This is a genomic window from Bacillus pfraonensis, from assembly GCF_050768835.1.
GTDB lineage: Bacteria > Bacillota > Bacilli > Bacillales > Bacillaceae_G > Bacillus_A > Bacillus_A pfraonensis.
In genome coordinates this window covers 115,343-230,685 of sequence record NZ_JAHCDO010000001.1, presented here as the reverse complement: position 1 = coordinate 230,685, position 115,343 = coordinate 115,343, and the positions used below count along the sequence as shown (strand labels likewise).

101 protein-coding genes, 9 pseudogenes and 3 other annotated features (2 of these 113 running past the window's edge) are annotated in these 115,343 nt (G+C 35.0%); of the genes and pseudogenes, 86 read left to right on the top strand and 24 right to left on the bottom strand.

Annotated features, from left to right (window positions below; all coding sequences use genetic code 11):
- Positions 1-462: the 5' portion of a PadR family transcriptional regulator gene (locus KFD70_RS01135; RefSeq protein WP_336452635.1), read on the bottom strand. 105 nt of this gene lie to the left of the window's left edge; the window shows 462 of its 567 coding nt (coding positions 1-462); its start codon is at positions 460-462; the stop codon falls past the left edge of the window.
- Between the two features lie 627 nt (positions 463-1,089).
- Here KFD70_RS01135 and KFD70_RS01130 point away from each other — a divergent pair.
- The 3 genes from KFD70_RS01130 (at position 1,090) to KFD70_RS01120 (ending at position 10,677) form a co-directional block, all read left to right on the top strand.
- The gene (locus KFD70_RS01130) at positions 1,090-5,298 is read left to right on the top strand and encodes a tetratricopeptide repeat protein (RefSeq protein ID WP_336452634.1); all 4,209 of its coding nucleotides are present in this window, start codon (positions 1,090-1,092) and stop codon (positions 5,296-5,298) included.
- Between the two features lie 163 nt (positions 5,299-5,461).
- Positions 5,462-5,701: a binding site (T-box leader), on the top strand.
- 54 nt (positions 5,702-5,755) lie between these two features.
- Complete coding sequence (gene ileS / locus KFD70_RS01125) at positions 5,756-8,857, top strand: isoleucine--tRNA ligase (RefSeq protein ID WP_336452633.1); 3,102 nt, start codon at positions 5,756-5,758, stop codon at positions 8,855-8,857.
- Between the two features lie 311 nt (positions 8,858-9,168).
- Positions 9,169-10,677, top strand: a complete 1,509-nt coding sequence (locus tag KFD70_RS01120) for a M36 family metallopeptidase (protein WP_336452632.1) — start codon at positions 9,169-9,171, stop codon at positions 10,675-10,677.
- Positions 10,678-10,729: 52 nt separating this feature from the next.
- Here KFD70_RS01120 and KFD70_RS01115 read toward each other — a convergent pair whose 3' ends face one another.
- Positions 10,730-11,218 carry a hypothetical protein gene (locus KFD70_RS01115; protein WP_336452631.1) on the bottom strand — a complete coding sequence of 163 codons (489 nt, stop codon included), beginning with the start codon at positions 11,216-11,218 and terminating at the stop codon, positions 10,730-10,732.
- A gap of 64 nt (positions 11,219-11,282) precedes the next feature.
- On the opposite strand from KFD70_RS01115, the gene KFD70_RS01110 reads away from it, so the two are divergent.
- Together KFD70_RS01110 and aspS are read left to right on the top strand one after the other, a co-directional pair.
- Positions 11,283-11,495 (top strand): hypothetical protein, encoded by a 213-nt coding sequence (locus KFD70_RS01110; RefSeq protein ID WP_336452630.1) that lies wholly within the window; start codon positions 11,283-11,285, stop codon positions 11,493-11,495.
- Positions 11,496-11,547: 52 nt separating this feature from the next.
- Positions 11,548-11,759: a binding site (T-box leader), on the top strand.
- Between the two features lie 105 nt (positions 11,760-11,864).
- On the top strand, positions 11,865-13,163 hold the full coding sequence (gene aspS / locus KFD70_RS01105) for an aspartate--tRNA(Asn) ligase (RefSeq protein WP_336452629.1): 1,299 nt from the start codon (positions 11,865-11,867) through the stop codon (positions 13,161-13,163).
- A gap of 163 nt (positions 13,164-13,326) precedes the next feature.
- On the opposite strand, the gene KFD70_RS01100 is transcribed toward aspS, so the two are convergent.
- On the bottom strand, positions 13,327-13,692 hold the full coding sequence (locus tag KFD70_RS01100) for a TetR-like C-terminal domain-containing protein (RefSeq protein ID WP_336452628.1): 366 nt from the start codon (positions 13,690-13,692) through the stop codon (positions 13,327-13,329).
- Positions 13,693-13,706: 14 nt separating this feature from the next.
- Here KFD70_RS01100 and KFD70_RS01095 point away from each other — a divergent pair.
- Positions 13,707-13,919 (top strand): annotated as a pseudogene (locus KFD70_RS01095) (spore germination protein); the annotation flags it as partial.
- A 460-nt stretch (positions 13,920-14,379) separates the two neighbouring features.
- On the opposite strand, the gene KFD70_RS01090 reads toward KFD70_RS01095, so the two are convergent.
- The 3 genes and pseudogenes from KFD70_RS01090 to KFD70_RS01080 all read right to left on the bottom strand — a co-directional run.
- Complete coding sequence (locus KFD70_RS01090; RefSeq protein ID WP_336452627.1) at positions 14,380-15,891, bottom strand: DHA2 family efflux MFS transporter permease subunit; 1,512 nt, start codon at positions 15,889-15,891, stop codon at positions 14,380-14,382.
- Between the two features lie 171 nt (positions 15,892-16,062).
- Entirely contained in the window at positions 16,063-16,683 is a 621-nt protein-coding gene (locus KFD70_RS01085; protein ID WP_336452626.1) for a TetR/AcrR family transcriptional regulator, read from the bottom strand.
- Between the two features lie 319 nt (positions 16,684-17,002).
- Positions 17,003-17,136: pseudogene (locus KFD70_RS01080) on the bottom strand (IS6 family transposase); the annotation flags it as partial.
- Positions 17,137-17,542: 406 nt separating this feature from the next.
- Here KFD70_RS01080 and KFD70_RS01075 point away from each other — a divergent pair.
- The 4 genes and pseudogenes from KFD70_RS01075 to KFD70_RS01060 form a co-directional block, all read left to right on the top strand.
- Positions 17,543-18,292, top strand: a pseudogene (locus KFD70_RS01075) (SDR family NAD(P)-dependent oxidoreductase).
- 14 nt (positions 18,293-18,306) lie between these two features.
- Positions 18,307-19,041, top strand: coding sequence for an SDR family NAD(P)-dependent oxidoreductase (locus KFD70_RS01070; protein WP_336452625.1), 735 nt, complete (start codon positions 18,307-18,309; stop codon positions 19,039-19,041).
- A 74-nt stretch (positions 19,042-19,115) separates the two neighbouring features.
- Complete coding sequence (locus tag KFD70_RS01065; RefSeq protein WP_336452624.1) at positions 19,116-19,544, top strand: MarR family winged helix-turn-helix transcriptional regulator; 429 nt, start codon at positions 19,116-19,118, stop codon at positions 19,542-19,544.
- A gap of 72 nt (positions 19,545-19,616) precedes the next feature.
- A pseudogene (locus KFD70_RS01060) lies at positions 19,617-20,084 on the top strand (MMPL family transporter); the annotation flags it as partial.
- A gap of 18 nt (positions 20,085-20,102) precedes the next feature.
- On the opposite strand, the gene KFD70_RS01055 reads toward KFD70_RS01060, so the two are convergent.
- Positions 20,103-21,365 carry a macrolide family glycosyltransferase gene (locus KFD70_RS01055; protein ID WP_336452623.1) on the bottom strand — a complete coding sequence of 421 codons (1,263 nt, stop codon included), beginning with the start codon at positions 21,363-21,365 and terminating at the stop codon, positions 20,103-20,105.
- A 1,177-nt stretch (positions 21,366-22,542) separates the two neighbouring features.
- Positions 22,543-22,792, top strand: a binding site (T-box leader).
- Between the two features lie 114 nt (positions 22,793-22,906).
- On the opposite strand from KFD70_RS01055, the gene KFD70_RS01050 reads away from it, so the two are divergent.
- The gene (locus KFD70_RS01050; RefSeq protein WP_336452654.1) at positions 22,907-24,247 is read left to right on the top strand and encodes a sodium-dependent transporter; all 1,341 of its coding nucleotides are present in this window, start codon (positions 22,907-22,909) and stop codon (positions 24,245-24,247) included.
- Positions 24,248-24,383: 136 nt separating this feature from the next.
- A complete protein-coding gene (locus tag KFD70_RS01045) occupies positions 24,384-25,298 on the top strand; it encodes an alpha/beta fold hydrolase (RefSeq protein ID WP_336452622.1) in 915 nt (304 codons plus the stop codon).
- A gap of 101 nt (positions 25,299-25,399) precedes the next feature.
- On the opposite strand, the pseudogene KFD70_RS01040 reads toward KFD70_RS01045, so the two are convergent.
- Positions 25,400-26,196: pseudogene (locus tag KFD70_RS01040) on the bottom strand (lipid II flippase Amj family protein).
- Between the two features lie 281 nt (positions 26,197-26,477).
- Between KFD70_RS01040 and KFD70_RS01035 the strand changes: the two are divergent.
- The 7 genes and pseudogenes from KFD70_RS01035 to KFD70_RS01005 form a co-directional block, all read left to right on the top strand.
- Positions 26,478-26,621, top strand: a pseudogene (locus KFD70_RS01035) (HAD family hydrolase); the annotation flags it as partial.
- Between the two features lie 311 nt (positions 26,622-26,932).
- Entirely contained in the window at positions 26,933-28,372 is a 1,440-nt protein-coding gene (locus tag KFD70_RS01030; RefSeq protein ID WP_336452621.1) for a GntP family permease, read from the top strand.
- 109 nt (positions 28,373-28,481) lie between these two features.
- Positions 28,482-29,687 carry an iron-containing alcohol dehydrogenase gene (locus KFD70_RS01025; protein WP_336452620.1) on the top strand — a complete coding sequence of 402 codons (1,206 nt, stop codon included), beginning with the start codon at positions 28,482-28,484 and terminating at the stop codon, positions 29,685-29,687.
- A 51-nt stretch (positions 29,688-29,738) separates the two neighbouring features.
- Positions 29,739-31,178, top strand: coding sequence for a GntP family permease (locus KFD70_RS01020; RefSeq protein WP_336452619.1), 1,440 nt, complete (start codon positions 29,739-29,741; stop codon positions 31,176-31,178).
- Positions 31,179-31,294: 116 nt separating this feature from the next.
- Positions 31,295-32,014 (top strand): aspartate/glutamate racemase family protein, encoded by a 720-nt coding sequence (locus KFD70_RS01015; RefSeq protein ID WP_336452618.1) that lies wholly within the window; start codon positions 31,295-31,297, stop codon positions 32,012-32,014.
- A gap of 91 nt (positions 32,015-32,105) precedes the next feature.
- Positions 32,106-32,586, top strand: a pseudogene (locus tag KFD70_RS01010) (SAM-dependent methyltransferase).
- Complete coding sequence (locus KFD70_RS01005) at positions 32,583-33,023, top strand: GNAT family N-acetyltransferase (protein WP_336452617.1); 441 nt, start codon at positions 32,583-32,585, stop codon at positions 33,021-33,023. The pseudogene KFD70_RS01010 and the gene KFD70_RS01005 overlap by 4 nt, the downstream one beginning before the upstream one ends.
- Positions 33,024-33,098: 75 nt before the next feature.
- On the opposite strand, the gene KFD70_RS01000 is transcribed toward KFD70_RS01005, so the two are convergent.
- Positions 33,099-33,638 (bottom strand): HAD-IIIA family hydrolase, encoded by a 540-nt coding sequence (locus tag KFD70_RS01000; protein WP_336452616.1) that lies wholly within the window; start codon positions 33,636-33,638, stop codon positions 33,099-33,101.
- 28 nt (positions 33,639-33,666) lie between these two features.
- Positions 33,667-34,098 carry a GNAT family N-acetyltransferase gene (locus KFD70_RS00995; RefSeq protein WP_336452615.1) on the bottom strand — a complete coding sequence of 144 codons (432 nt, stop codon included), beginning with the start codon at positions 34,096-34,098 and terminating at the stop codon, positions 33,667-33,669.
- Between the two features lie 183 nt (positions 34,099-34,281).
- Between KFD70_RS00995 and KFD70_RS00990 the strand changes: the two genes are divergently transcribed.
- From KFD70_RS00990 to KFD70_RS00970, 5 genes are all read left to right on the top strand, one after another.
- A complete protein-coding gene (locus KFD70_RS00990) occupies positions 34,282-35,007 on the top strand; it encodes an ABC transporter ATP-binding protein (RefSeq protein WP_336452614.1) in 726 nt (241 codons plus the stop codon).
- Entirely contained in the window at positions 34,985-36,181 is a 1,197-nt protein-coding gene (locus KFD70_RS00985) for an ABC transporter permease (protein WP_336452613.1), read from the top strand. Before KFD70_RS00990 ends, KFD70_RS00985 begins: the two co-directional genes overlap by 23 nt.
- 280 nt (positions 36,182-36,461) lie before the next feature.
- On the top strand, positions 36,462-37,037 hold the full coding sequence (locus tag KFD70_RS00980; protein ID WP_336452612.1) for a YpjP family protein: 576 nt from the start codon (positions 36,462-36,464) through the stop codon (positions 37,035-37,037).
- Positions 37,038-37,170: 133 nt separating this feature from the next.
- Complete coding sequence (locus KFD70_RS00975; RefSeq protein WP_336452611.1) at positions 37,171-37,803, top strand: HAD family hydrolase; 633 nt, start codon at positions 37,171-37,173, stop codon at positions 37,801-37,803.
- Positions 37,804-37,825: 22 nt separating this feature from the next.
- The gene (locus tag KFD70_RS00970; RefSeq protein WP_336452610.1) at positions 37,826-38,212 is read left to right on the top strand and encodes a VOC family protein; all 387 of its coding nucleotides are present in this window, start codon (positions 37,826-37,828) and stop codon (positions 38,210-38,212) included.
- A 55-nt stretch (positions 38,213-38,267) separates the two neighbouring features.
- On the opposite strand, the gene KFD70_RS00965 is transcribed toward KFD70_RS00970, so the two are convergent.
- Complete coding sequence (locus KFD70_RS00965) at positions 38,268-39,725, bottom strand: serine hydrolase (protein WP_336452609.1); 1,458 nt, start codon at positions 39,723-39,725, stop codon at positions 38,268-38,270.
- Between the two features lie 254 nt (positions 39,726-39,979).
- Between KFD70_RS00965 and KFD70_RS00960 the strand changes: the two genes are divergently transcribed.
- From KFD70_RS00960 to KFD70_RS00940, 5 genes are all read left to right on the top strand, one after another.
- On the top strand, positions 39,980-40,936 hold the full coding sequence (locus KFD70_RS00960) for a thymidylate synthase (protein WP_336452608.1): 957 nt from the start codon (positions 39,980-39,982) through the stop codon (positions 40,934-40,936).
- Between the two features lie 20 nt (positions 40,937-40,956).
- The gene (locus tag KFD70_RS00955) at positions 40,957-41,445 is read left to right on the top strand and encodes a dihydrofolate reductase (protein ID WP_336452607.1); all 489 of its coding nucleotides are present in this window, start codon (positions 40,957-40,959) and stop codon (positions 41,443-41,445) included.
- A 187-nt stretch (positions 41,446-41,632) separates the two neighbouring features.
- The gene (locus KFD70_RS00950; RefSeq protein WP_336452606.1) at positions 41,633-43,618 is read left to right on the top strand and encodes a penicillin-binding transpeptidase domain-containing protein; all 1,986 of its coding nucleotides are present in this window, start codon (positions 41,633-41,635) and stop codon (positions 43,616-43,618) included.
- A gap of 224 nt (positions 43,619-43,842) precedes the next feature.
- Entirely contained in the window at positions 43,843-44,478 is a 636-nt protein-coding gene (locus KFD70_RS00945) for an FMN-dependent NADH-azoreductase (RefSeq protein WP_336452605.1), read from the top strand.
- Positions 44,479-44,589: 111 nt separating this feature from the next.
- Positions 44,590-45,309, top strand: coding sequence for a lysophospholipid acyltransferase family protein (locus tag KFD70_RS00940; protein ID WP_336452604.1), 720 nt, complete (start codon positions 44,590-44,592; stop codon positions 45,307-45,309).
- A gap of 34 nt (positions 45,310-45,343) precedes the next feature.
- On the opposite strand, the gene trhA is transcribed toward KFD70_RS00940, so the two are convergent.
- Complete coding sequence (gene trhA / locus KFD70_RS00935; protein WP_336452603.1) at positions 45,344-46,000, bottom strand: PAQR family membrane homeostasis protein TrhA; 657 nt, start codon at positions 45,998-46,000, stop codon at positions 45,344-45,346.
- A gap of 192 nt (positions 46,001-46,192) precedes the next feature.
- Between trhA and tatA the strand changes: the two genes are divergently transcribed.
- The 4 genes from tatA to KFD70_RS00915 all read left to right on the top strand — a co-directional run bounded on the left by tatA (position 46,193) and on the right by KFD70_RS00915 (position 48,565).
- Positions 46,193-46,360, top strand: a complete 168-nt coding sequence (tatA, locus tag KFD70_RS00930) for a twin-arginine translocase TatA/TatE family subunit (protein ID WP_017149723.1) — start codon at positions 46,193-46,195, stop codon at positions 46,358-46,360.
- A gap of 74 nt (positions 46,361-46,434) precedes the next feature.
- Positions 46,435-47,163: a twin-arginine translocase subunit TatC gene (tatC, locus tag KFD70_RS00925; protein ID WP_336452653.1), complete on the top strand. Its 729-nt coding sequence runs from the start codon at positions 46,435-46,437 to the stop codon at positions 47,161-47,163.
- A gap of 154 nt (positions 47,164-47,317) precedes the next feature.
- The gene (locus KFD70_RS00920; protein ID WP_336452602.1) at positions 47,318-47,569 is read left to right on the top strand and encodes a DUF2535 family protein; all 252 of its coding nucleotides are present in this window, start codon (positions 47,318-47,320) and stop codon (positions 47,567-47,569) included.
- 153 nt (positions 47,570-47,722) lie between these two features.
- The gene (locus tag KFD70_RS00915; RefSeq protein WP_336452601.1) at positions 47,723-48,565 is read left to right on the top strand and encodes a DegV family protein; all 843 of its coding nucleotides are present in this window, start codon (positions 47,723-47,725) and stop codon (positions 48,563-48,565) included.
- Between the two features lie 211 nt (positions 48,566-48,776).
- Here the strand turns inward: KFD70_RS00915 and KFD70_RS00910 are convergent, their stop codons facing one another.
- On the bottom strand, positions 48,777-49,754 hold the full coding sequence (locus KFD70_RS00910; protein ID WP_336452600.1) for an MBL fold metallo-hydrolase: 978 nt from the start codon (positions 49,752-49,754) through the stop codon (positions 48,777-48,779).
- A 354-nt stretch (positions 49,755-50,108) separates the two neighbouring features.
- Here KFD70_RS00910 and KFD70_RS00905 point away from each other — a divergent pair, with 354 nt between their 5' ends.
- Positions 50,109-50,693: an SCO family protein gene (locus tag KFD70_RS00905; protein WP_336452599.1), complete on the top strand. Its 585-nt coding sequence runs from the start codon at positions 50,109-50,111 to the stop codon at positions 50,691-50,693.
- Positions 50,694-50,745: 52 nt separating this feature from the next.
- On the opposite strand, the gene KFD70_RS00900 is transcribed toward KFD70_RS00905, so the two are convergent.
- On the bottom strand, positions 50,746-51,213 hold the full coding sequence (locus tag KFD70_RS00900) for an Hsp20/alpha crystallin family protein (RefSeq protein WP_336452598.1): 468 nt from the start codon (positions 51,211-51,213) through the stop codon (positions 50,746-50,748).
- 217 nt (positions 51,214-51,430) lie between these two features.
- Here KFD70_RS00900 and asnB point away from each other — a divergent pair, with 217 nt between their 5' ends.
- The 12 genes and pseudogenes from asnB to KFD70_RS00840 all read left to right on the top strand — a co-directional run bounded on the left by asnB (position 51,431) and on the right by KFD70_RS00840 (position 62,626).
- A complete protein-coding gene (gene asnB / locus KFD70_RS00895; protein WP_336452597.1) occupies positions 51,431-53,332 on the top strand; it encodes an asparagine synthase (glutamine-hydrolyzing) in 1,902 nt (633 codons plus the stop codon).
- Positions 53,333-53,425: 93 nt separating this feature from the next.
- Positions 53,426-53,785, top strand: a complete 360-nt coding sequence (locus KFD70_RS00890) for a GNAT family N-acetyltransferase (RefSeq protein WP_336452596.1) — start codon at positions 53,426-53,428, stop codon at positions 53,783-53,785.
- Positions 53,786-53,825: 40 nt separating this feature from the next.
- Positions 53,826-54,155 carry a hypothetical protein gene (locus KFD70_RS00885; protein ID WP_336452652.1) on the top strand — a complete coding sequence of 110 codons (330 nt, stop codon included), beginning with the start codon at positions 53,826-53,828 and terminating at the stop codon, positions 54,153-54,155.
- Between the two features lie 99 nt (positions 54,156-54,254).
- Positions 54,255-55,250 (top strand): N-acetylmuramoyl-L-alanine amidase, encoded by a 996-nt coding sequence (locus tag KFD70_RS00880; protein ID WP_336452595.1) that lies wholly within the window; start codon positions 54,255-54,257, stop codon positions 55,248-55,250.
- Positions 55,251-55,712: 462 nt separating this feature from the next.
- A complete protein-coding gene (locus tag KFD70_RS00875) occupies positions 55,713-56,675 on the top strand; it encodes an ABC transporter substrate-binding protein (protein WP_336452594.1) in 963 nt (320 codons plus the stop codon).
- A 183-nt stretch (positions 56,676-56,858) separates the two neighbouring features.
- Positions 56,859-57,086: pseudogene (locus KFD70_RS00870) on the top strand (MerR family transcriptional regulator); the annotation flags it as partial.
- A 15-nt stretch (positions 57,087-57,101) separates the two neighbouring features.
- Entirely contained in the window at positions 57,102-58,259 is a 1,158-nt protein-coding gene (locus KFD70_RS00865; protein ID WP_336452592.1) for an RNA-guided endonuclease InsQ/TnpB family protein, read from the top strand.
- 159 nt (positions 58,260-58,418) lie between these two features.
- On the top strand, positions 58,419-59,294 hold the full coding sequence (dat, locus tag KFD70_RS00860; RefSeq protein WP_336452651.1) for a D-amino-acid transaminase: 876 nt from the start codon (positions 58,419-58,421) through the stop codon (positions 59,292-59,294).
- A gap of 96 nt (positions 59,295-59,390) precedes the next feature.
- Entirely contained in the window at positions 59,391-60,038 is a 648-nt protein-coding gene (locus KFD70_RS00855; protein ID WP_336452591.1) for a nitroreductase family protein, read from the top strand.
- 277 nt (positions 60,039-60,315) lie between these two features.
- The gene (locus KFD70_RS00850; protein WP_336452590.1) at positions 60,316-60,804 is read left to right on the top strand and encodes a hypothetical protein; all 489 of its coding nucleotides are present in this window, start codon (positions 60,316-60,318) and stop codon (positions 60,802-60,804) included.
- A 298-nt stretch (positions 60,805-61,102) separates the two neighbouring features.
- A complete protein-coding gene (locus KFD70_RS00845; RefSeq protein ID WP_336452589.1) occupies positions 61,103-61,972 on the top strand; it encodes an AraC family transcriptional regulator in 870 nt (289 codons plus the stop codon).
- 105 nt (positions 61,973-62,077) lie between these two features.
- On the top strand, positions 62,078-62,626 hold the full coding sequence (locus KFD70_RS00840) for a cysteine hydrolase family protein (protein WP_336452588.1): 549 nt from the start codon (positions 62,078-62,080) through the stop codon (positions 62,624-62,626).
- 265 nt (positions 62,627-62,891) lie between these two features.
- On the opposite strand, the gene KFD70_RS00835 is transcribed toward KFD70_RS00840, so the two are convergent.
- Positions 62,892-63,341 (bottom strand): NUDIX hydrolase, encoded by a 450-nt coding sequence (locus KFD70_RS00835; RefSeq protein WP_336452587.1) that lies wholly within the window; start codon positions 63,339-63,341, stop codon positions 62,892-62,894.
- 264 nt (positions 63,342-63,605) lie between these two features.
- Here KFD70_RS00835 and KFD70_RS00830 point away from each other — a divergent pair, with 264 nt between their 5' ends.
- The 5 genes from KFD70_RS00830 (at position 63,606) to KFD70_RS00810 (ending at position 67,651) form a co-directional block, all read left to right on the top strand.
- Entirely contained in the window at positions 63,606-64,043 is a 438-nt protein-coding gene (locus KFD70_RS00830) for an Hsp20/alpha crystallin family protein (protein WP_336452586.1), read from the top strand.
- An 81-nt stretch (positions 64,044-64,124) separates the two neighbouring features.
- The gene (locus tag KFD70_RS00825) at positions 64,125-65,243 is read left to right on the top strand and encodes a GAF domain-containing sensor histidine kinase (RefSeq protein ID WP_336452585.1); all 1,119 of its coding nucleotides are present in this window, start codon (positions 64,125-64,127) and stop codon (positions 65,241-65,243) included.
- A gap of 14 nt (positions 65,244-65,257) precedes the next feature.
- Positions 65,258-65,893, top strand: coding sequence for a response regulator (locus KFD70_RS00820; RefSeq protein WP_336452584.1), 636 nt, complete (start codon positions 65,258-65,260; stop codon positions 65,891-65,893).
- Between the two features lie 88 nt (positions 65,894-65,981).
- Positions 65,982-66,836: a MurR/RpiR family transcriptional regulator gene (locus KFD70_RS00815; RefSeq protein ID WP_336452583.1), complete on the top strand. Its 855-nt coding sequence runs from the start codon at positions 65,982-65,984 to the stop codon at positions 66,834-66,836.
- A gap of 26 nt (positions 66,837-66,862) precedes the next feature.
- Positions 66,863-67,651, top strand: coding sequence for a metallophosphoesterase family protein (locus KFD70_RS00810; RefSeq protein WP_336452650.1), 789 nt, complete (start codon positions 66,863-66,865; stop codon positions 67,649-67,651).
- Between the two features lie 56 nt (positions 67,652-67,707).
- Here KFD70_RS00810 and KFD70_RS00805 read toward each other — a convergent pair whose 3' ends face one another.
- From KFD70_RS00805 to KFD70_RS00795, 3 genes are read right to left on the bottom strand one after another with little or no spacing between them, the layout of a single operon-like run.
- On the bottom strand, positions 67,708-68,349 hold the full coding sequence (locus KFD70_RS00805) for an ABC-2 transporter permease (protein WP_336452582.1): 642 nt from the start codon (positions 68,347-68,349) through the stop codon (positions 67,708-67,710).
- Positions 68,343-69,206 (bottom strand): ABC transporter ATP-binding protein, encoded by an 864-nt coding sequence (locus KFD70_RS00800; protein ID WP_336452581.1) that lies wholly within the window; start codon positions 69,204-69,206, stop codon positions 68,343-68,345. Before KFD70_RS00800 ends, KFD70_RS00805 begins: the two co-directional genes overlap by 7 nt.
- On the bottom strand, positions 69,203-69,586 hold the full coding sequence (locus tag KFD70_RS00795) for a GntR family transcriptional regulator (RefSeq protein ID WP_336452580.1): 384 nt from the start codon (positions 69,584-69,586) through the stop codon (positions 69,203-69,205). The genes KFD70_RS00800 and KFD70_RS00795 overlap by 4 nt, the downstream gene beginning before the upstream one ends.
- Positions 69,587-69,939: 353 nt before the next feature.
- On the opposite strand from KFD70_RS00795, the gene gntK reads away from it, so the two are divergent.
- From gntK to KFD70_RS00770, 5 genes are all read left to right on the top strand, one after another.
- Complete coding sequence (gene gntK / locus KFD70_RS00790) at positions 69,940-71,478, top strand: gluconokinase (RefSeq protein WP_336452579.1); 1,539 nt, start codon at positions 69,940-69,942, stop codon at positions 71,476-71,478.
- Between the two features lie 14 nt (positions 71,479-71,492).
- Entirely contained in the window at positions 71,493-72,842 is a 1,350-nt protein-coding gene (locus KFD70_RS00785; RefSeq protein WP_336452578.1) for a GntP family permease, read from the top strand.
- 18 nt (positions 72,843-72,860) lie between these two features.
- Positions 72,861-73,760 (top strand): phosphogluconate dehydrogenase (NAD(+)-dependent, decarboxylating), encoded by a 900-nt coding sequence (gnd, locus tag KFD70_RS00780; RefSeq protein WP_336452577.1) that lies wholly within the window; start codon positions 72,861-72,863, stop codon positions 73,758-73,760.
- 148 nt (positions 73,761-73,908) lie between these two features.
- On the top strand, positions 73,909-74,445 hold the full coding sequence (locus KFD70_RS00775) for an NADPH-dependent FMN reductase (protein WP_097968959.1): 537 nt from the start codon (positions 73,909-73,911) through the stop codon (positions 74,443-74,445).
- 179 nt (positions 74,446-74,624) lie between these two features.
- On the top strand, positions 74,625-75,419 hold the full coding sequence (locus tag KFD70_RS00770; protein ID WP_336452576.1) for a VOC family protein: 795 nt from the start codon (positions 74,625-74,627) through the stop codon (positions 75,417-75,419).
- Between the two features lie 152 nt (positions 75,420-75,571).
- Here the strand turns inward: KFD70_RS00770 and KFD70_RS00765 are convergent, their stop codons facing one another.
- Positions 75,572-75,994, bottom strand: a complete 423-nt coding sequence (locus tag KFD70_RS00765; RefSeq protein WP_336452575.1) for a DUF1801 domain-containing protein — start codon at positions 75,992-75,994, stop codon at positions 75,572-75,574.
- A gap of 593 nt (positions 75,995-76,587) precedes the next feature.
- On the opposite strand from KFD70_RS00765, the gene KFD70_RS00760 reads away from it, so the two are divergent.
- The 9 genes from KFD70_RS00760 (at position 76,588) to hcp (ending at position 87,813) form a co-directional block, all read left to right on the top strand.
- Positions 76,588-77,145, top strand: coding sequence for a YdcF family protein (locus KFD70_RS00760; RefSeq protein ID WP_336452574.1), 558 nt, complete (start codon positions 76,588-76,590; stop codon positions 77,143-77,145).
- A 102-nt stretch (positions 77,146-77,247) separates the two neighbouring features.
- Entirely contained in the window at positions 77,248-78,201 is a 954-nt protein-coding gene (locus KFD70_RS00755) for an ABC transporter ATP-binding protein (RefSeq protein ID WP_336452573.1), read from the top strand.
- 3 nt (positions 78,202-78,204) lie between these two features.
- On the top strand, positions 78,205-79,716 hold the full coding sequence (locus tag KFD70_RS00750) for an ABC transporter permease/substrate-binding protein (RefSeq protein WP_336452572.1): 1,512 nt from the start codon (positions 78,205-78,207) through the stop codon (positions 79,714-79,716).
- Between the two features lie 217 nt (positions 79,717-79,933).
- Entirely contained in the window at positions 79,934-81,361 is a 1,428-nt protein-coding gene (gene arcD / locus KFD70_RS00745) for an arginine-ornithine antiporter (protein ID WP_336452649.1), read from the top strand.
- Between the two features lie 94 nt (positions 81,362-81,455).
- Positions 81,456-81,716 carry a LemA domain protein gene (locus tag KFD70_RS00740; RefSeq protein ID WP_336452571.1) on the top strand — a complete coding sequence of 87 codons (261 nt, stop codon included), beginning with the start codon at positions 81,456-81,458 and terminating at the stop codon, positions 81,714-81,716.
- Between the two features lie 109 nt (positions 81,717-81,825).
- On the top strand, positions 81,826-83,637 hold the full coding sequence (locus tag KFD70_RS00735) for a DUF8727 domain-containing protein (RefSeq protein WP_336452570.1): 1,812 nt from the start codon (positions 81,826-81,828) through the stop codon (positions 83,635-83,637).
- Complete coding sequence (locus KFD70_RS00730; RefSeq protein ID WP_336452569.1) at positions 83,627-85,477, top strand: hypothetical protein; 1,851 nt, start codon at positions 83,627-83,629, stop codon at positions 85,475-85,477. The genes KFD70_RS00735 and KFD70_RS00730 overlap by 11 nt, the downstream gene beginning before the upstream one ends.
- Before the next feature lie 348 nt (positions 85,478-85,825).
- Positions 85,826-86,422, top strand: coding sequence for a hypothetical protein (locus tag KFD70_RS00725; RefSeq protein WP_336452568.1), 597 nt, complete (start codon positions 85,826-85,828; stop codon positions 86,420-86,422).
- Between the two features lie 104 nt (positions 86,423-86,526).
- Entirely contained in the window at positions 86,527-87,813 is a 1,287-nt protein-coding gene (hcp, locus tag KFD70_RS00720) for a hydroxylamine reductase (RefSeq protein ID WP_336452567.1), read from the top strand.
- Positions 87,814-87,975: 162 nt separating this feature from the next.
- On the opposite strand, the gene KFD70_RS00715 is transcribed toward hcp, so the two are convergent.
- Positions 87,976-88,464, bottom strand: a complete 489-nt coding sequence (locus KFD70_RS00715) for a chromosome segregation protein (protein WP_336452566.1) — start codon at positions 88,462-88,464, stop codon at positions 87,976-87,978.
- A 385-nt stretch (positions 88,465-88,849) separates the two neighbouring features.
- On the opposite strand from KFD70_RS00715, the gene KFD70_RS00710 reads away from it, so the two are divergent.
- Both KFD70_RS00710 and KFD70_RS00705 read left to right on the top strand, forming a co-directional pair.
- Complete coding sequence (locus KFD70_RS00710) at positions 88,850-90,184, top strand: hemolysin family protein (RefSeq protein ID WP_336452648.1); 1,335 nt, start codon at positions 88,850-88,852, stop codon at positions 90,182-90,184.
- A 100-nt stretch (positions 90,185-90,284) separates the two neighbouring features.
- A pseudogene (locus KFD70_RS00705) lies at positions 90,285-90,539 on the top strand (aldehyde dehydrogenase family protein); the annotation flags it as partial.
- A gap of 57 nt (positions 90,540-90,596) precedes the next feature.
- On the opposite strand, the gene KFD70_RS00700 reads toward KFD70_RS00705, so the two are convergent.
- Positions 90,597-90,989, bottom strand: coding sequence for a YueI family protein (locus KFD70_RS00700; RefSeq protein WP_336452565.1), 393 nt, complete (start codon positions 90,987-90,989; stop codon positions 90,597-90,599).
- A gap of 173 nt (positions 90,990-91,162) precedes the next feature.
- Between KFD70_RS00700 and KFD70_RS00695 the strand changes: the two genes are divergently transcribed.
- On the top strand, positions 91,163-92,296 hold the full coding sequence (locus tag KFD70_RS00695; RefSeq protein WP_336452564.1) for a BA2291 family sporulation histidine kinase: 1,134 nt from the start codon (positions 91,163-91,165) through the stop codon (positions 92,294-92,296).
- A gap of 40 nt (positions 92,297-92,336) precedes the next feature.
- On the opposite strand, the gene KFD70_RS00690 is transcribed toward KFD70_RS00695, so the two are convergent.
- The gene (locus KFD70_RS00690) at positions 92,337-93,086 is read right to left on the bottom strand and encodes a DUF4397 domain-containing protein (protein ID WP_336452563.1); all 750 of its coding nucleotides are present in this window, start codon (positions 93,084-93,086) and stop codon (positions 92,337-92,339) included.
- A 253-nt stretch (positions 93,087-93,339) separates the two neighbouring features.
- On the opposite strand from KFD70_RS00690, the gene KFD70_RS00685 reads away from it, so the two are divergent.
- The gene (locus tag KFD70_RS00685; RefSeq protein ID WP_336452647.1) at positions 93,340-93,483 is read left to right on the top strand and encodes a YjcZ family sporulation protein; all 144 of its coding nucleotides are present in this window, start codon (positions 93,340-93,342) and stop codon (positions 93,481-93,483) included.
- 521 nt (positions 93,484-94,004) lie between these two features.
- Here the strand turns inward: KFD70_RS00685 and KFD70_RS00680 are convergent.
- Positions 94,005-95,108 (bottom strand): ABC transporter ATP-binding protein, encoded by a 1,104-nt coding sequence (locus tag KFD70_RS00680; RefSeq protein WP_336452562.1) that lies wholly within the window; start codon positions 95,106-95,108, stop codon positions 94,005-94,007.
- 102 nt (positions 95,109-95,210) lie between these two features.
- Positions 95,211-96,074, bottom strand: a complete 864-nt coding sequence (locus KFD70_RS00675; RefSeq protein ID WP_336452561.1) for a PucR family transcriptional regulator — start codon at positions 96,072-96,074, stop codon at positions 95,211-95,213.
- Between the two features lie 584 nt (positions 96,075-96,658).
- Between KFD70_RS00675 and KFD70_RS00670 the strand changes: the two genes are divergently transcribed.
- The 17 genes from KFD70_RS00670 to kamA form a co-directional block, all read left to right on the top strand.
- Positions 96,659-97,909 carry an ABC transporter substrate-binding protein gene (locus tag KFD70_RS00670; RefSeq protein WP_336452560.1) on the top strand — a complete coding sequence of 417 codons (1,251 nt, stop codon included), beginning with the start codon at positions 96,659-96,661 and terminating at the stop codon, positions 97,907-97,909.
- A gap of 60 nt (positions 97,910-97,969) precedes the next feature.
- Entirely contained in the window at positions 97,970-98,914 is a 945-nt protein-coding gene (locus tag KFD70_RS00665; RefSeq protein ID WP_336452559.1) for a carbohydrate ABC transporter permease, read from the top strand.
- On the top strand, positions 98,907-99,740 hold the full coding sequence (locus KFD70_RS00660; RefSeq protein WP_207994151.1) for a carbohydrate ABC transporter permease: 834 nt from the start codon (positions 98,907-98,909) through the stop codon (positions 99,738-99,740). The genes KFD70_RS00665 and KFD70_RS00660 overlap by 8 nt, the downstream gene beginning before the upstream one ends.
- A gap of 26 nt (positions 99,741-99,766) precedes the next feature.
- Entirely contained in the window at positions 99,767-101,032 is a 1,266-nt protein-coding gene (locus KFD70_RS00655; RefSeq protein ID WP_336452558.1) for a Gfo/Idh/MocA family protein, read from the top strand.
- A gap of 132 nt (positions 101,033-101,164) precedes the next feature.
- A complete protein-coding gene (locus KFD70_RS00650) occupies positions 101,165-101,884 on the top strand; it encodes a GntR family transcriptional regulator (protein WP_336452557.1) in 720 nt (239 codons plus the stop codon).
- Positions 101,885-101,961: 77 nt separating this feature from the next.
- Entirely contained in the window at positions 101,962-103,149 is a 1,188-nt protein-coding gene (locus KFD70_RS00645) for an SIS domain-containing protein (RefSeq protein ID WP_336452556.1), read from the top strand.
- 6 nt (positions 103,150-103,155) lie between these two features.
- Positions 103,156-104,319: an N-acetylglucosamine-6-phosphate deacetylase gene (gene nagA, locus KFD70_RS00640; RefSeq protein ID WP_336452555.1), complete on the top strand. Its 1,164-nt coding sequence runs from the start codon at positions 103,156-103,158 to the stop codon at positions 104,317-104,319.
- Between the two features lie 4 nt (positions 104,320-104,323).
- Complete coding sequence (locus KFD70_RS00635) at positions 104,324-105,169, top strand: tagatose-bisphosphate aldolase subunit GatY (protein WP_336452554.1); 846 nt, start codon at positions 104,324-104,326, stop codon at positions 105,167-105,169.
- A 12-nt stretch (positions 105,170-105,181) separates the two neighbouring features.
- Positions 105,182-106,105, top strand: a complete 924-nt coding sequence (gene pfkB, locus KFD70_RS00630; protein ID WP_336452553.1) for a 1-phosphofructokinase — start codon at positions 105,182-105,184, stop codon at positions 106,103-106,105.
- Between the two features lie 19 nt (positions 106,106-106,124).
- Positions 106,125-107,069 (top strand): ROK family protein, encoded by a 945-nt coding sequence (locus tag KFD70_RS00625; RefSeq protein ID WP_336452552.1) that lies wholly within the window; start codon positions 106,125-106,127, stop codon positions 107,067-107,069.
- Between the two features lie 525 nt (positions 107,070-107,594).
- Positions 107,595-108,905, top strand: a complete 1,311-nt coding sequence (locus tag KFD70_RS00620; RefSeq protein ID WP_336452551.1) for an aspartate aminotransferase family protein — start codon at positions 107,595-107,597, stop codon at positions 108,903-108,905.
- Positions 108,902-109,600 (top strand): acetate CoA-transferase subunit alpha, encoded by a 699-nt coding sequence (gene atoD, locus KFD70_RS00615; protein WP_336452550.1) that lies wholly within the window; start codon positions 108,902-108,904, stop codon positions 109,598-109,600. The genes KFD70_RS00620 and atoD overlap by 4 nt, the downstream gene beginning before the upstream one ends.
- The gene (locus tag KFD70_RS00610) at positions 109,585-110,247 is read left to right on the top strand and encodes a CoA transferase subunit B (RefSeq protein WP_336452549.1); all 663 of its coding nucleotides are present in this window, start codon (positions 109,585-109,587) and stop codon (positions 110,245-110,247) included. Before atoD ends, KFD70_RS00610 begins: the two co-directional genes overlap by 16 nt.
- Positions 110,248-110,262: 15 nt before the next feature.
- Positions 110,263-111,531 (top strand): peptidase, encoded by a 1,269-nt coding sequence (locus tag KFD70_RS00605; protein ID WP_336452548.1) that lies wholly within the window; start codon positions 110,263-110,265, stop codon positions 111,529-111,531.
- Positions 111,528-112,379, top strand: a complete 852-nt coding sequence (gene ablB / locus KFD70_RS00600; protein ID WP_336452547.1) for a putative beta-lysine N-acetyltransferase — start codon at positions 111,528-111,530, stop codon at positions 112,377-112,379. The genes KFD70_RS00605 and ablB overlap by 4 nt, the downstream gene beginning before the upstream one ends.
- A 205-nt stretch (positions 112,380-112,584) precedes the next feature.
- The gene (locus tag KFD70_RS00595; RefSeq protein ID WP_336452546.1) at positions 112,585-113,976 is read left to right on the top strand and encodes a sigma-54 interaction domain-containing protein; all 1,392 of its coding nucleotides are present in this window, start codon (positions 112,585-112,587) and stop codon (positions 113,974-113,976) included.
- Positions 113,977-114,187: 211 nt separating this feature from the next.
- On the top strand, positions 114,188-115,343 hold the 5' portion of the coding sequence (kamA, locus tag KFD70_RS00590) for a lysine 2,3-aminomutase (RefSeq protein WP_336452545.1). Its footprint extends 263 nt past the window's final position; 1,156 of the gene's 1,419 nt are visible here — the first part of the coding sequence; the start codon lies at positions 114,188-114,190; the stop codon falls past the right edge of the window.

The window sequence follows — 115,343 nt, the reverse complement described above, 5'->3', positions numbered from 1 at the left end:
GATAAGACTTACATGCTCTGGAATCTCTATCATTTTTTCTTTAATAGATTGTCCAGCTTTCATATTTTTGTACATTTCCATAATTTTCTTTTTTTGATCTTGTAAGGCGGATGAGATGTGTTCAAGAGAAACAGTATTTGCGTCGAAGAAAGTGAGTGCTGTATATAACTCTGTTGGGAAAGCAACTGAAGAATGCTGGAATGACTGAATCATGAGTGTATGAAACTCATCTTTTCCAGCAGGCGTAATACTGTAAATTGCTTTGGAACGATTCCCTGTTTTTTCAACAGCATCAAGCTCTACTAATCCTTCTTTATCCATTTTTTTTAAGGCATGATAAATCGAAGCGGGAAAAACACCTGCCCAAGTATCAGTTTGTGCAGATTGCATAGCTTGCTGTAATTCATATCCAGACATAGGACCATATTGCATGAGTAAACCTAGTACCATTAATCGTGTCATATATATCCTCCGTTCAAATAGGAAAAGTGGAATACTAAACGTTTAGTATTTATTTACAATATATATGGAAATATTTGTTTTGTCAATAAAAGGATGGGGTTTATTTTATCCTGCATTAACGGGCAATAAGACTCTAACCACGAAATCAAAGACGGTAAAATAGGATACAAACACCTCGGAAATTTTGATATATAAAGTGAAACTTCAATCAGTGGGGAGTTTCTCCATCCCAACTGATTGTTAGCCCTCACTAATCGGGCTTTTATGGACTGTTTATCTCCCATCTAAACTTCTTCGTATTCTCTTAAGTTTTGAGGTGGGAGTATTACAGCCCGTTAAAGCTGGATAAATAATGATCAACTTAATAAAAAGGTTGTATTTTATTAAATTAAATAAAATACATGGAAAAATAGTTATTTTTCTTATTTTTAAATAATAATTCAAACGATATCGTTTATTATTGAGAATTATATAAGGTTTTTATTGAATACCTTATATATACTGTGTAAAATCTAAGAAAGCAGATAAGGATACTACTTACAGAATTTGTGAGCGGGAAAGCCCACGAGCTTTAGCCGTGGGAGTGGTCAACGATGCGTAATAAAAATAATTACTTGAGGTGAATGCATGTTAGAATTTAGGAGATTAGAAACATGTCTGAAAGAAAAGCGATTTATAGATGGATTAAAAGATGTGAATCAAGAAATTGCAAACATACGGAAAATGAATACATTATCTTATGTGAAAGATTGGCTTTCTTCGATTTTGTCAACTGAGGAATTTGATACGTTAATCCGCCTTACAGATGAAGGGCTTATGCACCAATATAGTGCCTTTTTAATCCGCTATTCATATAAAAAATTCTCAAATATGAGAACGCTCTCTTTATATTGTGATGAGCTAATTGATGACCGAAAAATACTTGATGCTGAAAAATTATTAAAGGATGCGCTGGAAGATACAAAGGTAGATCAAATAGATTCTGATATTTTATCAAAAGCATACTTTACATTGGTAAGATGCCTTTTAGAAATGAAACAGAATGAAGAAGCATTCCTATATATGAAAAAAGCTGAGAGTTATAGTACACGTCCAGTTTTTGATAAATGGGGCTATTTTTATATACAAACAGGAGAATGGGAGAAAGCAGAGCAGTCGCTTTTATCTGGGATGAAGCATAAGGAAAATGAAGAGTTGGCGATTTACTTATTATCACAGTTATATGCATATAAAGGGAAACAGAAACGAGCGTTACAACTGATTAACGATGCGATAGACCAGTTTCCGCAAGTACCGTATTTTTATTTTGAAAAGGTGAAACATTTACTAGATTTACAGTGTTATGAGGAAATGCTGACTGTAATAGATAAGATCAACCTGATATTGCCGTATCATTCGTATAAAACTTATTTTACACATTTACGTGCAGAAGCGTTATATAAAATGAATAACACTGAGGATTTACTTGCTTTATTAAAAACGGAAGTGTGTTTAAGAAAGTCGCTATATCATAATATAGAAAAATACCGGGCTGGAAAAAAAGTAAGATTACCATTAGTTCCAATCGTACAAAAAGATAATTATTGTGTTCCAGCGAGCTTGGAGATGATGCTCCGCTTATGGGGAGAAAGCCGTACACAAGATGAAATCGCGCATCATATATTTGATGTAACAGGATCGAAGTTTTCAGACACGGTAATGTATTTAGAAAAACTGGGCTATGTTTGTCATTATTTTAAAGGAACGAAAGAGAACTATAAAGCATTACTTGATCAAAATATTCCAGTTTTATTAAGTATAGATATTGAACATGCATCCCACGTTCAAGTTCTTTCTGGATATGATGACCAGTTACAATCTTTTTCGGTTCAAGATCCTAATTTTTTGGAGCCGCTTTTTATCGAATATGAAAAGTTGCAGGAAAGATATCGTTACACAGATGGTTTATCTATTGTATTTGTTCCTAAGGAAAAAAGAGAACAATTGTCATTTTTACTAGAAGAGGAAGATGTATATTTCCGAACGCTATTCTCCTTGACAGATCATTTAGAAGAACAGGATAAACAAGGGATTGAAAAACTCGTATCTTTTTTACAAGAGACAAGCGAAAATCCGTACACGTGGTTATACACAATTAAACATATGGATGTTGAAGTGAATCAGGAATTTATTCTTCATTGTGCCAAAAGGTTAATGGAAAGATATCCTGATTCAGATTTTGTTAAGCTCCATAGTGCACAATGCTTTATCCGTATGCAAGATCTAGAGCGAGCTAGTGATATCTTGCAAAGTGTCGAGAAAAAGAATAGCCAAGCGTTGTATCATTTTATACATGGACGTTATTCTGTAGAGAAAGAAGAGTATGAAGCGGCTATTTCTAGTTTCCGCTCATCTTTACAATTAGATGCCGACCAGCCAATCGCATGGAGTTTTCTAGCATTATCATATATGTATATCGATCAGTCTGAACAGGGATTGAAAATGTCACAAATTGCACTCGGGCGTCATCCGGACAGATTTGTTCTTGTAAATCATGGCTTGATTTTAATGGATTTAGAGCGCTATGCAGAAGCATATGAAGTGTTTAATGATTTATTGAAAGAATATAAGTATGAAGCGCATATATGGTATGAAAGAGCCAGGTGTGCGCATCAAATAGAGAAATTGCATTTAGCAATTAAAGGACTTCGCATTGCAATTCAATTAGATAAAACAGTACCATATCCATATGTGAAACTCTCAGAAATATATGAATTAGATTTAGAAGATAAGAAGGCTGCAGAAGAAATTTTATTGCAGGGCATCGGAAATTGTGAAGAAGCAACGTCATTATATGTTCGATTAGGAGATTTACATTTTCAAAATGATGAATTTGAAGAAGCTGAAAAAATATATAAACGTGCTTTAGAAGAGAATAATAGAGATGTTTATTCTCATTTTGGTTTGATTCAAATTTATGTGGCAAAAGAACAGTATGATGATGCAAAACGTTACATTTTTAGCATGGAAAAGCAATTTGAACAAAATGATGAGTTTTTAATGAATGCAGGAATGGTGTTATGGGATGCTGAAATTGAATTAGGAGCTAATGAAGAACAATTAAAGATAGCGTTGTCTAAGTTAGAAAATGGTATCCGATGTTTGAAAAATAATATAGCAAATATGTTAGAAGAATATGTAAATAGAGTTGAAGGAACGGCATTTGTACAACGTGGGATAACATTTTTAAGAAAACTAGGAAAAGAAAGACCAGATGTAGTCGAGTATGACTGTTATGCTGGTATTTTATATGAATCTCTTGGACAATACGATCAAGCGATGAAACGATACAATCAGGCAATAAAGCACAGAACGAGTACGCTTCCGTATTATCGCATCGGTGAATCCCTTATGGCATTAGGGGAATTGGAATCGGCAAAAAATGCGTATGAGACTTGCTTAGAAATAGATGCAAACTTTATAGGAGTACATTTGAAGTTAGCGGAAATATATGAAGCAGAAGAAAATCGATTAAAAGAACAATATCATATGCTTCAGGCAATGCTGCAAGAGCCGATGATTGTAAATATGGAGTATCTAGCAGAGCTTTCAGTAGAAAATGGTCTTCATAAAGAGCTTCTATCTAAGTTAGATAAATTAGATGGTAAAGTAGATGAAATGTGGCGTTTAGATGCTCTTGCATATGTATATGGTGCCATGAAAGAGAGAGAGAAAGAACAAGAGCTAGTGGAAGAAGCTTTACAAATGGATGAGGAACATGTAGAAGTACGATATCACTATGCAAAAGTACTTGTTAAAAATAGGGATTCTGAAGTGCTTCCATTTGTTACAAGTTTAATAAGACAAGACATTGAAAATGAGCGTGTATTTAAAGTGTATGTTCAAGCAATGGAACAGGAGCAGAAATTATCTCAAATACGAGATTCTCTTCATTTGTTGCCCGTTAAGAAAAAAGAAAGAAGTACGGCATTTATGTACGCTGGATCTGTACTTGCTGAGAGGCTAACTGCACAACAACAAAATGAAGAGCCGAAGAAATCAATTTTTACAAGAGCGTTTTATCGAATGAAAAACCGTGCGAAAGAAATTTCGCTTATTACAACTGTAATTGATCTATTTGAAATCTCTTTAAAATTAAATGCTAGAAATAGTATGGCAGCGCAGCGTTTAGCGATATTTTATGAAAATGGAAATATGATTACAGAAGCGATAGATGTATTGCAAACATCATTAGAAAACATTTGGAATGTTAGCACGGCAAGGCAACTTGTAAATCTTCTTATTGAATATAGGAATGAAAATGAAGAAATGTTAAGAGATGCTCTTGAATTCATAAAGCAGATGATTAGAGAAGAGCCAAATGATTATGACATTCTGTTATTACATTCAAATGTTCTATTCATGTTGGGGGAAGAAAAACAGGCAGAAAAGATTTGTTTACAATTAATTGAAAGAATGCCTTTTGTGAGCCGTGCATTCCTTGCTTTAGCGGAAATCTATCAAAGTGAAGCAAGATTTGAAGATTCTATTCCAATGCTAGAAAAAGGAGTCGTGCATCATCCAAAAGATAATGGAATATTTCTCGCTTTAGCAGCGTCTTATCATCAGATTGGAAAAACAGAAAAGGCAGAAGCACTAACAAATCATATAATAGCTTTCGGTTCTTCGGATTTGTTAGTTCGATACAATAGAGCATGTTATTTAGCTGTTTTAAAGAGAAATACTGAGGCGAAAGCAGAACTTGAAACGGTTCTTCATGAAGATGAAACTGGATTTTTTGCAGAACTTGCGGAAGAAGATGAAGATTTAGCGGAAGTATGGGAAACGATAAAGTGAAACTTTAATCAGTGGAGTCTTATTGTCCGTTAATGCGGGATAAAGAAATAGAAATTTTTCACGATGTTTAAAATTCGAGAACGAGGAAGAAAATGAAAAAATATTTTTGAATTGATTGACAATTATATATTTTATGGAATAAAATAACTGTTAATAAAAGTATACAAATCTGAAGACGAGAAAGAGTAAAATATCGTACTGTTCTCCAGAGAGCCGGCACTGTGCTGAAAGTCGGTGTACAGACTTTATTTGAAAATCATCTCCGAGGAGCCGTGGCTGAATAAAGTAAGCTCGGACGGATGTCTACCGTTACAAAGAACGCGTATGGTAGTACGTTGCTAAGTGCTATTGGTGAAGATGCTAATAGAATTAGGGTGGTAACGCGGGTAAACCCGTCCCTACTTATAGGGACGGGTTTTTTGTGTGCTTTTACAAAATTTCAAAGGAGTGATTGTAAATGGAGAAGGTAGATGTAAAAGAATCAGCTGTAGGGAGAGAAACACGAATTCGCAAGCAGTGGAACAAGCAGAATATCTTTGAGCAATCCATTCGAAATCGTGAAGGTGCACAATCTTTCGTTTTTTATGAAGGGCCACCAACTGCAAATGGATTGCCACACGTGGGACATGCGCTTGGACGGACAATTAAAGATTTAGTAGCAAGATATAAAACAATGACTGGATATAAAGTACTTCGAAAAGCTGGCTGGGATACACATGGATTACCGGTAGAATTAGGAGTTGAAAAACAGCTTGGTATCTCTGGTAAACATGAGATTGAAGAATACGGAATTGAACCATTTATTCAAAAATGTAAGGAAAGTGTATTTACGTATGAGAAGCAGTGGCGTGAATTTACTGAGAGCATCGGATATTGGGTCGATATGGATGACCCGTACGTAACGTTGGAGAACCCTTATATCGAGAGCGTATGGCATATTCTTGGAACAATTCATGAAAAAGGGCTCCTATATAAAGGGCACCGAGTGTCTCCATATTGCCCAAGTTGCCAAACATCACTTAGTTCACATGAAGTGGCGCAAGGATATAAAACAGTAAAAGATTTAAGTGCAACTGTGAAATTTAAAGTACTAAGTAGTGAAAATGAATATTTTCTTGGCTGGACAACGACGCCGTGGACGTTGCCTGCTAATGTAGCACTTGCTGTACATCCAAATATGGAATATGTGAAAGCAGAGAAAGATGAAACTGTTTATATTGTCGCAAAAGAGCGTGTAAATGATGTATTAAAAGATGGCTATCAAGTATTATCTACTCATAAAGGAGAAGAATTAGTAGGTACTTCATACGTAGCACCATTTCCTATGGATGAAGTTACGAATGGATACCGTGTTATTTCAGCAGACTTTGTTACAGAAGATAGCGGAACGGGGCTTGTTCATATCGCACCAGCTTATGGAGAAGATGATTATAAAGTGGTGCAAAATCAAGGAGTATCGTTCCTGCATGTTGTGGATGAGCAAGGTAAGTATACGGACGCTGTTCCGTTTTTACAAGGTAAGTTTGTGAAAGAATGTGATGTTGATATTGTTCGTTATTTAGCTGGAGAAGGCTTGCTATACCATAAGGAGAAATATGAACATAGTTATCCGCATTGCTGGCGCTGTGATTCACCACTCCTGTATTATGCTGGAGAAAGCTGGTTCATTCGGACAACTGAGATTAAAGAGACTTTCTTACAAAATAATGATGCAGTCACATGGTATCCAGATCATATGAAACACGGGCGATTTGGGAAATTTTTAGAGAATATGGTGGACTGGAATATTAGCCGGAAACGATACTGGGGAACACCGTTAAATGTATGGGAATGCGAAAACTGTGATCATCAATTCGCACCGAAGAGTATCGATGAATTAAGAAAGCATAGCGTAGGGCAGACAGTTGAAAATTTAGAGCTTCATAAGCCGTATGTAGATGAAGTGAAAGTATGCTGTGAAAAATGTGGCAATTCAATGACTCGTACGCCAGAAGTAATTGATGTTTGGTTTGATAGCGGTTCAATGCCGTTTGCACAGTATCATTATCCGTTTGAAAATAAAGAGCTTTTTGAGGAACAATTTCCAGCAGATGTAATTGCCGAAGGTGTTGATCAAACGCGTGGTTGGTTTTATAGCTTATTGGCAGTAGCGGCTTTATATACTGGAAAAGTACCATATAAACGTGTGTTATCTCTTGGACATGTGCTAGATGAACAAGGACAGAAAATGTCTAAAAGTAAGGGGAATGCACTAGATCCAGTAGAGTTAGTTGAAAAGTTTGGTGCAGATGCATTAAGATGGGCTCTCCTTGTTGATAGTGCGCCATGGAATGCAAAGCGCTTTTCGGAAAGAACAGTGCAAGAAGCGAAATCAAAACTTGTAGATACGCTTGTTAACGTATATAGTTTTTATGTTTTATACGCCAACCTAGATGAATACAATCCAAAAGGGGAGTATGAGGTTAAGAGAACGAAATTAGATGAGTGGGTGTTATCACGTCTTCACAGTACAACGAAAAAAGTAAGAATTGCATTAGACGAGTATCAATTTACAAATGCAGCTCGTGAAATTGCGGCTCTTGTAGATGAGGTTAGTAATTGGTATGTGAGACGTTCTCGCAATCGTTTTTGGGAGCCTGATATGAATCCTGAAAAGGCAGCAGCATATGAAACACTGCATGAAGTGCTTGTTACACTTAGTAAGTTACTTGCTCCGTTTACTCCGTTTGTAGCGGACGATATTCATCTGAACTTAGAAGGAAGTAGTGTTCATGTAACAGATTATCCAGCAGTAGATGAAACAGTTATTCAAACAAAGTTAGAACAAGAAATGGATGCTGTTTTACAAGTTGTCGAACTCGGACGTAGCAACCGAAATCAACATACATTAAAAGTAAAACAACCATTAGCTGAACTTGTATTACTTGATCATCATGAGCAGAAAGTGGACTGGGAATCTTATCGTGATATTGTAATGGATGAGCTGAATGTAAAAGCATTTCATGTAGAATTAGATGAAACGAAGTATACATCGTATCAATTAAAGCTGAATTTTAAGACAGCAGGACCGAAGTTTGGGAAGAACGTCAATGCTGTAAATCAGTGGTTAAAACAATTATCGCAAGAAGAAGTACAAAGCTTTATTGTAGATGAAAAAGCAATGTGTAAGCTTGTCTCAGGAGAAGAAATTACAGTAACAGCTGAAGATGTATTAGTAGAAAAGGTACCAAAAGCAGGATTTTCTAATACGACAAATGGACAATATACAGTTATGTTAGATACAAATGTGACAGATGAATTGTTACAAGAAGGAGTAGCACGAGAATTTATCCGAGCTGTTCAAGAGTATCGAAAACAGTTGAATTTACCAGTTAATTTACGAGTAGATGTTATTTTGGATACAGACGCTGAATTGCAAAACACATTAATGAAGCATAAAGGTCTATTAGAAGAAAACTTGTTAGTAAAACAATTTACGTTTCAAGCATTATCACAAGAAAATGATGAAATTTCTTTAGGAGAGAAAAAGGTTCGAATCAAATTAAGTCCGTCTAGCTAATTCACAAAAAGTAGTATGTGATAGAAAGTGAAATTACAAAATCCTGTATGAATCATACAGGATTTTATTTGTTTTCTCAGTAATGACGTGATTTTTGTATTACGATTGATTATGGCAAATAACTAAATATCATAAATCTCTAAATACTCATAGTGATTTATATTTTTCGAAAGTATTTATTCCTTTCATACACAAATATTGAGAAAATATTACTTTATCTATTCTTATGGAAAAGAGAAAGGTAATATAATCAACCTTATAGAATTACTCGTACATTCAAAATTTATTAAAGAGAGTGGAGAGTGATTCGAATGTTGAAAAAAAGAGTAGTGGCAATTGCTGCGGCAATACCGTTAGTACTAGGGACAGTATCGACTGTTTCCGCGGTGGAAGAGAAACAAGTAAAGATAGATAGGTATTCTCCTCAGGAAAAAGCAGCCGAATATTTAAAAGCGAATGCCGCCCAATACTTATTAAAGCCGGATCTATCAGACTTACAGTATATTTCAACAACGGATACACAGGTAGCTTCATATGTTAGATTTCAACAAGTAGTAAATGGTGCTCCCGTATTTTCAAGACAAATAACTGTAACTCTTAATGGAAAAGGTCAAGGATTACTTGCAGTTTCTGATTATCAGCCTGTTCAGAGTGTGAAAGAAATAAAGCAAAAGATTAGTGAAAAAGATGCAGAACAAAAATCAATGGCATATGTCGGCGGAGAAAGTGAACAAAATTTATGGGCTCCAACAATGAATGAATTTGGGTATGTCATTGAAGAAGGAGTTGCTATTCCGGTATACCGAGTTGTAGTCCATTCCAATCAACCATTTGGTGCGTGGGAAACATTTATTGATGCTGAGAGTGGAAAGTTAATTAAAAAGGTTGATATAAACCGGAAAGCAGAGGGGACAGGAAAAGTATTCTTGCCTAATCCTGTTGTATCAAGTGGTAGTTTAACTGGATTAAAGGATAATAATGATAAAGATTCAGTAGAATTAAATAATCAATTAAAAACGGTTACTTTAAAAGGTTTGAATGGAACTGGCTTTTTAATTGGAGATTATGTCACAATTTCTTCAAAGGCAAAAACAAAGTCTTCAACTCTTCAATTTAATTACACTCGTTCTAATGATAGTTTTGAAGATGTAATGGCATATTACCATATTGATACTTTACAACGATATATTCAGCAAATAGGTTTTAAAAATATTAACAATCGCTCAATTAAAGTAAATGTGAATGGAACGACAGCTGATAATTCTTTCTATTCGCCATCAACGGAAGCTTTAACATTCGGAACGGGTGGAGTAGATGATGCTGAGGATGCAGGAATTATCGCACATGAATATGGGCATTCGATTCAAGATAATCAAGTTCCGGGATTTGGAAACTCTGCAGAAGGCGGGGCGATGGGAGAAGGATTTGGTGATTTCTTAGGTGCAACTTATGAGGATGCTGCATCAACGACAGGATATGGTAAAGCCTGCGTAGGAGAATGGGATGCGGCTTCTTATTCCAATTCAAATCCAACATGCTTACGCCGATTAGATAATAATAAAGTGTACCCAAGAGATGTGCAAAATGAAGTACATGCAGATGGAGAAATTTGGGCGCAAGGAGAATACGAAATGGCGCAAGCTTTTGGCCGTGATGTAGCGACAAAAATTATTTTACAATCACATTGGTCATTAACGCCAAATGCGACATTCCGTGATGGGGCAAAAGCGATTAAGCAGGCAGATGCTCTTTTATACGGAGGACAACATGCGGCTGAAATCGATCGGATTTGGGCAGCACGAGGAATTAGTACAAATTAATATTGGTAATAAGAAAAGAGTCGCGACTACATGAAGAATCGCGACTCTTTTCTTAAGGAAGTTGTTTTTTAGTTTCCTTAAAAACAAAATGTTCTTTAAATTTTCTTCCTTCCACTTTCTGACCATTTCGCATTGCACGGAAAGGATGCTCTTGCCATGTAATCATGACATCTACTTCGTCTGCTTTTGTAGAAACAGGAAAATTCGCATGTTCAAATCCTGTTTTTTCGCTTGCTAATCGAGCTTCTTTTAAAGAAAATAGTTCATATTTTGTCTCTGTTTTTGGTTCATTTCGAAACACTTCTACTTGAACGTTATAAACTTCATCTTTTCCGATGTTTTGTAATGAGAAGTGATATGTGTGAAAAACACCTTTTTTAGGTTGTAACATGTCTTTGTCTGTTTTCTTTACTTCCTCAATATTGACCTTCCATTGTTTTGAATGTTGTGAGACAGGTAAAGATTGTGGAGAATAAGCGGATGCTTGATTTGGTGTAATCAAGCATAATAGTAATAGCGAGAAACTTAAAATTTTTCTCATGTATAGACCTCCAAAATAAATTTACTAATAATATGCGTGAAAAGGCAAGGCGCTATGTAATGAAATGAAAAAATTGGAGAATGGAAAGCTTACAGAGAAAATTGCAGAAGCTGCATATAAAAAGGATTCAAAAGATAATGTACGGATGTTTTTAAATAAAAAGGATATAGTAAAAGAAATTGAAGAAGTAGCAAATGAAAATGATGTTGTATTAGTGACAAGGTTACGAGGGATAGTAGTAGAAGAAAATGGAATTGAAATTAAAATCAGAAAATAAAGAAAAAACACTTGCGTTTTTTCTTTTAAAGGAATAGAATACTCTGTAAATATAAAAAGTGATGAACAGGAAAAGTACATGGTGCAAGGGTCTACAGAGAGCAATCGACTGCTGAAAAGATTGCGATACCGCATGATGGAAAGACACCTGTGAGCGTTGCTTTGAACGTGATGATTAGTAAAAGCAAACGGTACCTACCGTTATCAGGTTTAAGATGGTCATGATGACAATTTGGGTGGTACCGCGGAAAAATCCGTCCCTATTTATAGGGGCGGATTTTTGTATTCTTTGAAAGGAGGTGAGTGGCCGTGGATGACGACGATGACAACAATAATGTAAATAAATTTGAGAACATAGGAGGAAGAAATTATGAGCGAAACAATGAAGCGGTCACTCGTTCGTGAATGCAAAATGTCTAGTAAAAAGGTGGTTTTACTACAAGGTTGGGTAAAAAAAATTCGTCATTTGGGGAATGTCAGTTTTTTATTATTACGTGACCGAACAGGTGTCATCCAATGTGTGTTAGAAAAGGACTTAGCTGGATATAAAGTAGATGTAGAAAGTGTTGTTCAAATTATTGGTGAACTTGTGGAGACCACAAAAACAGAATTAGGCGTGGAACTGCTTGTAGAAGAAGTAAAAGTGTTAAATACCTCTGATTCACTTCCTTTTGAAGTGAATAAAAGAAAATTGCAAGTCGGTTTAGATCAAATGTTAAATGAGCGCGTCGTATCGCTTCGGCATGAACGAATTCAAGCGATTTTTACAATCCAATCTATGCTTGTTCAGGCATTTAGTGAATTTCTAATAGAGAACGATTTCACACGTATTTTTACACCCAAAATTGTTTCGCAAGGAGCAGAAGGTGGCGCAAATGTTTTTAAGCTTCCATATTTTCAAAAAGAAGCGTATTTAGCTCAATCTCCACAATTTTATAAACAAATGATGGTCGCAGGTGGATTGGAACGCGTTTTTGAAATTGCCCCTGTTTATCGTGCGGAGCATCACAACTCTTCCCGTCATTTGAATGAATATATATCTTTAGATGTAGAACTTGGGTTTATTCATGATTTTCATGAGGTGATGAAATTAGAAAAGGATGTTCTACGTTATATGTTTGAAAAGGTAGAACAAGAATGTGAAAAAGAATTACAGCTGCTGCAAGTTACAGTTCCTATCACTACGGAAATTCCAAAGGTTACACTGACAGAGGCGCAGCGTATTTTGAAAACAAAGTACCATAAAGAATCACCAGTAGGGGATTTAGATACAGAAGGTGAAAAGTTGATTGGAAAATATGTGAAGGAAGTATACGGTAGTGATTTTGTCTTCATCACACATTATCCGAAAGAAGCAAGACCGATGTACACGATGCCAAATAAAGAAAATCAAGCAGTTACAGATTCTTTTGACTTATTGTATAAAGGGTTAGAAATTACGTCAGGTGCGCAGCGCATTCATGATTACGATATGTTACTTACTTCTTTTAAAGAAAAAGGATTACATCATGAAAAATTTCAGTCGTATATGGATACATTTCGGTATGGTTGCCCGCCACATGGCGGTTTTGGAATTGGATTAGAAAGGCTTGTGTATAAATTTTTAGAACTATCGAATGTTCGTGAAGCGAGTGCATTTCCGAGAGATTGTACGCGTCTCGTACCATAAATTGAAAAAGAATCTTCACGCTTGCTGCGAAGATTCTTTTTTAGTGGTAGAAATTTATATAGTTAAGTTTCTTTCGTCGTAGCTTTTTGTCTGAAAGGAGAAAAACGCTCCTTTTTCTTTTCTGTTTTTTCTTTTGTTAAAACGCTTAAGTGCAGCGGGACCCCTATTTATTTCCCAATCTAAAAAGTATTGATAACTGCTTAGCAAGAAATTGTGGAGTATAAGGCATATCCTCACGTAACCAAGCTACAATAGTTCCGATTAAAGCTGAGGAACCATGCCAGATAGCAATATCTTTTGAAATACCTTTAGTAGTGAGAAAAGCGTTATTTTCCGTTCTCTCTACTATTTTGTCCGAAAGTGTATTTAGCAAACGTTCTGTAAAAATCGGTGTTCGTCTAGAACCAAGAACTACTTTATAGAATTTGGCATTATCAGCAATGTACTCAAGTAGGTCTATAAGTTTGAACCCTGCTATATCCTCAAATGAATCTGAGGAGTTTTTTCGTACTCGTCGTAATCTTCTCAATATCCTCGACCATTTCCTGTGCTCAAATTGAAGGATTTATTACAAATAATCAATTTAGTATATTCCCTTTAGTTGAATATAAGGGTCGGCCAGATTATGCGGTAAATTGTTTATTATATGAGCGATTTATTCTATTGGTTGAAGGTTCACCAACTGCAACCTTTGCACCAGTTTCGTTTCCCTTTTTTGTAAATACTGCTGAAGATCAAAATTTTCAAGTGTTGTTCCTCTTACCTGTTACAGACTTTCTTCAAATTCATTTAACGAAGCTTCCACACCTTATTGTCCTAAATACTCTTCCTGAACTTCCTTATTAAATAATGGAACGGTCTTCTTATTTTGATCTTCGCGAACTGGGTCTAAAAGGATTGTTCCAGATACTTCTTCTGGATATTTACTTGCATATCATCTTATATTAACAAGAAAGTCTAAGCAACTTTTTTATATCTTTATTCTACAATATATAGGATTCCATTAATGGATTAATGCTTGTATGTTGTGATAAAAAGACAAAAACATCAAAAACCCCCTTTTTCGAAATTACATTTTGAAAATAGGGGGTTTTTTAATAAGTTAACCTTGATAGACATTTACCTTTCAAGGTTTTTTAAAATTGATAATATTGTATGTTAGATAGTCTTATAACTTTATCAAACACGCATAATGATACTGACCAAATTTCATGCTTTAAACAGTCTCAGATTGAATCTGCTTATTCCCTTGCTGATTCAATTTCCTAACAGCTTCCTTACTTGTATCAACACGTTTCACAAACAAGGCTAATAACAGTGCAACAATATTAATTCCTAATGCCACATAGAATGAATATTGGATACCAGCTAATAAAGCTTTCTGTGTTAACAACGCTTGAGCAGCGGTCGTCATCGCTGTTGGGTCAACACCAGTCATTAGACTTTCAGCTTCTGTTTTAGTTACTGAGTTCATTATGGTAACAAGGACTGCTGTCCCGATCGAGCCAGACACTTGCTGGGCGGTATTATTAACGGCAGTACCATGTGGATTTAATCTTGTTGGCAATTGATTCAATCCATTTGTCATAATTGGCATCATCACCATCGACATTCCGAACATGCGCAATGTGTAGACGAGAATGATATAGGTGTGACTAGAGTCAATTTGTAAATGTGCTAGCATGTAAGTTGACACAGCGGTGATGGCAAGTCCTACTACAGCAAGAAGACGAGGACCAAATTTATCGAATAGCTTACCTGTAATTGGTGACATCAATCCCATAATAATCGCACCTGGTAGCATCATTAACCCTGAATCAAGCGGTGAAATTCCTCTTACATTTTGTACATATGCTGGTGTTAATATCATCCCAGAAAACATTGCGACTGCATTGACAATGGCGATCACAGAACCGAGTGCAAACATCGGGTACTTATATACACGCAAATCTAATAATGGTTCTTCCATTTTCAATTGACGATAGATGAAGGCGATTAAAGCAATCGCACCAACAATTAGAGTTGTTAAAACAATGGAATCAGTCCAGCCATCTGAGCTTGCAGCACTAAAACCATACAATAAGCCACCAAAACCGATTGAAGATAAGATAACTGATACGTAATCTAGCTTCGCGTTTTTATTTTGTTCCATCAAATTCTCAAGTTTCCAAACCGCTAATAAAAGAGTAATAACAGCTAATGGTAATATCATTTCGAATAGTAAACGCCAGTCATAGTGCTCGACAATATAGCCTGATAATGTTGGTCCAATGGCAGGGGCAGTGATCATCACTAAACCGAAAACGCCCATAGCTGTACCACGCTTTTCACGCGGGAAGCTGACAAGCATAATATTCATCAATAAAGGTCCCATTACTGAAGAGCCTGCTGCTTGGATCATACGACCAGTAAGTAGGACACCGAAGTTTGGTGCAAAGGCTGCTAATGCAGTACCTAAAGTAAAAATAACCATTGATGTCAGATATAAGCTCCGGTTCGAAAACCGTGTTAATAAAAAGGCTGATGCTGGAATTAAGACACCACTGACAAGCATATAACCAGTTGCAAGCCACTGTATTGTTGAATAATTTTTAATATCTAAATCTACCATGATGGAAGGCAGTGCCACATTTAATAACGAATTGTTTAAAAAAGAAACAAACGCTCCGACAAATAAGATTGCAATTATTAAATAAGGCGGTTTCTTTTGTTGTAAATCTGTTTGCATATATTTATCTCCTTTTATAAAATTTCATCAAGAACTATTCGTGCATTCATTATTCGACATATCTAGGAATTTAAGTTGTTTACATAGTTATGCATGGATTCCTAGTTTTTTGGTCTTTCTATAATCTTTTCCAAATCAATCGATTCTTTTTCGTTCCATTAAGTGGATTCATTAGTGCTCTTTCTTTTGAAGCCCTCTTTTTAGCAACTCTATTTGTTCCATATAATTTCGTAAAGCTTCTTCATCAATTGAATCCTTTTCAAACACTTGAATAAGGTTTTGAAAGGTGATAGCACTTATGATTTTCATGACATGCTGGAGTTCGCGTTCATCTTGAATATTCAATTTTTCTCGATTAATTAAATTAATTGTACTTAAATACTGATTTTTCTGATTCTCCTGATAAATATTATTTGCTAATGCTTTTTCCTGTTTATAGTTCATGTTTAAAAAGACATTTTTAAAAAATTTTTTTTGTTCAGCTTCTCTATGGCATTTCACCATAAATCTGAAGATCCCAATAAACGTCTCAAATAAATCACCGTCTTTTTCTTTCAAAATGGAAATAAACTGCTCATGATTTTTTTGAGATAGTTGATCTAATAGATAAAAGAATAGATCTTCTTTATTATCAAAATATTGATAAAAACTGCCTCTAGGGATTCCTGCATTTTTGATAATATTTGCAATCGATGCTTCATGTAATGGTACCCTCGAAAATTCTTCTTTTGCAGATTGGATTAATATGTCCTGTTTATCTTTAGATAAGTGAAAAAACGTTTGTTTCGGCATAATGAATCTCCTTCATAAAAAAGTGACACTGTGTCATAATTAAGCGCAAGAAACATTATATATGACACAGTGTCATATATAATGTTAAAAATGACACTGTGTCATGATTGTTCCTTATTAAGTAAAAAGCACCAAAATATGCACGAAATTGAAAGTAGAAAAAGGATAAAATGAAAGTTGAAACGGTATTGAATTAAGATCTTGTGGTTCATACAGGCAGGGAAGTTAATAATAAGATGGCATGAAATTTTTGGAGGGTTTTTCCATGAGGATAATTGAACAAGGGATTAACGTCGCAACAGCAGTGCATGTTGGGGGGAGGGTGAATCGAAACACCACGTTCCTTCAATATTTCAGATACATATCCTGATAACTGAAAGAAAAACAACAGTAATAGCTAATAACTACTAACATAACATTTTTCTTGAACTGTTTATCTTTAAAATATCGCATTTGTGACTCTCCTTGCTTCTTTTTCTAGGGTGAAGCCTCATTTAGAAAACTTTGCAACAAAACTTGATGAACGATCAAGAGAATTTTATTTTTTCCGAACACAATATTTATATCCTTAAGGCGATTGGTACTGATACCAAATTACAAGCAGCAACGCTTCTCGTATTTGTAATCCTCGTATTATAACAGTAGAGAAGAAGCAAATCTCTCCTGTAGCTTTATTATTCCTTAACTTAATAATCGTGCGCAATATAGCGTATGACTACTTATAAATAAGTAAATCCATACATTCGAAATTTAATATATATCTTTGCAATCCATCTTATAGTTTGTTAATATTTAGATGTCAAATATTTAGACGTAAAATATTTAGTTGGCTAATTTATTTTGAAGAGAGGTAATTCTAATGAGATTACAAAGAAAAGTAGGAATTGTAACTCGCAGTGCTTCTGGTATTGGCAGAGGCGTAGCCCTAGCGATGGCCAAAGAAGGGGCTCATATTGCTATTGTCGATGTGAATGAGAAAAATGGAAAAGAAACTTTAGCTGAAGTTAACAAATACACAGAAGGCTTACTTTTTATAAAAGATATCATCATAAAAGAAAACATCGATGAAATTGTTAATGAGGTTGTTAGAAAATTTGGTGGATTGGATATTTTAGTTAATAATGCACATGTATCAAGACAGGTTCCTTTCGTTGAAACAGCATTAGAACACTTTGATTTGTCTTTTGGAACGGGTTTTTATCCCACTTTCAATTTTATGAAAGCTGCTTATCCTGAATTAAAGAAATCTCAAGGTAAGGTGATTAACTTTGCTTCTGGAGCTGGACTGGATGGACAACCTACACAAACTTCTTAGGCAGCAGCAAAAGAAGCAATTCGTGGAATTTCTCGTGTTGCAGCAAACGAATGGGGGCCAGATGGTATTAACGTCAACTTAATTTCACCTATTGCACTTACTCCAGGCGTTGAACAATGGCGCCAAAATGATCCGAAATTATACGATGCAATGATTAACAAAATTCCGCTACGTCGCCTTGGAGATCCAGAACAAGATATCGGTAGAGTGGCTGTATTTTTAGCAAGCAATGATTCGGATTATATGACGGGTCAAACATTAATGGTAGATGGTGGAAGTGTCAAATTACGTTAAAGGAGGAATTAAATATGGGAAGATTAGATAATAAAGTAGCAATTATTACAGGGGGAGCATCAGGTATTGGTGAGCGTATGGTTGAACGATTTAGTCAAGAAGGAGCAATCGTCATTGCTGCAGATATTAACGAGGCCTCGCTTAAAAAAATAAGTCAAAAAGAAAACGTATACGGAATGAAGCTAAATGTTGCTTCAGAAGAAGAATGGCAGGCACTGGCTAAAGAAGTGAACAACCGTTTCGGAAAAATTGATATTCTCGTGAACAATGCGGATATTTCATCAGAAAAACCATATAAAGAGATTAGTATTGATGATTGGGAAAAAATGCTGTCTATTAATGGCTTTGGCCCATTTGCTGGTATGAAACATATTGCTCCTTATATGGCAGCACAAAAGAAAGGTTCAATCGTGAACATCTCTTCTTATACAGCTCAGATCGGTCAAGGCTTTAATCATTATTCAGCGTCTAAAGGTGCTGTTCGTTCTGTATCTAAGGCAGCTGCAACAACTTTTGGGCGTCAAGGAGTACGCGTAAACACTCTATTCCCGGGGGTTATTGAAACGCCAATGACAAAATCGTTAGAAACATCAAAAGAGCTTCTTGATCACTTAATTCAAGCAATACCGCTTCAACGATTAGGTCAACCTGAAGATATTGCGAATGCAGCCTTATTCTTAGCATCTGACGAAGCCTCATTTATTACTGGTGCAGAATTAGTCATTGACGGTGGATTTTCTGCCCAATAAAATAGTCTATATAAAGTGAAAGCCCCTATACACTATGGGGCTTTTCCTATTACAGAAAGCAGGGATATAAGCATATGAAAGAAAAAAGCATCTTTTTACTCATTCATTCCATGAACCAGGTCACAAACCATTTAATTATTCAATGGAATAAAATGTTCAAAGAAAACCTTGGTATTTCCCACATTCTTGTACTGGGCCATCTTAAAGAAAATGGAAAAAGCCGCCCATCGGATATCGCGAAAACTTTAGGATTGACGCCCGCTACTTTAACTCATTTATCAGAAAAACTCGTGAAGAAAAAGTTAGCCACTCGGCTTGTAGATGATGACGATCGTAGAATTGTTTATTTAGCTATTACGGATAAAGGAATTGATATGATTAAGAAAGCGCATGAGGAAGGAAAAGCAATCCGCATAGATTTGTTTGAAAAATTAACAGACGAAGAACGGCAACACCTATTATCCATTTATGAGAAATTAAATAATTCCATTAGGGGATTTTAGGATTAAGCTGAATTTTTTCTTTCATAACTTAATTTCATGAATTTTGATAGTGATTAATTTTTTCGCATTTGTGCAACGATTATGTTAATTGGTATCGGACTGGTTCTAATGGTTATCATACGACTTGTTTTTCATTTCATATTTTTTGATGGATCATTGATTTTAGTGTGTTTTGTATCACTTGGTATAAGTGAGTTGATAGTTCACATGTTTAAATGTAGATAGTCTAAGTTAAAATGTTCCGTTCTTTAGTTTTATTCTGATTGTGACAGTGGATTACAGTATCTTCCTGATGATATAATGAGTTGAAAGGAGATTTAGCAACACGAATCGTGAAAGTCTCCTGTTACATCGGCGGGGTTGTATTATTCGCTGCTCTCATTTTAGGAGATACATTTGCTCCTTTAATGCCTAACACCCATTCAAGTAGCATCTGTTGTTATAATCGGGCTGCTATTGCTTATTTTAATAGCTATGCCAATGTTATTACCTAGTTTAATGGGGTTAATTAATAAACTTAACGTTTTCGATATGAAATAAATAGAGAAAAAGGCACTGCTAAAAAGTAGTGCCTTTTTCTGGACAAGAATTAAAACAATTATTTAAACGAGTGAATTTGAAAACCTCATCAGCTGCTTTGGCATACCCGCCTGCATCACGGAATGATCGACTAATTTTTTTTGCATTTTCCTTATAAATTGGATTTTTGAAAACATCACTAACGGCTTGTTTTAGATTTTCAACTGTTAGTTGTTGAACATCTAATATAATACCTGCTCCAAGTTCTTTTACTCGCTGGGCAACTATAGGTTGATCATTCATCATTGGTAGCATAACTAGGGGCACTTCGAAATAAAGTGATTCGCTTGTACTATTCATACCACAATGGCTTATAAAGACATCCGTATGACGAAGTACGTCTAATTGAGGAACATAATTGCGAATAATAAAGTTGTCTGGTACATTTCCTAGTTGTTCTACTGTTAATTTCCGCCCTATATTAAGTACCACTTTAACATCCAAATCTTTTAAAGCTGCGAAGCATTTTTGATAAAGATCAAATTGTTTGTTTAGGATGGTCCCCATAGAAATAAAAATAACACGCTTTTCTTTTAACATATCAATTGGAAAATCACCTAGGGCCTTACTATCCAGAATTGAAGGGCCGACAAAAATATAATTACCCTTGAAATCATGACTATTTCTTTGAAAATAAGAAGAAGTAAAGACGATATTTAGATCCCCAGAGCCAGAACAGAATAAGAAATTTTCGGGTAACGGAACTTCATACTTTTTTTCTAGGTGTTTTTTACATTTTTCTATTTCTTCCAATCTCAAAAATGCTTGTAGCATAGCCAAACTCTCTTGCTTCCGTTTCATATCACTTGTCCCTGTAAGTCCCATGTTTGATTTTAGATCTTGTAAAAATGCAAACGTGGTCCAAGTGACAATAGATAATAACTTCCTTTGATGTGCAATCCATTTTCCTGTTAACGATTGTGCATCGTATAAAATATAATCATAAGTTTCTTTTGAAATTTCATCTAATATAGTATCCGTCATTATTTCTAATGCGCTCAGAAATTGTAATAAATATTCTCGCGGCTGGGAGTTTACAAGATTACTACTTTTTTGAAGTTTTCTCTGTGCACTTTGGTCAACAGGGCGAAACTCAGCGCCTGTTTTTTTTATTTTTTCCTCAAAGTCATTGGATGAATAATAGACAATATGTTCCCCACGTTTCACTAAATCATTTGCTAATCCCAGCGTCGGATTCACATGACCTTCTCCAAAGCTACTAATATAAAGTGCTTTTGCCATTATTTCCCCCCCAGTAAATATGGTTTGTTATGTATTTTTATTAAAAGTAATTAAAGATCTGCTCGTGACGATCATTACGGTCATAATATTCAGAACTATTAGGATTAAGTGTTGAACCTATTTTTACGTTTAGGAGAATGATCAGTAATACTTCTAGTTCTATTAAAGTATACCCATTTTATACCGCTAATTTTAAACTTCGCCAACGACGTATTTCGAAATAGAGTAAAAATAGACTGTAATTTATTTTGTCTATATTATAACGGACGATTTAAGTTTATGTCTGCATTTTATTACCTTATCGATTTTTGAAAAAAGAAGAGTAATCCTTAACGAAAGAAATGATACTTTTCTTTACAGGTAGTTGCTTTGGGAAGTTAGCTCATTTTTTTGTTTTGGGGCGTTTATTTTTCTTAAGTTAATAAATGTGGATCCATCAAGCTAAGATTTTGAAGTATCCCCAAAACAAAAATTTTATCTCATCACAGTTATCTATGAGAATCCAGTGTATTTTTTTCATTTTAGGGAAAAATGAATTGCTTAACTTGATGGGCATGGGGTTGTCACAAGTAAATTCGTATTTTTATAAATCCAAATCATAATTAATTGCACACGAAGTACAAAAAAATAAATCAGGTAATGCTTCTAGTACGTGCAAACATTTTAGAATAAAAGGTTGCACTCGTTTTGAAAAGTAGAATGTAAGAATTGTTAAAGTATATAGATAAGAGTCAAGTAAGTATGGAAATAAGTCACGATCAGGTGATTTAATGCCACCGCCAGTATTTACTTTGTAAGTAAGTTTAGTAGGATTAAATAAAGAAGAGATAACATTTTGTATTGCATCTACGTATTGGCGTATATTAAATTCTAATAATGGGGGAGGCTCTATGCCTTGTATAGGTACTGGTTTTGAAGACACTCCCAAAAATAATTTAGGTAAGCAACAAATAGAAATAAGGCCAATGATAATGAAAATAGATCGAATGATAAAGAAACATATTTTTTAAAAAATATTATAAGATTTCCCTTCTTATATTCTAAATTTTGCAAATGTTTTCTGTGTTATTTTTGGAAAACACTCTTTTTCGACAAAAAAATAAATATCTTGCTTGACAGTCGTGAATATAACCGATATAATTCGTAGTAATTTCAAAAGAAATTATATTCAGAATATTAGAATGTGTTGAATAGGAGTAGTAAGGTCATGTGTTTGTGCAGAGAGCTATGGGTTGGTGTGACATAGTCAAATAACATCCTGAACTCGCCTAGGAGCAGTAAGGTGGAACAGAAGTCTAATTCTTAGTAAATCTTAACGGTTAACCTTCGATAACAGGTTTGTAATCAAACGATTACTGCTAAGGTGGATTCATAATGGAATCAATAAGAGTGGTACCGCGTTAAGTAAATGGCTTAGCGTCTCTTTATATAAAGAGATGCTGGGCCATTTTTTATTATATAGAAAGAAATGGAGGTTATATTTGGATTGGTCAATAATATTCATTTATCTTTATAAATAAATTTAATTGGAGGAAAATATGATGAAACAGACGGAGCAATGGACTTCGAAATTAGGTTTTATAATGGCCGCAGCAGGATCTGCAATTGGACTTGGTGCAATATGGAAGTTTCCTTATATCGCTGGAAAGAGCGGAGGAGGGGCATTCTTTTTAATTTTTATATTGTTTACAGTATTAATAGGTCTTCCGCTATTAATAGCTGAATTTATGATAGGGCGTAGTACACAGAAACAAGCAATTGGAGCATTTAAAAGCATCGCACCGAATACAGGATGGCATTGGATTGGACGTCTTGGCGTTGGCACGTGTTTTATTTTGCTATCATTTTATAGTGTTGTTGGTGGCTGGGTATTAATCTATTTATTCAGAGGGATTACTGGACAATTAATTACACCGCAGCAAAATTACGGCTCTTTATTTACAGAAACAATTGGGAACCCTGTTTGGGCAATTGTTGGTCATTTTGCTTTTATGTTTATTACAATCTGGGTTGTATCAAAAGGGGTACAAAATGGAATTGAAAAAGCGAGTAAATATATGTTACCAGCATTATTCATATTATTTGTTGCTCTGATTGTTCGTTCTTTAACACTTGATGATGCGATGAAAGGGGTCAAATTCTTCTTACAGCCTGATTTCTCAAAAATCACATCAGAAAGTATTTTGTTTGCAATGGGGCAATCATTCTTTGCAATTAGTATAGGGATTTCAATCATGGTCACGTATAGTTCTTACTTAAATAAAAAAGAAAGTTTACCACGTTCAGCGGTAACAATTGTTGGGTTGAACCTATTTGTTTCTCTATTTGCTGGTCTGGCTATCTTTCCAGCAGTCTTTTCACTAGGAATGGAACCGACAGAAGGACCAGGTTTGTTATTTATCGTATTACCATCTGTATTTAGTCAAATTCCATTTGGAAATTTCTTCTTAACAGTATTTCTTGCGCTATTCACATTTGCAACGTTAACATCTGCATTTTCTCTACTTGAAACGGTTGTTTCAGCACTAGCGAATGGACAGCAAGAAAGAAGAAAGAAATTGTCATGGATCATTGGATTTTTAATTTTCTTAATAGGTATCCCATCTGCACTTTCATTTGGCGCGTGGAGTGATATTACAATCTTTGGTAAAAATATTTTTGACGCGGTAGACTTTTTATCTAGTAATATATTAATGCCACTTGGAGCTTTATTCATTAGTATTTTCGTTTCATTTAAAATGGAGAAAAAGGTATTAGAAGCAGAGTTCTTTGTTGGTGGGAATTACGGAAAATCAATATTTATTTGCTGGGTATTTTTGCTTCGATATGTTGCGCCGATTGCGATTATCATTGTCTTTTTGAATGTGATCGGGATTATTTAACTTGAAATGTTACAATATTCTGAACTAAAAGAGGTGAGAAAATGTACTATTATATTACGGACATATAACGTGCACAAAGTCGAGGGCCTCCTAATCGTATACGAGATTAAAATATGAAAAATTGGAGGGAAAAGAGATGAAACAAGAAAAAGAGGTATTATTACAAGGGAAAATGATGAAAGTACGTGGGAAAAAGCTATATGTGGAGATTCATGGACCGCTAGAAAATCATCCTGTATTGTATCTACATGGAGGTCCTGGTGAGATGTGTTTTGATTTTTCTTATCATCAAGCACATCGATTACAAGATTCTTTTCGACTCATTGTTATTGATCAACGTGGGGTAGGACGTTCGGAAGGGATTGGGAGGCAAGAGCAGTTTAGGTTGAGGGATCTTATCGAAGATTGCGAAGAGTTAAGGAGGATATTACAAATTGAAAAATGGTCTGTTATTGGACATTCCTTTGGTGGATTTCTAGCGTTGTTATATGCAACAATATATCCACAGTCTATTCAAAAGATTATCTTTGAAGGACCTACTTTTGATTTTGCATTAACAAGTAGAGCTTTATTAAAAAGGACAGGAGTTTTACTAAAAAAGTATGGAAAAGAGGAACAGGGGAACGAATGTATAGCTATTGCAGAAAGTGATGCTAGTTCAGAGAAATTGCTAGAAGCTTATTCGAAATTAAGTGATGAATTAGAAGAACAAAGAATGGAAATTTATAATTACGTTGAGGATGAAACGGATTATAGTTTATATAGTGACGAGGAATGGGAAGAGTTTTATGATCGTTCTGATATTCATTTTACAAGATTGAGAGAGGAAGGGGAAATTCATCAATCATTATTATCAAAATTAAAAGATGTGCAGAATCCGATGTTGCTCATTATAGGGAAACATGATGTGGTAACCTGTGAAAAACAAATCGAAACTTTTAAAAAGGATGCTCTAAATGGAAAAATGATTGTCTTTGAAGAGAGTGGACATACACCACACTATGAAGTCGCAGATCGATTTGCAGAAACTGTGATAAATTTTTTGAAATAAATAAAGAAAAGGTGCTTCAAAGTAATGAGAAGCACCTTTTCCTAATGTTCAAATTTCAGGGTGGAAGATTGTAATGTTAGGCCATTTACTTTGCCAGTTCTTTAATTCGTGAGTTTAATAATCCATAAAATCCAATAGGCGCCGGGCACAAATATGGCTGAGCTAATAATGTACCGAGAAATCTTGAAATCATAAGCCAACCGAACATTTTACTCATTGTGTCGGCACCGTTTTCTGATTGAAGCGCACGCTCTGTTAAAAGACCAATACGCGGATCTAGCAGTACAGTTAATAAGATTGTAGCAAATCCGTTAATAAGGCCGGAAGCCGTGATGGCTTTCGTTGCGAATTTCGGGCTCAAATAAGAAGCATATAAGGCGGAAAGGACCCCAGCTGTATAAATTGCAGTTGCAAACATATTAATGAGCATAATTCGTTTTGGAATACCGCCGACTCGCATACGATGGATCATTTCGAATTTTGGAAACCGAACATATTTTTTTGTATACTTCAATTTTTGCACATTGTTTGTTTTCATCATTCGAATGAGTGAACCATCTGTCTCAAAGTTTTGAATGACATATCCAAATAGTTTCGTTAAAGTTGGATATAAAATAATTGCGAGCAGTGTACCAATAGAAGCAGATAATAAAACAAGGCGCATCGTACTTTCCAAATTAACTGAAGCACCACTCTTCGCCCGATCAACAATTCCACTAAGTAAAAAAGCTTGTAGCAAGTTGGATGTTCGTGAAATAAGTAATACCATCCCAACCACGGATAATGCAACGGCAATTTTCTTTAAACGAACGCCTGCTAGTCGAATACTATAAGAACTCGTTTCAACTGCATGGATGATAATCGTAAAAGCCATTATGAAAAGTAATGTTATCGTCATTTGTTTCACCATTTTTCTATGAAATTATACTTATCATACAATAGGAACATATTTTTGTGTATAGCTATTCATGAGTTAGATTTTAATAAGAAAATAATATAAATACAATATTCAAAATAAAGTGATATTTCGATAACATAGAAAGGATGGTGATTTTTCTGTTAGAGGGGAAGTTGTGTCATGTATACATATTATAATAATCGTGCAAAAGTGTATGAAAAAGGAGGTATACAACATTTCTATTTGATTTAGATGGAACATTAACAGATCCAAAAGAGGGAATTGTCAATTCGGTTTCATATGCATTGCGAAAAATGGGAATAGATGAAACGGATCAGAAAGAACTAGAATCTTTTAATGGCCCACCAATTCAGCATTCGTTTGCAGATAGATACGGAATGAATGAAAAACAAGTAAAAGAAGCAGGGGCGACGTATATTGTGAAACATGTCGAAGAGTTGCGCGGTTTTTATACAAAAGACAAAAGTTTGAAAATATAAGATAAAAGAAGAAAATCCCTTTATAACGAGTGATAGCTAATTCATTTTTGTTTAAAGGGATTTTTCGTATGTAATAGAATAAATAATAAATATGCTGTTTTAATCATAAAAACTTTGTTAGAAAAGGAGGGGAAATGTCAGTATTTGGATTGTTGTAAAAAAGACATTTTTGTAGGGAATACATAGAAAGAACGAACTTAAAAGATTGAAAATTCAATCAAATGAGGGTGGGAAAATTGGAGTTAGTTATTATTTTATTAGCACTAAGTTTACTTATGTTTGTTGCCTATAGAGGATTTTCTGTTATTTTATTTGCACCGATTTTTGCCCTATTTGCAGTGTTTTTAACAGAACCTAGTTTTGTGTTACCTTTCTTTTCAAATATTTTTATGGAGAAAATGGTAGGCTTTATTAAGTTATATTTTCCAGTTTTTTTACTTGGTGCAATTTTTGGTAAAGTAGTAGAAATGTCTGGAATTGCAGATTCAATTGCGAAGACAATTATTGACGTGGTGGGTGAAAAACGGACCATTTTGGCTATCGTTTTAATGGGGGCTGTTTTAACTTACAGCGGTGTCAGTGTTTATGTTGTTGTGTTTGCAGTCTATCCATTTGCAGCAAAACTGTTTCGTCAAGCGAATATTCCAAAGCGCTTAATACCAGGAACAATCGTTCTTGGAGCTGTTACGTTTACGATGGATGCACTTCCAGGGTCACCGCAAATTCAAAACGTAATCCCAACAACATTTTTTAAAACAGATATTTATGCGGCACCTATACTTGGTATTATCGGAGTGATTTTTGTCTTAACGTTAGGATTGATCTATTTAGAGAACAGGCGTAAGAAGGCAAAAGTGGCTGGAGAAGGGTATTTTGGTTTTGAAGATGGGAATTCTGAAATGGCAGCATCACTAGAGTTAGAGCAAAAAAATCATACTACTCTCCAAAGTATTGAAATTTCGAGAGTACAGCAAGTCGTTGCTTTTATACCACTTATTTTAGTAGGAGTTATGAATAAGTTTTTTACAATAACAATACCGAAATGGTATCCAAATGGTTTTGATTTTTCCTCAATTGGAATGAAAGCGTTTGGTAAAGTAGAGTTAAGTGCAGTACTTGGTATTTGGTCGGTAGAATTAGCACTTATCATTGGAATTATAACAACGCTTTTATTATATTGGAAGCGTGTTGTGACAGGGTTCCAAGCAGGATTGAATACAAGTATTGGAGGAGCGTTACTGGCAACAATGAATACAGGAGCAGAATTTGGCTTCGGTGGCGTGATTGCAGCACTTCCTGGGTTTGCGATTATACGAGATAGTATTTCTGCAACATTTACGAATCCACTCGTGAATGGAGCGGTGACAACGAATATTCTTGCTGGTATTACAGGTTCAGCTTCAGGGGGCATGGGCATTGTTTTAAGTGCGATGGGAGATAAATTTATTGCGGCGGCTAATCAATACAATATTCCGCTAGAGGTTATGCATCGCATTGTCTCAATGGCATCGGGAGGAATGGATACACTTCCACATAACGGAGCGATTATTACAATTCTTACTGTTACAGGATTAACACATAAACAATCGTATCGTGATATATTTGCTGTAACGATATTGAAAACGGTCGCTGTATTTTTAGTAATTGCCTTTTATACATTTACAGGAATCTATTAATAAATTTATTAGTCTGGGAGGAAATAATTATTTGAAGTGGAATATTAAATTTGATAATTTATTGCAGTAGAAGGTTCACATTATAAAATATTTAGTAGGGAAAGAAGGGGTGGGTTACTTGCAAGAAATCGCGGAATTTCGTATGCCAAAGAACGTTTTGTATGGAAGAAATTCACTTGATAAATTAGGCGAACAAGCAATTAAACTAGGGAAAAAAGCTTTCATTATCAGTGATTCTATTATGAAAAAGCTTGGCTATATCGATACGTGCGTGAAACTACTAAAAGCGAAAAAAATAGATGTTATTACCTATGAAAATGTAAATGCGGAACCAACAAATATTCATGTTTTGGAAGCCTTAACAATATGTACAGAGTCAAAATGTGATTTTATTATTGGGCTTGGTGGGGGAAGTTGTATTGATACAGCAAAGGCTGTAGCAGTCCTATCTACAAACCGGGGAGAAATTGAAGATTATGTACAAACTCATATAGACATAGAAAAACAACCACTACCCCTTATTGCAATTCCAACAACATCGGGTACTGGATCAGAAGTTACAAGTGTTGCTGTTATTACAAATACAAAAACAGATGTGAAAATGATGATAAAGCATCCAAATTTCACGCCACAAATAGCAATTATCGATCCGTTATTAACATGTTCTGTTCCGCCGGATATTACTGCAGCAACAGGTATTGATGCACTATGTCATGCAATTGAAGCATATCTTTCTAGATTTTCGCAACCGCTTACAGATGTACTGGCACTTGCGGCAATTGGATCGATTATGAAATACTTGCGAATGGCCTATGAAAATGGAAAAAATATAGAAGCGCGAGAAGCAATGATGATTGCTTCCTTACAAGCTGGCATTGCATTTTCAAATGCAACAGTCACTTTAGTTCACGGAATGTCACGTCCAATCGGAGCGCTATTTCATGTACCCCATGGAATATCAAATGCAATGTTACTACCGGCAGTTTTAGATTTTACAAAAGTTTGCTCAATCAAACGCCTTGCAGGTATTGGGCGGATTATAAATCCAGACTTACATTCAGTATCTGATGAAGAACTTGCTGATTATGCTATTTTTGAAATAAAGAAACTTTGTTTTGATCTGCGTATTCCTAATCTTAGGGAGTATGGAATTGATCAGGTTGAATTTGAAAATGCTCTTTCAAAAATGGCAAAAGATGCACTAGCTAGTGGAAGTCCGAGTAATAATCCACGTATTCCTTCTTATCATGAGGTGAAAAAATTATATCAGATATGTTTTGACTATCAATATGAAAATTCTATAGTTCCTCATTAAAATTCTGAATATTTTTAAAATATTTCCGTGGAAATGAAAAGGGGGCAGGGGATGGAATTAGTAATTATTTTATTGGCTCTTTGTATGCTGATGTTTGTTGCATATCGTGGTTTTTCAGTTATATTATTTGCCCCAATTTGTGCGCTATTTGCAGTTTTATTAACGGAACCAAGTCACGTATTACCTTTCTTCTCTAATATTTTTATGGAAAAAATGGTTGGGTTTATTAAATTATATTTTCCTGTTTTCTTACTTGGAGCAATTTTCGGTAAGGTAGTAGAAATGTCAGGGATTGCAGAATCTATTGCAAAAACAATTATTCAGCTAGTTGGTGTGAAACGTTCTATGCTAGCAATTGTTTTGATGGGTGCCATATTAACGTATAGTGGTGTTAGCTTGTTTGTAGTTGCTTTTGCGGTATATCCATTTGCAGCAAATTTATTTCGCGAGGCGAATATTCCAAAACGATTAATACCAGGAACTATTGCTCTTGGAGCGATTACGTTTACAATGGATGCTCTTCCAGGAACACCACAAATTCAAAATGTCATCCCAACGACATTTTTTAAAACAGATATTTATGCAGCACCATTTCTTGGAATTATTGGGGCAATCTTTGTATTTCTTATTGGGATGTTGTATTTAGAAAGAAGACGAAAGAAGGCAGAAGAAAGTGGCGAAGGATATTATGGATTTGGAGATGAAAATCCTGAAATGGCTGCCTCAACAGAAACAGAACAAAATGTAAAGTCAGCTATTCAAACTCCTGAAATTACACCGCTTCGCCAAGTGCTTGCATTTGTACCACTTATTTTAGTAGGGGTAATGAATAAACTTTTTACAGTGATGATTCCAACATGGTATCCAAAAGGATTTGATTTTTCATCAATTGGATTAAAGGCATTTGGTAAAGTAGAACTTTCTGGTGTACTCGGTGTGTGGTCTGTGGAACTGGCACTTTTAATCGGAATTATTACAACGATAATTTTAAACTGGAAACGTTTATTTACGGGGTTTCAAGCGGGTTTAAATGCAAGTATTGGTGGTGCATTGCTCGCTGCTATGAATACTGGAGCTGAATATGGATTTGGAGGAGTTATAGCAGCATTACCTGGTTTTAGTGTTATTCGAGATAGTATTTCTACCACGTTTACAAATCCGCTTGTAAATGGTGCAGTGACTACAAACGTCCTTGCCGGAATTACTGGGTCAGCATCAGGAGGCATGGGAATCGCTTTAAGTGCGATGTCAGAGAAATATATTGCGGCAGCTGAACAATATAACATCCCATTTGAGGTCATGCATAGGGTTATTTCAATGGCATCAGGAGGAATGGATACACTCCCGCATAATGGTGCGGTTATTACATTATTAGCAGTAACAGGGCTAACACATAAACAATCGTATCGTGACATTTTTGCAATTACGATTATTAAAACATTGGCTGTTTTTGTTGTGATTGGCGTGTATAGCTTAACTGGAATTGTATAATAAAATAGTTGGTGTGGATAAAACACGACTTGAGTAAAAGTCGTGTTTTTATTATATAAAAAACGTATAATAAAAACAGGGTGTTAATCTATTATTTGAAATGAGGAGGGGTTATTATGAAATTGATTGGCCTTATAGGTGGAATGAGTTGGGAGTCATCGGTTGAATATTATCGGATAATAAATGAAGAAGTAAAAAAGAGATTAGGAGGCTTACATTCAGCGAAATGCCTTTTACATAGCGTTGACTTTGCAGAGATTGAATATTATCAATCTGAAGGTGATTGGGAAAAGGCAGGGAAGGTATTAGGAGAAGCTGCATATTCTCTTGAGAAAGCTGGTGCAGACTTCATTGTTATTTGTACGAATACAATGCATAAAGTGATTAGTAATATTAAAGATAAGGTGAGTATCCCTATTTTACATATTGCAGATGCAACAGCTATGAAAATAAAAAAACAAGGAATTCGATCAGTTGGTTTACTTGGAACGAAATATACGATGGAACAAGATTTTTATAAAGCACGTATAGAAGAGAATGGAATAAAAGTAATTGTTCCAAATGAAACGGATAGGGAGATAGTAAATAGAATCATATATAACGAGTTATGTTTAGGAAAAATTAATCAAACATCAAGAGATTTCTATAAAGAAATAATAAATCGCTTAGTACAAAATGGAGCAGAAGGAATTATATTAGGGTGTACGGAAATAGGGCTATTAGTAAGACAGGAGGATACTCAAGCTCCTTTATTTGATACAACTGTTATACATGCTGTTGAAGCTGTAAATCTCTCTTTAGGTAGTTATTTGCATACAACAAAATCCATTACATAATTTTATTATGTAAATTAAATCGACCATATAGATGGAAAACATTCAGAAAATATTTTATAATGTAAGTGGTTACAAAAAGGAGGGAGTATGGATGTTTTCACTTCAGCCAATTGCTTTTGTACATAATGAAAGAAAAATGATAATGGATAATGGATGATGAATGGGGAGATGTACAATCTCTTATTACATTAGTGGATTCATATTCAGAAGAGAGTATACAAGGAATTGAATACTTTTCCCATATTGAAGTAATCTTTTATTTTCATAAAGTACAAGATGAACAGATTTAATATTCAGCTAGACATCCAAGAAATAATAAAGAATACCCGGAAATAAGTATTTTTGCACAGCGGGGGAAAAATCGTCCCAATCGATTGGGGGCGACAATTGCAAAAGTAGTAAGGCGAGAAGGAAATTCAATTGTAGTCAAAGGATTAGATGCAATTGATGGTACGCCCATATTGGATATAAAGCCTGTTATGAGAGAGTTTTTACCGAATGAAGATACTATCCAACCTGAATGGGTAACGGACCTTATGAAGGAGTATTGGAAGGAGAGCGGAACAAAATGAAGGTATATGAAGCAACAATTTCAGATTTAGATGGATTAGCAGATGTGTTTAACAATTATCGTATGTTTTATAGACAGGAATCAAATGTAGAAGGTGCAAAAACATTTTTGCGTAATCGTATAGAACGAGAAGAATCGATCATTTTTGTAGCAGTAGAGGATGGACAATACCTTGGATTTACCCAATTGTACCCTTCTTTTTCATCTATTTCTATGAAAGAGTTATGGATATTAAATGATCTCTTTGTACAAGAAAGTAAACGCGGAGCTGGCATTGGGAAGAAATTATTAGAAGCAGCTAAAACTTTCGCATTAGAGAATGGTGCGAAGGGATTAAAACTGCAAACAGAAATAGACAATATATCAGCGCAACGATTATATGCTGAAAATGGTTATTTGAGGGATAATCGTTATTTTCATTATGAACTAACTTTTTAGACTTAGCAAAGCTAGTAGACGTATACATAAAAAAGTAGATTATATTTATATAATCTACTTTTTTAATCGTATTATTTATTTAGGACAAAGTGTATGTTGTAGAATCCATGTAACAGCATCTTCAAAATTTGTCGCAATATAACTTGGTTCAATATTAGCCCATTTATCGCGATATGTATGCAATGCATCATGTCCGGCACCGGTTTGAACTAATATCGTTGTTGCATGAACATTTGCACCCGCAACGATATCAGTCCAGCGATCACCAACGACAATACATTTCGTTAAATCAAGCCTATGTTTTTTTGCTGCTTGTAAGAGCATGCCGGTACTTGGTTTACGACATGTACACCCTTCTCCGTGTTTGTGAGGACAAAGATAGATATCATCAAAACCGAATGATTTTAATTCTTCGATAAAGTCATTTATAGTCACTTTCCCATCAGCAATACCAGGTTGATTTGTAAAAGAAAACAATCTTATATTTTTCTCTTTTAATGTACGTAAAGCATCTTGTGTAAATGGAAATAAGGTAAATTCACCTGGATAATGTATGGTAGTGTCTCCTCCAATTGTTCCATCTCGGTCAATGAAAATAGCTTGAAAGTTTGTCATAATAATTAGTTCCTTCCATATGGATAGATTAAAAATATTTCACGAATCGATATCCATTTACTTCATATCCTAATTTTTTATAGAATGGATGAGCTTCTGTTCGCTGTGTACCACTTACAAGCCATGTACCAATACAGTTATGCTCTTTTGCTAATTGTTCTGCATAGTTCATTAAAATTTGGCCAATTCCTTTTCTACGTGCTGTTGAGTCAACGCTAATAATGGATATTTCCCCATACCGTGTTATATCTTCTAAGTTCTCTCGTATGCGAAATCCAAGAAATCCAAATATCTTATTATCTTCCTCATAAACATATAGAAAATCAAACGGGCTCATTTCAACAAATTGTAAGCGGTTTTGCATGTCGGCATGAGAAATATCAGAGCCTTTTAATTCTTTTGTTAGTGAACAAAGTGCTTCTATATCGTTCGCAGTCGCTTTTCGAATGTGAGATTCCATACTCTCAACTCCATCTGTAAATATAAATTCATAACTCCAAATATTAAATATTCTGCCAAAACTTATTTTTTCCTGCTCTTGATATTAATATTTAATATATTAGATATGCAGAATGATATTTTAAAAGGAAATATGTTATGATTTTCCTGGGGTTTATTGTAAATAGAAAAGAGGGGAAACGATTTGTTACAAGTCAATATTCGCTCAGCGGGTTATGAAACAGGAGAAAAAACAATCCATGATATAGCTTTTTCAATTAAAAAAGGTGAATTAGTTGCTCTTATCGGTGCCAATGGTGCTGGGAAAAGTACGACAATTAAGTCAATGCTTGGTTTGCTTGCAAATATGGATGGAGAAATTTCGTTTGGTGAAAAAGAGAATCCGTATGCATATGTGCCAGAACACCCAACCTATTATGATTATTTAACACTATGGGAACATATTGAATTGTTAATGGCTGCACGTGGGTGTGAAGTAGGGAGCTGGGAGGAACGTGCACGGGAGTTTTTACATACATTTCGAATGGAAAAGCATAAGCATGAATACTTATCAAAGTTTTCAAAAGGTATGAAACAAAAATCAATGTTGATTTTGGCGTTTTTAACGGAACCGGACTTTTATATTATTGATGAACCGTTTATTGGATTAGATCCAGTAGCAACACGAGAATTTTTAAATTTCTTATACAAAGAGAAAGAGCGTGGAGCAGGTATTTTACTTTGTACACACGTATTGGATACAGCCGAAAGAATATGTGAGCGATTTTTACTGATTTCACAAGGTACATTATTAGCAAATGGAAATCTACAAGCGATTCAATCACTAGCGGAAATGCCAGATAGGCCATTATTAGATTGTTTTGATGCAATCGTAAAGCGGGAACAACATGATGAAACAACAGTTTTATAAAAGGTTACGTCATGAATTGCGGAGAAAATGGAAATCGATTCGCTCTGTAACTGATTGGACCATCGCATTATATTTTATCGTTCCAGCACTTATATTTAGTGGGATTTATTATCGTTCGTTATGGACAAGAGAATTATCTGAAGAAGAACCGGCTTATTTTTTATTAGGTTTGTTTGTGTTTTTCTTTGTTACATATTCAAGAGGGATGCGTTCGTTTTTTGAGCAAGCAGATAGCCTGTTTTTAATTCAGCATCCAGTTCATATGCAAAAGTTAATGAAATATGGCATGGTATACACATGTATTCGAATAAGTATAACAAATATCATTGTAGCGCTCATTATGTTACCTATATTGATTAAGAGTATAGATGCATCCCTTTTGCAAGTTGTATTATTTTGGCTGTCCTTTACCGCTTTTCGATGTATGTTATCACTATTGGTAAGATATATGGATGTACGTGGAGGTAAGCGGTGGATATTATGGATTGTAAAGATTATCGTATTTTTTATTAGTTTCATTTGTTTGGGAAGTGGTGTGTTTTTAGGCTTCAAACAACCAATGTATTCAATACCATTTATCATATTATTAATTTTAATTAGTATAGTTTTGATAAAACAAAAAATGAATTATCAGCGTTTCTTTTTTAAAGAAGTTGAAAAAGAAAAGGAAGAAGGAATGCGCTGGACGATGGAAATTATGCATTTCAGTGGTCAAACAACAAAGCCAAGTAATAACGCGAGACCATGGTTATTTCCACGTTCTAAGCATATATTGGGAAAGAAATCTGATTCACGTATCATTGAATCATTTTTAAAGGAGTATTTTCGATCAGGTGCTTCTCTAAGTTTTTATATAAAAATTATTTTTTTGAGTGCAACATCAATAAAAGTAACACCATGGTGGATTACACTTATTATTATTGTATTTTCGGGCGTTGCTATTGCACGTTATTCTGGTGACCAATGGAATGAATTTGCGAAAAAAATGTTCCTTCAGTTATATTGTGAACAAGGGAAGTTATTATTGTTAAAAGGAAGGGCCACGATGTGCTTGTTTATTCCAGCTGTTTTCATTTATGGAATAGTTCTACTGGCACAGTTTTATTTATTGCCAGCCATCATCATTAGTATCTTATTATTAATAGTAATAGGATGGATTGTATTTTTGCCATAGAAAAAGAGCCGGAATGGCTCTTTTTTAGTCTGTAATGGACTGATAAATAAAATATAAAAGAACAAAAATGCTCACGACGGAGTACATGACATCTAAAGTCATTAAAAATCCTCCTCATCATTGTTTTACTTATATGATATGAAATCTTACTATTCCATATTCAAATGAAAAAAATATGAAAGTTAATAAATTTGTAAAGTGCAAAAATTAGCATCATTTTGTATAATAGAAGAAACAACGGTTATAAAAATATAAGTAGTGAAAGAGGAGGGAATGAAAAATGCCAAATTGGTTTAGAAAGACGTTAGTCGCATTAATTACTGTATTTACATTTGGCTTAGTGACGCCTCCTTCTATTTTGCTTGATAATGCAAAAGCGGACAAGCCTACAAGGCAACAAAATTTGGAGCAGCCGTCCTATACATATGAAGAAAATCCCGAGAGATTAACCGCCGATACCTTTATCACCTATGCAATGCAAGAGGCTGAAAAACAATCTATGCAAAAGTTCGGTTCTAAAATTGGACCTGTGATTGAAGACGAATTTAAAGATATTATTTTACCTAAAATAGAAGAGGCAATTGCGGAACTTACAAAAGATGTACCTGAGGAGTCGTTACAGTCATTAGCAATTTCACAGAAACCAACAGGTGGCAATAATGAAAAGATTTTTCATGTATATGATACAAAAACAGGAAACGATTTATTGCGTTTTCATGTAAGGCGCGATCATCCACCGCAAGATGGATATTATTTTAATTTCCATTACCATCGCTTTGATGATGGGTATACAGCTCATCATGAGCTTGGAGATATTTATTGGAATACGAATATGCCGCCGAAATGGCTGTCTTAATGAAAAAGAACAAGGGTAATGACCTTGTTCTTTTTTTGTTGTATAGATGTGAAAATTAAAGGGAAAAGGGATCTTAATAGCGAATGAAATAGGTTTAGAGTTGTTTAAAAAAGAGAATAAGGGAGTATTCATTATGTTGAAATATGTTGTGTTTGATTTTGATGGTACATTAGTAGATTCACAAGATATATTTGTTCCAATTTATAATCAAATTGCTGAGAAACATGGGTATAAAAGGGTAAAGGAAGAGGATATCGAACCTTTACGAAAATTGTCTATTGCAAAGAGATGTAAACAGCTTCATGTACCTATGTATAAACTTCCTTTTTTAGCAGTAGAGTTTTATAAGTTATATCAGCCTGCTATTAAGGATCTTGTTTTGTTTAATGGAATGAAGGAAGTACTAGATGAATTACATAGAAAAGGTTATGAAATAGCGATTATATCATCCAATTCAGAAGAACATATTAAAGCGTTTTTACATAAGAATCAAATAGAAAATATTGATGATGTTTTTTGTTCGAAAAATTTGTTTGGTAAAGATAAAGTTATCAAGAAATTTTTAAAAGAAAAAAAGTTAACAGAAGCTGATATGTTGTATGTTGGTGATGAACAACGAGATATTGTTGCGTGTAAAAAAGTTGGTGTGAATGTGATATGGGTTGGATGGGGGTATGATGTGATGGAAACGGTGAAAGAAGATTCCCCAGATTATATGGTAAATACACCGAACGAGATTTTACATGTAGTTGAGTCTGTTTATTAAAATGATAGAAGGGAAAAAAAGGATGGAGCAGTTTGAACCAGGTATCCATCATATTGAATTTTGGGTAGCTAATTTAGAGGAATCCATCTGTTTTTACAGTAGGTTATTCGCTATCATTGGTTGGAAACAATTGAATAAAATTTCATTTAGTACGGGGAAGAGTAAAATACATTTTAAGGAAGTGGATGAAAATATTGTAAGTACACTAGGGCCGAGACATATTTGTTATCAAGCTGTTAGTAGAGCTATAGTAGATGAGGTCGCTGATTTCTTACAAGATGTACAAGCGAAGATGATTCGTGGACCGATCGAGATGAATCATTACTCGGATGGATATTATACGGTGGATTTTTATGAACCGAATGGGTTTGTAGTAGAAGTCGCTTATACCTCTAATGCGGAAATGTGAGGAGAATAGAGGAAAGCATAGATTTCCTCTATTCTCATTTTAAATCGTTGTGTTGTCATTTAATTTTCGTAAATGTAAGAGGCTGCGTGCTTAACATAGCTGGTACATGTAATTGGATTGTTTGGAATTGCCCTTTTATATCCATCTCATAAGCAAGTAACACCTTCATTTCTATTTGGAATAAGTCAAGCGTCGCAGAGAACATATCGTAGTGATGATGCTGTAGTGGGACTTTCATCTCTGTAAATTGTACATATAATTCTTCATGTTGTTTATATATTTCTAATGTTCCATATGCAGGGTGTTCGAATGTACCAGTGTAATCTTTGAATGGATGAGAAGGTATAGTCTCTTGTATTTGATCTGGAAGTGATTGATTTACCTCTTTCATCATTTCTTTCAATTTATCAGTGTCTTCTATAGCGCGCTTATGCCAATCAATTGTTTCTAATCCAAGGAGCTCGTCATAGATTTGATTTGCGAGATAACTAGGGAGTAATGTACTTCCCGAGTTCGTTAATATGACAAGGCCTATATTTTCTTTTGGAATGAACGAGACAAGTGCCGTAAAACCATCAATATTTCCGCCGTGATGAATCACTTTATAGCCACGGTAAGAACTAATAAACCAACCAAGACCGTAACTATTTACTGGTGATTCAGGAGGGGATAAAAGTGGTTGATCAGGAATTGTATTGTGCGGTGTATACATTTGTTCTAGTAATTCAGAAGATAGTAATTCATGATCTCCTGTTTTTCCTTGATTAAGATGGAACAGTACCCAATTCGCCATATCTTCAATTGTGGAATTAATGCATCCAGCAGCTCCTACTGTATCAATATTACGGAATGGCACCTCTTTTATTTCTCCATCTTTCTCAACGTAAGGTAATGCATAGTCATTCGTATTTTGTGAGTCTGTAACAGAGAAATTCGTTTGTTCCATTTGAAGTGGTTCTAAAATATGTTCTGTTACGTATTGTTCCCATGTTTGATTTGTAATGCTTTCTACAATATAGCTAATTGTTGCATACATTAAGTTGTTATATAAGAAAGCAGTGCGAAATGGTGCATCGAGTGATAAATGCTTTATTTTTTCAACGATATCCTTTCGGGTTAAGGAAGAGTTGTACCAAAGGGCATCGTGACGACTTACCCCCGAGCGGTGGGAGGCTAAATCCCGTGCTGTAATTTGAGAACTTGCAAATACATCGGATAAAGAGAATGTAGGAATATAAGATTGAACAGGAGTATCCCAATCAAACTTTTTTTGTTGTGCTAATAAGCTTAGAGAAAGTGTACCAAATGCTTTAGTAGCAGAGCCGATTGCGAAGCGTGTTTGAGGTGTAACAGCTTCTTTTTTCTCTACATTACGATAGCCAAATCCTTCTGAAACAATAACTTTCCCATCTTTTATAATCGCTACAGCAGCTCCTGGAACATTTAAATCTGTCATCATTTTTTCAATTGTTGTTTGTAGTGTGTTAATAACAGGAGTTTCAATTTTAGACATGTTTCTAACCTCCAAATATTATTTTATACTTCCGCACTATACTTTCTTTGATAAGGAGTGAAATACCTTTTAAAAGATGAAAAGTTAAGAATTTTGTAAGATTCACTGAAATGGATATTCTATATTAGATTTCTGTTAATACTTACTATGTAGAAATTTTTTAATAATAGCTTTTATTAATTTTGTTATGTATTGAAGTTTTTTATGATAAACTCCATATAGGAAATAGATGTGAAAGAGGGTTTTTCTTACATATGAAACATGCTGAATATGAATACTTAAATTTGTGCCGCCATGTGATGGAACATGGTACAAAAAAAGAAGATCGTACAGGAACAGGAACTGTATCTGTATTTGGACATCAAATGCGTTTTGACCTTAGCAAAGGCTTCCCTTTATTAACGACAAAACGGGTACCATTCCGCTTGGTAGCTAGTGAACTTCTTTGGTTTATGAAAGGTGATACAAACATTCGTTATTTACTTCAAAATAACAATAATATTTGGAATGAATGGGCGTTTAAAAGTTGGGTAGAAAGTGATGTATACGAAGGACCAGATATGACAGACTTTGGACTTCGTTCGCAGCAAGATGAAGAGTTTAAGAAACAATATGACGAGCAAATGGAAGTCTTTAAAAAGAATGTACTAGAAGATGATAATTTTGCAAATCAATATGGTTATTTAGGAGACGTGTACGGCAAGCAATGGCGTGCATGGAAAACAACAGCTGGGGAAACAATTGATCAATTAAAAGATGTAATTGAAATGATTAAAAAAACACCAGATTCTCGTCGCTTACTTGTTTCTGCTTGGAATCCGGAAGATGTGCCAAGTATGGCACTTCCACCGTGTCATACGCTATTCCAATTTTATGTAGCAGACGGAAAACTATCATGTCAGTTATATCAACGAAGCGGTGATATTTTCCTTGGCATTCCATTTAATATTGCAAGCTATTCATTGTTAACACATTTAATCGCGCATGAATGTGGTTTAGAAGTAGGAGAGTTTGTTCATACGATTGGAGACGCGCATATTTACACAAATCATTTTGAGCAAGTGGAAAAACAATTAGCGCGTGAACCACGTCCATTCCCAACGCTAAAATTAAATCCAGATGTAAAATCTGTTTTTGACTTTGAAATGGAGGATTTAACGTTAGAAGGTTACGATCCACATCCTGCAATTAAAGCGCCTGTCGCAGTGTAAACGCAAAAGGAGATGAAAATATGATTATTTCATTTATGGTCGCAATGGATGAAAATAAAGTCATCGGTAAGGATAATGAATTGCCATGGCATTTGCCAAGTGAATTGCAATATGTTAAGAAGACCACAATGGGGCACTCACTTATTATGGGAAGAAAAAATTATGAAGCGATTGGAAGACCACTTCCAGGAAGACGGAATATTATCGTAACACGTAATATGAATTATCATGTAGAAGGTTGTGAAATTGCGCATTCTGTAGAAGAAGTTTTTGAGCTTTGCAAAGATGAAGAAGAAATTTTTATTTTTGGTGGAGCGCAAATTTACGAATTATTTTTACCATATGTAAACAAGCTTTACATCACAAAGATTCACCATTCATTTGGAGGGGACACATTCTTCCCAGAAATGAATATGAAAGAGTGGAAAGAAGTTTTTGTAGAAAAAGGCGTTACGGATGAAAAGAATCCATACACATATTACTATCACATATATGAAAAACAACAATAATTACAAAAAGATTGATGTGGGGATGTTCACATCAATCTTTTTATTTGGATAACAAGATAAAACTTTATGAATGAACTTTTTTGATGATATAATGGTAGAGGTTGTAAGTTTTAGTAGCCTAGGAAAAATTCAAAAAAGAAAGATTTATATTTATTATTTCTTGGCTTACCTAAAGGAGGAGAATCGGTTGAAAAAACTATGGGGGCTGCTTTTTCTTTGTTTCACACTCATTCTAGTAGGGTGCGGTAAAGAAGAAAAGCCAGCACAAGCATTTGATACATATGCAAAAGCATGGAATAAACAAAAATTCGCAGATATGTATGACCAGTTATCAGAAAATGCGAAAAAATCTATTTCAAAAAAAGATTTTACAGAGAAGTATGAAAAGATTTATGCAGGTATTGAAGCTAAAAATCTAAAAGTAGAAACAGAAAAAATAAAAGAGGATAAAGAAGATAAAGGATTAGTTCCTTTTAAAGTAAGTATGGATACAGTAGGTGGGAAAATTGCCTTTTCACACGAAGCGAAGCTTGTGAAAGAGAAAGATGGAGATAAAGAATCTTGGAAAATAGATTGGACTCCAGATTTCATTTTTCCAGGCATGAAAAAAGACAGTAAAATACGTATGCAAACGTTCCAAGCAAAGCGCGGGGAAATATATGATCGCAATGAAAAAGGGCTTATAACAAATGGAACGGCATCTGAAATCGGAATTATTCCAGGACAATTAGGAGAGGCTGCGCCGCAGACAAAAGAAACGGTAGCGAAACTACTTAGTATGTCTGTAGAAGAAATTGATCAAAAGCTTGCAGCTAAATGGGTAAAACCAGATTATTTTGTGCCAATCGGCATTTTACAAGAAGGTGCAACGCAAAATGATTATATTGATTTGCCAGGAGTTTCATCTCGCCCAGTAAAAGTTCGTACATATCCATTAGGAGAAGCGGCAGCACATTTAACGGGATATATGGGAAAAGTAAATGCGGAAGATTTAAAGACCCTTCAGAAAAAAGGGTATCAAGCAGATGACCTAGTTGGCAAAGCTGGTTTAGAGCAAGTATTTGAGGAGAAATTACGCGGCGAAAAAGGTGGCCGTGTCTTTATGGAAGATGCAAACGGAAAAGAAATAAAAGATTTAGCAAAAAAAGAAGCAAAAGATGGGGAAAATATTACTTTAACAATTGATAGTACCGTTCAAGAAAAAATCTTTAACGAAATGAAGGGGGAAGCTGGTTCAAGTGCAGCGATCAATCCGCAAACGGGTGAAACACTTGCGCTTGTAAGTAGCCCTGCATACAATCCAAATGTAATGGTAAGAGGTGCATCCAAAGCACAACGTGAAGCATGGAATAATGATCCGAAAAAGCCAATGACGAATCGTTTTACGCAAACATCTGCACCTGGTTCTGTATTTAAAGCAATTACAGGTGCAATTGGTCTAGAAACAAAAACAATTGATCCAAAAGAGGAATTGAAAATTGAAGGATTACAATGGACAAAAGATTCTTCATGGGGAAATTATTATGTGACACGTGTAAAAGATGCGAGTCCAATTGATTTTGATAAAGCAATGAAGTTTTCTGATAACATTTACTTTGCGCAAGAGGCAATAAAAATCGGGAAAGATAAATTTATGAGTGAAGCGAAGAAATTTGGATTCGATGAAAAATTACCAATTGAATATCCATTCCCTGCTTCAAAAATTGCAAAAGATGGTATTAAAAATGATATTCAAATGGCTGATACAGGGTATGGACAAGGCCAAGTGTTAATGACACCTCTTCATTTAGCATTAACGTATGCACCAATTGTAAATGAAGGGAATATACCGTCTCCACACCTGATTAAAGATGCTAAACAAGCTAAACCTTGGAAAGAAAATGTGATTTCTAAAGGAAACCAAGATATATTAAAAAATGCGTTAACAAAAGTAATTAACGATGAAGATGGAACCGGGAAAATTGCTAAAATTGATGGAATGACTCTTGCTGGAAAAACAGGGACAGCTGAGTTAAAAGAATCAAAAGAAGCAGATGGAAAAGAACTTGGCTGGTTCGCTGCTTTTGATGTTAATGCACCAAATATGATTGTTACGATGATGATTGAAGATGTAAAAGGCCGAGGTGGAAGTAACGTACCTGGCGAAAAAGTGAAACATGTTTTTCAAAAGTAATACTTAAGAAAAGCTAGCTTTTAAAGAGCTAGCTTTTTTGGTTGAGTCATAAAATGTGAACATTTTATGAAAAGATACAGTAGGTTTATTTACTTACGAAAAAAAAGTGGCTATTTTTATTGACAGAAAAAGAATGTTTTTGTATTATGCTTACATAAGGTAAGTGATTTACTTTTTAATGAAAAATCTCAAATTAAAGATATTTGCTAAGGGAGAGAATGAAAATGACAAAAGTACTATTTATTACAGCAAATCCAAATTCAGTAGAAGCATCTTTCGGTATGGCAGTAGGAGAAGCTTTCATTGAAGCGTATAAAAATGAACATCCACAAGATGAAGTGGTAACAATTGATTTATTTAACACAACTGTACCAGCACTTGATGCAGAAGTATTTGCAGCTTGGGGTAAATTTGCAGCAGGTGAAGGTTTTGAAACATTAAGCGAAAGCCAACAACAAAAAATTGCAGCAATGAACACAAACTTAGAAACATTTATGAATGCAGATCGTTACGTATTTGTAACGCCAATGTGGAACTTCAGCTATCCACCAGTAGTAAAAGCATACTTAGATAACTTATCTATTGCAGGTAAAACATTTAAATACACTGAAAATGGACCAGTCGGTTTATTAGAAGATAAAAAAGCACTTCATATTCAAGCTACAGGTGGCGTATACTCTGAAGGACCATATGCAGCAATGGACTTCGGTCGCAACCACTTAAATGCAGTATTAGGATTTATGGGTGTATCTGATGTAGAATATCTTGCAGTTGAAGGTATGAATGCAAATCCTGAAAAAGCACCAGAAATTAAAGAAGTAGCAATTACAAATGCACGTGAATTAGCAAAACGTTTCTAATATAGAAAACTCAAAAATGTCCAAACGCTTGTCGTTTGGACATTTTTTCTTCTTTTTCCTTCGTTTGTCTAGTATAATGAATGACGGAATGAGAATAGGTGGGGGTTCTATATGATTCAAACGTTTTTTAAAATCTTTTATTTAATTTTAATTGTAATTGGTATTACACCGAGGTTATGGCGTATAAAGCGTAAAGCACATATGATGTCGCCGCAAGAGAAAGATCACCTCGTGTATAAAACAACAAACTGGTTTGGTAAGAAAATGGTTCGTGTAGCTGGTTCGACTGTACAAGTAAATGGACTTGAAAATGTACCGAAAGATAAGCCGGTACTTGTTGTAAGTAACCATCAAAGTAATATGGATATTCCAGTTTTACTTGGGTACTTAAATAAACCAATTGGATTTGTTTCAAAAGCAGAAATTAAGAAATTTCCGCTTGTGCCAACTTGGATGGAATTGATGAATTGTGTGTTTATGAATCGCAGTGATCGTCGTCAGTCTCTTCAAGCTATTAAAGATGGTATTGAACTTTTAAAGAATGGTCATTCGATTGTAATTTTCCCAGAAGGAACGCGCAGTAAAGGCGGTGAAATAGGAGAGTTTAAAGCAGGTAGTTTTCATCTTGCCGTAAAATCTGGTGTCGCAATTTTGCCAGTAACATTAGATGGTACATATAAGATGTTTGAAGCAAATGGAAATCGTATGAAGCCTGCGCAGGCGACTGTAACCATTTCAAAACCAATTATACCTGAGCAATACGCAGGTATGGATATAAAAGAATTAACGCAGTATACGAAAGATATTATTGCAGCTCAACTACATAAGTAATAAAAAAATCTCAGCTTGGACAAGCTGAGATTTTTTATGCAACAGGCAATACATAAAATAATACGCAGAAAAACATCATTGCGCTACCACCTAATACAAAAAGGTGCCAAATTGCATGATTAAAGGGCAATTTTTCCCAAAGAAAAAATATCGCTCCTACGGAATATAGAATCCCACCGATTAACAATAGTGAAAATCCGTGCCCCGTTAAGTTTTCATAAAGTGGTTTAATAGCGACAATAATGAGCCATCCCATAATGACGTAGCACAGTGTGGACATTTTAATAAAACGGCGTACAAAGAAAATTTTGAAAATAATTCCACCGATAGCAAGCGCCCAAATAATTGCAAGTAAGGTCCAGCCAAGTGGGCCACGCAGTGTGATAAGTAAAAACGGTGTATATGTGCCAGCGATTAATAGATAAATAGCAGAGTGATCTAAAATTGTAAATAATTTTTCTACTTTTGGATGATGGATGCTATGTAGCAATGTTGAAAATAAATATAGTAGAAACATGCTTACACCGTAAACAGTAAATCCAACAACAGCAGAAGCTGTGCCATGCTTTGAGGCATGAATAATTAATATAACTAAAGCAGGGATACTTAAAATGGCACCGATACCATGGGTAATCGCATTGGCAATTTCTTCTTTTACAAATCTTGTCATCCGCGTTACTTTTTGAGTCATGAGTCGAATCCTTCCTCACATGATGAAATAAGATGTATTTTCTTTTACAATATCATATGCAAAAGAAATAGAAAATGAAAATTGTTTAATTGATTATATTTTTGAATTTTTTTGACAAAAGGCAGCGGATACATTGACGTTTACAAACTTTTTTGACAAAATGAAATTAAGCGACAATAAGGGGGAAGAAATATGCCAATGAACATTGGATTTCCAGGTTTAATATTAATTTTGGTACTCGCTTTAATTATTTTTGGTCCTAAAAAGTTACCTGAAATTGGACGAGCATTTGGAGAAACGTTAAAAGAATTTAAAAAGTCTACAAAAGGATTGCATGATGATACAGAGGGAAAGAAATAAGCTTAACTAGATTGTTTTGAGTTTATGGCTTTCAGTGAGTGGGGAATGTGGTGATAAGAGTGGACAATCAAGAAATGAGTGTTATAGAGCATCTTGGTGAGTTAAGAAAGCGACTCATTATAACAGCGCTGACGTTTCTGATTTTTATTGTCATTGGCTTTTCGTTTACGAAAGAAATATATAATTTTATTGTAAAAGATTTAAATATGAAATTAACTGTTTTAGGCCCGAGTGATATTTTATGGATTTACTTTTTGATAGCGGCTGTTTTTTCGATTGTATGTACAATACCAATTGCCGCACTACAAATTTGGTTGTTTGTCAAACCAGCATTACACCAGCATGAGCGCAAAATGACGATTCTTTATATACCGGCATTATTTTTATTGTTTATTGGCGGGCTTTGCTTCGGCTATTTTCTGATTTTACCATTTGTTTTGCAATTTTTAATGAGTCTCGGTGATGATATGTTTCAAACAATGTTTACGACGGAAAAGTATTTTTCATTTGTGATGAATATGACTGTACCGTTTGCCGTGATTTTTGAACTTCCCGTCGTTGCCATGTTTTTAACAAGCATAGGGGTTCTCAATCCGATAGCACTTCAAAAAGTGAGAAGGTATGCATATTTTATTTTAATTGTCATCGCTATTTGTATTACACCACCAGACTTTATTTCTGATTTTTCAGTAGCGGTACCTCTTCTTGTAATTTATGAATTAAGTATTACAGCATCAAAGTTTGTTTATAAAAGGAAAATAAAACGAGAAACGAATACAGAATCAAAAAGTGCCTCATTATAAAGGCACTTTTTTTATTTATTTGTTATACTATATCTGTAATCGTATACAATATAAAGAGGAAAAAAATTATAGAATCTCCGAAATTTAGACAAACTTTTCACCGTAGTAAGTTTATACTGAAGTTATAAATCCAATAAAAAAGAGGATTGATATCGTGATCATGAAAAGTTTTTATTTCACTCATTCAACAGGGCATTGTGTCAAAATATTTGAAATCCCTGTCCTACAGGCACAGCATCCGTTAGCATTTCTAATTCAGTCACGTCTTCAACTATTTATTGCTAAAATTCAAAAACAAAAACAACCGAGATTTTCATACTCTTTTCGTGAATATTTACAAAGTTGCTTAAAGTGGAATGATTATTCGAATGTATATCAAACAAATTCACTTGAAAAAAATGCATAATCTAAAATAGAGACAGGGCGAGCGTGCTCTGTCGTTTTCTTTTTGTACATAAAAACGAAAGAAATTTGCCGAAAATCGCTTCAAACTGTTGAAAGCATTGTGAATACTAGTATAATAACAAGGAGAGCGTATTGGAAAGGGAAGAAGTAAAATATGCAAAAAATTAAAATTGTTACAGACTCAACGGCAGATTTATCACAAGATGTGATTGAGAAATATGATATTCATGTTGTACCATTATCTATTTCTGTGAATGGACAAACATACTTAGACCGCGTAGATCTGCAACCGGATGAATTTATTGAAGAAATGGCGAAATCGGAAGAATTACCAAAGACTTCACAACCGGCTATGGGCTCAATTGTAGAAATGTATAATAAATTAGGTGAAGATGGAAGCGAAGTACTTTCTATTCATATGACAGGTGGAATGAGTGGTACTGTTGCAACGGCAAATAGCGCTGCATCAATGACAGATACAAAGGTAACAGTTGTTGATTCGCAATTTATTAGTCATGGTTTAGCATATCAAGTAATTGAAGCTGCAAAAATGGCGCAAGAAGAACGCTCATTAGAAGAAATTTTAAAACGTATTGATGAAGTAAGAAAGAATACGCGTTTATATGTAATTGTAGATACGTTAGAAAATTTAGTGAAGGGTGGACGTATCGGAAAAGGAAAAGCATTTATCGGTTCGTTATTAAATATTAAACCGATTGCAAGTCTTGAAGATGGCGTATATAACCCTGTAACAAAAGTCCGTAGCCAAGGGCAAATTGTAAAAACACTAGCGAAATTATTTGAACAAGATACAGCTGGGAAAGTAGTAAAAGCAGTTGCGATTCCACATGCAAAAGCACTTCCATTGGCAGAAAGCGTAAAGGCAGCTGTGGAAAAAGTTAGTGGATTTACACAATCAGAAATTTTTTATACAACTCCAATTATAAGTACTCATACAGGACCAGGAGCAATTGGTTTTATGTATTTAGCAGAGTAAAAAAAAGCTACTTGAATGAACCATTCAAGTAGCTTTTTTTTACTCATATAGAAAATATGAGATGAGAAGGGTAATAAAGGCGCTTCCGCTAATGATATAACGTGTTTGTAAGTATTTTTCCATGAAAAACACCCTTTTCATTTTTCTTTCCCCCGCGATTTGCGGGCTGATTAAAGTTTCACTTTATATAATGTATTTTCAAAGGGAGTTGTTATACATAAAAACGCTCTGACGTTTGTTTGTGTTCTTCTTTCTTACCTGTTGATGGGATAGAAGTATACGTTTGCCCAAGAAACAATACGTGAAGTTGTTCCCAAGGTAACATACGTAAATTCCAATTATTACGAAGTCGTGTAATCGCCTCTCTAGGTGTCTCATCAGCGAGTGCAAATGTACCGTAATGCATTGGGATGAAATGCGTTGCTTTTACATCTAAAAAAGCTTGCACTGCTTCCTCGGGGGAAACATGTGATACTTTCATAAACCATTCTGGCTCATAAGCGCCAATAGGCATTAAGGCAATATCAATAGAAAATCGAGAACCTATTTCTTTAAATCCTCGGAAATAGCCACTGTCCCCACAAAAATAAATTGTTTCATCTGTTGTACCATTATTGATAACCCACCCACCCCAGTGAGAAGTATTCATATCGAACAATGATCTTCTTGTCCAGTGCTGCGCTGGGACGAAATGAAAATCGACATCATCAATTTTTGTAGATTCCGACCAATTATATTCTTCTACGCGCATAAATTTTTTTCTTGTAAATAATTTTTTTAATCCAGTAGGTACTAAATAGAGAACATCCGAATTTAATTGACGAAGTGTGGAAAAATCCAAATGATCATAATGACCGTGTGAAATAAGGACAATATCAATCTTGGGTAATTCCTGTAATGTAAGGCCGGGACTCGTTAGTCTTGGCACAAGCTTTATTTTTTTTGACCATACTGGATCCGTTAAAATGTTGAGCCCGTTCGTTTGTATAAGGAATGTCGAGTGACCTATCCATGTAATCGTTGTTTTTTCAGTATTTGTTCGTAAAAATTGAGCATGCTTGACAGGTGATTGTTCTACTAGATAAGAGAAATCTTTCTTGCTTTGTTTTCGTTCTTTACGCCAACGTAAAAATGAGCGAATAGTTTTTTTTGTACTAATATTATCCATGTTCTCATAGCGCTTTGCCATGAACATCACCTCATTTGAAATCTTTGTAGTTGTATTGTACCGAAATGTTGTTAAGGAAAAAAGTGAGAAAAATTGATTGACGGTTAAAAGAATGTAAAAAATAGTTTGGGTATCTTTACAAAGTAAAAAACTGGGAGTGGCTTATTGAAAATTGTTATGTAAAGAGCTAAGAAGGAGATAATATTAGTAAATAATGAAACGTTTGTCTAGTAATTCGCTCAAAGATTGGAAGTGACATACCTAAATTCGTACGATTTCGTGAACAATTAGGATAAACAATTTTCTCATAGTGTTTACTTTTGTTATGATAAACATGTCATACATAACTTAAAGAAAGAGAAGAGAGGTTTGAAAATGAAGCGTTATCAAAAGCTGATTGGTCTCATAGTTGTTTTTTGCTTCTTTATACTTGCAGGATGCGGCTCAGGATCAAAACTCCGTAAACCATTAAATTGGGATTTAGAAACTTTTCAATACATAAATCAAGATGGTAAAAAGTTTGGAACAAAAGATTTAAAAGGGAAAGTATGGGTAGCTGACTTTATGTTTACAAATTGTCAAACGGTTTGTCCTCCAATGACTGCTAATATGGCAAAGCTACAAAAAATGGCGAAAGAAAAAAAATTAGATGTTCAGTTTGTTTCGTTTAGTGTAGATCCTGAACTTGATAAACCAGAGAATTTGAAAGCATTTATACAAAAGTTCACAGAGGATACAAGTAATTGGAACTTGTTAACAGGTTATTCATTAGAAGATATTAAGAAATTTTCAAAGGATAATTTTCAAGCGCTTGTAGATAAACCAGAGAATGGGCAAGTTATCCACGGAACATCGTTTTACTTAGTCGATCAAGAAGGCAAGGTAATGAAAAAGTATAATGGAATTAGCAAAACACCGTATGAGGACATTTTACGTGATATGGAGCGACTCTTGAAATAAAAGAAGGATGCTGAGCATCCTTCTTTTTATATATGGGGAATAAATATAATGATTAATCTATGGATAAAATATCGTGCTGTTGCGGAAGTTTTGGAGCGCGGATTTCTAAAATGCCATTTTGATAAGAAGCTTTTGCACTTTTTTTCTTAATTAAATATGGAAGTTTAATCGTGCGAGAAGCTCCTGACATGGATCGTTCACGACGATAGTAATTATGTGAAACTTCATCTTTTATTTCTTCTGTGATATCTTCTGTAACAGAGATTTTTAAGTATTCACTTTGAATTTCTATTTGAATTTGCTCCTTTTGAACTCCTGGAAGTTCTGCTTTTATGACCAGTTCGTCGCCAGCTTCATATAAATCGACAGGAAATGTTAATAAACGGTTTCCTTTTTGGAAAAAGTGATTCATATCTGCAATTACATCACGTAGTGGCGTTTGTTCAAAAAAATCATCAATTTGTTTTAAGTAACTACGAATTGGTGGACGAGACGAAGAATCTTTTTTTTCATCACTCATGTTTTTGCCTCCTAGAAATCAATTTGCAATATCATATGACAAATGTGTGCAAATGTGAGTGCCTATTTTTCATGTTTGCTCAAAAAAATTGGGTAAAATGTGAAATGGAGTGATTTTTTTATAGTTTTTGTCGCCATATTGAGTTGATTATGCTAGTATAAATAGGGTTGATATAGTAGTATAGAAACAGAATGAAAACTGAAAGAGGGTAAGAAGTATGTGTGGTTTTGTAGGATGTTTATGTGAAAACCCTAGAGAGTTTTCAGAAACAGAAAAACATCAATTTGAAAATATGAACACGATTATTTTCCACCGCGGTCCAGATGACGAAGGATATTTTCGTGATGAACATGTACAATTTGGCTTCCGCCGTTTAAGTATCATTGACTTAGAGGCAGGACATCAGCCACTAACTTATGAAAATGATCGATATGTAATTATTTTTAATGGTGAAATTTATAACTATGTAGAATTACGTGAAATGTTACTTGAAAAAGGTGCAACATTTGCAACGCAATCTGATACAGAAGTTATCATTGCACTCTATGCACATATGAAAGAGAAATGTGTAGATTACCTTCGCGGTATGTTTGCATTTATGATTTGGGATCGTGAAGAAAAGAAACTTTTCGGTGCACGTGACCACTTCGGTATTAAGCCTTTATACATTGCTCAGCAAGGTGATACTACTTTCTTCGCATCTGAGAAGAAAAGTATTATGCATGTAATGCAAGATAAAGGAGTAAATCCAACTTCACTGCAACATTACTTTACGTATCAATATGGGCCAGAACCAGAAACATTAACAACTGATATTAATAAAATTGAGCCTGGTCATTACTTCGTAAAAGAACTTGGAAAAGAAATGGGAATTCATCGCTATTGGAAACCTTATTTCAACGCTTCAAGTGCAACGAAAGAGGAGCACATTCAAGCGATTCGCGATGTATTATATGATTCTGTAAAAGTGCATATGCGTAGTGACGTACCAGTAGGTTCATTCTTATCTGGTGGTATCGATTCATCTATCATTGCTTCTATTGCAAGAGAAATGAATCCAAATCTTTTAACATTCTCTGTTGGTTTCGAACGCCGTGGCTTCAGTGAAGTTGATGTTGCAAAGGAAACTGCAGAAAAACTAGGTGTAACAAACCATAGTGTCTTCATTACAGCAAAAGAATTCATGAATGAATTCCCAAAAATCATTTGGCATATGGATGATCCTTTAGCCGATCCAGCTGCTGTACCATTGTACTTCGTAGCAAAAGAAGCTCGTAAGCATGTAACAGTAGTTCTTTCTGGTGAAGGTGCAGACGAGCTGTTTGGTGGATATAACATTTATCGTGAGCCAAATTCTTTAAAAATGTTCTCTTATATCCCTACTCCAGGGAAAAGTGTCTTAAAAGCATTAAGTGGTGCCCTTAAAGAAGGATTTAAAGGGAAAAGCTTCTTAGAGCGTGGATGTACACCAATTGAAGAACGTTACTATGGTAATGCGAAAATCTTCCGTGAAGAAGAAAAAGCTGAATTAATGAAGTATTACAATGAAAGTGTTAACTACATGGATATCACGAAACCATTGTATAATGAAATTAAAGATTATGACGATGTTAGCAAAATGCAATACATCGACATGTTCACATGGCTACGTGGTGACATTTTATTAAAAGCTGATAAAATGACGATGGCAAATTCATTAGAACTTCGTGTACCATTCTTAGATAAAGAAGTATTCGACGTTGCATCTAAAATTCCAACAGAATTAAAAATTGCAAACGGAACGACAAAAGCAATTTTACGTGAAGCAGTACGTGGAATCGTGCCAGATCACGTATTAGATCGTAAAAAGCTTGGCTTCCCAGTGCCAATTCGTCACTGGTTAAAAGATGAAATGCATGACTGGGCTGTTAATATTATTAAAGAAAGCAAAACAGAGCATTTAATCGATAAACAGTATGTATTAAACTTACTGGAAGCACACTGTGCGGATAAAGGCGATTATAGCCGTAAAATTTGGACAGTACTTGCGTTTATGGTATGGCATCAAATTTATGTGGAGCATAAATACGATACAAATGAGTTTCATGAAGAAACAAAGCGCGCGTATAGCTTAGTATAAGTAGGAAAACCTTAAGATTGTATACGATCTTAAGGTTTTTTTCATAAATATGTATCGTGCTCGATACAATAAGAATAAGAGGGTGGACAAAATATGATTACGTTTGAAAAGGTGAATACAGAAACCAAAAAAGTCGTAGAAGAAATGTTTGCTTCTCACTGTTTAAATAAGAAGGAAGTTCAATATTGTATAAAAGTTGATGATACATATATTGGCGTAATAGATTATATTGTGCAAGGTGAACATGCTATATTGTCTAATTTAATTATTCATTTTGATTACCAAGGTTACGGATATGGAACAAACACTTATTTTACATTGGAAGAAATGATGAAGCATAGAAATATAAAGCATATTCAGGTGTTACAAAGAGATAAAACGGAACAAGCTAAATCATTTATAGAGGGACTCGGCTTTATATTGAACGGTGAAATATACATAAAACGCTTATAGAAGGAAAGAAATGAAATATAAGGCAGGTGGATGTATGACGATGACGTCTGGTTTTTTACTAATAGGGGGTTGTTTTGTAGTAGCTGAACTATGCCAAATCTTCATTCGGAAAATGATGCGTAAAAAGCGTAAACCGTATGAATGGCAATACATTCCGGTATTTTGTATTCTGTTTTTTACTCTGTCTCTATTACAAAATGTGATTCACTTTTCGCCGATGTTAAACATCTTTTTGAAGTTTGGCTTAATATATAGTGGTAGTGGAATGACTATTCTATTTGGTTTATTTTGCATACGGCATGTTCATTATCAGTCATACATATTTATTTTAAATTGGCTCAATCGGGACGATGGAAACCGCCTTACATAAGGGGGTTTTTTGTTTGGAACCAATTTTTGATGTTATACATAAAATAAAATAGGACGAGCATAAATATCAGCTCTAGTAAATATAGAAAGGAAAGGATATATGAAGTTAGTTATAGATGCAGGTCACGGTGGATACGATTCTGGTGCTGTTGGAAACGGTTTAATTGAAAAAAATCTAACACTTCAAATTGCTAAACGTGTTCGAGATATATTACTTACAAATTATACAATTAATATTAAAATGACACGTGATAGTGATGTGTTTATCTCATTATCAGAACGTGCGAATGTTGCGAATGCCTTCGGGGCAGATTTTTTTATCTCATTTCATATTAATAGTGGTGGTGGAACAGGTTTTGAAAGTTATATTTATAATGGACTATCAAATACCAGTTCGGCAGCAGCCAAACAACAAAAGATGCATGCAGCCGTTAATCCTGTTTTAACGAAATACGGTTTGCGTGATCGTGGTGCGAAAAAGGCCAATTACGCAGTACTAAGAGAAACAGCTATGGATGCTTTATTAACAGAAGCAGCTTTTATTGATACCACCTTTGATGCAAACTTATTAAAAAATCCTCAGTTTATAGAAGATTTATGTCAAGCATATGCAAGGGGAATTGCTGCGATTTTAGGATTAACGGCAAACCCAAACCCACCAAATCCACAGCCACCAAATCCAACACCTCAAACGAAAGGGGTAGCCTATATTCGTGGGAAGAATGTGAACTTAAGAAGTGGTCCATCAACATCATCCTCCGTGATTCGGCAATTAAATGCTCCAGAATCGTATGTAGTTTATCAGGAAAGTAACGGTTGGTTAGATTTAGGAGCAAATCAATGGATATATAACGATCCATCGTATATTGATTATGTGAAATATGGAAATAGCGATGGTAGTCCGATTGGAGTGGCAAATATTCGCGGAAAGAATGTGAATTTAAGAAGCGGTCCATCAACATCATCCTCAGTAATCCGTCAGTTAAATTCTCCAGAATCCTATTTAGTATACGTATATCAAAATGGTTGGTTAAACCTTGGAGGAAATCAATGGATTTACTATGATCCATCTTATATCGAGTATAATCAATATTAAAATATAAAAGATTAGCAATAGAATCGAATGAAACCCTGCCTGGAATGTCTTGTAAACAGAAGAACTTAAAGGGAGGGTCTTTTTGTGAAAAATAATTTTATCCCGCACTAACGGGCAGTAATACTCCCACCTCAAAATTCGGCGGGAGCAAAGAAGTTAGGTGGGAGATAAACTGCCCGTAAAGGCCCGATTGGTTCAACTAATAATCAATAATCAGTGGGGGATGAGGAAAACCCCCACTGATTAAAGTTTCACTTTATATTCTAATATAAATCTTAGACTTTTTATATACCCACTTATTTTTCATATTTGTAGTGTTCATGGGTAAGGTGAAATTATATTTATGTTGAAGAAATTAAGAAAATCTATTCTAGAAAAATTTTTGAAAATATATTGACAACTTTAAGTCTATACATTAACCTTTAAAATGTTAATGATAATCAATTTCACCTAGGAGGAAATATGATCCGAACTAAAAATATGTTTATTCTCTGCATTGTAATGTTAATGGTTATGATTGTAGGGTGCAGTAAAGAAGAGAAAAAAGAAACAAATGCAGCAGCAAAAGGAAAAGATTCGTATGTAATTAAGCATGCAATGGGAGAAACAACCATTAAGGGTACACCAAAAAGAGTCGTTGTTCTAACAAATGAAGGTGCTGAGGCACTTTTAGCGGTAGGAGTTACACCAGTTGGTTCTACAAAACCAAGAGCTGGCGATGAATGGTATCCACACTTAGCAAAAGAATTGAAAGATACACAAGTTGTAGGAACAGAGCGTGACGTTAACTTAGAGGCGATTATGAAACTAAAGCCTGATTTAATTATTGGGAATAAAATGCGTCATGAAAAGGTATATGAACAATTAAAAGAGATCGCACCTACTGTTTATGCTGAAACACTACGCGGGGATTGGAAAGAAAATTTCACGTTATACACAAAAGCAGTAAATAAAGAAAAAGAAGGCAACAAAGCCTTGGATGATTATAAAAAGCGCATTGAAGGGTTAAAAGAGAAACTAGGAGATAAAGTAGATTCTAAAGTTTCTATTATTCGTTTCGTTCCAGGTGACGTTCGCATTTATCAAAAAAATTCATTCTCGGGTGTTGTTTTAAATGATATCGGATTTAAGCGACCACCGCTTCAGGATAAGGATGATTTTGCGATAAAGGGTGTTACAAAAGAGCAAATTCCGAATATGGATGGGGACTACTTATTCTATTTCACATCTGATAAAGATGCTGACAAAAATAATGAAGGAAATACAATAGCGAAAGAATGGACAGAAGACCCACTCTTTAAACAATTGCAAGCTTCAAAAAATAATAAAGTATTTGAAGTAGATGAAGTCATTTGGAATACAGCAGGCGGTATTAAAGCTGCAAATCTTATGTTGGATGACATTGAAAAATACTTTCTGAAATAAGTATAGTAGAGTAAAAAACACATCGCTATTTAAAGGTGATGTGTTTTTTATATTTGGAAATAACAGAAAATTCTTTCTGTTAAACAAAGAGAAGTTGTACAATGAAATTAATAAAAAGTAAAGGAGGTGTAAACAGTAGTCAGAAATATAAACAAATGCAGGTATAAGTCGTAAAATGTATTTATGAGACAATATAAACCCCAAGAATTTTCAGAATTGATTAATGTGTCTGTACGAACGTTGCAAAGATGGGATAACGAAGGTGTATTGACGGCTTACCGAAATCCAAAAGGAAGAAGGTATTATAGTGATAAACAGTATAAAGAATATATGGGTATTCAAGAAGAAAATAAAGTAGGTAATACCGTCATTTACACAAGAGTATCTAATCGAGGACAAAAAGAAAATGTCGGAGGATAAAGAATTATGAAGAAAGCATACTTTATTGAGATCAAACCGACAACTGAACAAATTGCCAAAATACATCAAACTATTGGAGTGTGTAGGTATGTCTATAATTTATACATTTCGAAAAACAAAGAGATGTATGAAAAAGAAGGTAGATTTTTAAGTGGCTATGACTTCTCTAAATGGTTGAACAACATTTATACAAAAGAGAAAGATTTCTGGATTAAAGAAGTATCTAGCAAAGCGGTCAAACAAGCAATTATGAATGGAGATAAGGCTTTCCAGAGATTCTTTAAGGGTCTATCTAGATTCCCACGCTACAAGAAAAAGAAAAATCAAGATGTGAAATGTTATTTTCCTAAAAACAACAAAACAGATTGGACAGTAGAAAGACATCGAGTAAAAATCCCTACGATTGGGCGGGTGCGATTAAAAGAATATGGTTATATCCCAAAAGATGCAGTTATAAAAAGCGGGACAGTCTCTCAAAAAGCTGGAAGATATTATATGTCTGTGATTTGTGAATTGGAAGAAACAAAATCAAAATCACCACTCAATAAATCGGGCTTAGGAGTCGATTTAGGAGTCAAAGATTTTGCTACTCGTAGCGATGGTGAAGTCCACACAAATGTCAATAAAATAATAAAAGTAAGAAAATTAGAAAAGAAATTAAAACGTGAACAACGCTCTTTATCACGAAAATATGAAAATCTAAAAAAGAGAGGTGAAAAATCTGTTACTAATAAAAGAGCGAATATAAACAAAAACATTTTTAGAGTGCAAAAGCTACATGCTCGATTAGCGAATATCCGATTGGAGTATGTAAAATCGGTTGTGAATGAATTGGTGATAACCAAGCCGATGTATATCACAATCGAGGATTTGAATGTAAAAGGTATGATGAAGAATAGACATCTATCTAAAGCAGTCGCACAACAATGTTTTTACACCTTTACATCATGGTTATTAGCTAAATGTAAGGAACGTGGCATTGAATTGCGCCAAGTAGACCGATTCTATCCTTCTTCTAAGCTATGTTCATGTTGTGGTCATAAAAAAGTGGATTTAAAATTATCTGACAGATTGTATACATGCGATTGCGGACATGAAATGGATAGAGATTTGAACGCATCAATTAACCTTTTATACGCAAAAGAATATACGACTCTAACATAAATAGAACGTATATATGTACGGTGGGCTACATCGGAATTTACGCCTGTGGAGTGTTATATCAAACTGTGGTAGCGAGCATTGGGCAAAACAGGGCACAAAGAAGCAGGAAAACTCTAAAAATGTACTTTTGTCTATGTTTTTAGTAGCAGTGGAGAAATGGTGAAAGGTGTTCATAAAGATTGGATTTTGTTTAATGGAAGAATTGTAAATACGAAGGAAGAACAGCCAATGGTTGCATTAGAAGAGAGAGGACTACAATTTGGGGATGGAATCTATGAAGTATTTCGTTTATACAACGGGAAACCTCATTTACTAGATTTACATATAGAGCGATTTTTTAAATCTATGAAGGAAATTCATCTTGTTCCACCTTTTACTAAAGAAGAATTAATTGAGCAACTTCAGCAATTAATTGAAAAAAATCAATTTCAAGAAGATGGGAATGTGTATATTCAAATTTCAAGAGGTATGCAGCCTCGAAATCATGTATATGAATCAAATTTAGTGCCAGCTTATTTCGCAAATATCGTTTCATTCCCCAGACCAATATCTGTAATGGAAAAGGGAATAAAGGTAACAGTGGAAGAAGATACTCGCTGGAAATTTTGTCATATCAAATCTTTAAATCTTCTCCCTAATATTATGATTAAGAATAAAATTAATGAAGAAGGGTATCAAGAAGCGATATTAGTTCGAGATGGGATTGTAACGGAAGGTTGCCATTCAAATTTCTTTATTATAAAAAATAATAAAGTGATTACGCACCCGGCAGATCATTTTATTTTACATGGAATTACTCGTCATCATGTCATTTCATTAGCAAAAGCTCTACATATTGAAGTAGAAGAGCGAGAGTTTTCATTACAAGAAGTATATGAGGCAGATGAATGTTTCTTTACAGCAACACCTCTTGAAATATTTCCTGTTATTCAAATAGGAAATGAGCAATTTGGTAATGGAGAAAGAGGAGTAATTACAAAGAAGCTACAAGCTGCTTATGAGGAGAGTATTGCGTCTTTAAAAGTAATGAACTGAATGTACAAGGAAAATGAAGCTGGTATTCCACCAGCTTTTTTCATGATATAATCGAGTGTAGGATGATTTTGAAAACGCTATAAAAGGGGATTGTATATGAAATATGAAGCATTTAAAGAAGTGATTCATGGAAGACGTAGTGTTCGGAAGTTTACTGAACAAGAAGTATCAGTTCATGACATAGAAGAAATTATCGATTGCGCTCGATATGCTCCAAGTGATACGAATTCGCAAACATGGGAATTCATTATAATTATGAATCGAGGTAAAATTAAAGAAATTGAACAAATGACATGGGATGCTTTACATAAATTGGCTGCACAAGCAGCGGAAAAAGGCGAAGAAAAAGCAGGTAAATTACTTACGCGTTCATTTGGACCATACGCAACAGCTTTTTCTGATGCACCGGTTTTAATCGTATGCTTAGCTACACCATACGAATCAAAGTTTCGCGAAAAAATATTTGATCCAATTGACTTTGTTCCAGATTCAGTATGGGAAGAAGAGGGGATTAAGAGTAGCTGTTTAGCTGCACAAAATTTAATGCTAGCAGCACATGCAAGAGGACTTGGGACTTGCCCAATGACAGGGCCTGTGTTATTAGCTCAAAATGACTTGCGACAATACTTACAAATTGAGCCTGAAAAACAAATCAATATGGTAATTTCACTCGGTTACCCGAAAGACCAGCCGAAAAAACTTGCTCGAAAAGAAGTTGAAGCGATTACAAAATTCATTTTTTAGGATGTTGTGTAAGAAATTAGAAAAAGACATTGGGCGCACCAATGTCTTTTTCTAATTTCTCTAGAAGGGAATATTTTTTGCTAATAATGGGCTAAAATGGAGAATAAGAAGGAATTTCTAATTATTTCTTGAAAAAATTAATGATGTTAAAAAAGAAAATATGGTACAGTAATGGTGAACAGAATGTTTGTTCACGAAAGTTTAAAAAACTGAATTTAAGATAGATAATTATCTTTGTATAATAAATGAAAGAATAAATTTACAGGGGGGATGAATTTTGAAGAAATTCATAATCGCTGGATTGTCTGCTTTGTTATTGATTGGGTGTGGTGTTTCAAATGAAAAAGAAGAAACCCAGCCTGTAAAAGAAGAACAGGTTGTACATGCAAGTGATGAGAGTATAACTCCTTTTCCAGAGGGGGCAACTCCAATTGGTGAAGGAAAGGTCAAGGTGATTACACCGGATGGTACTTCTGAAGATGGAAATATACCGACTGTATTTGTAAAGAAGGATGCTCTAATTCAGCAAGTTGAATTAGAACTTACTAATTTTCAAAACGATAAAGAGACATTTGTATTCGTAGATAATATATTTGAAGATAAACATCATGTTACGAGCATGACGCAGACAACAGTAGAATTAAAACAAAAAACGTTAGAGGCAGGGTATCACACAATAACTGCAGTTCAATTTGAAAATAATGATCCATTAGGAAAAGTTATTAACTTGGTACAGACTAAATTTGAAAATAAACCTGCACTTTAAAATAGACTGACAGGTTATACGTAACAAAAAAGCACATTACTGGAAAAGTGAATAGTTCCGATTTCGTGGAGAAATATTGTAAATAGCATAGCAATTAGCAGACCAAATCACATATTGATTTGGTCTTTTTTCATCTCACGTTATATCAACAACTATTGTCATTTTGCTGTTTAGGTTACCAAATGGATTGTGAAGCGAAAGAGCTTTACTGAATGATAATAGAAAGAAAAATTAGCACAAATCATCAAAAAAATTATTGATGAAGATATAAAATATGTTTATAAGGGAGGAAGTGGAAATGGATTACTTTGAAAGAATACAAAATTCTATTGAATTTATTGAAGAGAACTTAAAAGAAAAATTGAATATTATTAAAATTTCTTCGCAATCTTGTTTTTCTCCATTTCATTTTCAAAGACTTTTTCAAGCGATTACCGGTTTTTCTGTACAAGAATATATAAGAAACAGGAGGCTATCTGAAGCTGCTATTTTATTAAAGGGAACAAAAAAGAATATATTAGAAGTTGCAATTGATTTTCAATATAATTCCCAAGAGGCATTTACACGTGCGTTTGTAAATTATTTTGGAATGACTCCTGCTAAATATCGAAAGTCAGAAATTGTTTTGCATTTACAAGCTAAACTGAATTTTTTTGACTACAAAAAGGAGATGAAAGGAGACTTTATGATGAATAAACCTTCTATTGTACAATTAAACAAAAGGAATATTATCGGTGTTGAATATAAAACGAATCTAAATAATGAAAAGTACTTTGAGGAAATTCCTGAATTTTATTTTGATTTTGGACGTAATGAATATTATTTGCAAATTCCTAAGAAGACCGCACCTAATATGTCATATGGTATTGCATGTAATTTTCATGATGATGGTAATTTTTCGTTCATAGTTGGAGAAGAAGTGCAGGAGTTTGCTTGCAAATTAGAAAAAGGATTTGTTAATTTTGAAATTCCAGAAGGAAAATATGCTGAATTCAAAGTAAATGGCACAGCTGATTCAGTTCAAAATACGAGAAGGTATATTTATGGTACATGGCTACCAAACTCGAATTATGAAAGAAGAGAAGGGCCAGATTTTGAGATTACTGATGTATTACAATCAATATATCCAAATCAAATGAAAATGACAATATATATACCTTTAGTATAAATACTTTGTAGGAATTTTGTATGAAAATGTCGAACATAATATACTGCGTCGTAAAAACACGTTTTCTATTGTTTAACGTGAAACGAGTAGGGAGGAAAAGGTGTAATGAAACGAGTTCTTATAAATATTGATTATACATATGATTTCGTGGCCGAAGATGGTGCTTTAACATGTGGGAAGCCAGGGCAAACTATTGAAAAGCCTCTTGTAGAGATTACGAAGCAGTTTATTGAAAATGAAGATTATGTTGTATTTGCCATTGATAGGCATGAGGGAAATGATTCCTATCATCCAGAGTCACAACTATTTCCACCGCATAATATAGCGGGTACTAAAGGAAGAGATTTATACGGAGAGTTGCAAAATCTGTATGAAAAATATCAAAACAATGAGAATGTATACTATATGGACAAAACACGTTATAGTGCTTTTGCTGGAACGGACTTAGAAATGAAACTAAGAGAAAGAGGAATACAAGAAGTCCACCTTGTTGGCGTATGTACGGATATTTGTGTTCTTCATACAGCCGTGGATGCTTATAATAAAGGGTTTCACATCGTTGTACACGAAAAAACAGTAGCCTCTTTTAATGAACAAGGACATGAGTTTGCCTTAGGACACTTCAAGTCTTGTTTGAACGCGGAAATACAGTGAAGGTAGAGGAAACAATGAGAATTGCGTTTGTTATTAATTGCCTAGGGATACCTAAAAAGAGCCCATTTACTTTATAAAGTGAAACTTTAATCAGTGGGGCTTTTCTTCATCCCCCACTGATTATTAGTTGAACGAATCGAGCTCTTACGGACAGTTCATCTCTCACCTAACTTCTTTTCTTTCGCTGAATTTTGAGGTGGAAGTGTTACTGTCCGTTAATGCAGGATAAAAATGTAAGGTCTTTCCCTATGTAAATAATGGTGCTTTATATGGATACAGTTTGCTGTTGCATGAGTTTTTTTATAAACGGACTAATATTTTTTGGTAATTGATTCAAGCTGAAAAATTTCACTTCCAAAGACTCTGTGCCATCAGCTTGTAAATTTCCACCCTTTATTTCTTTACTCATATAAGCGATGGTGATGGGATAAAATTCATCACCATTCGGTAATTTCACAAAAAATTCTTTTCCAGAAAAAACACCTACTAAGTCAAGTTTCCCAATTTCAATACCTGTTTCTTCGAGAACTTCTCGTCGTCCTGCTTCTTCTGTTGATTCACCTAATTCAATAAATCCTCCGGGAACACCCCAAACACCACTTTGTCTTTTCTGGAGTAAAATTTGTCCTTGCTCATTTAAAACAGCAACAGCAACACCTGCTAGATTAAGTGGTCGTGTACCCACAATTTTGCGCAAGTCTTCAATATATCCCATAGTATTATCCTCCAATAATAGATTGTAAATTTCAAATTATGTATTCGAGATGGTGTTATTATATTCCTGTATATTTGGATTTTTAAGAATTTAAAGAGGTAATGTTTTGCTAAACTTAAAAATTTCACGTACCATATTATATTGAAAATGAAAAAACATACGATAAAAACATCAAACAAAAAGTTTGACCTTTTTTGACCATTTGGTATAATAAAGACAGAAAGAGATAATCTTTCATTCATATCTAATAAGGAGGAAGGAAACATGCGTAAGTTATTTCCAGAAATAACAAATCGTCAAAATGAGGTTGCTGGATTTGGATCTTCTTTATTCGAAGTGATGACAGATGCTTTCTTTAAACCAATGAACATGAACAGCTTTAAGGTGGATGTTCAAGAGGGTTCTGATAAATACATTGTGCAAGCAGATTTACCAGGATTTCAAAAAGAAAACATTCAAGTCGATTTTGAAAAGGATATCCTAACAATTCATGCGACTCAAAATAATGAAGTAGAAGAACAAAATGAAAATGGCACATATATCCGAAAAGAACGTTCTACAGGATCATTCATTCGCCGTTTTACATTAGATAACGTAGATCAAGAAAATGTTAAGGGAGCATTTAAAGGTGGTGTTCTTACTGTCACATTGCCTAAATTAGAAGAGGAAAAGCTAAATCGAAAAGTGATTGATATAGAGTAAAGAAGCTGATACATTCAGCTTCTTTTTTAATTTGTAGTTTTTAGAAATTTCTTAATGTTATAATGGTAATTGGTGATGAACATGGACTATGATGAAAAGCAAATGCGCCGGTTAGAGGCGTTAAAAGAAATTGCAGAGTTGTTAAATGAGGCAACCGATTTACAGGAAATGTTGGAAAAAGTATTACATACATTATTACAACTTATGAATTTACAAACAGGTTGGATTTTTTTTATTGATGACAAAGGAACGCATCGTATGCTTGCTGATACAAATTTGCCGCCAGCGCTCACATGGAAAGAAAAAAAACCGATGTGTGAAGGGGACTGCTGGTGTGTGAATCGATTTGTGAATGGGCGTTTAGAAAAGGCGACAAATATTATTGAATGTAAACGAATTGAAGATGCCATTGAATATAATTGGGGGAAGACCGAAGAGATTACACATCATGCGACAATTCCTCTTCGGGCTGGAACAGAGAAGTTCGGGTTATTAAATGTTGCTGCACCTCATAAAACACATTTTTCAGAGGAAGAACTAGCATTGTTAGAAGCGATTGCATTCCAAATTGGAACAACAATACAACGAATTAGGCTAGTTGAGAAAGAGCGCAAATATGTGGTTGTGGCGGAAAGAAACCGACTCGCCCGTGATTTACATGATTCGGTGAAACAATTGCTATTTTCCATTATGTTAACTGCTAGAGGAACTCTTGATATGACAAAGGACAAAGAATTACAAGAGATGCTAAGTTACATAGGGGAACTATCGCAAGAAGCGCTAGAAGAGATGACATTATTAATATGGCAATTACGGCCAGAAGGATTAGAAAAAGGGCTTGCAGAAGCAGTGCAAAATTATGGGAAACTATTAGGTATTCAAGTAACAATTCGAATTGATGGGGTTATTTCAATTGGTGATGAAATAGAAGAAGTACTATGGCGTGTGAGTCAGGAAGCCTTACATAATTGTAAAAAGCACGCTTCATGTGAGAGGGTATTTGTTAGCTTGAAAACAGAAAATAATAAGTTGAACTTTCAAATTGAAGATAACGGTATTGGGTTTGTTAGAGAAACAGTAAGAGATTCAGCACTGGGTTTAAAAAGTATGAAAGAGCGAATTGAACTGATGAAAGGAACATTTCGAATCAAAACGAAGCCGGGGCAGGGAACAAAGATTGAGATTCAATTACCGGTTTGAAAGGGAGAATTGCATTGAAAATTAAACTATTACTTGTAGAAGATCATCATATTGTTCGGAGGGGACTCGTATTCTTTCTAAAAACGAAAGAAGAATTTGAAATTATAGGGGAAGCGGAGAATGGGGAAGAGGCGTTAGCGTTTGTGCAAAAAGAAAGGCCAGATGTAGTATTGATGGATGTATCGATGCCGAAAATGGATGGAATTGAAGCGACAAAAAGATTGAAGCAACATGACGCTACAATTAAAATTCTCATATTAAGTAGCTTTTCAGAACAAGATTATGTTTTGCCAGCTATGGAGGCGGGGGCAGATGGCTATCAATTAAAAGAGGTACAGCCAGATCAACTTGTTGCTTCTATTATTGCGGTATACCAAGGGAATGCAAATTTTCATCCGAAAGTAACCCCTGCTTTACTAAGACGACCAGTAGCACAAGAGAAAAAACAAGATAGCTTATCTATGCTGACAAAAAGAGAAAAAGAAGTACTTGGTGAAATTGCGAAAGGGAGAAGTAATAAAGAAATAGCAGCAGAGCTCCATATTACAGAACAGACGGTTAAAACTCATGTTTCAAATGTACTTGCTAAATTAGAAGTAGATGATCGAACACAAGCGGCTTTGTATGCTGTGAAAAATGGTGTTGTATAGAAAAAGTATATAACAATACCAAATAAAGGTTTTTCTTCTTTCAATAATTAGGTACAATAAAGCTAATATGGAAGGAGAAGGATACATCATGCCTGGTACAAAAAGTGGAATAGGAAAAATTCAGGCTTCATTAAATGGATTATCACCGAAGCTTCGAAGTATTGCTGAACATATTATTAAACATCCACAAGATGTTGTACATAAATCAATTACGGAATTAGCTGAAGTTACTAGTAGTTCAGAAGCAACGATCTTTCGCTTATGTAAGCACCTCGGCTTTCAAGGTTTTCAAGATTTGAAAATTACATTAGCTCGTGAAATTGTACATACGCCAATGCAAAATATTCACGAAGAAGTATCTGCAGAAGATGATATGGTGACCGTTGCTAAAAAAGTTTTTCATGCGCATATTATTGGACTACAAGACACATTACATTTATTAAATGGCGCAGGTTTAGAAGAGGCAATAAACGTATTGAAAATGGCTGAACGCATTGAGTTTTATGGAAATGGTGGCTCGGGCATTATTGCAATGGATGCGTATCATAAATTTATGAGAACGGGCATTTCATGTATTGCTCATGTTGATTCACATTTTCAAATTATGGGAGCTGGTTTACTTACAAAAGAATCCGTTGTAATTGCGATTTCTCATTCTGGAAGTAATAAGGGATTACTGGAAGCACTGGAAGTAGCGAAATCAAGAGGAGCACGTATTATTGCAATTACAAGTTATCAAAAATCAGCATTAAGTCAGCTTGCTGACATTACATTGTACACTTCAACGCGTGAGACAGAATTTCGTACAGAAGCAAGTTCATCGAGGCTTGCGCAGCTTAGTTTATTAGATACGTTATATGTGGGTCTATCATTACAACGACAAGAAGAAACGTTGCGAAATTTACAAAGTATACGTGAAACAATTTCAATGAAGCGAATGTAAAAGCAGTGTAGCTATGCACTGTTTTTATTTTTGTCAATGCTAGTTGGAGAGATGGAAAATACGAAAGTTGCAATCATTACAGATATTCACGGCAGTGCACCGGCTTATATGCAGTTCTAGAAGAAATTGATAGAGAAAAAGAGATTGAATATATTTTTTGTTTAGGGGATATGATTGGGATTGGACCAGATACAAATGAAGTGCTGGAACTGTTATTTGCAAGGAAAGATATTTCAATGATTACTGGGAATCATGATGAGGTCGTTTTAGCTTTAATAAAAGAGGAAGAATACCCGGAAAGTCATTCGCATGTGAAAGAACATCATAGATGGATTGCAGAAAGGATGGACCAATCCTTTATACATAAGTTGGAACAATTACCTCGAATAATTGACAGAAATATAGAAGGGCATCCAGTTTTATTTACGCACTATTACATTGAAAATAGTAAAATAAAGAAGCATATCAGTAAAGATCCTTTTCATTCTATTGTCGATCCGAGTTTGAACAATTTAGAAAAATTATTTCATGATCGAAAAGAGAAGCTAATTTGCTTTGGGCATCATCACCCCATACAATATTTCGAAGGTAATCATGGAAAAAAGTATTTGAATCCTGGTTCACTAGGATGTAACGACAAACCCGCTGCGCCATATGCAATTGTAGATATTACGTATCATTCGATAGAAATTAGTTTGAAAGAGGCTACCTATGATAACTCGCAATTTTTAGCCTCTTATGAGCGATTGCAAGTTCCGGATAGAGAATTGATTTTGAAAGTCTTTCATAGAAATCAAATAAAAACAAGAATTTAAAAGGATAACGCTAGGAGGTGTTATTATGTTATGGAAATTTCCTAGCGTTCTCTTAATTATAAATCTTTTTTTGCATATATCTTTAGTGAAAAAATCATTGAAGTGAAACCAATGATAATAGAAATAACATAAGGCATCCAGTCTTGAATCATTTGTGGAAATGAAATTGTAAACTGAACTGGATTTGATTGAATACTTTTTATAATAGTTGGCGTAACAAAAGGGATTAAAAAAGTAATAAAAAACGAAATAAGTTTTGTTTTTTCATAACCAAACTTGAATTGTGCAGGAATTAGGACTCCAAATAGTATACAAATTATTAAAAAAGTTATTCCAAGTGTATGGAGGCTTAAGTTTTCTATATTTATTGGAATAATAATAGATACTAGAATACGAATAATGGTGACACAAATAAAAATAACGAAAATAAAGAGGTATTTTGCTTTTACAAATGCATTTCGTGTATAAGGAGTCGCACAAAGATAAGTGGCCCCTTTATGTGCATCTTCGTATCTAGATACTGTACCAAATAAAATGTACTCAACTAAAATTGCTGTTAAAAGAAAGCTGACAAGGCCACCATCGTTAAAATTTATTTGCGAAGAAATATAAAGCGGTGCGATTGCAGCAAAAATAAGTAAAATAAATAAGGATTTTTTGACTAATATTAAATCTTTTTTTACGAGGTTAATTAGCAATGTATGTCACCTCCGATGTAAGCGAGCATAATATCCTCTATTGTTGGTCTTTCCATTATTGCGTCAGGTATGAGTTGGCGTATATTTTCTTTTTGATGTGTAATCCCTTCAAAACCATATCTCGACTGATGCAAACTTAAAAAGAGTTTTTGTGTTTGCTTATTAATAAATTGATTGTCTCCTTTTACAAGTGCATGTGTATCCAGTAAATAATCTTTTTCTTCATTTAATAAGATTTTACCATTATCAATTAAGATGATCGTATCAGCAATTTTATCTAAATCTGAGGTGATATGGGTAGAAAAAAAGACGCTTTTTCCAGGTTCTTTCATAAAATCGAGGAGAATATTCATCAATTCATTTCGTACCAATGGATCTAGACCGCTTGTTGGCTCATCCATAATCAATAAATCTGCATGGTGGGAAAGTGCCAATGCAACTGCATATTTCATACGCATACCCTTTGATAAGGTAGCAATTTTTTGATCCAATTTTAAATTGAACTGTTCTATGTACGATAAAAAAATGGATTCATCCCATTCAGTATAGCTTGGAGCAATCACGTTCTTCATTTCTTTCAACGTTAATTCTTCATAGAAGTATCCCTCATCTAACACGATGCCAATTTTGTTTTTTGACTTTCTTTCATTTTTATCTATATCTTTTCCTAAAAAGTGAATTGTTCCAGAATCTTTCAAAGCAAGACCGAGAATAGCTTTGATAGTAGTAGTTTTCCCAGAACCATTCGTACCAACAAAACCGGTAATACAATCTTTGTTTAGTGAGAATGTCACATTTTTTAATGAAAAACTGTCGTAAGATTTACTTAAATTATTGACTTCTAACACAGCGCTCATTTCTCTGTTTCCTCCTCAAAAATTAAATCCAGCATGGAATGAAGATCATCTGTCGAAATTCCTAAACTTCGAGCCATTTGACAAACTTCAGCTAGTTTGACTTCCACCATATAGCGTTTGGATTCCAGCAGCATTTCTAAGTTTGCAGGTGCTACATAAGAGCCTTTGCCAACTCTGGTTACGATAAAACCTTCTGCTTCTAGCTCTGCATAGACTCTTTTTGTAGTTAAGACACTTACATGTAAATCATTGGCTAATGAGCGGATTGAAGGAAGTTGTTCACCTTCTTTTAACTCATTGCTGAAAATGGAAGTTTTAATTTGATCTTTTATTTGCTGGTATAAAGGCTGATCTACTGTATTGCTTAAAATAATTTTCATTCAACAACCTCATTATCATAAATTGTTATAGTAGTAAATACACACCATATACACTATGCACAGTTATATTATAATTTACTATTATTGGAATGACAAGGGTTAGTAGTAGAATGCCAAAATGATTTTCATTTAAGAAATATGTTCTAAATGAAATAATGATTCAATATGTTCACATTATTTGGCTATAAGAGGGCGGGAAGATTCTTACAAAAAAACATTGGGGGTAGGAAAAGTGAAAATGATGAAAAAAATTTTCTTTTTAAAACTTGATTTAAGAAAAAATATTTTATATACTAATTCATGTAAACGGTTTACTATATTATATTTTGCTAGAAATGAAGGGAAGATTCAGTATGGAAACAAGGGGGAGAGTAATCGGGATTGATATCGGTACCACAAGTACAAAAGCGGTTGTGTTTACTGAAAAAGGGAAAGTCGTTGCCAAGCATGCGATTAATTACCCAATTATCCAACCAAGTGTAGGGTGGGCTGAACAAGATCCTGATGTAATATGTTCTGCCGTGTATAAATCTGTAAGCGCTGCCATCGAAAAAGGTAACGTACATCCGGAAGATATTACTTCAATCGGTATTAGCACTGCGATGCATGCATTAATTGCAGTTGATGAAAAGGGTGCTCCGCTCACTCGCTCTATTATTTGGGCAGATAATAGGAGTACGGAGCAGGCTGAAAAATTATTAAAACATATGAATGGACACGAAATTTATAGACGAACAGGCACACCGATCCATCCAATGTCACCACTACCTAAATTATTGTGGATGAAAGAAGAGGAACCGGAGTTATACGCAAGTGCATATAAATTTATTTCCATTAAAGAGTATTTGATCTATCAATTATTCTCACGTTATGTTGTTGATTATTCGATTGCTTCAGCTACAGGGCTATTTAATTTAGAAACATTAGGCTGGGATTTAGATGTGTTAAAGATGTTACAACTATCACATGAACAGTTATCAGAACCTGTACCGACAACTCATATTTTATCGGGAATGAAGCCAGAGTTAGCTCAGAAAATGGGTATACATGAAAAGACTCCAATTGTTATTGGGGCAAGTGATGGTGTTCTTGCGAATGTCGGTGTTGGTGCGATATCACCTGGTGAAGCAGCGATAACGATTGGGACAAGCGGTGCGGTTCGAACGATTTCATCGAATATTAATACTGATGAAAAAGGTAGAACGTTTTGTTATGCGTTGACAGACGAGCATTGGGTAATTGGTGGTCCTACTAATAATGGCGGGATTTTACTAAGATGGTTACGTGATGAATTTGGTAGTCCCGAACAAGAGGTAGCGAAAAAACTCGGAATTGATCCGTATGATTTATTAATTCAGTATGCGGAACGGGTACCAGCTGGAGCTGCAGGCTTACTATTTTTACCATTCTTATCTGGCGAACGCGCTCCATATTGGAATGCCAATGCACGCGGCACATTCTTTGGTATTAATCTTCAGCATAAACGAGAGCATTTTATTCGCGCTGTGATGGAAGGAGTTTGCATGAGTGTATATTCAGTCGCACTTGCAATTCGAGATTTAACGGGACCTCTTTCTGAAATTCGTGTTTCAGGCGGATTTGCGAAATCAGCGTTTTGGAGACAAATGTTGTCCGATATGATGGGGAAAGAATTGCTTGTTCCAGAAAGTCATGAAGCATCTGCACTTGGGGCTGCAGCACTTGCTTTATATGCGATTGGGAAAATTGATTCACTTGAAGAAGTAAAAGAGTGGATTGAAATTGTCCATCATCATGTGCCGAATAAAGAAAATACGGCTTTATATTTAGAAATGTTTTACATGTATGAACGACTTTACGATCGTTTGAAAGAAGAATTCGATTGTATAGCTGCTTTCCAACGTAAACAATAGGGGGATTGGGAGAAATGGAAGTTGGGATCGTACTAGCGGCTGTTGTCATACTACTTTTACTTATCACAGTAGTAAAATGGCATCCATTTGTCGCTTTAATTTTAACAGCAATCGGAGTTGGGCTAGCAATGGGGATGCCCTTGATTGCTACTTCACCAAAAGATCCAGGGATTATCGATTCTATTAAACTAGGTCTTGGTAATACGTTAGGATTTTTAGCAATTGTTTTAGCGCTAGGAACAATGCTTGGGAAAATGATGGCAGAGTCTGGCGGTGCTGAAAGGATCGCGAATACATTAATAGAGCGTTTTGGGACGAAACGTGTACACTGGGCAATGATGTTTGTAGCATTTTTAGTAGGAATTCCGGTGTTTTTCCAAGTAGGATTTGTATTGTTAATTCCACTTGTGTTTACAATTGCGTTAGAAACAGGGGTTTCTCTTATCACAATTGGTATTCCACTTGTAGCAGGACTTTCTGTTGTACACGGATTAGTTCCTCCGCACCCAGCAGCAATGGCAGCGGTTGGTATTTTCAAAGCTGATGTAGGAAAAACAATTTTATATGCGTTAATTGTCGGACTTCCAACAGCAATTATTTCAGGCCCGATTTATGGAAAATGGATTGGTGCTCGTATACATAAAAAGGTACCATTAGATGTAGCTGAACAGCTTAACGAGCGAGATACGAAGAAAGAACTTCCCGGCTTTGGCAACACCTTATTTACGATTTTACTTCCTGTATTGCTTATGCTTGGAGCATCAGTAGCGGAAATTGCATTAGAAAAAACGAGTCAACTAGCACAGGTATTACATTTTATTGGAGATCCTATAGTTGCATTATTAATTGCGACGATTTATTCGTTCTTTAGTCTCGGTTATGCAAAAGGATTTTCAAAAGATAAGGTACTACAATTTACAAATGATTGTTTAGGACCGATCGCAAACATACTGTTAGTTATTGGGGCGGGCGGAGCATTCAATAAAGTGTTATTAGACTCAGGAATTGGTAACACAATTGCGGATATGGCCAAAGAATCACACATTTCTCCGATACTATTAGGCTGGGGAATTGCGGCACTTATTCGAATTGCAACTGGTTCTGCAACGGTTTCGATGATGACAGCTGCGGGTATTGTAGCACCGATTGCAGCAAGCATTCCAGGAGTAAATGTGGAATTGTTAGCACTTGCAACAGGAGCCGGATCACTCATTTTATCACATGTGAATGATTCTGGATTTTGGATGATTAAAGAATATTTTGGAATGACTGTAAAAGAAACGCTATTAACATGGACAGCAATGGAAACAATTTTATCTGTTGTTGCTCTAGGACTTATAACTTTATTAAATCTCATTGTATAGAATAGGAGTTTGATTACTATGAAACTAGGATTAATTGGATTAGGAAAGATGGGCTTTCCATTAGCAGAACATTTGCATGAAGATGGTCATGAAGTGGTTGTAAATGATGTAAATAATGAGCTTGTTGAAAAAGCAGGACAGCTTGGTATTACTGCTCGTCATACATTAAAAGAGATGGTAGCAGAACTTGAAGCTCCACGTACGATTTGGGTTATGGTACCAGCTGGGGAAATTGTTGATTCAGTATTACGTGATGTATATCCATTATTAGAAGAAGGAGATATTGTAATTGAAGGTGGAAATTCTTTCTATAAGGATACATTACGCCGAGCTGAGGAAGCAAAAAGCTTTGGACTTCATTATGTAGATATCGGTACATCAGGTGGGGTAGAAGGTGCTCGTTATGGAGCTTGTTTAATGATTGGTGGCGAAAAAGAAATTTTTGATCGATTAGAACCTTTATTTAAAGATTTAGCAGTGGAAAATGGCTATTCCTACGCTGGTCAAGTTGGAAGTGGGCATTTCCTAAAAATGGTTCATAACGGCATTGAATATGGAATGATGCAAGCAATTGCGGAAGGCTTTGAAGTACTAGAAAAGAGCGATTTCAACTTCAATTATGAAGATGTCGCAAAAGTATGGGCGAACGGATCGGTTATTCGCGGTTGGTTAATGGATTTAACTGAAAAGGCATTTGCTGATGATCCGAAATTAGCTGGAATTAAAGGAGTAATGAACTCTTCAGGTGAAGGGAAATGGACAGTAGAGACAGCATTAGAATTACAAGCATCTGCACCAGTTATTGCAATGGCATTATTTATGCGTTATCGCTCTCAAGAAGATGATACGTTCCATGGGAAAGTTGTTTCAGCACTGCGAAATCAATTTGGCGGACACGCTGTTGTAAAAAATGATTAATTGATAGAAAAGGAACTCATCCAAAAGTATGAGTTCCTTTTCTACGTTTCATACTATTTTCTCAAAGTTTTTCCCTCTTTTTACTGTGTTTTGTGTAGAATTTTCTGATAGTATAGAAGTAGAACTTAAAATAAAGGGGGAGAAAAAAATGAAATTAGTCGTAATTAACGGAACACCACGAAAATTTGGTAGAACACGTGTCATTGCAAAATATATTGCAGAGCAATTTGAAGGGGAGTTATATGATTTAGCAACAGAGCAATTGCCTTTATATAACGGTGAAGAATCACAACGTGAATTAGAAGCGGTAACGAAATTAAAAACATTAGTGAAAGAAGCTGACGGTGTTGTGCTTTGCACACCTGAGTATCATAATGCGATGAGTGGTGCGCTTAAAAACGCATTAGATTTCTTAAGCAGCAGTGAATTTGTCCATAAACCAGTTGCTCTTTTGGCAGTTGCAGGCGGCGGAAAAGGCGGTATAAACGCGCTTAATAGTATGCGTATTGTCGCACGAGGTGTATATGCGAATGCAATTCCAAAACAAGTTGTATTAGACGGTTTATATGTACAAGATGGCGAGCTTAGTGAGGATGCAAAACCATTAATTCATGATCTTTTCAAAGAATTAAAAGCATATATGGGCGTGTATAAAGAAGTGAAGAAACAATTAGGTGTTGAGTGATAAGCATCTAGTGTGCTGTGAATCCGAATAATGAACTTTTAAGGGCTAGTGGTCTATAATCCATTGGCTCTTGGATAAATATGAAAACGATTCCATTAATTTCGGTTCACACAAGCGTAATGTAAACAAATGATTGGTTAGAAATATTATATTGTTTGAAAACAAGGTGGTGAATAAGGATGATTACACATTTTTCAGAGCTGAAATTACAAACAGTATCGATCCAAGGGGTAGAACAAGTGTATGCAAAATGTCTTGGTATCCCAGTTTTATTAAAAACGGATAAACAAATAAGCTTTCAATTAACTCCACATGTTACATTATTTTTTGAAGAAGTATATGAACCGATTTCACCTGCTCATGTTGCTTTTCAAGTACCATTTTCAAAGTTTTACGAAACTGCAAAGTGGGTTCAAGAATCAGGTTTGCTTATTATAAAGTGGGAAGATGGTCATGAAATTGATGAAGAGGACGGGCGGTTAAATCTATATTTCCGTGATGGAGATGGAAATCTTCTTGAAATTATTGCACATAATTATATTATTGAGGAGGTTTTAATTCCATGCACACCGTTGAACATTTTGTATGTAAGAGAAGTAGGGTGCCCAGTCGAAAGTGTACCTATATTTAGAGAGTGGCTAAAATCTAATTTAAGCATGAAAACATTTGAAGATGGTGAAATTTTTAACTTTGTAGTTGGTGGAACAGCTCATGTTGTTGCAAGCTGGAAGGGAAGACCTTGGATTCCAATTGCAATGAAAGCTTTGCCGCCGAAAATGCATATTTCATTTGGGACGTCGAGTTTTAACTTCATTCAAATGGTTCAGAAACATCTAAGACAAAACGATGTGATATTCCATTTTCATAATAATGAAATATCGTTTGTTCAAGAAGGATATTCTTTTTCTATACAACATACTCCGCGCTTTAAAGCTGATATTCCTAAAAAGTTGAACTTACCACTTTCTATTTAAGTGGTATTTTTTGAGTTGTTATTACTGGATGTGATTTTAATAAATAGTTAGAGAATCATGACATATATTTAAAAGGGAATATTCTAAAAACAGGTATTTTGACATGTGTTCAAAACACCTGTTGCTTACTTCATTTGATTGCTATGCACATATTAGTGGTTTGGATACGTTTTTTTCAAAAAACTGATAGATTGTTTAATTAGCGCTTTTAGAACATCGATATCAATGTCTGCTACTTTATTAATGTATATACAGGCTTTTCCAGATGTGTGTTTTCCAAAGTCTTTTAATAGTTCTTCTCGCTCAGGGTCGCCAGTTGCAAAATATAAACTAATTTTAGCTTTTCGGGGTGAAAAGCCTACTAATGGTGCATCTCCTTCATGACCAGATGCATATTTATAATGGTATGTACCAAATCCAATAATGCTTGGGCCCCACATCTTTGCTGGATAGCCTGTTGTTTCAGTAAATATATCTAATAATTGGTATGCGTTTTCTCGTTTTTTTAGGCTGTCAACACTTTCAATAAACTCGATTACACTATTGTTGGTTTCAGTCGTTTTGAGTTTGTACATAATAGAATCGCCCCTTTTTAGGTATAAGTTTCATTATATACATAATTATAATACAGAGTTTGAACGAAAGTCACAAAACCTCAAGTATGTCTTAAAAATAGTATATTAGTTTGGCTTTCATTCCCGAGAACCAATTAGATTGAGGCAACTTACTAAACGGCTTTTTTCCCTTAGTTATACTTTAAGGAAAAAGATCAAAATTATACTCATATGTGCAATAGAAGGTGTAGACTCTTTATTACTTACTGTATTTATGTAACGAAGAGTTTGCGATGATACAATTATAAGTATAAGGATAACATAGTGTTTTTTATAAGATGCAAAAAAGAGGGGAAACTTCCAGTAAATCCATCGTATGGCGGGGGCAAAAATGCAAAAGTTAAAAGGGAATCATATAAAAGAGGATGTGAAACAAAATGGGAAAAACGAAAGCATTAGGATCAGCGAAACATAAAGGAAATCAAACGCAGTGCCATACATCTTCTAAAAAGGGGCGTAATGCTCAAAACGCAGGACAACGCAGTCACTAAAAAATACTTCTGTCTCCCTTTCTTTTTTTATATAATATAAAGAAAGGGAGTGTAAGCTTATATATGAACAAATGGATATTACTTGTTATCTTGTTATTTCCACCACTATGTATGATGTATATGACATATCGAATGAAAAAAGTTGCTTATGAAAAAGTAAGTGATAACGCTCCATATGTAATCATTTTAGGTGCAAAACTATTTGGGGATAAACCTTCCTTATCTCTTCAAAATCGTTTAGATGTAGCCTTAATGTATTTAAATTCTCATCCAGAAGTAAAAGTAATTGTTTCTGGAGGGCAAGGGGAAGATGAAGATATTCCTGAAGCACACAGTATGCGAAATTATTTAATACAACATGGGATTGAAGAGGAGCGTATTTTCATTGAGGATCGTTCGACAAGTACCTATGAAAATTTAAAGTTTAGCATGGATTTATACGATGTAACGCACGCGGTAATTGTAAGTAATACATATCATCTATACCGAACAAAAATTATTGCTAAGCGTTTAGGAATGAAAATGGAATCACTCGCAGCACCAACGCCAAGGCGCTCAAAGAAGAAAGCATATATACGTGAATATGCAGCAATTATTAAAACAACATTATTCGATCATTAGAGCTCAAGTAAGGGCTCTTTTTTGTGAAGAAAAAGCGTATTATTTGAAAAGAAAGCAAGATTCTATCAGAATGAAAGAAACAACAATAAGGGAGTTGTATTTGTGATTCAATTTAATCATGTGTCAAAAGCATATGAAGATGGTACGAAAGCAGTAGATTCATTACATTTAGAGATTAAAAAAGGAGAACTTTTTGTTCTTATCGGTCCGAGTGGTTGTGGAAAAACAACGACGATGAAAATGATTAATCGTTTAATTGAAACGACAGAAGGTTCAATCTCTATCGATGGCAAAGACATTCAAGGTTACAATATCCATGAACTACGTTGGGATATTGGGTACGTTCTACAACAAATCGCATTGTTTCCGCATATGACAATTGCTGAAAATATTGCGATTGTACCTGAAATGAGGAAATGGAGTAAAGAAAAAGTTCGGGAGCGTGTGGATGAGTTACTTGATATGGTTGGTTTAGACCCAGATGTATATCGAGATCGTATGCCTGATGAATTATCTGGTGGACAAAAGCAGCGTGTGGGAGTTGTACGAGCACTGGCTGCCAACCCTAAAATCGTTCTGATGGATGAACCATTTAGCGCGCTAGACCCATTAAGCAGAGAACAGTTGCAAAAGGATATTGTAAAATTACAGAAAAAAATTCAAAAAACGATTGTGTTTGTGACACATGATATGCAAGAAGCGTTAACACTTGGTGATCGTATTTGTGTGATGAGAAAAGGAAAAATCGTTCAATTAGATACACCGGAAGGAATCATACATAACCCAGTAAATGATTTTGTGGAAGAATTTATTGGAAATCGTGTTCGCCCTTGGTACGAAGGGAAGAGTATTGAAGATGTATTGCCTCTGGCGAGTGATGGACAAGTAGACAATAATATTTTACCTCTATCCCTACATGATTCACTACAAGAAGCGTTGATTCGTTTGGAAGCAGAAGAGGCTATCCCGATTGAAAGAGACGGACAATACGTGGGGACATTAACAAGCCGTCATATTGTGACGTATTTGGCTGGACAAATGAAGGAGAGGGGGTAAATCGTGTCCATATTATTACAAACGTTTCAAGAACGAAAATTAGAATTACTTCGTGCGCTAATTGAGCACTTACAAATTTCACTTATTTCTTTATTCTTTGCGGTGATGATTGCCGTCCCGCTTGGTATTTGGTTAACGAGAAGAGAGAGAATTGCTGAGTTTATTATAGGCACCTCTGCTATTATGCAAACAATTCCTTCATTGGCTTTACTAGGGCTTTTAATCCCGCTCGTTGGCATTGGAAAGGTTCCAGCAATTATTGCGCTAGTTGTATATGCGCTATTACCCATTTTACGAAATACATATACGGGCATTCGTAAGTTAGATGCATCTCTTATTGAAGCAGCAAGAGCGATGGGAATGAATAGCTTTAGAAGATTATGGAGAGTAGAACTGCCGCTGGCGTTGCCAATCATAATGGCTGGAATTCGTACAGCAATGGTTTTAATTGTCGGAACAGCTACATTAGCTGCTTTAATAGGAGCTGGAGGACTTGGAAAGCTTATTTTACTCGGTATAGATCGAAATGACCATGCTCTTATCGTGTTAGGAGCTGTACCAGCCGCATTGTTAGCTTTATTCTTTGATGGAGTACTTCGGATGTTTGAAAGCACTAGACATTCACCTAAGCGAATTATATTGGCAATATGTATCATCGCTGTAGTTATAGCGGCACCATTTCTTTGGAATACACAAAAGAAAGATATTGTGATTGCTGGAAAGCTTGGATCTGAACCAGAAATTTTAATTCAAATGTATAAGCAGCTAATCGAGCAAGATACTGATTTAGATGTAGAATTGAAACCAGGACTTGGAAAAACAGCGTTTGTTTTTGAAGCTTTAAAATCAGGAGAAATTGATATATATCCTGAATTTTCAGGGACTGCTTTATCTACTTTTGTAAAAGAAAATCCAAAAAGTACAAATCGTCAAGAAGTATATGAACAAGCACGCCAGGGGATGGAAAAGAAATATCATATGGTGATGCTAAAGCCGATGGAATATAATAATACATATGCACTTGCAATGCCAAAGAACGTTGCAGAGCAGTATAATGTGAAAACAATCTCAGATTTACGAAATATTGCAGCAAATGTAAAAGCTGGATTTACGTTAGAATTTGCAGATCGGGAAGATGGATATAAAGGGATGCAAAAATTGTATAATTTCCAGATTGCAAACGTAACGACAATGGAGCCGAAGTTACGATATGGTGCAATCGAATCAGGGGAGGTTACTGTTATTGATGCTTATTCTACTGACAGTGAACTTGAACAATATGGACTACAAGTACTAGAAGATGATAAAGGGTTATTCCCGCCTTACCAAGGAGCTCCTTTATTAAGAGAAGGAACACTTGATAAATATCCTGAACTTGAAAAAACATTAAATAAACTTGCTGGGAAAATATCAGATGAAGACATGAGAAAAATGAATTATGAAGTTAATGTAAATGGTAAAAGTGCAGAAAAAGTAGCGAGGGAATTTTTGGAAAAAGAGAGATTGATTCATTAATATTTACAAAAAATATACAAATTAATGACTGATAATTGACCGTTCATAATAAAATGAACGGTTTTTTTGTGCATACTTATACATTTTTTCAAAAAAGTATTCCCTTTTTGTTCATTTTCTTTTAGAATAAGTAATGTTTTCCTGAAAAAATATAATAGAAACGTCTATTAGAGAAAAGGTGACTTTAATAGTTGAACGGATAAACATAACACCTAGAATGACAGATGGGGTGGTACCGATAGAAAAGAAATTAGGATTTTTTCCATTAATCGCACTAGTAGTAGGAACAATGGTTGGCGGTGGTGTTTTTAGTTTACCGCATGATTTAGCAGTAGGCGCAAATAGTGGCGCAACGATAATTGGATGGTGTATTACAGCAATGGGAATGATTCCCCTTGCGCTTGTATACCAAACATTAGCAAGACAAAAGCCAGAGCTTGAAGGCGGAATTTATAGTTATGCACGCGCAGGATTTGGTGAATATGTCGGTTTTAACAGTGCATGGGGATACTGGCTTGCAGGAATTTTAGGAAACGTAGCTACGATCATGTTATTGTTTAGTACACTGGGATATTTTTTCCCTATTTTTAAGGGAGGAAACAACGTTGCATCCATCGTTGGTGCATCTCTTTTATTATGGACTCTTCACTTCCTTATTTTAATCGGAATTCGTGAAGCATCTATTATGAACTTTGTTGCAACAATTGGAAAATTAGTTCCGATTTTATTATTTATTGTAGTTATGGTTACAGCGTTTCGCTGGGATACATTTACACATGATTTTTGGGGAGAGGGAACCGTTTCTATTTCTTCTGTCCTTGGTCAAGTGAAGAATACGATGCTTGTTACACTTTGGGTATTTATTGGTGTGGAAGGAGCAGTCGTATTATCGGGTAGAGCAAAAAATAGTCGTGATGTTGGGAAAGCAACGGTTGTTGGATTAATTTTAGTTATGTCGATCTATATTTTAATCTCAGTCCTTTCAATGGGGGCTATGACAAGGCAAGAACTCTCTATGTTAGAAACGCCATCAATGGGACATGTATTAGAACATGTTGTGGGACCTTGGGGTGCATTTGCAATTAATATTGGATTGGTTGCTTCCCTTGTCGGGACATTAATTGGATGGTTCTTACTCGTTTCTGAAATTTCTCACGTGGCCGGGAAAGATGGTGTATTCCCGAAAGTTTTTACGAAGACAAATAAAAAACAGACGCCACATGTTGCATTATGGATTTCCAATGGTGTCGCACAAACGTTGTTTATAATCGTTTTATTCTCGGAATCAACGTATCAAATGATGTATTTTATCGCGTCTACATCTATTTTACTTCCGTATTTATTATCAGCACTTTATCAGTTGAAATTAGTCGTAACGAAGGAACTAAAACGTGCGAGACTAAAAAATGGAATACTCGCTTTAATTGCTTCATTATATTCTGTATGGTTGATTTATGCAGCAGGCTTAAAAAACTTATTACTTGTCTCAATCGTATATGGGATTGGACTTGTTGTTTATATGTTTGCTCGAAAGGAAAAAGGAAATCGCTGTTTTTCTGGCATGGAGAGATATGTTATGGGTGTAATTGTGATTGCAGCAGCAGTATCACTTTATATGCTTGTAACAGGTACTATAAAAATGTAAAAAGTCCTTCTGAAGGACTTTTTTTCTTTACATACAAGGAATTTTATTTTATTCACAGAATATCTAATATATAAGATGTTTAGGAGGGATGAGAATGAAAGAAAAAGAACAATTATTAAGAATTATGGAATTGGCAAGTGATTTGCGAAAAGTATTAGTGCAAGAATCGTTTTTTAATCATCATCCCGAATTACGTGGAGCAATTGAAAATTTGGCTGGTTCTGTGGAGACTTTAGCAAGTCTGCAGCATAATAAAGATGAAAATGCTGAGGATAAACTACGATATGTACTTGCTAAAATGAAAATTGCTAACAATGCGATTATGCAGGAGAAAAAGGCTTTTCCTTCTCATTAATATAAGTTTTACTTTTTGAACCTGACGTAGTACGTCAGGTTTTTTGTTTCTAGTTTTCTTTTATAGTTCATACAATAAGAACAGCATGAAAAAAAGAAGGTGATTCGTATTGAAGTTACATAAAGCTCTCCACTCCAGTTTTATAAAGCGGATGTATCACATGAGGTTTCTTGGGAAGTTTGTTGAAGGTGAGGAAGACAAAAAAGGTACTTTTTCTGTACAATGTCTTTCACAAATCCCTTCAATCTTGAAATCGCAATTTGAAGGCGAAACATATTTATTTGAAGGGCTATATGCAAACAAAAAAAATGAGAGAATCTTTGCGGACTTGAAGAAAAAAAAGTTAGAAAGACAATTGGTACTATTTCGCCTTTATTATGAAAGAGGGAACTTGTACGTTGAATTAATATGTACAGAACAACGAGAAATCGCGGATGGATATAAGATCATTCCGTCGCCCAGATTAGTAGGATATAAAAAAAGAGAATCTTTAGAACGAAAACTAGGTAATGGATATTTATCTTTCCTTATTCCTAAATTTCCACAAGATTTCGAAGTGCCTGAACTATTATGGTATGAGGGGAGATTATATGGAAATTTATCATTAAAAGCATCCATTAGTTCAATTGCATATTGCGAACAAAAAAAGGAATGTAAATATATCGAGGTTGATAATTGGAACAAGTATATAGAAGTGAAAGCGGATGATCATTTGTATTTTGTACGAGAAAATATGTATGATCAGCTTTTAAAGAAAATCACAGAAGAAGGAAAAAGAGTGGAAGTAGTAGACATAAAAATGCAAAAAGAAGAACCAGAATGGAATGAACGTGAATCTACATTTATACAATATGTACAGGATGTAATCAATAATAAAGGATTGTATTTAGATGCAACGGATATTTTTAATTTTCATATTAGCGTAAAAACAAATCTGTTAACAATTCTTGCTGGTATCCCAGGAATCGGAAAATCAAGCTTTGTGCAGGCGTATGCCGAAGCATTAGGATTAACGTATGGAGAAGAATTATTATGGATTCCAATTTCTCCATCTTATCAAGAACCACACGATATACTAGGCTATCTGCATCCAAATGGAACATATATCGAGAGTGAAACGAAGTTAGTTCGAACATTATTAAAAGCATATGAAAATCCAAATCAACTTTATATGATTGTATTTGATGAAATGAATATGTCACATATTGAACATTGGTTTACACCATTCTTATCTATTCTTCAATTAGAAAAGAAAAATCGTATCCTTTCTTTATATGAGGAAGGAAATGAGATCGAAAATATAGTTCCATCAAAAATCGAAATTGGTGAAAATATTATTTTTATCGGAACTGTGAATTTTGATGAAACAACGAAAGAATTATCGGATCGCTTATTAGATCGAGCAAACCTCATTACACTTCAAAAAATTCCATTCTGTGAAATCAATATGCAGCAAAATCAAGGGATACAAATCCCGCCACTGCAAGTTACAACAGGAGAATTTCGTATGAATTGGTTACGAAATAAAGAGATAATTGATGTGTTTTCTGAAGAGGAATTAGAACTACTAGACAAATTACATGGCTTAATATCATCACATGACGCATCGAAAGGTGTTTCTTTTCGATGTGCTGCTGCGATTGCAACTTATTTGCAAAATATCCCCCAAAAAGATAATCAATCTTATATGATTAGCCGAGAAGAAGGCTTTGATTTGCAAGTAAAACAACGTGTTTTAACAAAATTACGTGGTACGGAAATGACAATTGGTCCACTTCTTCGTGAAGATGAAAAGAAAGGTCTATCGCTGGTAGCATTATTACAATCGCCACTTGCGAATTGTGTCTCGGCATTTGAACATTCTCTAGCTTATATAAGACAAAAACGGCGTGAATTGGAGTTGTATGGGTATGCCAAATGAGGAGGAACATGCGACGGAAATTGTAGACACAAAAGATAAGCTCCCGTTTGTATTAAAATTAATTATTGGAACGGAAGGGAAGGGAGACTTTGTATTTTTGAATCGTCTTTGTAAACGCACAACAACAATAGCGCATTGTGTTTATAAAGTGCAAGAATTAAAAGCATTACGCTTGATGTTACATTGCCAAAAGCCGGTTCGTGTCACTTTTATATGGAATAAAGTGTATGAAGGGCAAAAAGACAAGAAAGAATGGCAATATGAATTGCATGAAAAAAAACAAAAAGTATTATTATATGAACATGGAAAAACAGATTTTTTTTATCCCTGGCGCTGCGGTTTGTATCATTTTGAGGTGCAAGTGGAAGAAGACGTATATTATGGAGCGTTTCAAATTGTCCCTAAAAATTTTGTTGATGATCAATTCGAAACGATTCAAAATTATGTGAAGTCCATTTTGAATGAAATTATGCTAGACCGCGGTTATTATAAAAAGACATTCTCAACACTAATTGATATTGAAGACTCTTCTTATTTAATACTACTTCGAATGCTGCCACAAAAAATGAAAAAAATAAAACAGCTTTATAAAAAAGTTGAAGAGAGCACTAGGTATATAGATAGGTATGAGTGGGAAATAAGGGAACGAAAAGCGACGATGAAAAGTGTGATAATGAGCGAGAAAAAGCCTTATGCTAAGCATTATAACCGTAGATTTATAGAACAAATAAATAGTTTGGAGAATGCTTTTCTGAAATTTACAACGAAACAGTTTTATCAATATTTGCTTGAAGCGCAGACATTCTTACAAAAGACAATTGAAATATTAGAACGAGCAACGCATACAAAAAAAGAGGAATATCAATCTGTGAAAACAATTATGAAAACCATTGAAAGAAACGGATCTGTAACAGACAGGGAGAAGCAAAAATATCGGAATATTCATTTGCTGAAAGAGGCAGACTTACGGAAAGCGTCCGTGAAAATACAAGAGTATAAAATTTTAAATCATATTGTACATCAAGCTGTACTGTACTTTCAAAATTTGTTGAATTCTCCATTCTGGAGAGGCGTTTCTGAAAAAACAAATATAACTATGCATGCTTTACCTGTTACACACAGGCAACTATTATATCATTTAGAGTTTCTACCACGTTATAATCAACAATCTCCAGCTTTATTATTTGTTTATAAACCCACGTTTTTAGTGTATGAGTATTATGCATTTTTCATCATTATTTCTCTATTGCAACAGTTAGCATTTAAAGATGAAATTCCACTGCGTGAACAAATTCAAACCTATTTTTATTTGGATGGTTTGCAAGACGGCACAACAATTGTTTTAAATCGTGAAAACATCCAAATCCATGTAGCGTTTAATGATCTTATTGAAACGCATCCGCTTATTGCACTTAGTAAAGGTAGTCATTTTTATAATGGAGAAGATACGAAAAAGCCAGACATTCGTCTAGATTGTTATGTGAAGCAAGGAGAACGTTATGAGTACCAATCGTCTATTATTATTGAAGTGAAATATAGTCCGATGTTTAATATTTTTCAGCCTGTAGGTAATACAAAAGCAACAGAGCAAATGTACAAATATTGGTCCATTAAATATGTGGAAGAACAAGATGGAAAACGTATTTTTCATCGAAGGGCAATCCATGAAGTGATTTGCGTATACCCAGGCAGTCATATGCATGGGAAGAAAATAGAAGCTGGTTGCGGAGTCTTTTTGCAATTATATCCATATAAAACGAAGCAAGGAGAAGAGAAATTAGCTGGAAAACACGGCCTTGTGCAAATTTTTGAGAAGTGGTTAAAAAATATTGGAACATAAAAAGAAATCCTCCTCTGTGGAAAGGGTTTCTTTTTGTGTAGGTAAATTAAATTTTGCAGTAAGGAAAATGATAGTATTTTTGAATTGGTGTACTTTATATGAATAGTTAGACATACACTTTATGAGTAAAGACAGTCTAGTGTTTCATACAATTTTGATGAATGTAAAGTATTTTTAAGTATTGTAAAAATTTCACATGAATCTAAAACTTGAATAGGAGATTGCTTTGTTTTATAGAATATATTAATTTAGTAAATATTTTTAGTTGCATGCGGAGATTTGTTCTTATATGATATATGATGAAAGCGTTATCAAAATGTAGAACGGTGATGGGAAAGGCGGGAAAATATGTTCCAGCGTGTTCAAACAAAGGAAGAACATTTTTGGTTCGAGCAACTGTGGGGAGATTTTTGTGAAGAGAGAGAGTTAATGTTTGTAGAACGTAATTTAAATCCATCACGATTTTTATTAATAGAAGGTGGGCATGCTATCGGTACAGTAGAGTGTATTCGATATACGACACCTGAACATTCTAATTCTGAGTTTTTCTATCCGTTTTCTGAAAATGAATTGGTGAAAGGGTTAAAAAATGTTTATGAAATAGGAAAGTTAAGTATTGTGAAAACGTCGCGCGGGAGAGGACATTTCAAAAGGTTAACAGCTATTTTATTTATACACGCTTTAGAAACGAAAGCTGAGTGGTATATTGCTGTTGTTACAAAAAGAATGTATATGTATTTACTTACACTTGGTTTTCCAATTGAGCCAATCGATGATCCGTTTCCTTTTCATGATACATTGCAAGGGGTACCTGTTCGGATTCATGCTCGGAAAGGATTAACGCATTTGTATTCTTTAAAAGAATTTCGAGATGTTATTCAAGGGAATGCTCATGCCCAAGCATTAATAAAAGAAAACAGTAAAAATATTATGTTAACAAGGTGAAGTGTCACAAATTCTTATAAATTATTGTGATTGATATCACATCCTTTTCTCTTCATGTATATTACGCTTTAGTTGTAATGATTGATTAGGAAAGGGTGGGGGATATGTTTTGCTATCAATGTGAACAAACGCCAACAGGTGGATGTAAAATAATCGGTGTTTGCGGGAAAAATGAAACAATTGCAAGTTTACAAGATACGATTGTATTTGGATTAAAAGGAATTGCTGCTTATCGTACTCACGCTGCGCAGCTAGGGCATACAGATCCATTTGTAGATGCTACAACTCATGAAGCGTTATATATGACATTAACGAATTCTAACTTTAATGAACAAGAACATATTGATATGGCTATGAAAGTTGGAAAATCAGCTTTAAGAGTGATGGAGTTGTTAGATGAGGCACATACGAATCATTTTGGTGTTCCAGAACCTGTTCAAATTACACAAAATCGAGTAGAAGGTAAGGCAATTGTTGTTACGGGTCATAATTTATTTGCATTAGAGGAATTATTAAAGCAAACAGAAGGAAAAGGAATTAATATTTATACGCATTCAGAAATGCTACCAGCACATGGATATCCACAGTTGAAAAAATATAAACATTTAAAAGGAAACATTGGTAAAGCATGGTATGACCAGCGACGTCTCTTTGAAAAATTTACCGGCGCAATATTAGCTACAACGAACTGTGTTATGCCAATTAAAGGATCGTACTCTGATCGCTTCTTTTCATATGATATTGCCGGACTTGAAGGTGTACAGAAAATTGAAAATGATAATTTTGCACCATTGATTAAAAAAGCATTAGAGCTTCCTGCAGTACATATGGAGTCGGATGAACAGCTCGTAACAGGTTTTCATCACAATACAGTATTATCATTAGCACCAGAAATCATCCAGGCGGTAAGAGAAGGGAAAATTAAGCGCTTTTTTGTCATCGCAGGTTGTGATGCTCCAGGTAAAGGCGGCGAGTATTATCGTGAATTAGCAACGTCACTTCCACAAGAAACGGTTATATTAACAACTTCGTGCGGGAAATTCCGTTTTAATGATGTGGATTATGGTGTGGTACCAGGTACGGAAATCCCACGTTACATTGATCTAGGGCAATGTAATAATTCTATCTCTACAATAAAAATAGCAGCGGCTTTAGCTGATGCTTTTCAATGTGAAGTGAATGAATTACCAGTTAGTATTGTTTTATCTTGGTTTGAACAAAAAGCGGTGGCAATTTTACTTGGACTATTTAGTCTTGGAATTCAAGATATTCGTATCGGTCCAAAGGCACCTGAATTTATTTCACCTGGTGTGCTTAATGTATTACAAGAAACATTTGGTTTAAAACTTATTACAACTGCAGCAGAAGATATGGACATGATGTTATCGTAACAAAAAGGATGTCTTAATGAGACATCCTTTTTGTTATACAGTAAAACTTCCATTAGCGGAAGTTTTTTCGTTTGTCACCTCAATCGGATTACATAAAAAAGCGCATGATATGTGACTAGGGGGGAGTCAATTATCATGCGCGAATCAACGTTTAAAAAAGAACTAAAATCCAAATATACTGAAAATCATTTTGCGACGTTTCGGTTTTTCTTTTCGTTCATAAGTTGGTGCGATATCAGTTTTGATATCAGGTGTGATGTAAAGTGGTTCTTTTTTTTCAAGAGCAGCCTCTAATTTTTGAATTCTATTCATCATTTCTTCCATTTCTCTGCGATGTTGTAGCAATTGATAATTGACGACGTCATCCGCTTTATCTTGCATTTTTTCTTCTATATGATTTAAACGGTGTGTAATGGTATTTAATTGTGTAACAAATTTTTCGAAATCAATTGATGATTCTGTAGCTAGTGGTGAAGTTTGTTCGATTTGAGAACGATGATATTCTAACATTTTATCTAAGTCGTCTTGAGTGAAAATGAAATGACCGTATTTGTTTTTTTCTATATTGAGATTCAATTGTTGTGCAATCCGAACCACTGCCTTTGGGCTAACACCTAACTTCTTCGCAATAACGGGTGTTTTATATTCCAAGGTAAATCCCTCCTATATATATCCTGTTGAATGATTTCGATGTAGGAAGTCTCTTCCCTGCATGGATGACAAAAGAAGTGAGGAATCGGCAAAGAAAGTGTTTTTTCACGAGAATTAGTTTTGTAGCATATAAATATTTCAAAAAAGAGAGAAAAATGTCTATTTTTTGTAATGATTCCTGTTTGACGGAAAGAAGATAATTAGATTATCATAAATATAATTATCTTTTTTATGTGTGCATATAGTATATAAAAAGGTGATAGCGAATGTAGAAACTTGTAAGATGATAAGAAGAGTTTTTTCGTTTGAATAAATTTAGTAGGAGGTGGCTTCCTTGCTTACAGGGTAAGTAAGGAAAACGTATTTGGACATATATAGTATAAGTATGGTGATTGTTTTGATTGCCTTAACTGCATTTTTCGTTGCAGCTGAATTTGCAATTGTGAAAGTAAGAAGTTCGCGCATCGATTCTTTGATTGCAGAAGGAAATAAACGTGCAGCTTCCGTGAAAACAGTCATTACAAACTTAGACGAGTATTTATCTGCTTGTCAATTGGGGATTACAGCTACAGCTCTTGGACTTGGGTGGTTAGGAAAACCAGCGATAAAGCATATGTTTGACTCGCTTTTTGCAAGATGGGAAGTGCCTCCCCAGGTTGCTGATATTTTAGCTGTGACTCTCGTGTTTATGTTCATTACTTTTTTCCATGTTGTTGTGGGAGAATTGGCACCTAAAACATTGGCAATTCAAAAAGCAGAACAAGTGAGTTTACTGGTTGCGAAACCGCTTATTCTCTTTTATCGAATTACTTTTCCGTTTATATGGCTTTTAAATGGCTCAGCCCGATATGTAGCCAGAATATTTGGTTTAGAAACTGAAAAAGAACACGAAGAAGTCCATTCGGAAGAAGAATTACGCTTGTTAATGTCAGAAAGTTATAAAAACGGTGAGATTAATCAATCTGAATTTAAATATGTAAATAAAATCTTTGAATTTGACGATCGTATTGCAAAAGAAATTATGGTACCACGGACAGAAATGCATATTTTAGATAAAGGTACGTCTGTTAAAGAAGCGTTGCAAAAAATGTCCGATGAGAAATATACAAGGTATCCAGTTGTAGATGGAGATAAAGACCATGTGATTGGTTTTGTAAACTTTAAAGATATTTTCACAGATTTTGTGAAACATGGTGTTTTTAGTAAAGAAAAGGTAGAGCAGTATACGCGCCCTATTATACTTGTCATTGAATCGATTGCAATTCATGATTTATTTTTAAAAATGCAACGAGAGCGCACACATATTGCTATATTAATTGATGAATATGGTGGAACATCGGGTCTTGTAACGGTCGAAGATATATTAGAAGAAATTGTTGGTGATATTCAAGACGAATTTGATATAGATGAAAAACCAGAAATTCAACATATTAGTGAAACGAAAACAATTTTAGAAGGAAAAGTGCTTGTTAGTGAAGTGAACGCATTATTAGGTTTATCGATTGATGATGATGACATTGATACAATTGGTGGATGGATTTTAACGAAGCATCTAGAAATTGTAGAAGGTGACATTGTTGAAATTGAAGATTATAATTTTTGTGTGAAAGAGTTGGATGGTCACTATATCAAACAGATAGAAGTGACAAAACGAGCAGTTCCCATTTTAATTTCAGAAACCGAAAACCGAGTAGCATTACAAGAACAAATAAGCTCGTAAACTCTGCATATAGCAGAGTTTTTTTAATAGGTGTAAAATGTTTTTGTATGAAAGGAGGCATACTACAATAAAAACAAGTCAGCCCTTTAACTAGGTGAAGTTTGAAGAAGCATTAGAAATGGTAAATAACTCACGGTATAGCTTGCGGGCTGGAGTATTTACAAATGATTTAACGAAAGCAATACGTGCAATTGATGAGCTAGAAGTAGGAGGCGTCATGATTAATGACATTTCAACATTCCAAGCGGATCATATGCCGTATGGTGGAGTAAAAAAGAGCGGGACAGGTCGTGAAGGAATTAAATATGCGATTGAAGAAACGCCAGGGATGAAACGAATCTGTATTAAAAAATAAATATAAATAAAAGGTACATTTGCTATTTAGGCAAGTGTACCTTTTATTCATAGGGGATTATTTCATCTCTTGTTTAAAAATAGCATCTTCAACATAGATTTGTTCTTTATCTACCGCTGTACTATGCGCAAGAACTAAACCGATTGGTGTATGTGTACCTTTATTTTGAACGATTGTAAAAGGTACATTTTTTTCATTTGCCAATTTAATGTATTTTGATAAATGTGGGTAAGCGATGCTGCCGTTTACATATAGTTGTAATAATTGAGAAGAGCGCATACTATTAGCTACTTCTGTGTAAACATTGCTTTGCATCACTTGACCGATTGTTAAAGCGACTTCTACACGCTCACGCAATGTGCTTAAGTACATATTGCGTTCTTCTGGTTTGTTTTGCTTTTGGCCATGAATGCCTTCTTGGAGATAATCTTCCACATTTTTATTTACCATATTTTTCACACCTTTCATATCTTATTGTACGCAAGAAATGAAAAGGATGCAAAAAAGTCTTAATATCATATTTAAATTAACTTTATCAACAGAAATTAACAAAATGTGACAACAATCTCTTAACGAAACTTATTTTTTGTGTTAATATTCAAAATATATAGGGTATACGTCGCATGGAAATGGAGGGAATGGGGGTTTTTCCAATCGATAAGGATATTAAAGAAGTATTTTGTTCGCACTTGAAAAACAATAGGCACCAATTCGTAGAGAACTGGAAAAACAAAATGATAATTTCCGAGAAAGATCCATTTAAGCAAGAAGTAGTCCGAAATGGAGAGGATTTATTAGAGTTAATTATTGAACTTATTATGGAAGATAAGGATATAGCTCAGCTACAGCCGTTATGTGAAAAAATTGCAATTGAGCGTGCAGGGGCAGATGCTAATATTGGAGATTTCGTCTATAACGCGAATGTAGGAAGAAATGAACTATTTGAAGCAATGTGCGAATTAGATGTCAGGGCTCGGGAATTAAAACCAATTATGACAAAAATACATACTTGTTTTGACAAACTAATTTATTATACGGTTTTAAAATACTCGGAAATTATATCGAGAAATTTAGAGGAAAAACAGCAATATATAAATGAAACGCATAAAGAAAGATTGACGATTTTAGGACAAATGTCAGCTAGTTTTGTTCACGAGTTTCGAAATCCATTAACCTCAATTATGGGGTTTGTGAAATTATTGAAATTAGATCATCCCAATTTATCATATTTAGATATCATTTCACATGAATTGGATCAATTAAACTTTCGTATTTCGCAATTTTTACTTGTTTCAAAGAAAGAAATGTGGAATGAATCTGAACAATTTTGGCTAAATGATTTGTTTCATGATATTATTCATTTCTTATATCCTAGTCTAGTTAATTCAAATGTTTCAATTGAAAAAAACTTACCGTACCCTATTCCATTTGTAGGATACCGTAGTGAAGTAAGGCAAGTTTTCTTAAATATTTTAATGAACTCAATCGATGCTCTCGAAGTGATAAAAGAAGATCGTAAAATTATCATCGATGCATGTGAAGATGAAGAGAGGATTCATATTGTTATTAAAAATAATGGGCCAATGATTCCAGTAGAAAGTATTGAAACGATTTTTGAACCATTTGTCACGACAAAGAAATTAGGAACGGGTATCGGTTTGTTTGTATGTAAACAAATTGTTGAAAAGCATAATGGATCGATTATGTGTCGCTCTAATTCAGAATGGACAGAATTTCATATTTCATTTCAAAAATAAAGAGAAAAAGTCTATACCAAGAGAGAATGGTATAGACTTTTTAATTTGTCAGAATCACAGCTTCTACTTTGGGAGATTGATTAGAATAACCTACTAATGCAAATGTGTAAATTGTATTTGGCTCTACTTTTACGTTAGGAATGGTTACAAGCACTTTTTTTGTATCAGCAAGAGAAATTTCAATATCAGCGGTTCCAGGGCTCACCTGCAAATAATCTGTTATTTGTTTAAATAAAACATTTTCAAATAAATAATCACCGCCTTTTATTGATACGTAAACGGCAGGGGTATCAGGTGAAAAGTGTGCAAATCTTATTTTTGCTTGACCCGATTGTAAAGGAGTAGTATCAAGCATTGGTTGTAATTGTATGTGTGCATTTGTACCGACTGCTGCAAGTGTATAAGAGCGGTTGCCCATCATCGGAACAAGTGCTGAGAAAATAGGTGTTTCATTGCCAACAGGAACGACATCAACTCGGTACTGTCCTTGAGATAAGGACAAATAAGGGCTATATTGTTTAAATGAAATATTTTTAATTACCTTCTGCCCATTCACTAAAAAATCAACAGCTGGTGTTTGAGGGGATGCGTGAAATATTCTAATATAGGATGGTAGTGTTGCTTCTTGAGAAGCGCGTTTTTCATATGCATGTACAAGTTTCGTAATCGCACTATGATATTTGATATATGATTCCATATATTTTTTGGGATTTGTATATTGATAGTAACGAGCAAGCTGTTCATACAGGGCTGTTTCTTGTCCATATTTTTCAATTTCAGATTGTGCCATGTAAATTCCTCCTTTTTCATCACTATAACTATATGCATCTTAGAAAAGAGCTTATGCAACAAAAATGCTTTGAAATATGAAAATGCGAACAGATGATGTATGTGATGTTAGAATTTTTACGCAAATAAAAATCTCTAACTGAGAACTAGGGATTTTTTGATTTATAGGCAAACACACATACAAAGTCGTAGTTGTCCTACATAATTTATTAAGGAAAATTAATTTTTAAGTAATGGAGGGAGTGGAACAAATCATGTGGGGATATGGATATCCTGGTAGTTGTGGATATGGTTATGGTGGCTATGGCGGCGGAGGATGCGGCACAGGTTCTGGATTTGCATTGTTAGTTGTATTGTTTATTCTACTCATTATTATCGGGGCAAGTTGCGTCCGTTAATAACGAATAAAGAGCGTCATGCTGAACTGGTTAATTATTTTTAATCGGTTCTTTCTTTTTTAGGTAAATTCGTATTCCAAATATCTGCTTGAACACAAGGATGTGCGGTGCGATATTTTAACATAACTACACAAATGAAGAAGGTACAATAGATAAACTAATAATGGTAAAGGTAATCTACAATTTGTACAATTAATTGTTAATTATGCATTTAAAAATTCATAATTCTATTGAATAGAAGCATGTGCAAGATTACATAAGATGGCATCTACCGAGCGTTTAAAAAATCAAGTGTATTTATAAAATGAAACTTGAATCAGTTTTTGGGGGACTCTGAAAGTAGCAAGATAAAGAAGGAATAGCTAGAAAATGTTAAGGGAAATGGGAAAATAAGAGGAGCGTCAGCAATGTATACTACTAGTAAAAAAATAAAATATTAAAAAGAATCTTCCTGACCTTTCTTAGGTGAATAGTGAAGAAGGGGCAGGAAGAAAAATAGTTTACACTTTAATCAAGTATGTCTATTCATTACGTATACGTTGTTCTGTGTCGATATCGAAAAAATGTGCTTTCATTAAACTGAAAGCTAATGGAAGTTTATCGGTAGCTTTAATTTCTGAACGAGCGTTGATTCGTGCAACAAAACTTTGATGTGCAAGTCTTCCATGAATCATCGTTTCAGCACCTAATAATTCAGCAACTTCTACTGTAATTTCGACAGTTGATTCAGGAGAAGATTGAAGAACAATTGGTTCATCATGAATGTCTTCAGGGCGAATACCGAGTATAATATCTTTTCCGTTATAACCTTGTTTCTGCAATACTTTTAATTGTCCATCAGGCACTTTAAAACGAATATTTTCGATATGAATATAGTTATCTTTTAATGTTCCAGTAAAGAAATTCATCGCTGGAGAACCGATAAATCCGCCAACAAAAATGTTTTCAGGAGCATCATATACTTCTTTTGGAGTGCCAACTTGCTGGATAAGCCCATCTTTCATAACAACGAGGCGTGATGCCATGGTCATTGCTTCTGTTTGGTCATGTGTTACATATATAGTGGTCGTATTTAAACGATGATGAAGTTTAGAAATTTCAGAACGCATGCTTACACGTAGTTTCGCATCTAAATTAGAGAGTGGCTCGTCCATTAAAAACACTTTTGCATCACGAACGATAGCGCGTCCAAGTGCGACACGTTGACGTTGCCCTCCTGACAATGCCTTTGGTTTCCGTTTTAAATAATCTTCTAATCCTAAAATCTTTGCCGCCTCGGTTACACGACGATTAATTTCATCTTTTGGAAGTTTCCGTAGTTTTAAGCCGAACGCCATATTATCATAAACAGACATATGCGGGTATAGTGCGTAATTTTGGAATACCATCGCAATGTCGCGATCTTTTGGAGCGACATCGTTCATAAGTTCTCCATCAATATAAAATGAGCCATCAGAAATATCTTCTAGACCTGCAATCATACGTAGAGTCGTTGATTTTCCGCAACCAGAAGGACCAACAAATACGATGAATTCTTTATCTTGAATATGTAAATTAAAATCAGAAACAGCAGTCGTTTTATTGTCATACACTTTGAAAATATGATCTAACACAAGCTCTGCCAAAGTTACTCACTCCTTTTTTAAAATTAATTGAATTATAAGTTTTTTAATAAGGTAGGTAAATTGGCAGGTTGCACAAAAAAAGTGAGAAGTTTTTATGCAAGTTTACGAGATATCCAAAGAAAGAAACGCCATATAAACTGCTACAGCACCTTCAAATGTCTTTATATTAATTCCCGTTTTTTCAATGAATTTATCAATGCGATACTGCAAGGTATTGCGGTGTAAATATAATTGTTTCGCTGCAAGTGATACATTTAAATTGCATTGGAAGAATACTTTCACACTATTTATTAATTCTTTGTCATTTGAAATGTGTGCTAATAATTGATTCGTGTACTTTTCTCTTTCTTCTTTCGGCAATGAGATCATGAATTGATAAGGGAGTAGTTGCTCAATATATGTAATTTTTTTTGATAAATAGGGGGAAAGAAAAGAGAACAAATTTCGCTCCCACTGATACAGATGCGCAAGTTCATTTGTTTGCGTATAGTGTCTTCCAATAAAAAAGGATAGAGATATAAAAAAATCTGTTTCTAATGTATCAAGAGCTGCTTGCAATATATATTCTGATATATTTTCTTCTAAAATGAGGACGCCGGTTTGTGAAGTTTCCCATATTGTTGTAGTGGTGAAAGGAAACATAGACTGTAAAGCGTCTTGAAATTCTTCTCGCTCAACTATCGGTTGTGTTGTGAAGAAGTGTAAAAAACGAATCGATACGATAGAAATATTTTTATTTTTATATAATGCTTCATACCATAATTTTTCTTTTTCCGTTTCATAAAATGTATCGGTATGAATGGGTGTTAAGATGGATGAAAGTAATTGACGTTCCCTTTGATGTAAGCGAGATTTTCGAATCCCTACTTTATTTCCTTCAACTAAAAACCAGCTATAATCTTCAGACAACACGACTTCATTAATCTTTATATCTTTCCCATAATATATTTTTAATTGTTGAATCATAGGAACACTCCTTGTCTTTTTATCAGTTAGGCTTCATCCTCCGCTATTTATTCATGAGTGTAAACTAAAACTTGATGGAAGGCGTTCTGTATTCTTATTCATAGTCAATATCTATTAAATCTGTATAGAAAGAATCTATGTTATAAAAGTAAACTGTCTCTTGTAGATGATTTCGTTCATAGTTTTCATTTTGCCATAAATAGAAGCATATTGTTAAGATATAAATAAAAATTTATCAAAAATTCAGAAAAGTGTTGCAGAAGAAAAAGTTGTAATGGTATACTTCATAACAACTGGTAATGACAACATCATATCATGATTGAATTCGATGTTTCTATAACAAATATATCAATGATAGTTTGTTGAGTAAACTGGTAATGACATCATTATACCTAAGTGATAGAAAGAAAAAAATGTTTCTTCTAAATCAAAACATTTAATTGGAAACGCTTTATTTGTGCGGAGGAAACGTTACTTGGTTTTACATAAACATCTTTTTGGAAAATCCAGTTTGTTAGTTTTACTAACCATTAGTGTGTAAGAAAAACATTAATGGAATTTTTTACTATAGAGGGGGAAATGGGATGAAAAAGTGGCTGATCTTCTTGTTGTCAGCGTTGCTATTTGCAGTAGTAGGATGTTCTAATGGTGGCGAAAAGGCAAGTACATCATCTAAGGGAGAAAAAGTAGAGTTACGGTATGCACTTTGGGATAAGAAACAACTACCAGCAGTAGAAAAAGTAGTTCAACAATTTAATGAAAAACATCCAAATATTAAAGTGAAAATTGAATTAACATCGTATGGACAATATTTTCAGAAGCTTGAAACTGCAGCAACGGGAAATGCATTGCCAGATGTATTTTGGATGAATGGACCAAATATTGTGAAATATGCTTCTGGGAAAGTGCTGTTGCCTTTAGATGATAGAGCGAAAAAGGATAAGTATAAACTAGATAATTATCCGAAATCTTTAATTGATTTATATACAGTAGATAAGAAAACGTATGGTATTCCGAAAGATTTTGATACAACTGCACTTTGGTACAACAAAAAGTTATTTGATGAAGCTGGAGTAGCGTATCCGGACGATTCATGGGATTGGGAAAAGATGAAAGAAGCAGCAAAAAAACTAAATCATAAGGAAAAAGGTGTTTGGGGATTTGCCGCAGCAATGGGAAATCAAGGTGGATATTACGATCTTATTTATCAAAATAAAGGATATGTTCTTTCGAAAGATAAAAAAACAGTTGGATTTAATAAGCCAGAAGCAATTGAGGCATTTAATTATAATATTAGCTTTATTAAAGAAGGGTTATCACCAACGTTTGCTCAAATGACAGAGACAGCTGCTTCTGATTTATTCTTATCTGGTAAAGTGGCGATGATTTATGATGGTCCTTGGATGGTGCCAGAGTATAAGAAAAATCCGGATTTAAATGTTGCGGTTATGCCAAAAGGGAAAGAGCGAGCGGTAACAATTCATGGTTTAGCAAATGTAATTTCAGCAAAAACAAAATATCCAGATGCAGCTTGGGAGTTTGTAAAGTACTTAGGTTCTAAAGAAGCAGCAGATGTGTTTGCAGAAACGGGGACAGTTATTCCTGCTTTTAACGGAACACAAGAAGCGTGGGTGAAATCTGCTCCGAACTTGAATTTGCAGGCATATATCACTGGAGTTGACTATTCGTATCCACTACCAAGTGTGAAGAATACTGGGGCACTGTGGGAACAAGAAACAAAAACTTTAAAACGAGTATGGGGAGGAGAAGTGAGCGTTGAAGACGCGACAAAAGAATTAACAGAGAAAGCAAATGAAATCCTTTCTAAAAAATAAAAGATAAGGAGAGGTATTCTCTCCTTATCTCAAATCAAACATTAAGGGAGGAGTGAAGAGATGGAGGATTTATCAATCAAGGTAGAAGAACAAAAAGTTACACAAATACAAAAGAATTATAAAAAGAAAAAGAGACTCGATTATATATGGGCATATGCCATGATTGCTCCAACTATGTTAGGCCTGTTCATCTTTTATATGTGGCCCATTTTACAAAACATTTATTTTAGTTTTACGGCATGGGATGCGTTTGGTAGTTATGAATGGATTGGATTAGAAAACTATAAAAAGATGTTTACTGATCAAGATCTAGGAAAGGCGTTCCAAAATACATTTATTTATATCATACTTACTGTTCCAATCGGTATATTCTTATCTATTATATTAGCGGTACTGTTAAATCAAAATATTAAAGGGAAGTCTTTTTATAGAACATTATATTTTTTACCTGTTATTACGATGCCTGCTGCAATCGCAATGGTATGGAAATGGCTCTATAATTCTGATTACGGATTGCTAAATTACATATTATCATGGTTTGGAATTGATGGTCCGAATTGGCTTACTGATCCTAACATTGCTTTATATTCTATTATTATCGTTGCGATTTGGGGTGGAATTGGATATAACATGGTGATCTTTTTATCAGGACTTCAAAATATCCCTAAAACATACTATGAAGCAGCGATTATGGACGGAGCAAAACCGATTACGATTTTCTTTAAGATTACATTGCCACTTTTGTCACCAGTTATCTTCTTTGTAACGATTATGTCTTTAATTGGTGCATTTCAAGTATTCGATCTCATCTTTATGATGATTGGTAGAACAAGTAATGTAATTGAGAACACACAATCTGTAGTGTATTTATTTTATCAAAATGCTTTTATCTTAAATGAAAAAGGATATTCTGCAGCCATAGCAGTTGTATTATTAATCATTATATTAATCATTACAGCCATTCAAATGATATTACAGAAAAAGTGGGTGCATTATGATGAATAAAAGAATAGGTGCAGTTAATAAGAATACGATTATCATTCATGCGCTTCTTATTATAGGTGCTTTATTAACAATTGGCCCGTTTATTTGGATGATATTAACTTCTTTAAAAACATACGCAGAATCTGTTCAAGTTCCACCGGCTATTATCCCGTCTCAATTTATGTGGAGTAACTATACAGAAATATTTACTTTACTACCATTCTTTAAATTTATGATGAATACATTAATCGTTACAGTCGTTAGAACAGTTGGTCAATTGTTCTTGTGTTCATTAGCGGCCTATGCGTTTGCTAGAATACAATTTCCGGGGAGAAACATCCTATTTTTGTTAACTCTTTCTGTTTTAATGGTTCCAGCTCAAGTGTTTTTACTCCCACAATATTTAATTATGGTAAAACTAGAGTGGTTGAATACATTACAAGCGGTAATTGTGCCGGGGTTGTTTAGTGCATTTGGGACCTTTTTATTACGTCAGTTTTTTATGGGGATTCCAAAGGAACTAGAAGAAGCGGCAAGGCTAGATGGTTGCAACCATTTTCAAATTTATTGGCATGTTATGCTGCCGCTTGCCAAACCAGGTTTAATTGCGCTTGGAATCTTTACAACACTTTGGTCTTGGAATGAGCTTATGTGGCCAATGATTGTAAATAATTCACCAGATATGATGACATTATCAGTTGGGTTATCTTCCCTACAAGGACAATATGCAACAAACTATCCAGTATTAATGGCAGGATCATTTTTAGCAATTTTACCGATGTTGTTACTATTTATGTTTTTACAAAAACAATTTATTGAAGGAATTACAATTACAGGTGGAAAATAAGAATAAGAGAATAGGAGAGGATACTTATGATTACCGCAGCTTTAATTGGGGCAGGAAGCCGTGGGATGTACGCTTATGCATCTTACGCGTTAGAACATCCAGAAGAGATAAACTTTGTTGCTGTTGCAGAAATAGATGAGGGGAAAAGAAGAAAGTTTTCTCAAATGCACAGTATTGCAGAACATATGCAGTTTGGAACATGGGAAGAGTTATTGGATAAAGAGAAATTTTGCGAAGCGCTGCTTATTTGTTCACCTGATCGCTTTCATTATAAGCCTGTTATGCGAGCAATTGAGAAGGGGTATAAAATTTTATTAGAAAAACCAATGTCTCCAAGTCCGATAGAAACATTGGAAATTGCAGAGGCTGCAACAAAGCATAATGCATTATTAACGGTATGTCATGTATTACGATATGCACCATTTTACCGGGCTTTAAAAGAGATTGTTGATCAAAAGAAAATAGGGGATATTGTTTCAATTCAATGGAATGAAAATGTCGGTCATTGGCATCAAGCACATAGCTTCGTGCGAGGGAACTGGCGGAATAAGTCTGAATCGAGCTCAATGATTTTACAGAAATGTTGTCACGATATGGATATATTACAATGGCTTGTTGGTGAGGAGTGTACAAAGATTTCATCTTTTGGAAGCTTAACTCATTTTAAATCCGAACATGCACCAAAAGGTTCGACATTACGTTGTACAGATGGTTGTGAAGTTGAGGGAAGCTGTGAATACTCTGCTTTAAAGTGGTATTTACATGAAAGAGATGAATGGCCAGCCAATGTAGTGTCGATTGATACTAGCATTGAGAAGAGATTAGAGGCTTTAAAAACCGGACCTTATGGCCGATGCGTGTACCATTGTGACAATGATGTTGTAGATCATCAAGTTGTCAATTTGTTGTTTGATAATGATGTAACAGTTGCTTTTACGATGTCTGCATTTACGAAAGAATGCTGCCGTACGTTTAAAATCATGGGAACAAACGGTGAGATTCATGGGCATGATGTTTTAAATGAACTAAAGATTAAATATTTTTCAGGTGAAGTTGAAACGATTTATCCAGAAACAATAGATGGTGGACATATGGGAGCAGACAATGCGATTATGACGGACTTCATTGAGAAAGTAAAAAGTAATACGACAGAAAGTTTAACATCTGCAATGATTTCGGCGAATAGTCATTTAATTGCTTTTGCTGCTGAACAATCGAGAATTTCAGGTGAAACAATCTCTTTACAACAATATGTAGCAGAATTGCAAGAGACGATGAGACAAGTGAGATAAAGGTGTGGGAATTTTCGGATACGGGGATATCGCTTTGCTTTTCGATAGGAGAAAGTGGTAGTAATTCCTATTTCCATTCGTTATAATAGCCGTAAACTGGTTATAACAACTTTATGGATGAGGGAGTAAAACATGATTGTAAAAGATAATCGAACACCATTATATTATCAACTGATGGATATTATTGTAGACCTAATTGAGACTGGAAAACTACAAGAACATGATAAGCTTCCGTCAGAGCGTGAGTTATGTGCAATTCATGATGTAAGTAGAACAACGGTAAGACAGACGATGCAAGAATTGGAAAAAGAAGGATATATTTATAAAAAACATGGTAAAGGGAGTTTTGTTTCACCGCGTGTCTTTAATCAAAGCCTCGTTCGCTTTTATAGTTTCACAGAAGAAATGAAAAAGTTTGGGAAAGTGCCATCATCAAAAGTCGTATCCTTTACTATTATGAATTGTGATAAGAAAATAGCGAAAATTATGAACCTTGATTTTGAAGAAGAGGTGTATCAAATTACAAGGTTAAGGTTGGCTGATCAAGAGCCGATGTTATTTGAAACATCGTATATTCCGGTGAAATTCTTCCCATATTTAACGAAAGAAGAGTTAGAAGAGACGCCGATGTACGAAATTTTTCGTACAAAATATCAAGTGCATATTACGCGAGCAGTTGAAAATTTTAAAGCAATTGCAGCAAATGAAGATCATGCAAAATGGTTGCAAATTCAAGCGAATGAACCATCTTTATTGCTAGAGCGAATCGCATATGCAAAAGCAAATATAATGGAATACACAGAGACCATTGCTAGAGGGGATAAATTTACTTACACAGTTGAATTACAATAAGTATCATTATACTTATTGTAATTCAACTGGTAATGATGACGTGATAAGATATAAAATTATGTTAAGGGGGTTTGCACATGTTATTACATGCAAATGAAGAAATAAGAGAAACATATGGAGCGTGTTTTACCGCGAAAGAAATTGCACAGCAGCCAGATCTTTGGGAACAAGTATATTCGATTGTTCAAAGTAATCATCATGAAATTACAGCTTTCTTTTCCCATATTTCAAGAAGGCATGAGCAAGTACGAGTTATTTTTACTGGGGCTGGGACATCAGCTTTTGTTGGAGATACAATCGTTCCATATATAAAAAGAATAGTAGATGTAAAGAAAATGCATATTGAAAGTATTCCAACAACAAATATTGTTTCAAGTCCTTATTATTATTTACAACCAAATATCCCGACAATTTTAGTATCGTTTGCTCGCTCTGGTAATAGTCCAGAAAGTGTAGCGGCAGTGGAGCTAGCAGAACAAATGATTCATTCCGTTTACCATATTATTTTAACTTGTAATGAAGACGGAAATTTAGCGAAACAATTTCAACATAAAGAGAATGCATTCGTAATGTATATGCCAAAGGAGGCAAATGATCGAGGGTTTGCGATGACTGGAAGTTTTACCTCTATGATGTTAACGGCACTCTTATTATGTAACTATAACGAAATCCCACTCTTACAATCTAGCATTACAGATATTGTTCAGCTAGGAAAGAAGGTAATCGAAAAGCAAGAACAGGAAATTAAGCAAATTGCAGAAAAAGAATTTCGTAAAATTGTATTTTTAGGATCAGGCGTATTCGAAGGTCTTTCTAGGGAGGCTGCACTAAAATTTTTAGAGTTAACTGCTGGGCGTATTCCCGTTATGTTTGACACACCGCTTGGGTTTAGACACGGACCAAAATCAATTTTAGATGAAGACACAGCTGTTGTATTGTTTTTATCTAATGATGAGTATACAAAAAAGTATGATCTTGATTTATTAAGAGAAATTTATCATGAGAAAGATAGAAACGATATTATTGTCATTGGGCATCAAGATAGCCAGGAAGTAAGGCAGTATTGCAATATATTTTTATGCAATGACGGAAACGATTTGAGGGATGATATATATATTACGTTTATTTATATATTATATGGTCAAATTTTAGCGTTATATAAATCTATTGCATTGGGAATTACTCCAGATAATCCTTGTCCGAGCGGAAGTGTAAATCGTGTCGTTCAAGGTGTTACCGTACATCCTTATAAAGGAAAGGAATAGAAATGTATGAATTATTATGTCAAAGCATCAATGTATCTACTCGAAGATGGGGTACGTGAAAGTGGATATTTACATATTGTAAATGGCTATTTTCTAAAACATGTTGAAGAAATAGTAGATGGAGTAGTGGTAAGGGACTTTGAAGGAAGTATTATTGCTCCGGGATTTGTTGATACACATATTCATGGTTTAGCGGGACACGATGTAATGGATTGTACATATGAATCGTTAAACAATATTTCTATGAAGTTATTGGAAAATGGTGTTACGAGTTTTTTGCCTACAACATTAACTGATTCTTTAGAAAATACTACAAAGGCTTTACAAAATATAGCTCATGCAAAAAGAAAGGGAGTTGCAGGAGCTACTATTATTGGAGCTTTTCTTGAAGGACCTTGTTTTACTGAAGTCTATAAAGGTGCGCAAAATCCAAAATATTTTATTAACCCAACTATTGAGTTGTTAGAAGAGTGGATTGCTGAATCAGAAGGAACAGTTAAAAAAATTGCAATGGCACCAGAAAGAGAAGGTGCTATCGCCTTTATACAGCAAGCTGTAAAAAATAATATTCGCGTGGCAATTGGTCATACAGATGCGAACTATGAAGTGTGTCAGGAAGCGATTCAAGCAGGAGCGACAATCTTTGTGCATACGTTTAATGGAATGAAGGGGCTACATCATCGTGAACCTGGCGTTGTTGGAGCCGCACTTTCTACTGACCATGTGTACAGTGAAATCATCGCAGACGGACATCATGTACATCCAAGTGCAGTAAATATTTTGTATAAATGTAAAGGATACGATAAAACCTGTCTAGTTAGTGATTGCATGCGAGCAGGATTATTAGGAGATGGCATATATCATTTAGGAGAATTTGCTGTTCATGTAAAAGATGGAGTTGCTCGAACAGAAACAGGATCTTTAGCAGGGAGTACACTTCGATTTATTGATGGTGTGAAGAATATCAAGAAATGGACAAATGCATCGTTATGGGAAAGTGTTCATATGGGATCACTTATTCCTGCCAAAAGTATTGGAGTTGACAGAGAAATTGGGAGCATCGCGCCAGGAAAAAGAGCAGATTTTCTTATATTAACAGACGATTTAGAGCTTATCGGAACAGTTGTTAGAGGGGAAATGAAATATAAAAAGAAAATGGAAAGGGTTTGAGAATATGCTTGTTTCAACTCAATTTATATTACGAAATGCACAAGAACATGGCTACGCGGTTCCTGCTTTTAATATTCATAACTTAGAAACTTTAAAAGCGGTAGTTGAAACCGCGGTAGAACTTCGATCACCTGTTATTATCGCGGCAACACCAGGTACGATAAAGTATATGGGAAAAGAAATTCTTGTGAATATGATTGAAGCAGCAAGAACTCGATATGATGTACCAATTAGCCTACATTTGGATCATCATGAAGATATAGAAGATATTAAAAGTTGTATCGATTTAGGGGTTCGCTCTGTTATGATTGATGCATCACATCATTCGTTTGAAGAGAATATTCAGATTGTTCAGGAAGTTGTGTTGTATGCAAAACAATATGGAGCAACAGTAGAAGCTGAATTAGGTCAATTATCAGGAATAGAAGAAAATATAGTAGTAGAAAACTCAATCTATACAGATCCGTATCAAGCAAAAGAATTTGTAGAGCGCACGAATATTGATTCATTAGCAGTTGCAATCGGAACAGCGCATGGTTTATATAAAGGAGAACCAAAGTTAGATTTACAAAGATTAGCAGATATTCAAAAGCAAGTTGATATTCCACTTGTACTTCATGGAGCATCTGGATTATCCGATAGTTTAGTGCAAGAAACAATCCGGTTAGGAATTTGTAAAGTGAATATCGCAACGGAATTGAAGATCGCATTTGTAACAGCACTACGTAATTATCTACAAACTCATCCAGAAGAAAATGATCCACGAAAATACTTTGCGGATGCTATTGTGGAGATGAAAAAAGTCGTTGCGGATAAAATAAAGATGTGCAAAAGCTTGAATCGTGTATAAGGAGCTATTTTTATGATTGCAACGATTACATTGAATCCATCTGTTGATATGCGATATGAGTTAGATGAATTAAAGCTACATGAAGTGCATCGCACGAAAGACTATGAAAAAACAGCTGGTGGCAAAGGTATTAATGTATCGAGAGTACTTCGTTTATTAGGGGAAGAGATTACAGGCAGTGGCCTACTCGGTGGCAGAAATGGAGATTTTATAAGAGAAAAGTTGAAAGAATTATTAATCACAGACGAGTTTGTTTCCATTAAAGAAGAAACTCGTAATTGTGTCGCACTAGTAACAAAGAATTCCGCTTCAGCTACAGAGGTATTAGAAGCAGGTCCAGCTATTTCGGAAGATGAAATAGCTCTTTTTATAAAAAAATATGAAAAAATTGTAGACAACTTTGAGTTTATTGTTGCATCGGGAAGCTTACCAAATGGTATCCCAAAATCATTTTATAAACAGTTGGCGCAAAAAGCTGCTGAAAATGGTAGGAAATTTATATTAGATACAAGTGGAGAAACATTATCTCATGGTATACAAGGAAAGCCATTTTTAATTAAACCAAACAAGCAAGAGATTTGTCAGTTCCTTCAAAAACAGCACGTATCACAGGAAGAAATGGTCGCAGCGGCAACTAAAATATGCCGAGGCGGCGTACAGTATGTTCTTCTTTCACTTGGAAAAGAAGGAGCGATACTTATAACGAAAGATGAGAGGTTTAGGGCGATTTTACCAGAAATAGACTCTATCAATTCGGTTGGTTCAGGGGATGCAATGGTTGCCGGAATAACGTATGCACTAGAGAAAGGGTATGAGGTAAAGGATGCACTTCGATTTTCTGCTGCTTGTGGCATGGCGAATGCAGCAGAGCAAGCAACAGGTTATATACAACCTCAAATTGTAGAGAAGTTCTATAACGAAATTACAATTGTATAAGAGTAGGAAGGGGAGAAAGATGGGAAAAAACTTCGCTTGTTTTGATATTGGGGGAACATTTATTAAATATGCGATGATTGATGAACAAGGAACAATATATGAAAAAGAAAAAATACAAACACCAGCACACAATCAGAAAAACGAAATTCTGCAACGTATTTGTGACACAATACGTGAATTAGAAAAGAATTATAAGATTCATTCTGTTGGGGTGTCGTCATGTGGACTGATTGACAATGAACGAGGGGAAGTTATATTTTCTGCTAATATTCCGGGATATAGTGGTACAAAAATAGCAAATTATATTTATAGAGAAACAGGATATACGGCAATTGTCGAAAATGATGTTCGTTCGGCTTGCATTGGTGAAATGTGGAAAGGGGCAGGTAGCGGAAAAGAACATATTGTTTTAATTACGCTTGGAACAGGAATCGGTAGCGGTATTATGATAAATGGTCAAATGCTCCAAGGTGCAAACGGATTAGCTGGAGAGCTTGGTCATATGACAATTGTTCATAATGGAGAAAAATGTAGTTGCGGCGGAAAAGGATGTTACGAGCGATATGCATCGACTTCTGCGCTGATTCGCCAATATAAAGAAGCATACAGGTTACAAGGAATAGATATAGACACAATAACAGGGGAAGAAATTATAGAACGTATAAATAGCGGAGAGCAATTAGCTAAAGATGTATATGAACAATTTTTGCAGTATGTCATTACTGGATTAGTGAATATTACACATATGTTTAATCCCGAATTAATTATTATTGGGGGCGGGATCGCTGAACAAGGTGAATTATTTTTAAAGCAAATTCAAAAAAGATTCCAACATGCGGTAATGAATATCTATCAAAAAAAGACGAATATTGTGTTAGCAGCATTACATAATGATGCAGGGGTGTATGGGGCTTGTTACTTAGCGCTTAATCGGTTGGAGAAAGAGCATTTGAATGTAAATTGAAGAAGGCAAGAGAAGAGAACTCGTACAGAACATTAGTACAATGTAATAAAAGTATCTTTTCCGTAGCAACAAGCAGATGGCGAGACTCTAAAAAATAAACATTTGAAAGAAACCCTCCTATGATCACTCAATCCTAGGAGGGTTTCTTTTTAAGGAATTTGTCTAATTTTGTTGAAAAGTATGACGGGTAAACTAAATAAATAGGAAGGAAATTGACGGGAGTTTCGTCGAAGTTTACACAATGTCAGCAATTGAGGGAAGCTGATAGTATCGTGAGAAAATAATAAGTTCGTATGTTTTTGGGCTTATTTTTTAGAGGGAGGAGGACTTGTTAAAGAGGGTAAAGGGTTTTGTCTTTTGTTGTGTTTCTGAATTTTCACTTTTTATTTCGATTTTTAGCACTCATTTGTATATTTTATAATAGTTTTTTGATAAATTCACTGCGCTTGCAGAGGATTCTTTTTTATGAAAGAAACGTCAATTTTCTTCATATATATATACAAATTGGAGAAATGGGGGAGCGCTATGCGCGATTACTTAATTAAGCCACTTGTTGGTCAGCCGTATCCAATGATTTCGCATGGAAAAGGTGTGTATTTGTATGATCAAAATGGCAACAAATATTTTGATGGTTCGTCAGGAGCGATTACGGCAGGTATCGGACATGGCGTAACAGAGATTGCGGAAGTGATTAAAAAGCAGGCAGAGGAGATTGCTTTTGTGTATCGCTCACAGTTTACGAGTGAGCCAGCTGAGAAGTTAGCAAAGAAGTTAAGTGATTTAAGTGTAGGAGATTTGAACTGGAGCTTTTTCGTGAATAGTGGTACGGAAGCGAATGAAACGGCTATGAAAATTGCAATTCAGCATTTTCAAGAGCGCGGTATTCAAGGGAAGCATAAAATTTTGTCACGCTGGATGAGTTATCACGGTATTACGATGGGTGCTTTATCAATGTCGGGGCATCCACTACGTAGGCAACGGTTTGTGTCTATTTTAGAAGATTATCCAACTGTTCCGGCACCGTATTGTTTCCGTTGTCCAGTGCAGAAGGTATATCCAACGTGTCAGCTCTCTTGTGCGACGGAACTAGAACGGGCAATTGAGCGAATTGGTGCAGAACATATTGCGGCTTTTATAGCTGAACCAATTATTGGGGCGGCAGGTGGTGCGGTTGTACCACCGAAAGAATATTATAGAGTGATTAAAGATATTTGCAGTCATTATGATATTTTATTTATTGCCGATGAAGTTATGACAGGTCTTGGGCGTACTGGTGCATGGTTTGCGATGGAGCACTGGGGCGTAGAGCCAGACATTATGACGCTTGGAAAAGGATTAGGCGCTGGTTATACACCGATAGCCGCGACTGTTGTGAGTGACCGTGTGATGGAACCGATTTTACGAGGATCGCGTTCCGTTATGAGTGGGCATACGCTTAGCGCCAATCCATTGTCAGCCGCGACAGCTTTAGCGGTTATTGAATATATGGAGAAACATAATTTGCCTGAGAAAACAGCGGAAAAAGGAGAGTATTTAATAAAAGGATTGCAGAAAGTTCAGCAGCAATCGACAATTATTTCCGATGTGCGCGGAAAAGGATTGCTGATTGGAGTAGAATTGCAACCGTTTACAAAGGCATCTGAACTTATTTCAGTCGCAGCGAAAAATGGACTCCTGTTATATCAAGCTGTATCAGGGCAGGCAGGAAAAGAGGATAGTGCGTTGCTTGTTGCTCCGCCGATGACAACTACATATTCCGAGTTAGATGAATTACTTGAGATTTTTGCGAAAAGTGTGGAAGAGATGATGCAAAAAGGAGGTCATAGTATCGCATGACAACTATTACAAATACATTTGGAAAATTAAAAGAAATTGAAGACATTATCTCGTTGTTTCATGATGATATGACGTTAATGTTTGGAGGATTTGGGGGGATTGGGTCTCCGCCGTCATTAATACAGGCGATTGTAGAAAAAGGAATTTCAAATTTACATTTAATCGGAAATGATACAGGATTTCCGGATGTAGGGATCGGCCGTCTTGTAACGAAAGAACGAGTGAAATCATTAATTACTTCGCATATTGGTTCAAATCCAAATGCAGGTAGACAGTTAAATGAAGGGCGATTACAGATTGAGTTTTCACCTCAGGGAACTTTGGCAGAAAGGATTCGTGCCGGTGGTGTAGGACTTGGTGGAGTTCTTGTCGATGTCGGCGTCGATACAATTGTGGAAGATGGAAAGCGAACAGTTGAAATGAACGGAAAAACATATTTAGTGGAAACAGCTTTAACTGCAGAGGTATCGATTGTATACGCGAAAAAGGCGGATCCGTTTGGGAATCTTGTGTTTGATAAAAGTGCTCGTAATATGAATCCGCATGTGGCGATGGCTGGAGATATTACAATTGTTGAGGCAGAAGAAATCGTACCACTTGGAAGTTTAGATCCTGAGGAAATTGTTGTTCCAGGTGTTTTTGTAGATTATATTGTGCCGTCGGAAGGAGTGAACTGGCAATGGGTATGGGAGTAGAAATGAGAGATAAGATTGCAAGGCGGGCTGCGAAAGAGATTCAAAATGGAATGATTGTTAATTTAGGGATTGGTATCCCTTCTCTTGTACCTAACCATTTGCCAGAGGATATACATGTTATGTTCCAAGCCGAAAACGGCATTGTTGGAATGGGACCAACGCCAAGTAAAGGAAGCGAAGATGAAAATTTGTGTAATGCGGCTGGATTACCGACATCACTCATTACAGGAGCAAGTTATTTTGATAGCTGTACAGCATTTGGAATGATTCGAAAAGGGTTACTTGATGTAACAATACTTGGTTCACTGCAAGTAAGTGAAAATGGTGATTTAGCAAATTGGATTGTGCCTGGAAAACGTGTTCCTGGTATTGGCGGAGCAATGGATTTAGCACAAAAAGCAAAGCGGGTCGTTGTTGTGATGAATCACGTTGATAAGTATGGAAATGCAAAAGTTGTTTCAGAATGTACGCTTCCATTAACATCGAAAAGGTGTGTGGATTTAATTATTACGGATATGGCTGTAATGGAAGTCACTTCCGAAGGTTTAGTACTTCAAGAGTTAATGAGTCCTTATACAGTAGAAGATGTAAAACGAAATACGGAGGCATCTTTTCATGTGAGTTCTAATTTACTTGTGATTGAATGAGAGGAGCTAACAAATATGGAGCAATTAAAAAAACAAGTGTGTGATTACATTGAAAGTCATGAAGGAGAAAGTGTAAAGCTCTTAAAACGATTAATTCAAGAAAAAAGTGTATCTGGAGATGAGAGTGGCGCGCAAGCAATTGTTATTGAAAAATTACGTGAATTAGGTTTAGATCTCGATATTTGGGAGCCTTCTTTTACAAAAATGAAAGATCATCCTTATTTTGTATCTCCAAGAACGAACTTTTCAGATAGCCCCAATATTGTTGCGACGTTAAAAGGGAGCGGCGATGGAAAATCAATGATTTTAAATGGACACATTGATGTTGTACCGGAAGGTGACGTGAATCAATGGGAACACCATCCGTATAGTGGTGAAAAAGTAGGAAATCGCATATATGGTCGTGGAACAACGGATATGAAAGGTGGAAATGTGTCTCTTATGCTGGCAATGGAAGCCATTGTAGAACTAGGTATTGAATTAAAAGGAGATATTTATTTTCAAAGTGTCATAGAAGAAGAGAGCGGTGGAGCTGGTACTTTAGCGGCAATTTTAAGAGGATATAAGGCGGATGGTGTTATTATTCCAGAGCCGACAAATATGAAATTTTTCCCGAAACAACAAGGGTCAATGTGGTTTCGCCTACATGTGAAAGGAAAGGCAGCACATGGTGGTACACGTTATGAAGGTGTAAGTGCAATTGAAAAGAGCATGTTTGTTGTTGAACATTTGAGAAAACTAGAAGAGAAGAGAAATGAACGAATTACAGATCCATTATACGAAGGAATTCCAATCCCTATCCCAATCAATGTTGGGAAAATTGAAGGCGGTAGCTGGCCAAGTTCCGTTCCCGATTCATTAATTTTAGAAGGAAGATGTGGAGTTGCGCCGAATGAGACTATAGAGGCGGCAAAAGAAGAATTTGAAAATTGGATAGGGCAATTAAAGAATGTAGATCCATGGTTCGAAGAATACCCAGTAGAAGTAGAATGGTTTGGAGCAAGGTGGGTCCCAGGTGAATTAGATGAGGACCATGAGCTCATTACAACGCTTCAAGATAATTTTGCTCAAATTGAAGGAAGAAGTCCAATTATAGAAGCATCTCCGTGGGGAACGGATGGCGGTTTATTTACACAAATTGCAGATGTACCAACTATTGTATTTGGACCAGGAGAGACAAAGGTAGCCCACTATCCAAATGAATACATTGAAGTTGATAAAATGATTGCCGCAGCAAAAATTATTGCATGTACATTACTAGACTGGTGTGAGGTGAAAAAATGAAATATTATGAATCATTTAGAGAACAGACGAACCACTATACTGTAGAAGGAGCGCTAGATTATTTTAATAAACGTATTCGGGTAGACCATTATACAGGAAATGTAGAAAGTCTTGTGCAAAAAATAGAAGAGTTAGCAGAGAAGCATTCTTTCACCAAATGTATTATAAAAGGAAAGGGAGAGCATGTTTCGGCGTGGCTCTCTTTTGGCTTTTTATTAGAAGCGACGATTCCACATTATTTTCAAGGACATGATGCGTATTTTCTTGTGAAATATCGTGATGATGAAAGACGAAATAGTATTCAGTGGGTTGATGAGGATCGCATTATAGATGGTGTGAGGGAAAAAGAGGTAAAGGAGAAACAAGTTCCTGAGAAATTTGTCTTGCGAAAAGCGACAGAGGCAGACGCAGAAGAATTGGCAAGTGTGTTTGGAAAAGTATTTGAAATTTATCCAACGCCGTTAAATGAAGCAAACTATATTGTTCAGACGATGAAAGAAGATACAATTTATTATGTGTACGAATCAGAAGGGCGTATTATTAGTACTGCTTCAGCAGAAATGAATGTAAAAGAAGGTAATGCAGAATTAACGAATTGTGCAACGTTACCTGAATATCGCAAACATGGATTTATGAAAAGTTTACTCATTAAGTTAGAAGAAGAATTACAAGAGAGAGCAATCTTTTGTTCTTACACAATTGCCCGTTCGCTTTCATTTGGAATGAACGCAGCTTTTCATCAGCTAGGATATACATATACAGGAAGGCTAGCGAATAATTGTTACATTTTTGATAAATTAGAAGATATGAATATATGGGTGAAAGATTTATCTCGCATTAACGAGTAGTAAGGACCGCGCTTGCTGTGAGCGAATTATCAGTGAAGGATAGAGAAATCCTTCACTGATTTGAGTTTTATTGTAGCACTTGTAAGTGAGAAATAAATAATATGAAATAAATAAAAAAGTAGAACGGAATCGTAATGCTTATAATCGCACATAGGGGTGCCGGAAAACTAGCATATAAATCGCTGGATTTTTGGCAAGAGGGGGGATGACATTGCTGGCAGTTTCGACACAAGAAGTCATTGAGGCGATTTTGGGCAGTATTGATGAGGCAATTCACGCGGTGGATGAAAATGGTATTACAATTTTTTATAATACTGTTGCTGCAAAACATGATGGATCAAAGATTGAGAATGTACTAGGAAAGCACTTATTAGAAGCGTTCCCATCTTTATCGAGGGAAACGAGTACACTTATGAAAGTTTTAGATACGAAAAAGCCAATTTTGCATCAAGTACAGCGGTATCAAAATTTAAATGGAGAAGATGTCTGTACTGTAAATACTACATTACCTATTTTTATAGAAGATAAAATTGCAGGTGCTGTTGAGATCGCAAAAGATTACTCGACAGTTCAAAAGTTAACCGATACCATTGTCGATTTACAATCGAAAATGAAACGATCCTCTCGGAAAAAGGTAACAAAAAAGCACGTTGCTTTTAATACAATTGTGACAGAAGATTCTCGCTTTAAACAAACGAAAGACTTGGCACAAAAGGTGGCCCCAACAGATGCAAATGTTTTAATTTACGGGGAGACAGGGACTGGAAAAGAATTATTTGTTCAAGCGATTCATGAGGCTTCGAAACGGAAAAATAAACCGTTTATTGCCCAAAACTGTGCAGCTCTTCCTGAATCTCTTTTAGAAAGTTTATTATTTGGGACGACAAAAGGTAGCTATACAGGGGCAATTGAACGTGCGGGGTTATTTGAACTTGCAGATGGAGGGACATTATTTTTAGATGAATTAAATTCGATGCCCCTTGATCTGCAGGCAAAAATGCTTCGAGCATTAGAAGATGGAGTGATTCGTCGCATAGGGGATAGTAAGACGAGAAAAGTCGATGTTCGCGTCATTACGGCGATGAATCAACCTCCAGAAGTATGTTTACGTGAAAATAAAATTCGGACTGATTTATATTATCGTTTAAATGTATTTTCGTTATATATTCCACCGCTTCGGGAGCGAAAAGAAGATGTATTATTGTTAGCGTCTTACTTTTTAAGAGACTATAACAAAGAATATAAAAAACAGGTGCTCCATATGGATCATGAGACGAAAGAAAGATTACTAGCGTATCATTGGCCTGGGAATGTAAGAGAGTTAAAACATACTATGGAACACGCTGTAATTATTGCCGAAGGAAGTTCCTTAACGGTTAGTTGTTTACCACGAACATTTCGAAAAGAAATAGATTCGAAGAAAAAGAAGAAATGTATCCTCCCTTTACGTGAGGCGCTTCATCAAACAGAAAAAGAATTAATTGATCAAGCATTAACGGAAACGGATGGGAATATTTTGCAAGCTGCTAAATTACTAGGTATTCCAAGACAAACATTGCAATATAAATTAAATAAGTATGACAAAACCGCCGAATAATCGGCGGTTTTTGTGTGTTTGCACCAATAAAAGAGCGTTTACATATACAGAAAGTAATGAATATTATGTTGAATAAAGCACCATTTAAAATAAGAAAAAATATTTTTCCTCATATATAATAGGATATCTTTCTTCACTGCTTATTGAAAATGTAAAGTTGGCATAATTATTGCTTATATAAATGGTGAGCGTAAAAAAAGGGGGAATAGCAATGTTACATGATGTATACAAACCAAATCGACACTGGAAAGATATCGAATTATGGAAAGATGTTACAGAAGAGCAATGGAATGATTGGGTTTGGCAATTAACGAATACGATCAAAACGTTAGATGATTTAAAGAAAGTCATTAATTTGACACCAGAAGAAGAAGAAGGTGTAAAAATTTCAACGAAGACGATTCCGTTAAATATTACACCGTACTATGCTTCTCTTATGAATCCTGATGATCCGCGCTGTCCGATTCGGATGCAATCAGTACCGATTTCGGAAGAATTATATAAAACAAAATATGATTTAGAAGATCCACTTCATGAAGATGAAGATTCGCCAGTTCCAGGCTTAACACATCGTTACCCAGATCGCGTTTTATTTCTAGTAACAAATCAATGTTCTATGTATTGTCGTTATTGTACACGTCGTCGTTTTAGTGGACAAATTGGAATGGGTGTTCCGAAAAAACAACTAGATGATGCAATTGCTTATATCCGTGAAACGCCACAAGTACGTGATGTTTTAATCTCTGGTGGTGATGGTCTTCTTATTAATGATAAAATTTTAGAATACGTATTAAAGAATTTACGAGCAATCCCTCATGTGGAAATTATTCGTATCGGAACGAGAGCACCAGTTGTGTTTCCACAACGTATTACAGAAAATCTATGTAATATTATTAAAAAATATCACCCAGTATGGCTAAATACACATTTTAATACTTCTATTGAAATTACAGAAGAGTCAAAACTAGCGTGTGAAATGCTTGCAAATGCAGGTGTTCCAGTAGGGAACCAAGCAGTTATTTTAGCTGGAATTAATGACAGTGTACCAATCATGAAAAAGCTGATGCACGATTTAGTGAAAATTCGTGTTCGTCCATATTATATCTATCAGTGTGATTTATCAGAAGGTATTGGACACTTCCGTGCTCCAGTTTCTAAAGGGTTAGAAATTATTGAGGGACTACGTGGACATACTTCTGGTTACGCGGTTCCAACGTTCGTTGTCGATGCGCCAGGTGGAGGCGGGAAAATTGCCCTTCAGCCAAACTATTTAATCTCACAAAGTGCGGATAAAGTGGTACTTCGTAACTTTGAAGGGGTTATTACAACGTATCCAGAACCAGAAAATTATGTACCAGGGAGAGCGG

Coding starts and splice junctions, on each gene's coding strand:
- trhA (WP_336452603.1), bottom strand. CDS start 46,000: ATGACTCAAAAAGTAACGCGGATGACAAGATTTGTAAAAGAAGAAATT.
- KFD70_RS00905 (WP_336452599.1), top strand. CDS start 50,109: ATGAAGCGTTATCAAAAGCTGATTGGTCTCATAGTTGTTTTTTGCTTC.
- KFD70_RS00940 (WP_336452604.1), top strand. CDS start 44,590: ATGATTCAAACGTTTTTTAAAATCTTTTATTTAATTTTAATTGTAATT.
- KFD70_RS00625 (WP_336452552.1), top strand. CDS start 106,125: ATGGGAAAAAACTTCGCTTGTTTTGATATTGGGGGAACATTTATTAAA.
- KFD70_RS01110 (WP_336452630.1), top strand. CDS start 11,283: ATGAAAAAATTGGAGAATGGAAAGCTTACAGAGAAAATTGCAGAAGCT.
- KFD70_RS00635 (WP_336452554.1), top strand. CDS start 104,324: ATGCTTGTTTCAACTCAATTTATATTACGAAATGCACAAGAACATGGC.
- KFD70_RS00740 (WP_336452571.1), top strand. CDS start 81,456: ATGAAAGAAAAAGAACAATTATTAAGAATTATGGAATTGGCAAGTGAT.
- KFD70_RS00785 (WP_336452578.1), top strand. CDS start 71,493: ATGGAAGTTGGGATCGTACTAGCGGCTGTTGTCATACTACTTTTACTT.
- KFD70_RS00825 (WP_336452585.1), top strand. CDS start 64,125: ATGGACTATGATGAAAAGCAAATGCGCCGGTTAGAGGCGTTAAAAGAA.
- KFD70_RS00985 (WP_336452613.1), top strand. CDS start 34,985: ATGATGAAACAACAGTTTTATAAAAGGTTACGTCATGAATTGCGGAGA.
- KFD70_RS01005 (WP_336452617.1), top strand. CDS start 32,583: ATGAAGGTATATGAAGCAACAATTTCAGATTTAGATGGATTAGCAGAT.
- KFD70_RS00665 (WP_336452559.1), top strand. CDS start 97,970: ATGGAGGATTTATCAATCAAGGTAGAAGAACAAAAAGTTACACAAATA.
- KFD70_RS00800 (WP_336452581.1), bottom strand. CDS start 69,206: ATGAGCGCTGTGTTAGAAGTCAATAATTTAAGTAAATCTTACGACAGT.
- KFD70_RS00795 (WP_336452580.1), bottom strand. CDS start 69,586: ATGAAAATTATTTTAAGCAATACAGTAGATCAGCCTTTATACCAGCAA.
- nagA (WP_336452555.1), top strand. CDS start 103,156: ATGAATTATTATGTCAAAGCATCAATGTATCTACTCGAAGATGGGGTA.
- KFD70_RS00885 (WP_336452652.1), top strand. CDS start 53,826: ATGACGTCTGGTTTTTTACTAATAGGGGGTTGTTTTGTAGTAGCTGAA.
- KFD70_RS01065 (WP_336452624.1), top strand. CDS start 19,116: ATGAAAGAAAAAAGCATCTTTTTACTCATTCATTCCATGAACCAGGTC.
- KFD70_RS00980 (WP_336452612.1), top strand. CDS start 36,462: ATGCCAAATTGGTTTAGAAAGACGTTAGTCGCATTAATTACTGTATTT.
- KFD70_RS00610 (WP_336452549.1), top strand. CDS start 109,585: ATGGGTATGGGAGTAGAAATGAGAGATAAGATTGCAAGGCGGGCTGCG.
- ablB (WP_336452547.1), top strand. CDS start 111,528: ATGAAATATTATGAATCATTTAGAGAACAGACGAACCACTATACTGTA.
- KFD70_RS01085 (WP_336452626.1), bottom strand. CDS start 16,683: ATGCCGAAACAAACGTTTTTTCACTTATCTAAAGATAAACAGGACATA.
- KFD70_RS00685 (WP_336452647.1), top strand. CDS start 93,340: ATGTGGGGATATGGATATCCTGGTAGTTGTGGATATGGTTATGGTGGC.
- arcD (WP_336452649.1), top strand. CDS start 79,934: ATGACAGATGGGGTGGTACCGATAGAAAAGAAATTAGGATTTTTTCCA.
- KFD70_RS00835 (WP_336452587.1), bottom strand. CDS start 63,341: ATGGGATATATTGAAGACTTGCGCAAAATTGTGGGTACACGACCACTT.
- KFD70_RS00960 (WP_336452608.1), top strand. CDS start 39,980: ATGAAACATGCTGAATATGAATACTTAAATTTGTGCCGCCATGTGATG.
- KFD70_RS01070 (WP_336452625.1), top strand. CDS start 18,307: ATGGGAAGATTAGATAATAAAGTAGCAATTATTACAGGGGGAGCATCA.
- KFD70_RS00965 (WP_336452609.1), bottom strand. CDS start 39,725: ATGTCTAAAATTGAAACTCCTGTTATTAACACACTACAAACAACAATT.
- KFD70_RS00765 (WP_336452575.1), bottom strand. CDS start 75,994: ATGTACAAACTCAAAACGACTGAAACCAACAATAGTGTAATCGAGTTT.
- tatA (WP_017149723.1), top strand. CDS start 46,193: ATGCCAATGAACATTGGATTTCCAGGTTTAATATTAATTTTGGTACTC.
- KFD70_RS00690 (WP_336452563.1), bottom strand. CDS start 93,086: ATGGCACAATCTGAAATTGAAAAATATGGACAAGAAACAGCCCTGTAT.
- KFD70_RS00725 (WP_336452568.1), top strand. CDS start 85,826: ATGTTCCAGCGTGTTCAAACAAAGGAAGAACATTTTTGGTTCGAGCAA.
- KFD70_RS00695 (WP_336452564.1), top strand. CDS start 91,163: ATGGAAATGGAGGGAATGGGGGTTTTTCCAATCGATAAGGATATTAAA.
- KFD70_RS00855 (WP_336452591.1), top strand. CDS start 59,391: ATGAAATATGAAGCATTTAAAGAAGTGATTCATGGAAGACGTAGTGTT.
- KFD70_RS01115 (WP_336452631.1), bottom strand. CDS start 11,218: ATGAGAAAAATTTTAAGTTTCTCGCTATTACTATTATGCTTGATTACA.
- gntK (WP_336452579.1), top strand. CDS start 69,940: ATGGAAACAAGGGGGAGAGTAATCGGGATTGATATCGGTACCACAAGT.
- KFD70_RS01015 (WP_336452618.1), top strand. CDS start 31,295: ATGAAATTGATTGGCCTTATAGGTGGAATGAGTTGGGAGTCATCGGTT.
- KFD70_RS00875 (WP_336452594.1), top strand. CDS start 55,713: ATGATCCGAACTAAAAATATGTTTATTCTCTGCATTGTAATGTTAATG.
- KFD70_RS00910 (WP_336452600.1), bottom strand. CDS start 49,754: ATGGCAAAGCGCTATGAGAACATGGATAATATTAGTACAAAAAAAACT.
- KFD70_RS00620 (WP_336452551.1), top strand. CDS start 107,595: ATGCGCGATTACTTAATTAAGCCACTTGTTGGTCAGCCGTATCCAATG.
- KFD70_RS00730 (WP_336452569.1), top strand. CDS start 83,627: ATGCCAAATGAGGAGGAACATGCGACGGAAATTGTAGACACAAAAGAT.
- KFD70_RS00915 (WP_336452601.1), top strand. CDS start 47,723: ATGCAAAAAATTAAAATTGTTACAGACTCAACGGCAGATTTATCACAA.
- KFD70_RS00890 (WP_336452596.1), top strand. CDS start 53,426: ATGATTACGTTTGAAAAGGTGAATACAGAAACCAAAAAAGTCGTAGAA.
- KFD70_RS01090 (WP_336452627.1), bottom strand. CDS start 15,891: ATGCAAACAGATTTACAACAAAAGAAACCGCCTTATTTAATAATTGCA.
- KFD70_RS00650 (WP_336452557.1), top strand. CDS start 101,165: ATGATTGTAAAAGATAATCGAACACCATTATATTATCAACTGATGGAT.
- KFD70_RS00710 (WP_336452648.1), top strand. CDS start 88,850: ATGGTGATTGTTTTGATTGCCTTAACTGCATTTTTCGTTGCAGCTGAA.
- KFD70_RS00955 (WP_336452607.1), top strand. CDS start 40,957: ATGATTATTTCATTTATGGTCGCAATGGATGAAAATAAAGTCATCGGT.
- KFD70_RS00660 (WP_207994151.1), top strand. CDS start 98,907: ATGAATAAAAGAATAGGTGCAGTTAATAAGAATACGATTATCATTCAT.
- pfkB (WP_336452553.1), top strand. CDS start 105,182: ATGATTGCAACGATTACATTGAATCCATCTGTTGATATGCGATATGAG.
- KFD70_RS00830 (WP_336452586.1), top strand. CDS start 63,606: ATGCGTAAGTTATTTCCAGAAATAACAAATCGTCAAAATGAGGTTGCT.
- KFD70_RS00655 (WP_336452558.1), top strand. CDS start 99,767: ATGATTACCGCAGCTTTAATTGGGGCAGGAAGCCGTGGGATGTACGCT.
- KFD70_RS01000 (WP_336452616.1), bottom strand. CDS start 33,638: ATGACAAACTTTCAAGCTATTTTCATTGACCGAGATGGAACAATTGGA.
- KFD70_RS00605 (WP_336452548.1), top strand. CDS start 110,263: ATGGAGCAATTAAAAAAACAAGTGTGTGATTACATTGAAAGTCATGAA.
- KFD70_RS00595 (WP_336452546.1), top strand. CDS start 112,585: ATGACATTGCTGGCAGTTTCGACACAAGAAGTCATTGAGGCGATTTTG.
- KFD70_RS00775 (WP_097968959.1), top strand. CDS start 73,909: ATGAAATTAGTCGTAATTAACGGAACACCACGAAAATTTGGTAGAACA.
- KFD70_RS00995 (WP_336452615.1), bottom strand. CDS start 34,098: ATGGAATCTCACATTCGAAAAGCGACTGCGAACGATATAGAAGCACTT.
- KFD70_RS00840 (WP_336452588.1), top strand. CDS start 62,078: ATGAAACGAGTTCTTATAAATATTGATTATACATATGATTTCGTGGCC.
- KFD70_RS00770 (WP_336452576.1), top strand. CDS start 74,625: ATGATTACACATTTTTCAGAGCTGAAATTACAAACAGTATCGATCCAA.
- tatC (WP_336452653.1), top strand. CDS start 46,435: ATGAGTGTTATAGAGCATCTTGGTGAGTTAAGAAAGCGACTCATTATA.
- KFD70_RS00970 (WP_336452610.1), top strand. CDS start 37,826: ATGGAGCAGTTTGAACCAGGTATCCATCATATTGAATTTTGGGTAGCT.
- KFD70_RS00675 (WP_336452561.1), bottom strand. CDS start 96,074: ATGATTCAACAATTAAAAATATATTATGGGAAAGATATAAAGATTAAT.
- KFD70_RS01130 (WP_336452634.1), top strand. CDS start 1,090: ATGTTAGAATTTAGGAGATTAGAAACATGTCTGAAAGAAAAGCGATTT.
- KFD70_RS01050 (WP_336452654.1), top strand. CDS start 22,907: ATGAAACAGACGGAGCAATGGACTTCGAAATTAGGTTTTATAATGGCC.
- KFD70_RS00900 (WP_336452598.1), bottom strand. CDS start 51,213: ATGAGTGATGAAAAAAAAGATTCTTCGTCTCGTCCACCAATTCGTAGT.
- KFD70_RS00880 (WP_336452595.1), top strand. CDS start 54,255: ATGAAGTTAGTTATAGATGCAGGTCACGGTGGATACGATTCTGGTGCT.
- KFD70_RS01055 (WP_336452623.1), bottom strand. CDS start 21,365: ATGGCAAAAGCACTTTATATTAGTAGCTTTGGAGAAGGTCATGTGAAT.
- KFD70_RS00945 (WP_336452605.1), top strand. CDS start 43,843: ATGACAAAAGTACTATTTATTACAGCAAATCCAAATTCAGTAGAAGCA.
- KFD70_RS00645 (WP_336452556.1), top strand. CDS start 101,962: ATGTTATTACATGCAAATGAAGAAATAAGAGAAACATATGGAGCGTGT.
- ileS (WP_336452633.1), top strand. CDS start 5,756: ATGGAGAAGGTAGATGTAAAAGAATCAGCTGTAGGGAGAGAAACACGA.
- KFD70_RS01120 (WP_336452632.1), top strand. CDS start 9,169: ATGTTGAAAAAAAGAGTAGTGGCAATTGCTGCGGCAATACCGTTAGTA.
- aspS (WP_336452629.1), top strand. CDS start 11,865: ATGAGCGAAACAATGAAGCGGTCACTCGTTCGTGAATGCAAAATGTCT.
- KFD70_RS00760 (WP_336452574.1), top strand. CDS start 76,588: ATGAACAAATGGATATTACTTGTTATCTTGTTATTTCCACCACTATGT.
- KFD70_RS00845 (WP_336452589.1), top strand. CDS start 61,103: ATGGATTACTTTGAAAGAATACAAAATTCTATTGAATTTATTGAAGAG.
- KFD70_RS00975 (WP_336452611.1), top strand. CDS start 37,171: ATGTTGAAATATGTTGTGTTTGATTTTGATGGTACATTAGTAGATTCA.
- atoD (WP_336452550.1), top strand. CDS start 108,902: ATGACAACTATTACAAATACATTTGGAAAATTAAAAGAAATTGAAGAC.
- KFD70_RS01020 (WP_336452619.1), top strand. CDS start 29,739: ATGGAATTAGTAATTATTTTATTGGCTCTTTGTATGCTGATGTTTGTT.
- asnB (WP_336452597.1), top strand. CDS start 51,431: ATGTGTGGTTTTGTAGGATGTTTATGTGAAAACCCTAGAGAGTTTTCA.
- KFD70_RS00815 (WP_336452583.1), top strand. CDS start 65,982: ATGCCTGGTACAAAAAGTGGAATAGGAAAAATTCAGGCTTCATTAAAT.
- KFD70_RS01045 (WP_336452622.1), top strand. CDS start 24,384: ATGAAACAAGAAAAAGAGGTATTATTACAAGGGAAAATGATGAAAGTA.
- gnd (WP_336452577.1), top strand. CDS start 72,861: ATGAAACTAGGATTAATTGGATTAGGAAAGATGGGCTTTCCATTAGCA.
- KFD70_RS00670 (WP_336452560.1), top strand. CDS start 96,659: ATGAAAAAGTGGCTGATCTTCTTGTTGTCAGCGTTGCTATTTGCAGTA.
- KFD70_RS00700 (WP_336452565.1), bottom strand. CDS start 90,989: ATGGTAAATAAAAATGTGGAAGATTATCTCCAAGAAGGCATTCATGGC.
- hcp (WP_336452567.1), top strand. CDS start 86,527: ATGTTTTGCTATCAATGTGAACAAACGCCAACAGGTGGATGTAAAATA.
- KFD70_RS00865 (WP_336452592.1), top strand. CDS start 57,102: ATGAAGAAAGCATACTTTATTGAGATCAAACCGACAACTGAACAAATT.